The organism is Paenibacillus sp. sgz302148, assembly GCF_056120465.1.
In genome coordinates, this window is sequence record NZ_JBVYOJ010000001.1 from 115,344 (window position 1) to 230,686 (window position 115,343).

General features: G+C 48.1%; 116 protein-coding genes (2 of these 116 cut by a window edge). 13 read left to right on the forward strand and 103 right to left on the reverse strand.

The genetic code is table 11. The annotated features are described in order from the left end of the window. A protein-coding gene (locus AC0LWM_RS00570; RefSeq protein WP_474672953.1) for a phytanoyl-CoA dioxygenase family protein crosses the window boundary here: on the reverse strand, positions 1-246 show its 5' end (the start). 498 nt of this gene lie to the left of the window's left edge; only the first 246 of its 744 coding nucleotides appear in the window; it begins with the start codon at positions 244-246; its stop codon lies beyond the left edge, outside the window. 590 nt (positions 247-836) lie between these two features. Here AC0LWM_RS00570 and AC0LWM_RS00575 point away from each other — a divergent pair. Then, a complete protein-coding gene (locus AC0LWM_RS00575) occupies positions 837-1,172 on the forward strand; it encodes a hypothetical protein (protein WP_474672954.1) in 336 nt (111 codons plus the stop codon). Then, on the forward strand, positions 1,169-1,636 hold the full coding sequence (locus AC0LWM_RS00580) for a type II toxin-antitoxin system VapC family toxin (RefSeq protein ID WP_474672955.1): 468 nt from the start codon (positions 1,169-1,171) through the stop codon (positions 1,634-1,636). The genes AC0LWM_RS00575 and AC0LWM_RS00580 overlap by 4 nt, the downstream gene beginning before the upstream one ends. 144 nt (positions 1,637-1,780) lie before the next feature. On the opposite strand, the gene AC0LWM_RS00585 is transcribed toward AC0LWM_RS00580, so the two are convergent. From AC0LWM_RS00585 to AC0LWM_RS00625, 9 genes are all read right to left on the reverse strand, one after another. Beyond that, complete coding sequence (locus AC0LWM_RS00585; protein ID WP_474672956.1) at positions 1,781-4,192, reverse strand: helix-turn-helix domain-containing protein; 2,412 nt, start codon at positions 4,190-4,192, stop codon at positions 1,781-1,783. A 101-nt stretch (positions 4,193-4,293) separates the two neighbouring features. Further along, a complete protein-coding gene (locus AC0LWM_RS00590) occupies positions 4,294-5,172 on the reverse strand; it encodes a carbohydrate ABC transporter permease (protein ID WP_474672957.1) in 879 nt (292 codons plus the stop codon). An 11-nt stretch (positions 5,173-5,183) separates the two neighbouring features. Beyond that, on the reverse strand, positions 5,184-6,065 hold the full coding sequence (locus AC0LWM_RS00595; protein ID WP_474673519.1) for an ABC transporter permease: 882 nt from the start codon (positions 6,063-6,065) through the stop codon (positions 5,184-5,186). A gap of 183 nt (positions 6,066-6,248) precedes the next feature. After that, positions 6,249-7,862 carry an extracellular solute-binding protein gene (locus AC0LWM_RS00600; protein ID WP_474673520.1) on the reverse strand — a complete coding sequence of 538 codons (1,614 nt, stop codon included), beginning with the start codon at positions 7,860-7,862 and terminating at the stop codon, positions 6,249-6,251. Positions 7,863-8,089: 227 nt separating this feature from the next. Next, entirely contained in the window at positions 8,090-9,823 is a 1,734-nt protein-coding gene (locus AC0LWM_RS00605) for an alpha-L-fucosidase (RefSeq protein WP_474672958.1), read from the reverse strand. A 346-nt stretch (positions 9,824-10,169) separates the two neighbouring features. Beyond that, entirely contained in the window at positions 10,170-11,186 is a 1,017-nt protein-coding gene (locus AC0LWM_RS00610) for a cytochrome d ubiquinol oxidase subunit II (RefSeq protein WP_474672959.1), read from the reverse strand. A 14-nt stretch (positions 11,187-11,200) separates the two neighbouring features. Beyond that, positions 11,201-12,529, reverse strand: a complete 1,329-nt coding sequence (locus AC0LWM_RS00615) for a cytochrome ubiquinol oxidase subunit I (protein WP_474672960.1) — start codon at positions 12,527-12,529, stop codon at positions 11,201-11,203. A 185-nt stretch (positions 12,530-12,714) separates the two neighbouring features. Beyond that, positions 12,715-13,605 carry a phosphotransferase gene (locus tag AC0LWM_RS00620; protein WP_474672961.1) on the reverse strand — a complete coding sequence of 297 codons (891 nt, stop codon included), beginning with the start codon at positions 13,603-13,605 and terminating at the stop codon, positions 12,715-12,717. Positions 13,606-13,637: 32 nt separating this feature from the next. Then, complete coding sequence (locus tag AC0LWM_RS00625) at positions 13,638-14,156, reverse strand: NUDIX domain-containing protein (protein WP_474672962.1); 519 nt, start codon at positions 14,154-14,156, stop codon at positions 13,638-13,640. Between the two features lie 105 nt (positions 14,157-14,261). Here AC0LWM_RS00625 and AC0LWM_RS00630 point away from each other — a divergent pair, with 105 nt between their 5' ends. Next, positions 14,262-15,083 carry a polysaccharide deacetylase family protein gene (locus AC0LWM_RS00630; protein ID WP_474672963.1) on the forward strand — a complete coding sequence of 274 codons (822 nt, stop codon included), beginning with the start codon at positions 14,262-14,264 and terminating at the stop codon, positions 15,081-15,083. Here the strand turns inward: AC0LWM_RS00630 and AC0LWM_RS00635 are convergent. The 57 genes from AC0LWM_RS00635 to AC0LWM_RS00915 form a co-directional block, all read right to left on the reverse strand. Continuing rightward, positions 15,045-15,476 (reverse strand): hypothetical protein, encoded by a 432-nt coding sequence (locus AC0LWM_RS00635; protein ID WP_474672964.1) that lies wholly within the window; start codon positions 15,474-15,476, stop codon positions 15,045-15,047. The two genes, AC0LWM_RS00630 and AC0LWM_RS00635, sit on opposite strands and share 39 nt — an antisense overlap. 219 nt (positions 15,477-15,695) lie before the next feature. Continuing rightward, positions 15,696-16,253, reverse strand: coding sequence for a nucleoside-triphosphatase (locus AC0LWM_RS00640; protein ID WP_474672965.1), 558 nt, complete (start codon positions 16,251-16,253; stop codon positions 15,696-15,698). Positions 16,254-16,280: 27 nt separating this feature from the next. Beyond that, the gene (locus tag AC0LWM_RS00645; RefSeq protein WP_474672966.1) at positions 16,281-16,679 is read right to left on the reverse strand and encodes a hypothetical protein; all 399 of its coding nucleotides are present in this window, start codon (positions 16,677-16,679) and stop codon (positions 16,281-16,283) included. Positions 16,680-16,716: 37 nt separating this feature from the next. Continuing rightward, complete coding sequence (locus AC0LWM_RS00650; RefSeq protein ID WP_474672967.1) at positions 16,717-17,931, reverse strand: class I SAM-dependent methyltransferase; 1,215 nt, start codon at positions 17,929-17,931, stop codon at positions 16,717-16,719. Between the two features lie 136 nt (positions 17,932-18,067). After that, positions 18,068-18,655: a metallophosphoesterase family protein gene (locus AC0LWM_RS00655; RefSeq protein ID WP_474672968.1), complete on the reverse strand. Its 588-nt coding sequence runs from the start codon at positions 18,653-18,655 to the stop codon at positions 18,068-18,070. 38 nt (positions 18,656-18,693) lie between these two features. Beyond that, positions 18,694-19,161 carry a GNAT family N-acetyltransferase gene (locus AC0LWM_RS00660; RefSeq protein WP_474672969.1) on the reverse strand — a complete coding sequence of 156 codons (468 nt, stop codon included), beginning with the start codon at positions 19,159-19,161 and terminating at the stop codon, positions 18,694-18,696. Between the two features lie 59 nt (positions 19,162-19,220). Continuing rightward, positions 19,221-19,661 (reverse strand): GNAT family N-acetyltransferase, encoded by a 441-nt coding sequence (locus tag AC0LWM_RS00665; protein WP_474672970.1) that lies wholly within the window; start codon positions 19,659-19,661, stop codon positions 19,221-19,223. Between the two features lie 3 nt (positions 19,662-19,664). Next, positions 19,665-20,216, reverse strand: coding sequence for a GrpB family protein (locus AC0LWM_RS00670; RefSeq protein WP_474672971.1), 552 nt, complete (start codon positions 20,214-20,216; stop codon positions 19,665-19,667). Positions 20,217-20,461: 245 nt separating this feature from the next. Continuing rightward, complete coding sequence (locus AC0LWM_RS00675; protein ID WP_474672972.1) at positions 20,462-20,755, reverse strand: MazG nucleotide pyrophosphohydrolase domain-containing protein; 294 nt, start codon at positions 20,753-20,755, stop codon at positions 20,462-20,464. 69 nt (positions 20,756-20,824) lie between these two features. Next, positions 20,825-21,316 (reverse strand): DinB family protein, encoded by a 492-nt coding sequence (locus AC0LWM_RS00680; RefSeq protein ID WP_474672973.1) that lies wholly within the window; start codon positions 21,314-21,316, stop codon positions 20,825-20,827. Positions 21,317-21,436: 120 nt separating this feature from the next. Then, positions 21,437-21,766, reverse strand: a complete 330-nt coding sequence (locus tag AC0LWM_RS00685) for a low molecular weight protein tyrosine phosphatase family protein (RefSeq protein ID WP_474673521.1) — start codon at positions 21,764-21,766, stop codon at positions 21,437-21,439. Positions 21,767-21,805: 39 nt separating this feature from the next. Further along, entirely contained in the window at positions 21,806-22,303 is a 498-nt protein-coding gene (locus AC0LWM_RS00690; protein WP_474672974.1) for an NUDIX domain-containing protein, read from the reverse strand. 252 nt (positions 22,304-22,555) lie between these two features. Further along, a complete protein-coding gene (locus tag AC0LWM_RS00695) occupies positions 22,556-23,020 on the reverse strand; it encodes an NUDIX hydrolase (protein WP_474672975.1) in 465 nt (154 codons plus the stop codon). 42 nt (positions 23,021-23,062) lie between these two features. Further along, a complete protein-coding gene (locus AC0LWM_RS00700; protein ID WP_474672976.1) occupies positions 23,063-23,629 on the reverse strand; it encodes a hypothetical protein in 567 nt (188 codons plus the stop codon). Continuing rightward, on the reverse strand, positions 23,626-24,225 hold the full coding sequence (locus AC0LWM_RS00705) for a 2'-5' RNA ligase family protein (RefSeq protein WP_474672977.1): 600 nt from the start codon (positions 24,223-24,225) through the stop codon (positions 23,626-23,628). Before AC0LWM_RS00705 ends, AC0LWM_RS00700 begins: the two co-directional genes overlap by 4 nt. Before the next feature lie 33 nt (positions 24,226-24,258). Next, positions 24,259-24,912, reverse strand: coding sequence for a 3'-5' exonuclease (locus tag AC0LWM_RS00710; protein ID WP_474672978.1), 654 nt, complete (start codon positions 24,910-24,912; stop codon positions 24,259-24,261). Between the two features lie 440 nt (positions 24,913-25,352). Then, positions 25,353-25,949 carry a 2-phosphoglycerate kinase gene (locus AC0LWM_RS00715; protein ID WP_474672979.1) on the reverse strand — a complete coding sequence of 199 codons (597 nt, stop codon included), beginning with the start codon at positions 25,947-25,949 and terminating at the stop codon, positions 25,353-25,355. Positions 25,950-25,954: 5 nt separating this feature from the next. Beyond that, on the reverse strand, positions 25,955-26,464 hold the full coding sequence (locus AC0LWM_RS00720) for a P-loop NTPase family protein (protein ID WP_474672980.1): 510 nt from the start codon (positions 26,462-26,464) through the stop codon (positions 25,955-25,957). Positions 26,465-26,470: 6 nt separating this feature from the next. Next, positions 26,471-26,914, reverse strand: a complete 444-nt coding sequence (locus tag AC0LWM_RS00725) for a class I SAM-dependent methyltransferase (protein ID WP_474672981.1) — start codon at positions 26,912-26,914, stop codon at positions 26,471-26,473. 181 nt (positions 26,915-27,095) lie between these two features. Next, on the reverse strand, positions 27,096-27,650 hold the full coding sequence (locus AC0LWM_RS00730) for an ATP-binding protein (protein ID WP_474672982.1): 555 nt from the start codon (positions 27,648-27,650) through the stop codon (positions 27,096-27,098). A gap of 554 nt (positions 27,651-28,204) precedes the next feature. Then, the gene (locus tag AC0LWM_RS00735) at positions 28,205-28,675 is read right to left on the reverse strand and encodes a cupin domain-containing protein (protein ID WP_474672983.1); all 471 of its coding nucleotides are present in this window, start codon (positions 28,673-28,675) and stop codon (positions 28,205-28,207) included. A 121-nt stretch (positions 28,676-28,796) separates the two neighbouring features. Next, positions 28,797-29,243: an aminoacyl-tRNA deacylase gene (locus AC0LWM_RS00740; RefSeq protein ID WP_474672984.1), complete on the reverse strand. Its 447-nt coding sequence runs from the start codon at positions 29,241-29,243 to the stop codon at positions 28,797-28,799. Between the two features lie 48 nt (positions 29,244-29,291). Continuing rightward, complete coding sequence (locus AC0LWM_RS00745; RefSeq protein WP_474672985.1) at positions 29,292-29,609, reverse strand: YfjL-like protein; 318 nt, start codon at positions 29,607-29,609, stop codon at positions 29,292-29,294. 29 nt (positions 29,610-29,638) lie between these two features. Then, on the reverse strand, positions 29,639-30,175 hold the full coding sequence (locus AC0LWM_RS00750) for a ribonuclease FAU-1 family protein (protein ID WP_474672986.1): 537 nt from the start codon (positions 30,173-30,175) through the stop codon (positions 29,639-29,641). A 484-nt stretch (positions 30,176-30,659) separates the two neighbouring features. Continuing rightward, on the reverse strand, positions 30,660-31,256 hold the full coding sequence (locus tag AC0LWM_RS00755; RefSeq protein ID WP_474672987.1) for a hypothetical protein: 597 nt from the start codon (positions 31,254-31,256) through the stop codon (positions 30,660-30,662). 236 nt (positions 31,257-31,492) lie between these two features. Beyond that, positions 31,493-31,969, reverse strand: a complete 477-nt coding sequence (locus AC0LWM_RS00760; protein ID WP_474672988.1) for an NUDIX domain-containing protein — start codon at positions 31,967-31,969, stop codon at positions 31,493-31,495. A 19-nt stretch (positions 31,970-31,988) separates the two neighbouring features. After that, the gene (locus tag AC0LWM_RS00765; protein ID WP_474672989.1) at positions 31,989-32,651 is read right to left on the reverse strand and encodes an NUDIX hydrolase; all 663 of its coding nucleotides are present in this window, start codon (positions 32,649-32,651) and stop codon (positions 31,989-31,991) included. A gap of 184 nt (positions 32,652-32,835) precedes the next feature. After that, a complete protein-coding gene (locus AC0LWM_RS00770) occupies positions 32,836-33,261 on the reverse strand; it encodes an HAD family hydrolase (protein ID WP_474672990.1) in 426 nt (141 codons plus the stop codon). Positions 33,262-33,270: 9 nt separating this feature from the next. Beyond that, the gene (locus AC0LWM_RS00775) at positions 33,271-33,423 is read right to left on the reverse strand and encodes a hypothetical protein (protein ID WP_474672991.1); all 153 of its coding nucleotides are present in this window, start codon (positions 33,421-33,423) and stop codon (positions 33,271-33,273) included. A gap of 903 nt (positions 33,424-34,326) precedes the next feature. After that, positions 34,327-34,851: a P-loop NTPase family protein gene (locus tag AC0LWM_RS00780; protein ID WP_474672992.1), complete on the reverse strand. Its 525-nt coding sequence runs from the start codon at positions 34,849-34,851 to the stop codon at positions 34,327-34,329. Positions 34,852-35,055: 204 nt separating this feature from the next. Continuing rightward, positions 35,056-35,385 (reverse strand): DUF3024 domain-containing protein, encoded by a 330-nt coding sequence (locus AC0LWM_RS00785; RefSeq protein ID WP_474672993.1) that lies wholly within the window; start codon positions 35,383-35,385, stop codon positions 35,056-35,058. Positions 35,386-35,654: 269 nt separating this feature from the next. Beyond that, positions 35,655-36,224 carry a hypothetical protein gene (locus AC0LWM_RS00790; RefSeq protein WP_474672994.1) on the reverse strand — a complete coding sequence of 190 codons (570 nt, stop codon included), beginning with the start codon at positions 36,222-36,224 and terminating at the stop codon, positions 35,655-35,657. A gap of 439 nt (positions 36,225-36,663) precedes the next feature. Next, the gene (locus tag AC0LWM_RS00795; protein ID WP_474672995.1) at positions 36,664-36,921 is read right to left on the reverse strand and encodes a hypothetical protein; all 258 of its coding nucleotides are present in this window, start codon (positions 36,919-36,921) and stop codon (positions 36,664-36,666) included. Between the two features lie 802 nt (positions 36,922-37,723). Beyond that, positions 37,724-38,197, reverse strand: a complete 474-nt coding sequence (locus tag AC0LWM_RS00800; RefSeq protein WP_474672996.1) for an NUDIX domain-containing protein — start codon at positions 38,195-38,197, stop codon at positions 37,724-37,726. A 243-nt stretch (positions 38,198-38,440) separates the two neighbouring features. After that, positions 38,441-38,590 carry a hypothetical protein gene (locus tag AC0LWM_RS00805; protein WP_474672997.1) on the reverse strand — a complete coding sequence of 50 codons (150 nt, stop codon included), beginning with the start codon at positions 38,588-38,590 and terminating at the stop codon, positions 38,441-38,443. 155 nt (positions 38,591-38,745) lie between these two features. Beyond that, entirely contained in the window at positions 38,746-39,402 is a 657-nt protein-coding gene (locus AC0LWM_RS00810; RefSeq protein WP_474672998.1) for a hypothetical protein, read from the reverse strand. 260 nt (positions 39,403-39,662) lie between these two features. Continuing rightward, positions 39,663-40,172: a hypothetical protein gene (locus tag AC0LWM_RS00815; protein ID WP_474672999.1), complete on the reverse strand. Its 510-nt coding sequence runs from the start codon at positions 40,170-40,172 to the stop codon at positions 39,663-39,665. 261 nt (positions 40,173-40,433) lie between these two features. Further along, complete coding sequence (locus AC0LWM_RS00820; protein ID WP_474673000.1) at positions 40,434-40,811, reverse strand: type II toxin-antitoxin system death-on-curing family toxin; 378 nt, start codon at positions 40,809-40,811, stop codon at positions 40,434-40,436. Then, positions 40,811-41,068 (reverse strand): hypothetical protein, encoded by a 258-nt coding sequence (locus tag AC0LWM_RS00825; protein WP_474673001.1) that lies wholly within the window; start codon positions 41,066-41,068, stop codon positions 40,811-40,813. Before AC0LWM_RS00825 ends, AC0LWM_RS00820 begins: the two co-directional genes overlap by 1 nt. A 207-nt stretch (positions 41,069-41,275) precedes the next feature. Continuing rightward, on the reverse strand, positions 41,276-41,704 hold the full coding sequence (locus tag AC0LWM_RS00830; protein ID WP_474673002.1) for a hypothetical protein: 429 nt from the start codon (positions 41,702-41,704) through the stop codon (positions 41,276-41,278). 256 nt (positions 41,705-41,960) lie between these two features. After that, positions 41,961-42,263 carry a hypothetical protein gene (locus AC0LWM_RS00835; protein WP_474673003.1) on the reverse strand — a complete coding sequence of 101 codons (303 nt, stop codon included), beginning with the start codon at positions 42,261-42,263 and terminating at the stop codon, positions 41,961-41,963. A gap of 255 nt (positions 42,264-42,518) precedes the next feature. Continuing rightward, positions 42,519-43,049: a hypothetical protein gene (locus tag AC0LWM_RS00840; RefSeq protein WP_474673004.1), complete on the reverse strand. Its 531-nt coding sequence runs from the start codon at positions 43,047-43,049 to the stop codon at positions 42,519-42,521. A 256-nt stretch (positions 43,050-43,305) separates the two neighbouring features. Next, positions 43,306-43,764 (reverse strand): hypothetical protein, encoded by a 459-nt coding sequence (locus AC0LWM_RS00845; RefSeq protein ID WP_474673005.1) that lies wholly within the window; start codon positions 43,762-43,764, stop codon positions 43,306-43,308. Between the two features lie 244 nt (positions 43,765-44,008). After that, complete coding sequence (locus AC0LWM_RS00850; protein ID WP_474673006.1) at positions 44,009-44,713, reverse strand: HAD family hydrolase; 705 nt, start codon at positions 44,711-44,713, stop codon at positions 44,009-44,011. Positions 44,714-44,951: 238 nt separating this feature from the next. Further along, positions 44,952-45,302 (reverse strand): DUF7674 family protein, encoded by a 351-nt coding sequence (locus AC0LWM_RS00855; protein ID WP_474673007.1) that lies wholly within the window; start codon positions 45,300-45,302, stop codon positions 44,952-44,954. A gap of 968 nt (positions 45,303-46,270) precedes the next feature. Then, positions 46,271-46,960 carry a metallophosphatase gene (locus tag AC0LWM_RS00860; protein WP_474673008.1) on the reverse strand — a complete coding sequence of 230 codons (690 nt, stop codon included), beginning with the start codon at positions 46,958-46,960 and terminating at the stop codon, positions 46,271-46,273. A 246-nt stretch (positions 46,961-47,206) separates the two neighbouring features. Continuing rightward, complete coding sequence (locus tag AC0LWM_RS00865; RefSeq protein WP_474673009.1) at positions 47,207-47,650, reverse strand: GNAT family N-acetyltransferase; 444 nt, start codon at positions 47,648-47,650, stop codon at positions 47,207-47,209. A gap of 258 nt (positions 47,651-47,908) precedes the next feature. Beyond that, positions 47,909-48,439, reverse strand: coding sequence for a coagulation factor 5/8 type-like protein (locus AC0LWM_RS00870; protein ID WP_474673010.1), 531 nt, complete (start codon positions 48,437-48,439; stop codon positions 47,909-47,911). Positions 48,440-48,532: 93 nt separating this feature from the next. After that, complete coding sequence (gene xerA, locus AC0LWM_RS00875; protein ID WP_474673522.1) at positions 48,533-49,354, reverse strand: site-specific tyrosine recombinase/integron integrase; 822 nt, start codon at positions 49,352-49,354, stop codon at positions 48,533-48,535. 21 nt (positions 49,355-49,375) lie between these two features. Then, the gene (locus AC0LWM_RS00880) at positions 49,376-49,693 is read right to left on the reverse strand and encodes a hypothetical protein (protein ID WP_474673011.1); all 318 of its coding nucleotides are present in this window, start codon (positions 49,691-49,693) and stop codon (positions 49,376-49,378) included. 140 nt (positions 49,694-49,833) lie between these two features. Continuing rightward, the gene (locus AC0LWM_RS00885) at positions 49,834-50,592 is read right to left on the reverse strand and encodes a DeoR/GlpR family DNA-binding transcription regulator (protein ID WP_474673012.1); all 759 of its coding nucleotides are present in this window, start codon (positions 50,590-50,592) and stop codon (positions 49,834-49,836) included. A gap of 113 nt (positions 50,593-50,705) precedes the next feature. Then, a complete protein-coding gene (locus AC0LWM_RS00890) occupies positions 50,706-52,340 on the reverse strand; it encodes a rhamnulokinase (RefSeq protein WP_474673013.1) in 1,635 nt (544 codons plus the stop codon). Beyond that, a complete protein-coding gene (gene rhaI / locus AC0LWM_RS00895; protein ID WP_474673014.1) occupies positions 52,337-53,557 on the reverse strand; it encodes an L-rhamnose isomerase in 1,221 nt (406 codons plus the stop codon). The genes AC0LWM_RS00890 and rhaI overlap by 4 nt, the downstream gene beginning before the upstream one ends. An 88-nt stretch (positions 53,558-53,645) precedes the next feature. Then, positions 53,646-54,041 carry a sensory rhodopsin transducer gene (locus AC0LWM_RS00900; RefSeq protein WP_474673015.1) on the reverse strand — a complete coding sequence of 132 codons (396 nt, stop codon included), beginning with the start codon at positions 54,039-54,041 and terminating at the stop codon, positions 53,646-53,648. Positions 54,042-54,273: 232 nt separating this feature from the next. Further along, positions 54,274-56,343 carry a bifunctional aldolase/short-chain dehydrogenase gene (locus tag AC0LWM_RS00905; RefSeq protein WP_474673016.1) on the reverse strand — a complete coding sequence of 690 codons (2,070 nt, stop codon included), beginning with the start codon at positions 56,341-56,343 and terminating at the stop codon, positions 54,274-54,276. Between the two features lie 289 nt (positions 56,344-56,632). Continuing rightward, a complete protein-coding gene (locus AC0LWM_RS00910) occupies positions 56,633-57,280 on the reverse strand; it encodes a carbohydrate-binding family 9-like protein (RefSeq protein ID WP_474673017.1) in 648 nt (215 codons plus the stop codon). A 128-nt stretch (positions 57,281-57,408) separates the two neighbouring features. Beyond that, positions 57,409-60,318 (reverse strand): family 78 glycoside hydrolase catalytic domain, encoded by a 2,910-nt coding sequence (locus tag AC0LWM_RS00915; RefSeq protein ID WP_474673018.1) that lies wholly within the window; start codon positions 60,316-60,318, stop codon positions 57,409-57,411. A gap of 269 nt (positions 60,319-60,587) precedes the next feature. On the opposite strand from AC0LWM_RS00915, the gene AC0LWM_RS00920 reads away from it, so the two are divergent. Further along, the gene (locus tag AC0LWM_RS00920; RefSeq protein WP_474673019.1) at positions 60,588-61,484 is read left to right on the forward strand and encodes a helix-turn-helix domain-containing protein; all 897 of its coding nucleotides are present in this window, start codon (positions 60,588-60,590) and stop codon (positions 61,482-61,484) included. Between the two features lie 70 nt (positions 61,485-61,554). Here AC0LWM_RS00920 and AC0LWM_RS00925 read toward each other — a convergent pair whose 3' ends face one another. Continuing rightward, a complete protein-coding gene (locus AC0LWM_RS00925) occupies positions 61,555-62,955 on the reverse strand; it encodes a polysaccharide deacetylase family protein (protein ID WP_474673020.1) in 1,401 nt (466 codons plus the stop codon). 136 nt (positions 62,956-63,091) lie between these two features. Between AC0LWM_RS00925 and ytvI the strand changes: the two genes are divergently transcribed. Next, the gene (gene ytvI / locus AC0LWM_RS00930; RefSeq protein WP_474673021.1) at positions 63,092-64,183 is read left to right on the forward strand and encodes a sporulation integral membrane protein YtvI; all 1,092 of its coding nucleotides are present in this window, start codon (positions 63,092-63,094) and stop codon (positions 64,181-64,183) included. Here the strand turns inward: ytvI and AC0LWM_RS00935 are convergent. The 15 genes from AC0LWM_RS00935 to cymR all read right to left on the reverse strand — a co-directional run bounded on the left by AC0LWM_RS00935 (position 64,180) and on the right by cymR (position 80,146). Next, positions 64,180-65,985 (reverse strand): peptidoglycan D,D-transpeptidase FtsI family protein, encoded by a 1,806-nt coding sequence (locus tag AC0LWM_RS00935; RefSeq protein WP_474673022.1) that lies wholly within the window; start codon positions 65,983-65,985, stop codon positions 64,180-64,182. The two genes, ytvI and AC0LWM_RS00935, sit on opposite strands and share 4 nt — an antisense overlap. A gap of 179 nt (positions 65,986-66,164) precedes the next feature. Further along, the gene (locus AC0LWM_RS00940) at positions 66,165-68,264 is read right to left on the reverse strand and encodes a methyl-accepting chemotaxis protein (RefSeq protein WP_474673023.1); all 2,100 of its coding nucleotides are present in this window, start codon (positions 68,262-68,264) and stop codon (positions 66,165-66,167) included. A 165-nt stretch (positions 68,265-68,429) separates the two neighbouring features. Further along, complete coding sequence (locus AC0LWM_RS00945) at positions 68,430-69,779, reverse strand: peptidase U32 family protein (RefSeq protein WP_474673024.1); 1,350 nt, start codon at positions 69,777-69,779, stop codon at positions 68,430-68,432. Between the two features lie 16 nt (positions 69,780-69,795). After that, positions 69,796-70,728 carry a peptidase U32 family protein gene (locus AC0LWM_RS00950; protein WP_474673025.1) on the reverse strand — a complete coding sequence of 311 codons (933 nt, stop codon included), beginning with the start codon at positions 70,726-70,728 and terminating at the stop codon, positions 69,796-69,798. Positions 70,729-70,743: 15 nt separating this feature from the next. Then, positions 70,744-71,874, reverse strand: coding sequence for an endolytic transglycosylase MltG (gene mltG, locus AC0LWM_RS00955; protein ID WP_474673026.1), 1,131 nt, complete (start codon positions 71,872-71,874; stop codon positions 70,744-70,746). A gap of 112 nt (positions 71,875-71,986) precedes the next feature. Beyond that, positions 71,987-72,298: a DUF1292 domain-containing protein gene (locus AC0LWM_RS00960; protein ID WP_474673027.1), complete on the reverse strand. Its 312-nt coding sequence runs from the start codon at positions 72,296-72,298 to the stop codon at positions 71,987-71,989. Continuing rightward, complete coding sequence (locus AC0LWM_RS00965) at positions 72,298-72,600, reverse strand: DUF1292 domain-containing protein (protein ID WP_474673028.1); 303 nt, start codon at positions 72,598-72,600, stop codon at positions 72,298-72,300. Before AC0LWM_RS00965 ends, AC0LWM_RS00960 begins: the two co-directional genes overlap by 1 nt. An 8-nt stretch (positions 72,601-72,608) precedes the next feature. Then, the gene (gene ruvX / locus AC0LWM_RS00970; protein WP_474673029.1) at positions 72,609-73,025 is read right to left on the reverse strand and encodes a Holliday junction resolvase RuvX; all 417 of its coding nucleotides are present in this window, start codon (positions 73,023-73,025) and stop codon (positions 72,609-72,611) included. 5 nt (positions 73,026-73,030) lie between these two features. Continuing rightward, entirely contained in the window at positions 73,031-73,291 is a 261-nt protein-coding gene (locus AC0LWM_RS00975; protein ID WP_474673030.1) for an IreB family regulatory phosphoprotein, read from the reverse strand. Positions 73,292-73,454: 163 nt separating this feature from the next. Further along, positions 73,455-76,073: an alanine--tRNA ligase gene (alaS, locus tag AC0LWM_RS00980; protein ID WP_474673031.1), complete on the reverse strand. Its 2,619-nt coding sequence runs from the start codon at positions 76,071-76,073 to the stop codon at positions 73,455-73,457. 411 nt (positions 76,074-76,484) lie between these two features. Next, positions 76,485-77,552 carry an AI-2E family transporter gene (locus AC0LWM_RS00985; RefSeq protein ID WP_474673032.1) on the reverse strand — a complete coding sequence of 356 codons (1,068 nt, stop codon included), beginning with the start codon at positions 77,550-77,552 and terminating at the stop codon, positions 76,485-76,487. Positions 77,553-77,729: 177 nt separating this feature from the next. Continuing rightward, on the reverse strand, positions 77,730-77,927 hold the full coding sequence (locus AC0LWM_RS00990) for a hypothetical protein (RefSeq protein ID WP_474673033.1): 198 nt from the start codon (positions 77,925-77,927) through the stop codon (positions 77,730-77,732). A 10-nt stretch (positions 77,928-77,937) separates the two neighbouring features. After that, complete coding sequence (locus AC0LWM_RS00995) at positions 77,938-78,516, reverse strand: PRC-barrel domain-containing protein (protein WP_474673034.1); 579 nt, start codon at positions 78,514-78,516, stop codon at positions 77,938-77,940. Positions 78,517-78,545: 29 nt separating this feature from the next. Then, on the reverse strand, positions 78,546-79,709 hold the full coding sequence (locus AC0LWM_RS01000; protein ID WP_474673035.1) for a cysteine desulfurase family protein: 1,164 nt from the start codon (positions 79,707-79,709) through the stop codon (positions 78,546-78,548). A gap of 17 nt (positions 79,710-79,726) precedes the next feature. Further along, positions 79,727-80,146, reverse strand: a complete 420-nt coding sequence (gene cymR / locus AC0LWM_RS01005; RefSeq protein ID WP_474673036.1) for a cysteine metabolism transcriptional regulator CymR — start codon at positions 80,144-80,146, stop codon at positions 79,727-79,729. A gap of 329 nt (positions 80,147-80,475) precedes the next feature. Between cymR and mnmA the strand changes: the two genes are divergently transcribed. Next, a complete protein-coding gene (gene mnmA / locus AC0LWM_RS01010) occupies positions 80,476-81,630 on the forward strand; it encodes a tRNA 2-thiouridine(34) synthase MnmA (protein ID WP_474673037.1) in 1,155 nt (384 codons plus the stop codon). Positions 81,631-81,656: 26 nt separating this feature from the next. Beyond that, the gene (locus AC0LWM_RS01015) at positions 81,657-82,349 is read left to right on the forward strand and encodes an AlkZ-related protein (RefSeq protein ID WP_474673038.1); all 693 of its coding nucleotides are present in this window, start codon (positions 81,657-81,659) and stop codon (positions 82,347-82,349) included. Positions 82,350-82,470: 121 nt separating this feature from the next. On the opposite strand, the gene AC0LWM_RS01020 is transcribed toward AC0LWM_RS01015, so the two are convergent. From AC0LWM_RS01020 to hisS, 6 genes are all read right to left on the reverse strand, one after another. Beyond that, entirely contained in the window at positions 82,471-82,944 is a 474-nt protein-coding gene (locus AC0LWM_RS01020) for a DUF4362 domain-containing protein (RefSeq protein WP_474673039.1), read from the reverse strand. A gap of 52 nt (positions 82,945-82,996) precedes the next feature. Then, complete coding sequence (locus AC0LWM_RS01025; RefSeq protein ID WP_474673040.1) at positions 82,997-84,313, reverse strand: replication-associated recombination protein A; 1,317 nt, start codon at positions 84,311-84,313, stop codon at positions 82,997-82,999. Between the two features lie 204 nt (positions 84,314-84,517). Next, entirely contained in the window at positions 84,518-85,438 is a 921-nt protein-coding gene (locus tag AC0LWM_RS01030; protein WP_474673041.1) for a glycoside hydrolase family 43 protein, read from the reverse strand. A gap of 758 nt (positions 85,439-86,196) precedes the next feature. Then, complete coding sequence (locus tag AC0LWM_RS01035) at positions 86,197-86,979, reverse strand: tRNA threonylcarbamoyladenosine dehydratase (protein WP_474673042.1); 783 nt, start codon at positions 86,977-86,979, stop codon at positions 86,197-86,199. Positions 86,980-87,016: 37 nt separating this feature from the next. Next, the gene (gene aspS, locus AC0LWM_RS01040) at positions 87,017-88,798 is read right to left on the reverse strand and encodes an aspartate--tRNA ligase (protein WP_474673043.1); all 1,782 of its coding nucleotides are present in this window, start codon (positions 88,796-88,798) and stop codon (positions 87,017-87,019) included. 19 nt (positions 88,799-88,817) lie between these two features. Continuing rightward, complete coding sequence (gene hisS / locus AC0LWM_RS01045; protein ID WP_474673044.1) at positions 88,818-90,068, reverse strand: histidine--tRNA ligase; 1,251 nt, start codon at positions 90,066-90,068, stop codon at positions 88,818-88,820. Between the two features lie 648 nt (positions 90,069-90,716). Here hisS and AC0LWM_RS01050 point away from each other — a divergent pair. Next, on the forward strand, positions 90,717-91,142 hold the full coding sequence (locus AC0LWM_RS01050; protein WP_474673045.1) for a hypothetical protein: 426 nt from the start codon (positions 90,717-90,719) through the stop codon (positions 91,140-91,142). A 64-nt stretch (positions 91,143-91,206) separates the two neighbouring features. On the opposite strand, the gene AC0LWM_RS01055 is transcribed toward AC0LWM_RS01050, so the two are convergent. The 6 genes from AC0LWM_RS01055 to AC0LWM_RS01080 form a co-directional block, all read right to left on the reverse strand. Next, positions 91,207-92,790, reverse strand: a complete 1,584-nt coding sequence (locus AC0LWM_RS01055; protein ID WP_474673046.1) for a coproporphyrinogen III oxidase — start codon at positions 92,788-92,790, stop codon at positions 91,207-91,209. Positions 92,791-92,925: 135 nt separating this feature from the next. After that, the gene (locus AC0LWM_RS01060) at positions 92,926-93,099 is read right to left on the reverse strand and encodes a hypothetical protein (RefSeq protein ID WP_474673047.1); all 174 of its coding nucleotides are present in this window, start codon (positions 93,097-93,099) and stop codon (positions 92,926-92,928) included. Positions 93,100-93,173: 74 nt separating this feature from the next. Continuing rightward, positions 93,174-93,614 carry a D-aminoacyl-tRNA deacylase gene (gene dtd, locus AC0LWM_RS01065; RefSeq protein ID WP_474673048.1) on the reverse strand — a complete coding sequence of 147 codons (441 nt, stop codon included), beginning with the start codon at positions 93,612-93,614 and terminating at the stop codon, positions 93,174-93,176. A gap of 29 nt (positions 93,615-93,643) precedes the next feature. Further along, complete coding sequence (locus AC0LWM_RS01070) at positions 93,644-95,830, reverse strand: RelA/SpoT family protein (protein ID WP_474673049.1); 2,187 nt, start codon at positions 95,828-95,830, stop codon at positions 93,644-93,646. 408 nt (positions 95,831-96,238) lie between these two features. Continuing rightward, positions 96,239-99,067, reverse strand: coding sequence for a glucosidase family protein (locus tag AC0LWM_RS01075; RefSeq protein ID WP_474673050.1), 2,829 nt, complete (start codon positions 99,065-99,067; stop codon positions 96,239-96,241). 259 nt (positions 99,068-99,326) lie between these two features. Further along, positions 99,327-100,184: a MurR/RpiR family transcriptional regulator gene (locus AC0LWM_RS01080; RefSeq protein ID WP_474673051.1), complete on the reverse strand. Its 858-nt coding sequence runs from the start codon at positions 100,182-100,184 to the stop codon at positions 99,327-99,329. Positions 100,185-100,455: 271 nt separating this feature from the next. On the opposite strand from AC0LWM_RS01080, the gene uraA reads away from it, so the two are divergent. Beyond that, positions 100,456-101,724 carry a uracil permease gene (uraA, locus tag AC0LWM_RS01085; protein WP_474673523.1) on the forward strand — a complete coding sequence of 423 codons (1,269 nt, stop codon included), beginning with the start codon at positions 100,456-100,458 and terminating at the stop codon, positions 101,722-101,724. Positions 101,725-101,871: 147 nt separating this feature from the next. Further along, positions 101,872-103,092 carry a winged helix-turn-helix domain-containing protein gene (locus tag AC0LWM_RS01090; RefSeq protein ID WP_474673052.1) on the forward strand — a complete coding sequence of 407 codons (1,221 nt, stop codon included), beginning with the start codon at positions 101,872-101,874 and terminating at the stop codon, positions 103,090-103,092. A 166-nt stretch (positions 103,093-103,258) separates the two neighbouring features. On the opposite strand, the gene AC0LWM_RS01095 is transcribed toward AC0LWM_RS01090, so the two are convergent. The 6 genes from AC0LWM_RS01095 to AC0LWM_RS01120 form a co-directional block, all read right to left on the reverse strand. After that, on the reverse strand, positions 103,259-103,771 hold the full coding sequence (locus tag AC0LWM_RS01095) for an adenine phosphoribosyltransferase (RefSeq protein ID WP_474673053.1): 513 nt from the start codon (positions 103,769-103,771) through the stop codon (positions 103,259-103,261). Beyond that, positions 103,768-106,233, reverse strand: a complete 2,466-nt coding sequence (gene recJ / locus AC0LWM_RS01100) for a single-stranded-DNA-specific exonuclease RecJ (RefSeq protein ID WP_474673054.1) — start codon at positions 106,231-106,233, stop codon at positions 103,768-103,770. The genes AC0LWM_RS01095 and recJ overlap by 4 nt, the downstream gene beginning before the upstream one ends. A gap of 69 nt (positions 106,234-106,302) precedes the next feature. Further along, positions 106,303-107,256, reverse strand: coding sequence for a cation diffusion facilitator family transporter (locus tag AC0LWM_RS01105; protein ID WP_474673055.1), 954 nt, complete (start codon positions 107,254-107,256; stop codon positions 106,303-106,305). Between the two features lie 55 nt (positions 107,257-107,311). Further along, positions 107,312-108,217 carry a protein translocase subunit SecF gene (gene secF / locus AC0LWM_RS01110; RefSeq protein ID WP_474673056.1) on the reverse strand — a complete coding sequence of 302 codons (906 nt, stop codon included), beginning with the start codon at positions 108,215-108,217 and terminating at the stop codon, positions 107,312-107,314. Beyond that, positions 108,207-109,463, reverse strand: a complete 1,257-nt coding sequence (gene secD / locus AC0LWM_RS01115) for a protein translocase subunit SecD (protein WP_474673057.1) — start codon at positions 109,461-109,463, stop codon at positions 108,207-108,209. The genes secF and secD overlap by 11 nt, the downstream gene beginning before the upstream one ends. Positions 109,464-109,646: 183 nt before the next feature. Continuing rightward, a complete protein-coding gene (locus AC0LWM_RS01120; RefSeq protein ID WP_474673058.1) occupies positions 109,647-109,994 on the reverse strand; it encodes a post-transcriptional regulator in 348 nt (115 codons plus the stop codon). A 171-nt stretch (positions 109,995-110,165) separates the two neighbouring features. On the opposite strand from AC0LWM_RS01120, the gene spoVB reads away from it, so the two are divergent. After that, positions 110,166-111,752: a stage V sporulation protein B gene (gene spoVB, locus AC0LWM_RS01125; protein ID WP_474673059.1), complete on the forward strand. Its 1,587-nt coding sequence runs from the start codon at positions 110,166-110,168 to the stop codon at positions 111,750-111,752. Between the two features lie 19 nt (positions 111,753-111,771). On the opposite strand, the gene AC0LWM_RS01130 is transcribed toward spoVB, so the two are convergent. Then, a complete protein-coding gene (locus tag AC0LWM_RS01130; RefSeq protein WP_474673060.1) occupies positions 111,772-112,476 on the reverse strand; it encodes a DUF421 domain-containing protein in 705 nt (234 codons plus the stop codon). Positions 112,477-112,607: 131 nt separating this feature from the next. Continuing rightward, positions 112,608-113,924: an SLC13 family permease gene (locus tag AC0LWM_RS01135; protein ID WP_474673061.1), complete on the reverse strand. Its 1,317-nt coding sequence runs from the start codon at positions 113,922-113,924 to the stop codon at positions 112,608-112,610. Positions 113,925-114,107: 183 nt separating this feature from the next. Here AC0LWM_RS01135 and AC0LWM_RS01140 point away from each other — a divergent pair, with 183 nt between their 5' ends. Together AC0LWM_RS01140 and AC0LWM_RS01145 are read left to right on the forward strand one after the other, a co-directional pair. After that, complete coding sequence (locus AC0LWM_RS01140; protein ID WP_474673524.1) at positions 114,108-114,488, forward strand: TIGR04086 family membrane protein; 381 nt, start codon at positions 114,108-114,110, stop codon at positions 114,486-114,488. Between the two features lie 111 nt (positions 114,489-114,599). Then, positions 114,600-115,343: the 5' portion of a phosphatase PAP2 family protein gene (locus AC0LWM_RS01145; protein WP_474673062.1), read on the forward strand. 105 nt of this gene lie beyond the right edge of the window; the window shows 744 of its 849 coding nt (coding positions 1-744); its start codon is at positions 114,600-114,602; its stop codon lies beyond the right edge, outside the window.

Consider the following 115,343-nt stretch of genomic DNA (forward strand, 5'->3'; position numbering starts at 1 on the left):
CATTTGCCTGGAGAAGCTGTCGCGTGTGTGCGGATTGAAGAGTCGTACCGAATATTTCTTGCTTTCTTCGCAGGCCGCCCATTCCGGCATCGGACTTTGATTTCGGATATCGTAAATATGTCCATTAAAAGCATCGATCAAATCATCGCTGCAGCCCTTCTTTACAAGAACGTAACCGTTTTCTTGATAAAAAGCGATTTGCTCTTGCGTGAGCGGATTCAGTCTTTCCTTCGTTGCGTTTACCATATCAAAAAATCCCCTTTCATCGCAAATGTGATATTTCTAACACTAGAATAAGCTCAGAGACTTATTTGCGCCATGGCTGTAGCTATCAGGTTTGTATCTGTAATTGATATGGCAGAAGCAAATCAAAGAACCCTTGAATGGGCTCAAGGGATCTTCGGGGCTTTCAGTTGCTCAGTCGATTTTGCTACCGTTGTTGATCATGTGAAGGACTTGCGTCGAATCGTCATATCGGTCGCGATTGTTTTCCGTAGTAGGCAGGATCAGCGTCTGATGTGACTCCTTCATCCGCGTCAAGAACGGTTTTGACCTCTGAATCGGGTATGGTTGCGCCAAACGCCGTGGTTCAGAGGATCGCCGCTCGGTGCAACAACCTTCACAGTATAGCAAGAAATCACTGAGAAGGCTCACTATTCATATTCTCCGGTTTCTTAAAACCCGCAACTCTTGTAAATTGAATTAGCAGCAATGTTATGAGGACACGCGAAACCCAGCAGATTTTGCATAACCTCTGCCCCTCAAAATCACAATGACAGCCGAATAGTATAAAGATCGACCCTCGTGTCATCCCATTCCATGATTAGGAGGTACCCATGAGAAATTCCAGACAATTTATCCAATCCAAGTGGAAAAAGATGGGCGACGCCGTTTCCAACCTCATTTCGGAGAAAAGCGATCATCGGGAAATCGATCGAACCATCGAACTTTCGCCCGATGATTACGAGCGATATGCGGAGTTGGCGGAACAGCACCAAACGACGGTCGATGCGCTTGTTCATCACGCTTTGGAGCTGTATCTCGCAAGCAGGCCAAGCGAATTCGAATCCCATACGACCCTGGAGCAAAAGGCCCGAAATCCGCTTTTCCACTTGGATGGCCTTGCGAACCGGAAAAGACAATCCAATGAACAATGGAGAAATGAGCCATGACCCATACAAATGCAGCCGGGATGTACCAGCAAGCCGTTTTTGTGGATGATACCGCCTTGAAAGCTTTTATGAATACCGAGGATCCGCATTATATGAAAGCCCGTTCGCTCTTTCACGAGCTGGACGACCTGGATCGGCATCTGGTGACGACCAACTATATCGTCTTTGATACCCATCAATGGTTGAAGAACAATTACAGCTACAGCGAAGCGCACTTGTATTTGAACACGATCGATAAAGCCGTGATGCAGAACAAGCTGACCGTGATCTCCGGACATTCGGATATCGAACGCGATTCGAAGCAGTTGCTCATCGATTGCCCGCAGTATGAGTTTTCTTTGAATGAAGCGTTAACCGCCGTCGTTATGGTTACGTACCAGATCAAGCGCATTTTCACGTTTAACCGGAGCTATTCGAAGCTCCCGCAGCTGTTCGACGAAATCAAAGTCATCCCAAGCCTTTAATGAAGGATACGCGGCTAGCGCCGCCCTTATCCGGCGCCTTCTTTGACCGAGTAATAGCAAATAACCCCCCGAGCTTCGAGCTTCGGGGGGTTTTCGCCATTCTACTATTCTCATGTTTTATCATTCTTTCATTCTTTCATTCCATCATTGCGCCTTCACTTGATCGCTGGCCGATGCCTGCACCATATTGTCCCGGTATTTGCCCGGCGTAATCCCTTCGATTTTCTTGAACGCGCGAATAAAGACGACGTCGCTCGTATAACCGACCTCTTGAGCGATTTGAGCGTTCGTCAGCTCTTTCTCCTGCATCAGCTGCTTCGCCAGTTCAATGCGTCGCCTCGCGATGGAATCGATCAGATTGGAGCCGCTGTGCTTCTTGAAGAACGTCGAAATGTACTGCGGCGTCATATCGAAGCGCTCGGCGATCATGGCGAGCCCTAAGTTCGGATCGGCCAAATTTTCCTCCATAAACCGTACCATATCCCGAAGCAGCTGAGTGTTATAATCGGATCGCCCCGATACGAATGCGCTCGTAAGCGTTTCGTACAGCTGTTTCGTTCTGCGGTGCATCGCCTCGGCCGTCGCATAGCTGAAAATATCTTTGATCGGGTCAAAATCCCGGCCTAGCATGTCATCTTGATTCGTGCCCGTGGAATTGACGATTTTCAGGAAAGTGCTCGTAATGTTGAAGAACAAGCAGCGACCGAGCTCCGGCGTAATGCTGCCGGATTCGAAATTCATGGCGTAAATCGTATCGAGCAGGCTCCGGACATTGTCGGTATCCCCGCTCCGCACGAAATTTACGAGCTGAACCTCAATCTCGATCGGGTAATAATACTGTTGTTCGACTTTGGATAGGTCTTGAAAATAAATGATCGTGCTGCCGCCTCGAATAATCCGGTATTCCAGCGCCGCTACCGCTTCCGCATAGCTTTCGCCAATGCTCTTGGCGCCTTCGTGCGGCAAACCGGCAGCGATCGTCACATCAAGCTTGAATCGTTCCTCGATCGTTTGTTTCAACGCCTCCGCCATCTTCTTCACATCATGGGCCGCATCTTCGGCACACTCCGGGCAAAAGTTTAGCAGCAACGCGACGCGGTCGCGATCCAATTCGACGGCGAACGCCTTATGTTCGGCTGCTATCAAGTCGGTGCCGACATTCGAGACGATAAACCGGGCCAAAGCCCACTGCTGCTCCGTCTGTTCCTCGCTGAACCGGGCGATGCTGTCGAGCTGAACGACCATAACCGCAAATCGGTCGCTCACAAACGAAATATCCATAAACCGCAGCGATTGCCCGCCTTCGCTCGATACATCCACTTCGATCTGTCCCCGAATCAAGCGGGACAAATAGTTGGCGCGGATAACGGGCGTTTGCTGCGAGAGCAGGCTGCGCAAGTTTTTTTCCTCGTAGAGAGAGCCTTCGATCGTCTGCAGGATGAACTCGTATTCGTTCACGGATTCCTTGCCGCTGAGCTGTTTTCCTTTCATGATCGCGCTCACTGTTTTGCGGAGCGGACTATAGTTGCGGTACGCGATCGTGAACACGGCAACCAGGCCGATTGCAAGACATACCGAAAACAACACGACTGTCCATTCCTTGATCTGATTGACTTGGTGCATAAACACATTGTTCGGCGTGATGGAAACATATTTCCAACCTGCCTTCTGCGACGAAGTATAGGACACCATTTGTTTGACGCCGTCCAGCTTGTAGTCGACAAGGCCTTCGCTGCCCGAAATGCTCTTCAGCAGATCGGGTGGAAGCGTTCCGCTGTCCGTTCCCATGATGGTCCGGCCTTTGGCGTCAATGATGTAAATGGAGCTGTGGCTTGCCTCCTCCATCTGCGCGAACATTTCCTTGATCTGGCTCTCGTTGATCAAGATCATAAAGCTGCCGGTAATCTCCGACCTGGCGCGCGTCGGAAGCGACTGCGCGAATGTAACGACGTTAACCGGCGTTTTGTCAAGGGTCAAGGCCGGGTCGTTCTCCGAACTTCGGAGCAGCGTAGCGGAAGGCAAATAGGCCATCGTATAGTCGCCGAGAAGCATCGTATCCCGCCACTGCTCGTAGGTCATGCCTTTGTAGCTGTAATACATTTCGTAAAATTTGCGCGAATCCGTCAGCAATCCGGGCTTTAGCACAAGATCGCTTTTGGCGAAATAGACGTAATAGTCCAGGATAAAATTGCTCGTCATGTTGCTGAGACGCGACAAGTAGTCTCGCATAAATTCAACGAACTTGTAGCGGTCCGGGCTATTGTCCTCGGGCGCCAGCTTCAGCAAATGCTCGAGCTTCGGATCGAACACGATTTGCTGCGTTAATTTGTCCACTTCGCTCAGCTTGCCGTCGAGCGATAGTCTCAGCTGCTCCAGCATCGCTTTGTTGGAACGATTCGCTCCATTCTCCAGGCTATTCTCCACTTTGGCGTAGAGAAACAGGCTCATCGCCATCGGGATGAGCAGCAAAATTAGATTGGAGATGACCATCGTCATCCATACGCTTCTCAAATTGCGGAATCGTAAGCGGCGAAGCGGCGGCATTTTCACAGACATCACACCTATTTCTATTCGATTTGCACCGATTGAAAGCGTTGCCAGTCTATTATAACGCACGAAGGGAAAAGAAGGCTACTTGGAATCCCTTACCAAGCACTCTACTCCTTAATGGCTCCGATCATGACGCCTTTAACGAAATATTTTTGCAGGAACGGGTACAAGCAGATGATCGGCAGTGTCGAAACGATAATCGTCGCGTATTTGATCGTTTCGCCGACGGCATATTTGTCGTCCGCCGCAACGCCGGTCGACATCGAGTCCGTGCTGTTGGCGATCAAAATTTCGCGCAGAATGAGCTGCAGCGGGTACATCTCGCGATTGCGCAAATAAACGAGCGCGCTGAAATAAGAGTTCCAGTGGCCGACGGCATACCATAGGATCATAACGGCGATGACCGGCATGGATAACGGGATAATAATCCGGAACAAAATTCGCATGTCGCCGGCCCCGTCGATGCGCGCCGATTCCTCCAGGCTGACGGGTACGGCTTGGAACGCGGTACGCATGATAATCATATTGAACGTGCTGATCGCGCCCGGAATAAGAAGCGCCCATACCGTATTCATCATCCCGAGCTTGTTGATCAGAATGAACGACGGAATGAGGCCGCCGTGAAACACCATCGTCACGACGATGAAGAACATGATGATATTCTTGAAATAGAGATCGCGCCGCGATAATACATAGGCGCCAAGCGCCGTCATGAACAGGTTGATCGCGGTTCCGGCCACGACATAGAACAACGTGTTCTGATAGCCTTTGATGATCATCGGATTGTCGAATACGGCTTTATACGCGTCCAGGTTGAAACCGAGCGGCTTCAATAGTATGCCGCGATGCTGCAGGAACGAAGGCGCGTCGCTTACGGAGGCGAACAGCACATACATAAAAGGATATAGGGTCACAAAGCATAGTCCGAGCATCAGGATGATGTTGAATATGCCGAATATTTTTTCGCCGATGGTTTGTTTGATCATGTGCTTCACCCTCACCACAGTTTGTTCTCGCTGACGCGCTTGCTGATGCTGTTCGCGGTCACGATCAGAATGAAGCTGACGACGGAATTGAACAACCCGACCGCAGCGGTAAAGCTGTAGCTCGCTTCCAATACCCCTTTGCGGTATACATAAGTGGAAATGACGTCCGCCGTTTCGTACGTGAGCGGATTATACAGCAGCAGCACTTTTTCGCTGCCAACGGACAACATGTTGCCCAAGTTGAGAATCAGCATGATGATGATGGTCGGCATAATGCTTGGAATCGTAATGTGCAGCGTCTGTTTCCATCGGCTTGCGCCATCGATTTTGGCTGCTTCGTACAGCGTCGGATCGATATTCGCGATCGCCGCCAAATAGATGATCGAGCCCCAGCCGATCCCCTGCCAAATGCCGGAGGAAACGTAAAGGAACCGGAACCAGCCTTCTTCCTTGAGAAAATCGATCGCCTCGACGCCGAACCATCCGAGCAGCTGGTTGATCAAGCCGTCCCGGCTCAGGAAGTCGAACATCATGCCGGCCACGACAACGATCGAAATAAAATGCGGCAAATACGAAATCGTCTGCACGACGCGCTTGAACATGCGCTGCCGGAGTTCGTTCAGCAGAAGCGCCAGCACAATCGCGGCCGGGAACGAGAAGATCAATTCGTAAATATTGATCAGCACCGTATTGCGGATCAGCCGCCAAAAATAAATGCCGTCGAAGAAGCTGATGAAATGCTTGAACCCGACCCACGGGCTGCCCAAAATGCCTTTGGCGGGCGAATAGTCTTTAAAGGCGATCTGCAGGCCGTACATCGGCCCGTAATGGAAAATCACGTAATATGCGATAACGGGAAGCACCATGACGTATATCATCCAATTGCGTTTCATATCCTTGCGGATCGTTTGCCCGAGCGGCAACCTGCTTTTTGGATTCGTCTTGTAGCGCTTTTTTGTCAGCTGTTCGTTTATCGGTTGCGCCATGTCGTCTCCCTGCCCTTCCTATCCGTCTTGAGACCATTGCGGGAGATGAACGGACGAACCTGCTCATCTCCCGGCTCTATCTGCCTAGTTTTATCGTTTGTTAAAACGCTCGAGCGCCGCTTGTTGGATGTTGATCGCGTCCTGCAAGCCCATGCTCTCGATTTTTTTCACGTACTTGTCGAAGTTTTCGATCGGTTCGGCGCCCATGATGAACTTGAGGAACATTTCGTCCCGGTACGTATTGATGTCCGTCATGATCGAAGCGAATGTGCTGCTCTCGTCTTTGGTCGGCGTAACTAACGGCATTTTCCGCTCGCCGGTCGGCTTGGACCATATTTCAAGCGCTTTCTTCTGGTTCTCAAGCTGCAAGTATTGCATTTGGAAGTTGTCGCTCAGCACATAAGGACCGCTCCACGTCGAACGGTTATGCTTTGCGAACGATTGCTGCAGGCTGACGCCGCTCGGCGGGTTGAGCACTTCCGGCAGGAAGGTCGGCACGCCGTCCTTCATCGTGTACGCTTCGCCTTCTTTGCCGTAGTTGAACAGCAGATCGCCTTCCTTGCCATACGCATAGTCGAGCCATTTGACCGTTTCGATCGGATTTTTGTTGCTCGTCGAGATGGCCGCGCCGGTACCGTTGTTCGCAAAATCCTTTTGACCCCACATCGGTGCTTCGCCCGGTTTCAGCGACGGATATGGAGCGGCGACAAGATTGAATTTCGGGTCCTTGTCCTTCATCAAATTCGCGTATTTGCCGATACCTCCACCGTTATATACAAGAGCCGCGCCCAATTGATCGCCGGTCATCTTCGCATCGAATAGCTTGTCGTTCGGAGCGGCGAAGTCTTTGTCGATCAACCCTTCTTGGTACCACTTGATCATCGTTGTCAGAAACTCTTTGTATTCCGGCTGAATCGGACCGAACTTCACGGTGCCGTTATCTTGATAGAAGGAGTAGTTCACGCCCCATGCCCCGAGAAACGGCGCATCGATCGAAATGTCGTCTTTGCTGAAGTAAAGCGGGATTTCATCCGGTTTGCCGTTGCCGTTCGGATCTTTTTCCTTGAATGCCTTCAGCACCTCGTGCCATTCGTCGATCGTCGTCGGCACCTGCATCCCGACTTTATCCAGCCAATCTTGGCGGACCGCAGGTCCGTAGAAGACGCGGACTTTATCGCTGCCGCGGAAGAACGGGAACATGAACATGTTGCCATCATCGGTGGTTACTAATTTTTTCCAATCCGGATGTTCTTCCAGCAGCTTCTTCAAGTTCGGCGCATATTGATCGATCAGCTCGTTCAGCTTGATGATTTTGCCGTCTTGAATCGCTTTTTCCGGCCCTCCCGGATAACCGAGCCATCCGTAATCGATGACGTCCGGCAGGTCGTTCGATACCATCATTAGATTGAACTGCTCCTTTGCCTGGGCCGAATCGAGCGGCGGATGCTGGAACTCTACTTTAACGCCGGTAATTCGCTCCAGCTCTTTATACGTTCCCATTTCCGCAAATGACTTCATTTGTGCCGCTGCCGCAGAGTGATTGGATACCCAATACGATAATTTCGTCAGCTTCTGTGCCGATTCACCGGAAGTCCCCTCCGACGTCGTCTTGCCCGACGTATCGCCGTCCTGGGAGCTGCTGCATGCCGCTGCCGTCATCGTCAGGGTCGCTGCGAGCAATACGGTACTGAATCTTTTTGTCATTTTCTTCAATGAAAGCGCCTCCTTTTTTGTTGTAACAATCCGGGTCGTCGTCTGGTGTGTTCGACCGGTGATTCTCAGTGTAGTCGGTTTGCGGCAAGATGCATACCGCCACTTTTTAGAATGCGTTGTATTTTCGTAAGAATCGGGTACTGACGATATTTCAACTGCACTAGCTTTTTTCAAGCTATCGTATCGAAAATCCTTTATATTCAGGGACTTTGTCGTATTTATCGGTTATGAGCTCGGACAAGTTTGACTGCACGAAGCTTGACCGCGTCGGCATGCCATATTTCCGTAAACTTCGGCGTTCGATCTTTAATCTTCGTTGAACGGAGTGTCATGGTGTATGTCCCCGGCTGTTCGATTGCGATTCGGCCAATATATGAATGGATTTCCGAGTATGGGTGCTGGCAGGAAGGAGAATCCGTCTCCATCGCATCTTCCTTCGGCTCGCATGCGTAAGTTTGACCGTCAAAATCGAACTCGATGCCTTCCTTGTACTGCTCTGCCCAATCGGCGTTCACTCGCTTGAAATTCACCAGCACCACGTCGTACGTTCCCGGCTGCACCATCGTAAACCGCCATTCAGCACTGCGCAGCGCCAGGATGCCGGCCGTATCGTCCTGCTCCCGTACGAGTGTCACTTGCGACAGAGGCACATCCAATTTGAGCGTACCAATAGGAAGCTGCGTAATCGTCCGGTCGAAATCGTTGGCGCCTGCCAGCTCGATCGCCACGACCGACACATGTTTGTCGGATGGCTGCGCCGGCAAATGGACCGTGAGCGTATGCACATCCAGCTTACCATCATACAATTGCTCCGTCTGAAGCGCTCGCCGACCCGAATCGGCCAACATGTAGGCACGCGCGACTTGGTTGCGTACCCCGTTAATCCGAATAGCACCTTCCGGCCACTTGTCGTTATACACGTGTAAGTAAAGCCTACCGGGCTTAACCGTAATGGCGCCCCACTCCAGCTCGCAAGGGAAAGGACTCCCGGCCGTGCCGTAAATCGCCTCGGCATTGCGGTTCGTCCATTCGCCAACTTCCCGCAGCCGCTCGGCCGACAGCTTCGGAATCGTTCCTTCCGCCGTCGGGCCGACGTTCAGCAGCAGGTTCCCGCCCTTGCCGGCGACGTTCACGAGCTTGCGGATGAGCGCATCCGCCGTTTTCCATACTTGGTCCTTCGTCGTATAGCCCCAGGACTGGTTCAGTGTCATCGGCGTCTCCCACGGACGCGTATCTTCGCCGCTCATCGGGATTTCGTTGTCGCCCTTCGACACGTAGTCGCCCATGCCGGCACAATGGCTCACGCGGCTGTTGATCAAGCAATCCGGCTGCAGGCTGCGCACGTGCCGAACCGCGTCCTTGCTGTCTTCCTCGGACAACCCGCCGGCCGTATCGAACCAGATCAAGCCGACAGGGCCGTATTGGGTAAGCAGCTCCGTTAATTGCGGCTTGGCTTTGCCGTTCCAATATTCAGGGAAATGCTTCTCTTCCAGCTTGTAGTCCCACGTGTTATTGCATTCCTTGTGCAGCGAATGCGGATGATGCCAGTCGATGACGTGCGAATAATAGAAGCAGAGGCGGATGTCTTCCTCTCGGCACGCTTCGGCAAGCTCCTTCATCGGATCGCGGCCGAACGGCGTCGCGTCGACGATATTGTACGGATCAGCCTTCGAATGGTACATCGCGAAGCCGTCGTGATGCTTCGCCGTGATGACGATGTAACGCATGCCCGCTGCTTTGGCAAGGGACACCCACGCTTTGGCGTCAAAGCCTGTCGGGTCAAACTGTTCCGCCAGCTTTTCGTATTCGTTAACCGGCGTTTGCTCCGCATACATGACCCATTCGCCTTTCGCCGGAATCGCGTACAAGCCCCAATGAACGAACATGCCGAATTTGGCGTCCGTCCACCAAGTTGTTCTAAGGTTACGGTCTTCCGCCTGATAGGACTCCATACCCTGTTTCCTCCTTTTCTTGTGTCGCATAGTCGCGCAGCGGCCTTATCGCCTTGAATCGTAACGAATGAATGAGAATACGGCAACGTCATATTTTTCGTGCGAGCTAACCTTTTTATGGATTACCGCGGGTGATCGGCCGGATTAAAATTGATTGATCCAGTTGAAAAAAAGTAAACACAAAAATCGTCAAGGAAACGCTCCTTGACGATCGGTATATGGTCGGTATGGAATCCAACGGAATCCCGAGACGACTAAACCATGTATCTCACGAGGGATAACAAAAGAAGAAAGGCGATTCCAAAACAAAGCCGCATGAGCCATTTCTCCTGACGATCGAATACGTTCACTTCAGTTCCCCCTTCACATAGGTCGCGTTGAACAAAAACAGTCTGAGCAGCAGCACGATCGACGGGACGAGCAGCACAAATCCCGCAACGAATGCAACGACCAGCGCGCTCCCCATCGCCGGATTCGTCACGCTGCCGTACAGCGTCAAATACGGGTACAGCAAGTAAGGAAGATGGGAGATGCCGTATCCGAAAAAAGCGAAGGCGAACTGCAGCATTACCATTACAAATGCGACGCCATAGTTTTTTTTGTGCCAAATCAACCAACCCGCAATCACAAAGCAAACGAGCGAAAACCCGAACAGCCACCAGACGTTAAGTGCGCGTTCGAAATGCTCCAGGTTATGATTCCGAAGAGCAATAAAGACAAACAAGCTGGAAATGATCGTCGGAATGCCGCCCCACAAGGAAAAGCGGCGCATCAGCTCGAGTGCTTTCGCGTCCTCCGCCCGAGCCGCATAATACGTTAAAAAAGTCGAACTGATGAACAACACGCTCGACATCGCGAGCAGCACGACCGCCCAAGAATAGGTGCTATAAAACAACTCCTCCAGCAGCAAGATGACGTCATTTCCACGAACGACCACAAAGCCTCCCTCGGAAATGGTGAAAACCGTAGCCAGCGCGGCCGGAATGAGCAGCCCGGTGATTCCGTATGCGAGCAGGAAAAATGAATTTTTGTTCGCGCCATAGTTGGCGAAAGCGTAAAAGGCTCCTCGGATGGTCAGCAGGACAAGCGCAATGCTGCCGGGAATTAGCAGCGCCGTTCCGTAATAATGAGCCGTTTCCGGAAAGAAGCCGATGAGACCAACGAAGAAGAACACCAGAAAAACGTTGGTCACCTCCCAAACCGGGGACAAGTATCTGGAAATGACGGGCCCGATAATCGATTCCATCCCGATGATCCGTCCGTAATAGGCATAAAATCCCGCTCCGAAATCGATGGAAGCAACGATCAGATACCCATATAAGAAGCTCCAAAGAACGGTGATGCCGAGTTGTTCGATCGACATGTCAGATCACTCTCTCATAAGATGATTCGGCGCGTTTCCAATTCCAGCTCTGCCGGCTTGTTGCGGAACAGCCGCGCAAGCACGAGCAAGCACGCAACGCCAAGCACGACATACAGGACTGCAAACAGCCAGAATGCAAAGCTGACTTGCGAGTTCGTGGTCGCCGCATCGGCAACGCGCAAATATCCCCGCAAAATCCAAGGTTGTCTGCCAACCTCCGCATAAAACCATCCAAGTTCGATGGCAAGCAGCGATAACGGCCCTCCGGCCATAATACACGCCAGTATCCAGCGATTATATGCATTCCAGCGCTTCAGCCATAACAACATCAGAAACAGCAGGGGAACGACCAGCAAATAAAATCCGATGCCCACCATGGAATCGAATAAATAATGGACATACAAGGGAGGCCATTCATCTCTGGGAATATCGTTTAAGCCAACGACGATTCCGTCGGGATTATGAGTGGCGAGCAGACTAAGCATCCACGGGATTTGAATAGCTCCGCTAACCTGCTGTGTCTCCGGGTCCAATCGGCCGCCGATCACGAGCGGGGCTCTGCTGCCCGTTTCAAAGTGCCATTCTGCCGCGGCAAGCTTCTCCGGCTGCCGTTCAGCAAGAAATCGGGCGGCAATATCGCCGACTCCAATCGTAAGTAACGCCAGGATTAGGCCTGCGATCATATTCAGGCGAATCGATTTCCGGTAATAATCGTCCTTCCGCCCCCTGAGCATGGCAAATGCAGCGATCATCGCGAGTAGGAATGCGGCCGTCAAATAAGCGGAAGATAACACGTGCGCCACTTTCGACGGAACAGCCGGGTTGAACATGGCCGCGAGCGGATCGATGTTCGTCAGCATCCCGTTTTCGAAAGTGAAGCCTTGCGGCGTATTCATAAATGCATTAACCGTCGTAATAAACAACGCCGAGCCGGATGATCCGATAATGACCGGAAGAGTTAACAGCCAGTGCGTATACGGATTCGAGAACCGATCCCAAGTGTACAGATAAATGCCGAGAAATATCGCCTCGAAGAAAAACGCGAACGTTTCCAGAAATAACGGCAATCCAACGACATTACCCGCGAGTCGCATAAATTCCGGCCATAACAAACTGAGCTGAAGACCGATACATGTCCCGGTAACGACGCCGACGGCTACCGTAATGACAAAACCGCGCGCCCATCTTCGGGCCATTAACGAATAATGGACATCTTTTTTACGAATCCCAATCCATTCGGCAATGGAAATGAATACTGGAACGCCTACTCCGACGGTCGCGAATAGAATATGAAAAGCGAGCGTCATTTCCGTTAAGCTGCGGCTCCAATCCACTGTTCCCACGTTGTATCCCCCCAATAATAACGAATGAGCTGACTAAGTCCGTTTCGACCTCGTTTCACATTGGTTACTATACCCAAGGGAAATTTTTGTATGCGGCCCCCACATGTTTGGTACATGGCGTTCATGTTTTGCGGAAAAAATGGAAAAAAAATCGTCAAGGATATTCTCCTTAACGATTGGATGGTTCAGAATAATTCAGGTTGAGCAAGCCACGTGTCCAAATCTACAGATCCCTGCACGCCCAGCAACCGGTACCAATACCGGTATACCTTCCTGCATTTCGATAAATCGGGAATATCGAGAATCGTCGTATAGCCATTCATGAAGGAAATGGACGCTTCTTTGTCCATTACATACTCGAGTCCAACAAAATCAAATTCCCTAGGCGCGACAACATAAGCCTCGGTATCCACGATCGCTGAAATCATCCCGTTGTCGGACAGAAATTGAGATGGGTCCATATCCACCAGGATTGGGCAAAAATGCGTTGGGACCGGCAGTATACTCAGTTCATTCAAAATATTTTCTAAATGATCAACTATCTTCCGGTTATGTTGCTGCTCCTTTTCTACAAGCCATCTCATAGCCTGTGCCAGACTCGAATGAAATTGCCTCTTCTCCTCCATGCTCGTTCGAGCCAGGTTTCCATAAAAATCGTACGAATTTCGATGCACCTTAGCTAGCCATACGCCAAATTGGTAAAGCAGCTCTTTCGACTGGTTCGTGAAGGACTGCATTACGGTACCCTTCATTTTTTCTACCACAAGATACTCCTTACCCTCAATACTTGCTCTAGTTAAGGTCTTGGGCGCAGGAATATCCGGGATCGTGTTAAGAAATTTGGAGTTTTCTTCAAAATAGATCATGTGCCTTGGATCAATGCCGAACATAAACTTGCAACCCCACCAAAACTCTCGATCCGGCTCATGTTTCCATCTTGATGAACGTACGATAACCTCTTGGGTCAAGGTTTTTACAAGCCAGACATCACTAGCGTGTCCGGAGTATCCAGGATCTAGCGTAACAATTTCTTCGATCGGTTCGTCGAAGAATTGTTGAAGAATAAGTTGTTCCATGTATTCACCTTTCTAGATGTCCCACCGGAAATTCATCTCGCATCAGCGCGGCGGCCCACTCTTCTTAATGCTTCCTCATAAAGCTCCAAGTTGTCCTTCACCCAACCCGTATAACGTGCCTGCTGCGGATCAAACAGTTCCCGACCTGCGGACTCTTCATTTTCTGTGTAGTCCTCCATCGATGAGATCGTTGCACAATAAAAAACCATATAACTATTTGGATATGGATATCTATACGCGTCAGGCTTATCCCCGAGCAAACAAATGACTTCGTATCCTAAAAAATTCAATTCGTCGACACGTGCTCCTGTTTCTTCATATAACTCTCGTCGGGCTGCTTCTTCCGGCGTTTCCCCAGCTTCCATATGGCCTCCGGGAATATCCCATCCTCTTGCATTCAAATTCGTTAGGAGTAAGCGATCACCTGCAAAAGCAAGAACAAATGAGCATGTTATGCATTGCTGATCGGGCTGTTGATCGGTAATGACTAGTCTTGTTTCGTTCGGCAATGGAAGCCCTTTAACATTTTTATCTGCTCGAACAATGTGCATCTCGTAAGACTCCTCCCCCGACGTTACTGTTGGAGTGATTTTCGGATAACCTTCAAGTATTTGGCACATCATATAACCCGTCAATCAAGCCTGATGGAGGTTATCATGAAACGAGTAATCATTATATTCACCATGATGGTCACTGCTTGTTATGCATTCGTATGCGGCGCACAATCAGAGGCAAGCACGATCCAATCAACCGCACCTCGGTCCAGCTTTGATGGAGGTCTTGAAAAAGATCGCATCCCCCTGGATTCGCTGACGCTGGAACAACTGCATAAAAAATATCCGACGTATTTTCGCATAAGCGGATCATCTGATAAACACGAGGTCGCATTAACTTTCGATGATGCGCCGGATCCCAGGTTTACCCCCGGTGTTTTGGATGTACTAAAGAAATATAACGTCAAAGCGACCTTCTTCGTCATTGGAAATCGCGCTGAGAAGCATCCGGAGCTAGTAAGAAGAATGATCAGCGAAGGGCATGTCGTGGGAAATCATTCGTATTCCCATCCCAACTTTCTGAAAATTTCTGATGAAGCTTTTCATAAGCAAGTTAACCAGGCACAAGCGATACTGAAACGGCTCATCGGCTACGAGCCAGCTTTAATTCGTCCTCCATATGGGAACATTACCGAAGAGCAAATTCAATGGTTAGCGAGCCAAAAAATGTATATCATCTTCTGGAATGTGGACTCCTTGGATTGGAGGGGGCTTACGGCGAGTCAAATTTTAACCAACGTTCTGGGGCATGCGCGGCGCGGCTCCATTATCCTCCAACATGCAGGAGGTGGCGTTGGAGAGGATCTCTCCGGAACAATCAAGGCACTGCCGCAAATTATTGAAGCTTTTCGCAAAAAAGGACTTCAGATGGTTACCGTGCCTGAACTATTGGACATTCCGAAGAGTAAACTTTATTTTCGATAATTTATTTAGTTCAATAAGTTGCCTTTCGTTAAAATAGCCAATAAGGCAATCTTGACCAAGTGAAGCGATAGCTAGCTTTTTATTTGTGCTATTTCCAATCAATTGATTGAATTTATCAAAAATATTAGGATCTAACCAATCATCATGAATCTCCAGATCCCATCTAATTGTTTTATGATCATACTCAAAGGATACCCATGCAATTTCCTCTTCAATGTCAATAAAGTCCTGAATATTTCGTATTTCTAAATTCGTCATCCTCTTTAATCTTTCAACAATGCTAACATAATCGCCATGATCTTCAATACATTCAGTATCTAAATGCCAAATATTATCCGAAACAATAAAGAACTCGTCATTCTTATGTATTTCCCCACCCATTGAAATAAGCAATAATTGATAAGGATCGTTTTCATATTCTTCTTCCGAAAATTCATCTAACAGAGCTCCAGCCTCAATATCAGAATTTAATTTAATTCCAAGTTCCGATAATTTATCGAGTTGATCATTAAGTGTTATGGCTTTCCTTTTGAAAAATTTAAATATTATTATCGCCTCCCTTTTGGCTTCTTCCTTTCATGCTTATTGATCAGCAACGTCTTTAACATAACATTATAGAACCTCGAACATCTCCCTCACAATGACCTCTTGTATAACATCACGATTATCTTCATTAAGATCGATTAATTTGACCCCTTTTCGTTTCTTTATTGGGTCGATTGCCGGATGACTATCCACTGGAATTGTACCGAGAATGATGTGACGATTATCGGCTATGATGCCATAAATCAACTCTTGGAATGAAGAAGACAACATTTGCATAAAGCCTATTTCGTCGATAACCGTTATTTTCTTCGACTGCAATGAACTTGTTACTGATTTTACAGCGAAGTTTTCGAAGCTTTCAATATCGATACCGTATCTGCCAATCCTAATGGAACTGGTGCTATTGACACTTGCGAATTCTAAACTTTCCCCTTCAAGGGTCACACACCTGAAACCGGTTCGATCGTTCGAATCCCGTATTTCCTCCGTGTAAAACCCGCCACAACGATCAGAACCAATTTCATGGATGAGCTTTTTGATCATCGTTGTTTTGCCCATGCGAGGTTTTCCAGTAAGCAAAAATACATTGTTCACGATGTTGCCTTCTCCGTTTAATCCGGTCACCTTGGTTCCCCTACTTTCTTGTTTGAACTAATACCTTCTCTTGGAGAGCCAGCCTTTGCCTCCGTTTGGAGCAGCTGCTTTTCTAATGGCCGTGTTTACCTTTTCTTTGAATTCTTCTTCAGTTTGTCGGTTCAGGCTATCCATAAATTCTCTTAATAACGTCAGGTCTTTTTCTTCCCTCAAAAAGAAAGTCCCCACGACATCCTTCTCTATGCCCGATGATCTAACAATATGGCATACAAAATGAAACGAATTTACTTTATTTTCAATGAAATCTAAATAAAAATATTCATCTCTATTTCTAATGGTTAGGGGGATGGGGATCTCCTCTCCATTGAGGATGACTAATATAGAATTTGTTTGGAATATCATTTTTCCTATATTTTTTGTGCCTTCAAATCCAATTGGGTCAATCCTATGATACATAGAGGTTCAACTACCTTTTTATCTCGTTCGATTTAAATTAAAGTTTATATTTCGGTTGACCTAGCCAGACTTCTGTACTGTACGTTACTGTGATTACACCACTTGTTGCCAGCGCATCGAATCGTTGTTTATGCGCTTTCTGAAATGTTACGAACCAATCCTCGTCTACATCCGGCGATTCCATCCCGGAGATCACGGCCCCCCAATATTCATCCCATGTCTCGTTCTGCTCTTGTTTGAACAAGTATCTACCAGGCGTGGAGTCTCCATAAAAATATTGAGCGGGTTCGCTGTGCCTTGTCGCAGTTAGACGATTGTTATACTGTTCAATATTACCTACAAGCATGGTATCACGGAAAAAATTGCAATCATCATAATATGAGAAAATTGTTAGCATCCCGTTCGGTTTTAGTACTCTTTTAAATTCTTTCATTGTACTTTCTGGTTGAAAACGGTGATATGCATTGGCAGCTACGATTAAATCCACCGAGTGATCAAGAAGTTTAGTGCTCTCAGCAACCCCATCTATGTATTCGATATCCTGTATTTCCCCAATTAGTTCCCGCGCAAGATTACGCATTTCAAAATCAGGTTCTATAGCGAATACCTTCCTTACATTTCCTACAAAATGTTGAGTCAAAAGACCGGTTCCTGCACCAATGTCGGCGACTACTCCTTGACCAACATTCGCTCTTTCGATGACGAACTCAATGGCTTCTGTTGAATAAGGCAATCGGTACTTGGCATACTGTAGCGCCTTATCGCGTGTCATAGGGTTCATTGATGTTACTCCTTTCTTTTGTTCAGGTGATTGACTAGCGATTCGCATTGCTTCCTGATAAAATCCCTTAAATTCATTTTTACCCAATTCATATTCACTTCCTGATAAAATGCCAGAATAAGCTAGAAGCAAATCGTATAAACCCAAATGTACCCATTCCCATAACATCGATTTAAAATTATAAGCAATCATCACATCATGCACCGAGCGTCTAATCTTAACCGATTCTTCCTTGCCTATTCCGCATGCGGCCAAAATATTGAATGCTCTCTCTTTGTCTTCATCGCTAAATTCCGTATCTAGAAACTCATCTAAAAGCAGCCCCCATATATCTATTCTTTTTACAAGAGAAATTTCATTACGAAGAGCGAACTTTCTTAAATCTTCTTTATAAGTTGCATCAATAAATAAAATTTCACCTTCGGTTGTACGAATTTCCGGAGGAAAACGATCTAGCAAAATTTCACTCATCTGATCTTTTCGTATTGTTCCATTCGGATACACTGATGCGGCTGAAAAACGATAACTCGTAAATTCTATGTAATCTAGATAGAACCTTATCATGGGGACTCCCTTTTGTACTGCTGGCCGCGACGCGGCGCATCGACTAAATTTCAATAAAATAATACCCAAATCCATTCACAATGGTCGTTTCTTTATATTGGTGAATTCTTTGATTTCGTCCATAATTCAAGTGTTGGTGTCCATGCAAAAGATATTTGGGTTTATATTTGTCCATGAAAGCCACAAAACACTGAAACCCCCGATGACATAAATCTTCTCCATCACCAAGCTTATACGCAGGTGCATGCGTAACTAGTAGATCGACGCCCTTCTTCCTCCATATTTTGAGCCCCAGCTTAAATATTCTCCATTTCATTTGACTTTCCGTATAGTGAAAATCTCCAGGACTGTATCTGTGACTGCCTCCTAGCCCTGCAATTCGAATACCTCGATAAGATATAACAGTGTCATCGATACATGTACATCCCTCCGGGGGCTTGGTCAAATATGAAGTATCGTGATTGCCTCTAATATAAAATAAAGGAGCTTTGATCATCGTCACCAGGAATGAAAGATACTCTTGTTTTAAATCCCCGCAGGAGATCATCATATCAACATTCGAGAACTTATTTCGGTCGAAATGATCCCATATATATTTGGATTCTTCGTCGGCAACCACAAGAACCTTCATAGAACACCCCGATCTGTTACGTATTGCGATAAAAGAAATTACAACACTAGTTCAGCATACACTTCACCACATTCCAGCGTCTTCCCCGTTTCCACAAATCCGAGTGAAGTATACAGATTTTTGGCCGCGACATTATCTGGCTTGTATGTAAGTTCAACGACTCTAGCTCTTTTCTGCGAAGCCCTCATAAATTCAATTGCTTTGATTACGGCTTCTTTGCCATATCCCCTACCCTGATTTCGCTCATCAATCATCATTTTGAAAATTCCGTAACAGCTTTTCTCAAAGTTTCCATCGCCGTCATCGTAATACATCATGATAAAACCTACCATGTTGTCGTCTTTATATATTGCAAAAGTTATAATGTCTTGACCTTCCTCTGTAGCAATGTAGGCTTCTGCAAGTGCATGCTGGTTTGAGGAAATAAACTTATTCTGTTCTTCTGCAACCTTCAACTCAATACATTGAATAAAGTTATCCCATGAGACTTTTTTAAATTCGATCATGGTTATCCGCTTCCCTTATTTTAAAGATTCCAACGATTTCCATAACGTTAATGTAGTAATCAAACGATATATTTCATCTTCTTAAACCTAATATGATGTACTTTAAATCTCTCATGATCGATCCAATCAGAGATCTCATTGAATCCAATGCTTTTCCAGAAATCAACAGCTGTGTTCCTTGAATATAGCTCAATAGCCCTAATATGATTGTTCTTTAAAAATAATAAAATCTCATTCCAAATGCCCCGACCCACTCCTTTGTTCTGATAGTTTTCGGACACTGCCCCATGTCTCAATTCTACGTAATCGTTATCTACGATTACTACCATAGCACCAACGACTGCATCTTTATCCAGCGCGATAAAGTGATACTCATCACCTGGTATCTTTAGCTCTTGTCTCAAAGATTTGTCCAAATGAATTGGTTTAAACAACACCTCGTACAGCAGGTCCTCGGACTGTTTGATCTCCACTCCGTCATTAGCTTGCTTAAATTTCATATTTTATTTCCTTTCTATATTCTCAGCCTTTAATAATGATTTTGCGTGAATAGCCGCCTTATTAATAACTTCTTGAATAAACTTTTCCTTGCCCTCCGTATATAACGCTCGATCATGCTTAAATCTGGCTTCTAATTCTTTCTTCAATCGATAATATTGCTTTAAAGTATCATCGTGATTTCTTAAATAATCCCTGAACAAAAGATTGTTGTTCCATTGCACTCCATTCATTTCATAGATGTGAAGATGGTGTGTTCCTGCTCTCCATTTCCCTCTACGAAAAAATTTCCGCTCAGGGAACTCCGGCTTATCAACATATTCATAGCCAATCTCTTTCAATTGTTCAATATGTCTTTGACCAACAAGATTCAGATGATGTACTCCGACCATGATATCAATGATCGGTTTGGCGCCTAGTCCGGGTACAGAAGTGCTCCCAATATGTTCAATCGAAACACAGATATCTTGAATTGCCTCCAAGATTTTTCTTTTTTCTTCTTCGTATTGAAGAATCCAATCCGGATTGTACTCTGAGACAATAACCTGTTCCGCCATATTGCATTCCTCTCCTAAAACCAATCTACTAAATGTCCTCTACACATGATTAGATTTTTCGTTAATATAAATATCTAACGCTTTAATTCCTCGATGAGCGAGCCTGATAAATAAAATCAAGCAATAAATGCTTAGTCCTCCCAATGCTATGTAAAATAAAAAAAGTAGAATCGGAATAATACCGAAAACCGTTCCCGAAGTTTCCATGATTTGATCCTCTCCTTTTTAATCACTAATATGCAATTTCATTTATTCCATTTCAATTTATTAAGTTCTTCTTTAAGCAAAAAGCATCTCTCAAGGTCTATCTCATATACGTTTGCTATGGCTGCAACGTAATAAAGCACGTCGTATAGCTCCTCTTCAATTGTTCCTTTTATGGTGTCTTTATCAATCATTCGGTGATCTTTTCTTATTGCTTCCGATAATTCCCCAACCTCTTCGATTAATTTGTGAAAATATCCGCTTTTACCTTCCGGGTTATAATCGGTCTTCTTTATGTATTCTTGTAAATCTTTGATCGTTAATTGTACTTTCATCATTTCCCTCATTTTCTGTTTTGAGCTTATTTTCCGTTTCAAACACATCCTGCCGCGGCACATACCTGACTATTGCAGGAGATGATGCACTTTTTTCGTTTCCATAATTTGATTCATGTGGTGCTTGGCATGAGCAATGTCATGCAACAGCGCTTGCCTTACCGTAAATTCTCCTCCTTCATGTTTTAACGTCCGATTTAAGGAGTTAGGCAATGTTCTGCACAAATAAGTAATATATTCTCTGATCAACGCGAAAAATCGTAATTCCAGATGAATCGGCCGGCTGCTATAATCCATATTTTTCGCCCAAGTATCCGGATTAAAATCAGGAAATTGAAAATTCCGATCCGTATTCGAGAGAGCATATCGGTCATATTGAAAATAATTCATTTCACAGTCAACGATATGATGAACAATCTGTCTGATCGACCACTTCCCAGGAGCGCGACACAGATCCAATTCGCTCTCAGATAAGCCTGACAATACCTCAATAAATAAGTTTGGAGCGGAACTATAATTCGTTAAAATCTCCAGATCCTTACTATCCGTAATCGTTATCAAATGAAAACCCTCCTTTTCAAGTTCCCAGTAATTAACACAACTGTATCACGGAAATCAAAAAATGGAAATACAATATCGCTGTATCTCCATCCTGTCTTTGTATTCAATAATCAACGCTTGCTATTCAGGAACATCAATGTATTCAGATACTCGAGATTTCAAAAATTCGATTAACTCTTCATCCATAAACTTGTACTCATCCGGTATATCGAGGCAGATGATTCGTTTATTGATTAACTTACTTGCAAACTTCTCTTTCAGCCTTCTTGAATGTTTTCTCTCCATGACAAAAATCAAATCAGACCAGCCAATATGCCCTTCAGTGACCTTTATTCTCGCTTGTTCTTCTGTTCCTGCAGACCTAACTTCATATCCGTTCAACACTTCGAATATTTTCTCCGCTGTTAAACTGCGCCATTTATTTCTGCTACATATAAAGAGTAATTTAATTTCTTTTCACCTGCTCCCTCCCACATATCTTGCATCATATTATTTAATAATCGGCGTTCCTTTGTATTGTCGAAGATCCTCCATCACTTCCTTATGATGAGTTTCCCAATATCCGGGTTCTATTGGAGGGGGATCGTCCAACGAGAAAAATCCAATATTTGTTGTTTCATCGGTTTCTGTTATAAGGGCTCCATTCCACTCATCTACCCTAAATAAAAATTCAAATCCCTGATACTCGTCTCCAAATCTGTTCTTTATTGAATATTTGGAACCTGTATATATTGCAATGAGCGTTGCTTGAATGACTTCCAGTCCGGTTTCTTCTCGAACCTCTCTTTGTAAGCATTCGACAATCGATTCATTCAGTTCAATCCCACCTGCCGGCAAGGCCCACTTCTTACTTCCTCTTCTTTCAATAAAGAGCATCTTCTCATCTGCGTCAAATATTATTGCTCTAATGGAAGGTATTATTAGTTTTTGGTTCCCTACGACAGCCCGAAGTTTTCCGGCGTACGATTCATTCCAAGAAATTGACAAAACACATCCCCCATTCAATAAAGTCAAACCGTTACGCCCATAATATCCCATTTGGTTTGGCGCAACAAATACTGCTTATCGATTTGATTATTCTAATTAAGAGATGAAAAGGGGCGGTTACATCTAAGTTGTTTTCATTACTATTTTTTTGTTATTCATCGTTACTCACCTTTCCACGGCACTAAAAACAATCCTATAGAAAAATAAACATCAAGCTCCAACATGATGTCTGAATATGCATTGTTCAATGTCTTAAAAATCATATTTGTTGTTACAATCGTTATAATTGACTATATATTTTTTTAATTTTTTCTTGTTTGTTAACTCTGTCCACTGATCGTACATCTTGTAATATATACTTTCATAATTTAAACCATCAGGCAATGAGTTGACTAATTTAATTTCTGCAATCTCATACTCAGGCAATTCACCAAGATCTTTGATCTCGACATGAAAATTCATTCCGTAACTGCCATTCATGAAATATATGCTGTATGGCGTTAATTCAAACGTGGTCGCACCTGTTTCTTCGAATAACTCACGGCTTGCCGCGTGCAGCAGCCGCTCACCTTCTTCTCTCTTCCCACCGGGCAATTCCCATAGAGTTCTATCCTTATTCCTAATAATAACTAGTTGCCCTTTGTACTCAGCTAATAAAACTACATATTTTATATCGTCATAGTCAACATCCGATAAGCTGAAGCTTTGAATTTCCATGTAAAATCCTCCAATTGGCTAATACCTCCAGAAAAAACTCGATTATTTAACAGGGTACCATTTCAAATCCTCGATTTTAGTGATATTGGTTTGAGCGAATCGATGTTCATAAAGAAGCTTGCCCTCGCCACTAGATGCTTTCGCATTCAAGTCAATCCATTGAATTGTCCTGTTCCACGAAAATGTAATTGGTTTGCCAATAGTCACATCTTTTCTTAGTCGATCTCCTTCGGGACCGATCTCTAAATAAGCAACTTTAGGGTCATCCACCAACACACTCATAACCGTTGCTTTCTCGTTTTCGTTTCCTAATGACACACCACCAACTGTTCTAACGAGATCTTCGTTGTGAAAATAATATACCGATATTCTAGAAACCCACAGCAGCCCAAATTTTTTAAAGCTTATTGCCGTAACGGGTTTTTCTTTGGAATTAAAAATGTATACCGATCCCCAGTTATAATCAACTTTATCCAGGAGAATTGAATCTTGTGGTACGAATTTATTTGCTTTTGCAGCACTGAGTCCATCAAGTCTATACCCGCTATAATAAATAGAAATAATTGAGAACAAAACAATTAAAGTTAGAACGGTTAATTTATGCTTCATCTTTTCCTCTCCATATAAGAATCCTCACCCTTAAAAGAAGTTAGTTGCTTTAATAAACAAGAAAAAATCGTTGGACTACTAAAACGATTGTTATCATCATACCCAAGTTTTACTACCCCGACTTCAATGACTCTGCTTGTCTGAGGACTAAAATCCGTATAACAATATTTCATCGCTTCGACTGCCTGTTCTGCTGTTAATCCGATAGCTAAAGTACAATGAGGATCCCAATTCCCAGGAGTATAATAACGGTCTTCATGTTCAAGCAGATCACTAAATTCCTTATGATATTGGTCATGGATTTGGATCAAGTCCTTTGTTACTGTCGGATCTATAAATAATGTACCCGAAGTAGGGAATACGGCCAAAACATTAAATTTTATTTCGATGCTCGATACAGAATCAAAAAATGAATAAAACCGTTCCTTGAAGGCTTCCAAATCTGAAATATCATGATAAACAGCTAAAGTAATATGAGGTCTTAATTCAGCGATTTCATACATATTCGAACTGATATGTTCATCATTCAGACCTTTCCAAATCTTTTTTACATACTGCTCGAAAGGATTATCGAAAAACAACTCAACAGCATACATAATCATCCCCCGCAATCGAAATATTAGTTCCGACTAATACGGTCTTCGAAATCTTCTAACTCTTAAGCTTTCAACGATAAAATCACAGAGTCCCTTAGCTACATATTCCTCTAATATCTTTATAAAGATTCGACCGATCAGTATACTATCTCCTAAGGCATCATGTCTTTTCAGATCTTTGCAATCCACGTTGTAATATTGGATTAAAAAATCCGTTGAGGGAATGTTTTCTATATCTCTATGTATATGCGTAAACAACGCTTTCGTATCAATAATCAAATTACGAATCATCGGAAGCCCAGCTCTCGCGCACTCTTTCTGCAGCAATGGAACATCATACTCATATCCGGCTTGTGTAACCAATACCAAATCCCCGACGAAATTTTTAAAATGATTGTATCCATCCGAAAAGTCCGGTGCGCCAAAAATAGCTTCATTCGTAATTCCAGTAACCTGTTCGATATATTCTGGAATTTGTTTCGGTGATCTTATAAGGGTTGAAAAGTATTCTCCCTCTTGAATTTCATTGTTGATTATCTTAATTGCTCCGATTTGAGTAATAAAATCAAGGTCAACATCTATTCCAGTTCCTTCAAAATCAAACACGCAAAATTGTTTATTTAATAAATCTCTTACTGTTATATCCCTCAATTCATATTCTTCTTCTGATAGGAAGTTAATTATCATTTTTCTGCCTCCGTTGAACTGGCTAGCTTATGTTGGAATGATCCTGCCGCGGCAGCCGTGCCAATCATTTCATATCAAAACTTAAAATAATGTCTCCATTTTCTTCGACTTCTCCAGTATCCTGAAATCCGCATTCCTTATATAATCTGTAGGCTACAACATTGTGTGGTACATGAGATACTCTTATTTGTTTACAATCCATTCTATTTTTTAGTTTATTAATGACTTCCTTAATAGCACATTTGCCATAACACCATCAAATCATCAACATATATTCCATATGGCTTTGATGTCGTCTCCTTAACTGCATGCAAAAGTGAATCCGAGTTAGACGCGACCAATGTTAATTGGTCTTCTCGCGGACTAAGGGCAATACACTCGAATTCGTTTTCTTTCGTAATAAGTTTTAAAGTAACATTTACTTTATCCATAAGGGTCTCCTATTTCATATCTTTGGGTTTACTTTCAATCTTTCGTTTTTCATTTTCAATATAATCATAAACTTTGTTAATTTCTTCCTCATAACTATTATTGATTTCAAAAAACATCTCACCGGTCTCCAAACATCTTCTTCTAAACTCATCATTTTCTTTAATATATTCTGTAATTGTATTGTCTGAAGTATCTTCTGCTTCTAGTTCCCCCCGCTCTTCAATAACACTACTATATTTAATTATCTTCGATTCAAAGTTTGCTTTTATATAATTTGTAGAATAACCTAGGAAAACAGATATGATTTTTTCGGCGTATGGTTTCTCAAATTCCTTCAAATAATGTGGTAATATGTAACACCCTTCAATAATGATACTTTGATTGTTCTCAATATTAGTCATAATGATTCCTTTAATCATTGGCCATAATTTATCTCCAATTAACTCCGTGCTATCCAGAGGCGTAAAGCCGCAATTGCTATTTCCTCTATAAATCCCCATCTTAATATGATCAATCGAAAGATACGGGATCAAATATTTCTCAAGTAGATTCTGAGCCATGAGGGTTTTACCCATACGACCATTTCCGCTTATTAAAATAATCAATTAAATTATTTCCTTTCCATAAATAAAATCAGCCGCGACATTTTTTTATTATCATATAATCTAATAAGCTTACTTTTATAAAGGTTCAACTTCATTTCAAAAGCAGGTCTATTACTTTCAAAATCTTTCGTCCATTTATACATCATTTTCAACATTTCTATATCGGGTTTATAATGACACTTTTCAATACCAAGATTTTGTTTAAGGAACCGGGTAAAAATCCTTATTTTTCGCTTCCATAATGGTGGGTCGAGAAATATGATTGTATCCGCCATATCAAATAAGCATTGATATGATTCTCGATCTGTACCTTCAAATATCCATTGTCCCCTGCTATCAATATCCTTAATAACCGCGACCTGTTCATCTGGTGTACGTTTATTTCTTCCCTCTGCTGTTTGATGATGAACAATGCAATCCAGTTCGTACCACGGTATATCCATATTTTTTGATAATTGCTTCGCTAATGTTGTTTTGCCACTAGCTACAATTCCAATTATGAAGATCTTTCTCATATGTTTCTAGCTCCTAAGTAAACGGCAATTGCCGATGACATACTTCCTCGGCTCGACAAAATCTCCTTCTTGAGCCAAACAACTTGTCAGGGGATGGTTTATAACAATAAGTAATCGCCCATTAGGCTTTAATACTCTATACCAATTCTTACACGCTTTATGTATATCCTCGTACCATACGATGTACGTTGCATAAACTATATCAAATTCATTGTCCTTTATCGATTCAAGAGACTGAGCATCAGCAACTTCAAAATCAATTTTTAGTCCAATTTTGTCTGCATTCTTCTTCGCTATATTAATAGCAATCGGACTAATATCACATGCTATTACGTCCGCTCCAAGGTTTGTCCAGGAAAATGCTTGCCTTGCATCACATGCACAGCATGTATCGAGAAGTTTGAGTCCTCTTACATCTCCTAAAAGTTTGAATTCAAAATCATCATCCACTCACCCTTAGAAAAGAATTCAAAGAAATCTGGTCTCTGCTTTAAGATCGCTTCCATATAGAACTCGTGATATGCATCCCATGAATTTTTAATTAATGTTAGATTCTCGTTATTTCTATTTTCCGGCATCAACGATTCCCTCCAAGAATTAATTTACAGATGTTTAGATTTTGATATTCCACTTAATTACTCAGACCCACTATGCTTGGTATTACTGACTGGACTTCATTAGAATCTTTAATTACAAATAAGTAATTTGCTTCTCCCTCTTTAGGATCAGAAACATTCGCTTGTTGGGATTCTGCGATTTGTCTATTCAGTACTTCCATGAAATTAGAGGCAGTTCGAAATATTGCTTTACTACGCTGACTAGTACACACACGCTCTTGAAGAATGTTATCGGGGATATCAAAATGAACGATTACGCTTTCAAAATCTTTATCATGAAAGTACGAGAGCAATTCCGAGCGACCTTCAGTATTGCGATTTGAATTACAAAGGATGAGGTGAAAATCAGTCGTTTGTACAGCATAATCAACAATTGCATTCGTAATGGCATATTTGATCGTATTGGGTCCCCGTAAGGGGCGTAATGATTTATAGTATGTATTTACGAATTCAGCATGGTTATCTTGATCAACTACAATTGAATTCTTTAGTTGTTGTTCTAATTCTCTAGCAAATGTCGTTTTGCCACAATGAGTTTTACCTACTGTCATTACGACTAATCGTTTCATAAGAGTCCCCCAATTTTTATGAATTACATTCAAAAATTAAAAAAAGAGAGAGCACCACGTCTCTCTCTTAAATTGATTACCAAGTAAGCCATCCAATCATTCACATTGCTTTTACGAATGGACTTATCCCATTCACTATTAAATCACTGTTAAACTAATGCATCCCCGGTAGACACTTAAGATTTACCAAAAGGTATTGAGTATCGTACCTAGAGATCTACAATATAGGGCTCCATCAGGTATTCCCCCCAATAGGATTTGGAATATATTATAAATTTTATATTAGTTAGATTTGTTTTTAAATGGTTTGTTTTGTTATAATCATTTTTCCAGTTCAGGAGCTTTCAGCGCCTTTAGGAATCCTTAGCTGGCCGCGGCGCTTATGCAGTACAGGATTATCTGCCCCCAGTAATTAACACAACTGTATCACGGAAAATAAAAAATGGAAATACAATATTGCTGTATCTCCATCTTGTCTTTCGTATTTGGGACGTCCATCCCGCCTCGACGCGGTACGACAGTTGAACTTCAATTTCTATATTAGTTTTGCTTAACTAAATATTCATCTCAATTCCATATTTCTGGGCAATCGAAATTAACCTTTGTATCTCTTCAGGGCTAGGAGGCTCTAGAGCTGAAGGCATTTGTTCCGGGACAGGAATACTTAGTTCTTTAACAAATTTTTCGAATCCAGAAGGATAAACAGATACTAAAACTTTGGCTGCATCTGTATTTAGTTTAAAGGTATGTTCGATCCCACGAGGTGCATGCACAAATGTTCCTGGTATGGCGTGAACGACCTTATCCGCAATAAAATAGGTGACTTCCCCCTCAAGCACATAGAAATTTTCATCTTCACGAGTATGTACGTGTGGCGGTGGCTCAAAACCTTTCCGTTCCTCAGTCTGAATCATTGCATATTGACCTTGCGTGTCTTCGCCCATAACTAATATAGAGACCTTATTCCCTAAAAATAAGAATGAGTTGTCTTCAGCTGCTTGACGAGAAAAGGGTATATTCGACATATAATCCCTCCAATTTTTTAACTTATAATAATTATAGTTTGGTTGTAGTAATTCATGCTAAGAACGTTTTTACTAAAGTACCAATTAAATGCATCGGCCTCCGAGCAATATACTCATGATACTATCTAATGTATCCTATTATTTTATTTAATTTTTCCAAATCCCTTGGTGGAATCTTCAATGTCGATCGAGCCTTCCCGGTACCCCCATAAACATATGGAAATCGATATAGCTCTCTATCAATAATCGTTGGTAAACTTGGGTTAATTAATGAAACGCTTCCAATACGACTGCCAGTAACCTGCTCTACTTCTTTTGGTTTGGCTAATTTGATTTCTTGAACCTTCAATAAATCCTTCATTGTTTCCAGAACTACTCGTCCAAAATCACCTGAAATGATCAACGAAAAATATCCTACATCTGTCTTCAAAATTAGCGTTGGGGCGGTTTGTCCAATATGAATACCGAAATATTCTGCTCCTTCCTGCGCAGTATTAATCTCTTTGCTATGTTCAATGATTTCGTAATCAATATGCTTGTTATTTAATATTGATATTAATTGTTCCATTGCATAGCCTCCAAGGATGTTATATATTATGACTTCACCGTCATGCTCTCACTTAATTGTTGGCATTTCATATATTACAAACTCTCCTTGATATCCTTTGTGGATTCTAAATCTTCTATTTTTATTGGTTGGATCAGAAACCACAGCAATGAAATATTGGTCATATAACGAAGTAGATCCTTTAAAACTGTATTCAATAGAATCTATTATCATCTTTTCTTGGAATGCACCCTTTAAAAATACATCAACTTCATTCTTAAATTCATGCTTAGATATAGGATTTCCATATAAAATTGAATAAACAATGAAACCGACAAATAAAATGAATAATCCAAATATCAAATATACTACTTGCCGGATTTTCATTAATATCAATCCTCTGCATAATCGATTCGTTACAAATTATTCATTAGTTCAAAATGCTTCATACTTTCTTTTATCTCTATATTTGTATTGTTTTTTATCGATTCGATTAGCTCTGTTAAAGCTACTTTAGCTTTGTCATATTCTTGCATTGTGATTTCATTAGCCTTTAGCGCTTCTTCAAGTTCATCCTCATCTAATACATACATGGCGCCATCAGGCAAGAAAACTAAATCTAAATAAAGATCGTCTATAAAAGGTATTCCTTCATCGGTTAGCCCTTTGTTTTTAATAATATCAAAATACCATTGGACTACCTCGCCATTCCTATCAAACGTTGTAGTTACCGAGTAATCAACGCCTTCCGGATAATGCATCATCCATACATAACCATCATCTGCAATACAAAAGTCTTCAGAATTATAGGTAACAAATACAGGCTCTTTGACCTTTCGTAAATTAAGATAAGTGACGTGACCACGATAAGAGTTGTCGTTAAGGTACGTTTGTTTATATTCTCTTTCTAAAATTCTCAACCAATCAAGTCGATTAGCGAATTTTCTCTTCATCGAATATCCTCTCAGTATATATTTTTTTTTAATCTGCTATAAATTCACGTAATATACTTGTTTCACGTACCCTCACAGGCTTATGGGGGCGTAGCGCCGGGTCCAACGATTTTAGAGGCGTAGGGGTTGTCAATTTGCCGAAAATACGCAAGTAAACCAAGGAGCGTCAGCAGCCACCCGACTTTTCTGAATAATCTCCCTTTCGGTTAAAGCTAATTGTTTCTTTGTCTCTCGGGTAGTTTCAGATAACATTCTTACATTCACGATGCCATACCCTTTGCTCCGTAAGGAGCCAGCAGTTATGCGGAGCGTCCGGGCAAATTGCTTCCATACTGCTGATCTTAAAGCTCTGCCAGTCTTGCAACCGGCCGCGGCACGGTTAGGTGGTGCAGGGTTGTCTGTCTGATTCACTTCCTCGAAAATCCTCGGGCGACCAAGGAGCGTTAGCGACGCAGCGTAGATACGGTGTTGGTGTTATAGGATGTCAGCGCCTTCTTGGAGACTCTTTCAATACTTCTTTTATATAATAATTATTTGCAATATCATGGTTCCAGATTTGTGCTTCAATATAAGGTATCGTACCTTCCGGATGCATTGATTCTATTTTATCCATCAACTCATACTTCATCAGAGTCCTTGCTTCTGAAAGAGTAAAAATTTGTCCATGGTAATTAGGTTGGTAATACGCCTCAGGCTTGTCTCTCCCTATCCAAAATGAAACCATACTATCCGGAAAAGTAAAACTAATGTCATTATCATTGAATATTGAAATTGGAATTCGCAACAAATCAATCTCTAAACCCGCTGATAATGAGAAATTTTCTATCCATGCTGCTGACCCTAGTACAGCATAAAAAGGATATTTATCTTTCGGTTGACCGCCTTTTCCTATGAATTTATCCCTTAACCAAGCTTCAGTTTCTAATCTATTTTCCCAGTATTGAGTCGGTTCTTTAAATCTTTCAAAAAATGGTGTATCGTCACATAATTCCTTCATTACTACCATAGCTTCGGACTTCGAAAGGGCAGATAGACTTCTAAAAGGCACTGAATTATAATAATGAGTCACATATTCAAACATCATCGATCCTCCAAAAAGGTTTTGACGAATTTTGCACTGATTTCCTGTAACGTTCTTGCATTCACGAACGTCCACCGACTTAAGTGAACGACAGTGAGCTGCTGCACTTGCGCAGTTAGTCGGTGCATGGTTGTCCGCTGAATACGCTTCCTCGAAATGACCTTTGCGGACCGAGGGGCGGTGCAGCCGCCCCGATGCGTGAATGCGGTGTTATAGGATTCAGCGCCTTCTTCGATTTATCTAACACTCTTATGTACGATATGTTTAATTCCTTGTAGAGCATCCAAACTCCTTAACTCAGGAACTACAAACCCCGGAACAATTCTGTAATTATTAAGTTCGTCAATATGGATCCACTTATTTATGAACGAGCCTTCCTCGCCATAAAATTCATTCTTATTGTTAAATATATAATGGTCCTTATTAACTTCGAGTAAATAATAAAAAGCGACTTCATGTAATTGTCCTTCTGGAAACTTCACAAAAGTTTCAGCAATCCAAACGAGTTGTTTATTTAATATTGAAATTGCATATTCTTCTTCCATCTCACGACAAATAGTTTCTTCTGAAGTTTCATTAACCTCAACTCTGCCACCTGGAATAAACCATAATGTGTCACCAACAACTTGTTGAAATAGAACAAAATTTTCACTTCTAATTATTCCGCCAACGCGATAATGGTATTTATTTGAACCAAATTCAAAAGAGATCATGATCTAAACAGCTCCCTTCTTATTCATCTTTATCTTGGATGTTCCTAAGTTTTTTCTCATCTTCTAGAACATCCTTGATTTGATTAACTAATAATTTATAGAATGTTTCATGGTGAGGGACAAACTGAGTCCTCTCTACAACTTTATTAACTTTGATTTTATTTCCATCACCATCCATAACAAACCCGTGTACATCAATTTGATTTTTTCTTTCCGTCCACAATTCAAAAAAATCATGGAATCTCGCAATAAATATCCCAGAAACTTCTTCTCTTTGTACTGAAAATTCATCAAGAGATCCGTTGTAATCATGTAAATAAACATAAGCAAATTCTTTGTCGATAATTTTACTATTTGTTACAACATACTCCATGACTCCCAATGGAATTAGTTCAGAAAAACTAATATCAATACCGGTCTCCTCTTTAACTTCTCTTATTCCATCCTCGACAGTTTCATTTGATAGTAAATGACCTGCAGCTGTAATATCTAAAAGATTAGGGTAGTCCCGTTTTTGTTCACTTCGCAGTTGAAAATAGATGTAATCGTTATTCTCATCTCTGCTAATGAACCAGCAATGAAAGGCTTCATGCCAATAACCATATGTATGAACATCTTTACGAGTTGCCACACCTATTGGAACTCTATCGTCATTAAAAATATTTATAAGTTCAGAATCCATACCAGCATCCTCCAGTCGTTGATATAAATTCGAATTAGAAAGTATTTCGATCTTATGTTTGCGCTGATTTCTTATAACGTTCTTGTATTCACGAACCCTCACTGACTTAAGGCGCGTAGCACCGGGTCCGATGGACTTAGCCAGTGCAGGGTTGTCTGCCTGAATCAACTTCTCTGAAATCCCTCTAATTCTGTAAAAGTCTTGTAATTTCGTCAGTCCATTTACCTTCTTCATCTGCTATCATAGTGGTCCAACCAAGATATCTCGCCGGAATAAGATTCTTTTCTTGATCATCAACATAAATTATTCGCTTATCATAAATATTTTCTTGTACAATATTATAGATTGCGGGATCTGGTTTACAGTATCCCACTTGACTTGAAATCGTTATCGAATGTAAATATGGCTTTATCGGTTCTAATAAATCAAGTATCCATTCATGGCGGTGATTACTCAAAAGATGGATATCTGCGAAATGGCTCCATTCAGAAATGTAACTAGCACTTGGTAATAGTTTTAAGTGTTTCTTCAATAATTCTCGAGCAATGTTATGCTCAATTGTTACCTGACATTGCGTATTAAGCCACTCCCAAACATCTTGTTCATTCATACCTCCAGTTCATAACGCTTCTCGAACTTCTTTCTTAATTAATAGTTCTTTTATTGTATTTTGTGGAGTCTTGAAAAGATGTGCAAGCTCAATCCAATATGTGGAAGAAAAATTATTTACTATCACGCCGGCAACGTCCAGTATTAGTTGAGTTCTGCTCATTAATATTTGGCCTCCTTTTTATTTTTAGGTCCTTTCGTATAACGTTGTTGTATTCATGAACCCGAGAACCTTAAAGCAGCTTCAGCTGCCGGCCCCGCGACTACGGTTAAGTTCGCAGGGTTGTCTGCCTTAGTCCGCTTCCCCGAATTGCCTCGGGCAGACCAAAGAGCGTTAGCGACGCAGCGTAGATACGGTGTTAACTGATGTTCCTGCCAACATTGAATTCACATTAATATTCCTAAAGAACCATTCTTCCATCTTTATCATCATCTGATTTGCAGTTTTTGCACTTCTTCTATTAATCCATCTAAACAATGGTTCTTTAATAAAACTAGTCAATTCTTCTTTTGTCTTGTCTAGGCTTCTCAGCAATTCCTCGTATTCATATTCTATAAAGTATAAGGTTTCTTGAGACTCGGTTGACCTTCCAGGATCATCCGACAATACCTTAACATGGTTTTCATAATATATCATCCCTGGATTTGGATCGTGCCCCAACCAAGGACTAGTTCTACTTCTTACAGAATCATAAACCTCGTTCCAATCTATGAAGAAGCCTATAACAAACTTAAAGAAAGATTCGAGGCTCATAAGGCAGAGTTTTAGAACTGCCTAGACCAGGATCAACAGTTGTTTTTAGATTTGCAAGCGTATCAAGGGATAGACAAAGTTGATCAATCAAGAAGCTACTGAATTGAACCTTAAGGTCCGAAAAGGCCGGCCGCTGCGCGGTTAGGTTCTCAGGGTTGTCCGCCTGACTCCGCTTCTCGGCCACGATGCGGTTAGGGAAAAGGATGTGTCTGCTGATTAGGCTTCTTCGAATTGCCTCTTGCAGACCAAGGAGCCGGAGGCTCCGCAGCGGGAAAATGGTGTTATCTGAATTCACTTGACCCGCATTCCAACTTACAAAGTTAGTTGACTTATTGCTTCACCGTTATTCTTGTAATATTGAATTTTATTGCTATATGGACGCAGAATCTCATTGATTTGAGGCTTCCTTTCCTTTTCGAAACTATGACTCCATTTGAGCATCTTAATTAAATTCGAGAAGGATTGAGTGTAGTTCCCTACTTCTATTCCCATCTTCTCCTTAATGAATCGAGAAATTATCTGACAATCTCTCTTGAAAACATTTAAGTCCAAGTAAATAATCACATCCGACAATTCAAAACTTCTAAGTACCCATTTAAAGTGCACACCTTCAATGATCCATAAGTCTTTATAAAATATCTCATTTAAAACCTTATCCCTTACTTCTGCTGAATTTCTTGTATCATTCTCTACACCTCTAGTCCAAACCACATTATCCAATTGAAAATATGGTATTTCTAGTGTTTCCGAGAGTCTCTTGGCTAAGTATGTCTTGCCACTCCCTACTTCGCCGATAATATGTATTTTTTTGAATGGTCTTTTTTTGTTCTCTACCATAAATATCTACCATCCCTCATGTTTTCAAGTGATTTCAGATAACGTTTGTATGTTCCCGACATCTCTCCCCCTTAGATAGCTCTTATCTTAGGGGGAGGGATTGTCTGCCTGAATTTACTTCACCGAGTTTCCTCTGGCAGACCAAGGATCGGTAAGGCTCCGCAGCGGGAAAACGATGTTAACTGAAGTCATTGCCTTCCTCGATTATAGCCAAAATATACCGTTCTTATCTTGGTCTACGATCATTAATTGTTTTTCAAAGTTCTCATCCGGTTTTATGTCTTCTACGAAATGCCACCTGTCTTTACTGTCCTTCCAATATACTTTCCAAGTATTATCCTCTAGCCTAAATTGAGCTACAGGCAGTTCTACCCTACTCCCAGGAATGTAAGACGGCCTTTCTTGAGTTAATGTCAACATATCCCCTCTAAACTTATATTTGATTTGGATTTCTTCTTTCAAGTGTCTTGGAATTTTTCGTTCAATGTAATTATCGAGTAGTTTTTCGATCCGCTTCTTAGTAAATGCATCCATCATTATCACTCCAAAGATGTTTTTAATGTTTATCGGTTTTATATGTTTATTCTGCAATGATTTCAGTTAACGTAATTGTATCTACGAACCCTCACCACCTTAAAGGAGCGTTAGCGACTGGCCGCGGCGCGGTTAGGTAGTGCAGGGTTGTCTGCCTGATTCAGTATCCCTGAAATGCCTCGGGCAGATCAAGGAGCGTAAGCTCCGCAGCGTGAATACGGTGTTATATGATGCTGGCGACCTCTTCGAAAAATAGAAATCCTTATTGTTCAAAAAGAAAATAAGCTATTAACTACCCTTATCCCCTTATTCTGAATTTCAATTGGATTATCTTTATATTCTCTTTGAACATACTCATATGAAATCCATTCAAAATGTTCCAGTCCTAATAAACCCGCTAATTGATTTACTGGATTTCTCTTATAAAATTCTTCAAAATCTGAAATATAAAAAATCTTTGTAATATCTAACGGGGTCACTGTTTGCAATTTATTGGGATTGCTATTTATTAATTCTACAATTCGATCTCTATTGTACTCATCTTGGTTTATCTCGATATCTTCTTCCCAAGTACATTCATAATGAAAGGTTCTCTTCTTCCCGTCATAAATACTAAATGACCAGCCATGATCTTCTGCATTTACCAGGTGTATCAATATTCCCTTATTACTATTAATAAGTCTTTTATTCGGTTGAAAGCTTGAACCATTGGGGATAATCGTCACCCAATTATTACGCTCTGGATAAACAAATCCGCGAAGCCAAGATCTCCTTAAATGTTTGACTGCGTCATTTTGTTCCGTAGAATATAAGTGATAGCTCTCACTAAATTCGCTCATTAAATCTCTCCTTGTCCGACTTTCAAAGTGTTTCGCCAGTTTCATATAACGTTCTTGTATCTACGAACCCTCACCACCTTAAGGGACGTCAGTCCCGGCCGCGGCGCGGTTAGGCAGTGCAGGGTTGTCTGTCTGATTTCACTTCTCCGAAATTCCTCGGACAGACCAAGGAGCGTTAGTGACGCTGCGTAGATACGGTGTTAGATGAAGTTGGTGCCTTCCTCGAATTATCTATTCTAAATCCCTAAATAAATAATTATGTAACTGTCTTTGTTAACGAGTTCGCAAAAATCAATTAATCTATTAAAATTTTCTTGTATTTCACGCTTTTTAAAAAAGAGTTTCTCATAATGACCTTTAGATTCATCTTCGGCATATGTATAATTTCCGGTTAATTTAATCAATTCCGGCGCTTGTTCAAATAGTAATAACCACGACTTTAAAATGTTGGAAAAAGATTCAATACCGTGCTGGTCGATATAACTAATTCCATAATAATTAAAACCGAATTGATATTTACCTTTACCTGATGGATTAATGTTTTAACCCAATTTAATGAGTCTTGGATATATCCAATAATATCATCACTTAAATGAACTACTCTCTCATGATTAACTTGTTTTGAAAAATCATTATAATCAATACCACTCTCTATTTCATCATGAGTTAGCAACAGAAAATCATGTATTAGTGCCATATCTCCTCCGAATTACTAGAAATATTAATATAAATCTTCTGCATTAATTTCATCTAACGTTCTTGTATTCACAAACCCTCACTGGCTTAAGGGAGCGATAGCGAACGGGTCCGACGGACTTAGCCAGTGCAGGGTTGTCCGGCTGCCCCACTTCCGCGAAATTCCTTTGCCGGACCGAGGGCCGGATGGCCCGATGCGTGAATATGGTGCTAGTCGATGTCCATGCCCTCAATGAATTAACTTCAATCCTTATTTCTATCTAATTATTTAGTAATGTTGGTATTAATATAAGTCCTGAGGCAATGATTATTAAAATTTTTGTTGTATGTTTATTTAGTTTTCTATTTTCTTTGGATTTATACCATCCCTTAAACTGAAAATAATTGCGATATAATATAAAAAACAGAACGAAATTACCCAGAGCCATAAACCAATTATAAATAGGTACTCCATAAACCAATGAATAAAGATATCGTTCAATTCCACCAAACACGAGCATTATAAACATAAGTAAAATAAGTGTTCTCAATAATTCAAAGAAAGCCGACAACACTTTTGACATAAAATCATTCATCCCTTCACCGTACTGCATGGATTTCCACTAACGCTCTTGTATTTACGAACCCGAAAGGCTTAAAGAAGCGTAGCGACTGGGTGGCTCTGCCACTTAGCCTTGCAGGGTTGTCTCCCTGATTAAGCCTCCTCGAATCTCATCGGGCAGACCAAGGTCGGCGTAAGCCGACCGCAGCGTGAATACGGTGTTATCTGATGTCAGCGCCTTCTTGCATTACTTTTAAAAGCTTTATTCCATTCCGAATCCTTTACTTGGTCTGTTCACATATGGGTCATGTGATTCTTCTTTTATGACCTTCCAAAAATAATCATGTTTTATGACCTCTGGATAGACTTTCTCCATCGCCATTATCTCTTTTCGGTCTTTAAACACGACATCTATTATTTTTTGTTCGCTTCTCGGTAACTCTGGATCATATCCAATATTCGGCTCTTGATCTGTTTCATCTGCTAAAAAATAATGAATATACCCGACTTGTCCGTTGTCATTTCTACTATCTTCTACCCAAAGTAATTTCTTTATTGTAATCTCTAATCCCGTTTCTTCCTTCACTTCCCGTATCGCAGCTTCTCGACTAAATTCACCTTCTTCAATCATGCCACCAGGTACAATCCAATAAAACCCTTCTGATCTTGTATGTCGAGTCTGTATAAGTAATACACGCTCCTGCTTATCCATTACAATTACTCGTACAACCGGCATGTTATTCTCCTCCATACGATTTACTTTCGAAACTTGTTTCTACGTTTGCGCTGATTTCAGATAACGTTGTTGTATTCACGAACCCTCACTGCCTTAAGGGAGCGACAGCGTCCGGCCGCGACGCGGTTAGGCAGTGCAGGATTGTCTGCCTGATCCCACTTCTTCGAAATTCCTCGGGCAGACCAAGGAGCGTTAGCGACGCAGCGTAGATATGGTGTTATATGTTGCCGGCGACTTCCTGAATTAACTTGCAAAATCGTGTTTTAGTACTTTATAGTAATCTACTATGTTATCTTCTTGTCCATTTACAATTCTTTTATAAGTCTTGGCGGGTGGATAAATCTCTGTTCCTTGGACTTGAATGGCTATTGCATTTTCGAATGTTTTACTCATGATCCATTCTCCACCAAACATCCCTAACTCCTATCTTGGCTGGTGCGGGTTGTCGCCTGATTCAACTTCCCCAATATCCCTCCTGGCGACCGAGGGCGAATGCCCGTTGCGTGAATATGGTGTTAGGTGAAGTTATTGACTCCAAAGCCATTCCTTTATTCATTGTTACCTTGTATTTGTATTGCTTTATCAGTTTTAAGATTAACTTCAAAAACTAAATTACTTAATGGAAAATCCCTAGTTGTTTTTAATATATATTGATCCTCCACTTTTTTTGGATGCAAATTGATCCAATGATTTATTTTTGATATACCAATTCCATGGATTTCTCTTACAGGTATTTCTAGAGATATTCTCTTCATTTCTGAGCTTTCAACATTTTTTACATATAATCGAGCAGTACTATTTCTCTGAAATAAATTAACTAGCTCTATTTGATATTCATATTTACCATCAGCAGTCATTTGAATAGTATCCGCAGTAATATTTTCAGTTAACCAACCACTTGTATTTACATATTTAAACATATTCGGTGTTAATGCAATCATAAATAAACTTAGTATCACGATAATTGAGACTTTTATCTCGTTTATAGCAGCATATCTCTTCGCTAACCAATAAATAGATACAATTATAAGTAAGATTGAAGGTATAACATGAGTTAACAAAATTGCAGTTGATATTAAATCTATACCTCGTTGAAAGTTGGCTGTTGCGCCAAAAATAAACCATAAAACGCCAGATAGGTTAAAAAGAACAACTGATATCCAAAATATTATTAAAACCCTCTTTAGAACAATAATTATCACCATCCAATTGAGAGCAAACCTAGTATTTTAAAATTTTTCTCGATTTAATTACTAGAAAAAATTTTCAATAATTTCACCTAACGTTCATGTATCTACGAACCCTCACCACCTTAATGGAGCGTTAGCGACTGGCCGCGACGCGTTTAGGTGGTGCAAGGGTTGTCTGCCTGATTCATCTTCTCCGAAAATCCTCGGGCAGACCAAGGAGCGTCAGCGACGCAGCGTAGATACGGTGTTAGGTGAAGTCCTTGGCATCTACGAGTTTACTTAAAAATAAGTTCCTTCATATACCTCATTGAGATATAGATTAATGTTACACCTAGTATTAAACATATTAAAATCAAAGCAATTGATATCCATTTCCATTCTATCGAAAAGTAGTACAGATTTATTTTGTTTAATTTATCTGTAGCTGATTGCAATGTAATTATATTCATTATTATAAATATGCTATTTAGCTTTATTACTCGATATAAAGGCAGCTTTGCTTTAACAAACATTATGCCCTTTCTTTCCCATTTGTCTTCTTTGCCTTCTTCTATTAATGCTTTACGGTAATGATCCCATCTAAAAGCTCCCATACTAGCAACAAGTGCAGCTATTGATAGTGAAGAAGTAATGTTAACTTGTACAAGATCTTTAATAAAGTCTGAAAAATCATCTTTTCTTAAAACTTGAAGGAACAAAAAGAGAATCATAATTAACATCGAAATAACTAGAAGAATTTTCTCAAAAATATTACTTTCGATTTTGATTCTGTCTGATCTTTTCATTAATTACCTCTTCTTGATGTATTTGGTGTTTCAAGGATTTCACCTAACGTTCTTGTATCTACGAACCCTCACTGCCTTAAGGGACGTCAGTCCCGGCCGCGACGCGGTTAGGCCGTGCAGGGTTGTCTGCCTGATCCAGCTTCCTCGAAACTCCTCGGGCAGACCAAGGAGCGATAGCGACGCAGCGTAGATACGGTGTTAGATGATGTTACGGCCTTCTTCGAAAAGTCCTGCAACAAAAAAATAAAACATCAAGTTTTTCTAAACCTGATGTCCGCTTATCCATCCTTCAATATCTTCTTCGGTCATTAATCCTTCCGCCGTTCGTAATCCCAATTCGACTAACTCTTCTTGGCCATACCTTATGGAAACTCCATTTAATCTCAATAAAAGCAACATCGTTGCAACGCCGATTCGCTTGTTTCCGTCAATAAATCCATGATTCTTAATCAATGCATACGTAATGACCGAGATTTTCCTTATTAATCCTTCATACAAGTCGTTCCCATCAAACGTCATTAACGCTTTATTAAGAGCACTTTCAATTAAAGCAATATCTCGGACTCCTTCAGATCCGCCTGTAGCACGTATAATCCTCTGATGAAATATGACAATTTGTTCAATTCCAACTGTTTTCATTACTTGGACAGCTCCTCAAGAGCTTTTCGATTTTCTGTTATAATATCGTCCATCATGGCTTCCAATTTATCCTGGTTTCGGGATTTCAAAAATTCCACAAAATCAATAACTTCCAGCTTCTTATCTTCTGGCAATGATAAAAAGTCATTCAATAATTTTTTTTCAAGGCTCACTACACGCACCCCCAAGGTCCTTATATCCCAAGTATACACCAAAATGGAGAGGTTTTTAACAATAGCTTCCTGAATTACTTTCAACTATCCCCTTGCCGTTATTTCATCTAACGTTCTTGTATCTACGAACCCTCACTGACTTAAGGGAGCGACAGCGACCGGCCGCGACGCGGTTAGGCAGTGCAGGGTTGTCTGCGAGACTCCACTTCCTCGAAAATCCTCGGGCAGACCAAGGGGCGTTAGCCCCGCAGCGTAGATACGGTGTTAGATGAAGTAGCTTGCTTCATTGAGCTACAAAAAAATATGTCTTCCCCAGTCTTTCCAATCGTTCTTAATTCTATTTATTAGCCATTCTCCACCAAATGTTGTAGACCCTTCATGTGAGCAATATATAATCCATTCCATAGTAATATCAAACCAAAAACCTTCTCCGATGCCTTCGTAAGAAGGTTCAAATGAATCCAATTTAACAATATATCCGTTATATTTAGACTCTCTAATCTCTATTATTTCATTTACATCTTTCAGAATCTCTCTTAATTTGACGAATCCAAAATTGTTCTCAAACGCATCCGAGTCAAAAGCAATTACAGGCTTAGCGTTTGTATCATGCAAAGGAAACCAATAATGATTTGAAATATCCCATGTTTCTGCGAGTTTATCAAACACGGTATCAATTTCATCTTTACTCAATTCTCTTGAGTAATTTAATTCATTCATGGTTTTCATCCCTTCAAGGTATTTCATCTAACGTTCTTGTATCTACGAACCCTCACTGCCTTAAGGGACGTCAGTCCCGGCCGCGACGCGGTTAGGCCGTGCAGGGTTGTCTGCCTGATACTTCTTCCTCGAAACTCCTCGGGCAGACAAGGAGCGTAAGTGAAGTGACGTAGCGTAGATACGGTGTTATGTGATGTGGGCGTCTTCTTTGAAATACTTGCGAAATTCTTTTATGTATTTAGTTCATTAGATGTTTCTAATATCTTATAAATTCCTCTGATAAATTATAAATTCTAGTTGTTCCATCGTTCTTTATCCAAATAATTCTTCTACAATCAGGACATTCATATAGCCTTTCTGCAATCCTAATAACTTCGGCATCAGCACTAATTAATCGATCCCATTCTGAAGATCCTTGTATCGGATTGCTAATACTATTTCTCTTGTTTTCTAAATCAAGTAATTGTTCATATTCCTTATCTTTAATAACTAAAAAACCATCATCGGGTATATCACTTAAATTATGAATGTATCCGCATTCACAAATTAATTTAGGCATTTATAGTTACCTTCTTTCGAAATAATCCTTAATCTTAACGCCCATTTCACATAACGTTCTTGTATCTACGAACCCTCACTGCCTTAAGGGAGCGTCAGCGACCGGCCGCGGCGCGGTTAGGCAGTGCAGGGTTGTCTGCCTGATTCTACTTCCCCGAAATGCTTCGGGCAGACCAAGGAGCGTTAGCGACGTAGCGTAGATATGGTGTTAGATGAAGTTACCGACATCGTAGATTAACTCAAAACACCATCACTTTTAATTTCCGTTATTACACAAGATACAACCATGACAGGACAAATAAACATAGTGTATGTTACATTGAGGATATCCGACTGGTACAGCAGGTTTATCATCATCTCCATCAATCCTAGACCATTCTCTATAATGAATTTCATTAATATATTGTTTATCAAATGTGTTGATCATTTTTTGAAATTGTTCAAGTCGTTCAATTACCCAGTCACTTCGGGGTTCATAATTCAATCTTTCCCAACCTAAACCATTTATAGCTGATGTTATTGTACGATTCATAAAATCTCTTTCAGCCCCGAAGTTCTCCAAAGTCCAAGGCATTTCATCAATATCAAAGCCAACCGTTCCAATCCCAACTATAGATTGATCTTGTTGAGCCAGCCAGATTATCAGCTCCCGCTCACGATTTGTTTGAGCAATTATTGATCCGCTTATTACGAGTAAATCAAGGAATACTGATGTCAGTCCATTGGACATAGAAATCGATTCGACCAAATGTTTTTGTCCATTAGGCATTGAAATTGTATTTCCCATCTTTTTGCCCCTTTAAATTTTTCGGTAATTTCATCTAACGTTCATGTATTCACGACGTCCCACCACCTTAAGGCGACGAAGTCGCCAGCCGCGATGCGGTTAGGTGGTGGGGATGTGTCTGGCTGATTCTACTTCCCTGCTACTGAAATGCCTCTCGATTCCTCATCGGACTTCGGCCGGACCGAGGGGCGAATGCCCCGAAGCGTGAATATGGTGTTAGATGATGGCTGGGCCTTCTTTGAGTAAACCAAAATCCTTATTTATAAAGACTTGAAACAAGATTGTTTAATTCATCTGTGATTTTTGTATCCGTTGGATCTAAATTTAATTTAATGAAGATATTTCTTAACTCTTCAGCCTTATTTATTACCATTTCTTTTTTATCTCCATTTATCATTGCTTTGTATAAACCATCTAGTCCTACATCTATCCAATCGTTGGCGGCTTCATAAGACGATGGTTTAGATACACTTGAGGCTGCAGCTACAGACCCTACACATCTATCATAATTACTGTTGTTTCCATCGGAAAAATCCATGCCAAAACATGTAGCTGATTCACCTAACTGATATTTAAATTCCATATCAATCATGTTTTGTTTATATTTTAAATTCTCTTTACTGTTCTGTTGTAAATTCATAGAATGTATTAGAAAAACAACTAGAATAATAATGACAACTACTAATATAGAAATTATATTATTAGATTTATTCAATTTTATACTCCTTTGCATTATGCTTTGCCCAGCTTTCATCTAACGTTCGTGTATTCACGACGTCGAGAGGCTTAAGGTGAGATCAGGATTGGCGAAGCCATCCGATCGAACCGGCTGCGCGGAGAGCAGTTAGCCTCGCAGATGTGTCCGCCTGACTCAACTTCCCTGCCAATTTCTCCTCGCGAGGGCCGAATGGCCCGATGCGTGAATATGGTGTTAGATGAAGTAATATGCCCTCTTCGAACTATCTCAAAAAATCCTTTATGTCAATTAATTTATTAACTATTCCATAAGAAATATTGTTATCAGGTACAGGTTTATTCTTAAAGTTTACCCAAATTGCTTTCATACCCATTTCAGTTGGCCCTATAACGTCATTCTTCCAATTATCACCTACAAATAATGTGTCTTCAGGTCTAACATTAAATTTCTTGAGTGGTTTTTGATATATGATTGGATTTGGCTTTTCAACACCGATCAGTTCAGAAATAAACATGGATTCGTTTGAGAAAAAGCGATCATATCCAAGTGCCTGAATCTTATCATATTGCAATGAAGCTGTTCCGTTAGTCACAATTCCCATTAAGTATTTCGTAGATATCGATTCAAGCATCTGGGTTATATGTAAATCAGGCTTCATTAATAATTTGCTGATTTGTTGATATTGATTTTGAAATTGATCAATCTCGAAATCATCTGCTTGAAGATTAAATTCAGATAATGTCTCGATAATTTGAAATCTTCTGTATTCTTCTAATGTAATTTCCTGGTCATGATATTTCTGCACTAAGTATTCTTCTTTGACCTTGTAAATATTAAATAAATCGTCAATATTGAGATTACTTGTCATGGGGTAATTCCTAAATGTTTCTTTTATTCCTTGTTCCCAATAATCATCAAAATATAAAAGAGTATCGTCAAGATCAAATAAGATCAGTTTGAAATTCATGTTAAATGTCCCTTCAGATTGGTTTGAACTACATATTATTTCATCTAACGTCTTTGTATTCACGAACCCTCACTGGCTTAAGGGCGCCAGCCCGGGTCGTCAGACTTAGCCAGTGCAGGGTTGTCCGGCTGCATCCACTTCCCCGAATTCCCTCTGCCGGACCGAGGGGCGGATGCCCCGATGCGTGAATACGGTGTTAGAGGATGTCGGTGACTTCGGAGATATACTTAGAAATTTTTCATAATCTTCCCCATGCTCTTTCAATATTATCCGACGCTTTTCTTGTTTCCTTACCCATGTATCTATAAGCAATTTGTAGTATTTCCTTTTCGTCCCCAAGCCTCTCTAGAATATTGCAAGACAAAACTTCTTTAACTAAAGTATCTCCCGTTAATTCCATCCTCTCATAAAATTCAAATAATCGTATTAGTAACTCGGTTTCTATATCTTTTCTTAGTAATTCGATCAAATAATCATTTAAATCACCAAAAAACACATGGTTAAGAACTTTCTTCATAAAATGCTTCATGTTCAATAAGGTTAAACCTGAATTTGGGAAATTCATCAATAAATATTTTTGAAAGTTCATTATATTTCAAGCCTAACCCACCTTCTTAAAATACTAATATCTTACTCTTTAATGGTTTTATTGCTTTTCCACCGATTTCCTCTAACGTTCTTGTATCTACGAACCCTCACCACCTTAAGGGACGACAGTCCCGGCCGCGACGCGGTTAGGTGGTGCAGGGTTGTCTGCCTGATCCCACCTCTTCGAAATTCCTCGGGCAGACCAAGGAGCGTCAGCGACGCAGCGTAGATACGGTGTTATCCGATGCATCCGACTTCTTCGAAATACTGAAACTGTTCTTTATAAATATCTTCCCCTGTTCTTACTCAATGGCTTGCTAAATGTTGCCACACGCTTCCATCTACCGGCCTGCTGAATGTTGCCAGGCTAACTTCTCCGAGACGCTTTCATCAACCCATCTGCTGAATGTTGCCACGCCAACTTCTCCGAGACGCTTTCAATAAACCGATCTGCTGAATGTTGCCACGCTAACTTCTCTGAGATGCTTTCATCAACCGATCTGCTGAATGTTGCCACGCTAACTTCCCCGAGACGCTTTCATCAATCCATCTGCTGAATGCCAGGCTAACTTCTCTGAGATGCTTTCATCAACCGATCTGCTGAATGTTGCCACGCTAACTTCCCCGAGACGCTTTCATCAACCCATCTGCTGAATGTTGTCACGCTAACTTCTCAGAGATGCTTTCTTTCATTAATTGCTTGCCCTGCAACCACTACTGATAAAAAATAGTACAATCTACTTCAAATGCACTTTCCTCTGCTTTATCGATCTTGGATGTTTCGGATAACGTTCTTGTATCTACGAACCCTCACTGCCTTAAGGGACATCAGTCCCGGCCGCGACGCGGTTAGGCAGTGCAGGGTTGTCTGCCTGACTCCACTTCTCCGAAAATGCCTCGGGCAGACCCAGGAGCGTCAGCGACGCAGCGTAGATACGGTGTTAGACGAAGGTTCAATCTTCCTCGAATTTACTTTGTTAGAAGTTCAATTGTGTTATAAATAACTCTTTGATCATTCGGTAATTCTATATCTTTATGAAAGTGACCGAAATACCATTTATTATAAATTAGTCGTTCTTGAATATGTTCTAGATAATGACTTAATTCATCCTCTTCAATTCCTGAATTGTGTGATTTGTTCAGTACTTTCAATGTTGATGAAGGACAAGTATGTGTTATTACGAAGTCTACTTTCCAATTGTGTTTTTCTAAATTCTCTAGACCTTCCAAATACTCTGCTGCAGTCGGTAATTCCCCTGGCCACCAATTAATATTCTCTTTCCTATACTCTTTGTCATGGGATTGAGCTCCACCAAAAGTAAATAACTTATAGCCCTTAATAGTAAATACTTGACCTCTCATTAAGTGAATAATGCTATCGTTAATTCTGTGGATCCTTCCTCCCTTCCAATACTCTACAGAGTAGGAATTGAGTAAATTGAAATTCTCGTGGTTTCCATCAATAAATAATGTAGTAAAGTTCTTTCGAGATAACCACTTTCTCCAATACAATTCATCATTCTTATTGTCCCAAACAAGTCCAAAATCACCAGTGACGATAACATAGTCATCTTTTGTTAAAGCCCTATTGTTTGGAAATCGCTTTGAATTCAATTTACTTATATCCGTGTAACCATGCAGATCCCCGGTTACGTACATTCCCTTCACTTCCTCAGAATACAGTATTTATTGATCTATTGAACTTTCGTCTAACGTTGTTGTATTCACGAACCCGAGAACCTTAAGGCAGCTTCAGCTGCCGGCCGCGACTGCGGTTAGGTTCGCAGGGTTGTCTGCCTGAGTCCGCTTCCCCGAATCGCCTCTGGCAGACCAAGGCTCCGTCAGGAGCCGCAGCGTGAATACGGTGTTATACGAAGATTCGTTCTTCTATGAAATCACTAAATGTTAATTATTCCTTAAGATATATGTCTTAGGCTTGAATCCATATTTCTTATAAAAATGTATTACTGATTCATTCTCATATTGGACTCTTATACTTACGTTCTTTACATTGTTTAATTCAAACCATTCCATCGATTGCGTCATTAACAAATCCCCTATACCTTGAGCTCTGTAATCGTCTAGTATATATAAGGAATCTAATTCCCCTTCATTATTCGCCGATGTTGAAGATATACAATAACCAATATATTTATTTATCTTCTCATCTACGGCTATTAAAATATTGATCTTTCCGTTTGCTGCCTTATCTTTTAATTGATTTGCTCTTCTATCGAATGTGTATGTTGCCTCTTCTTTGGATAGAGAAGCATGATAATCACTTAAGCCTTCCCATAGGAATCTTATAAGTTCAATTTCCGCAATTTCAAGAGTTTTAATTGCGATCATAGCAAGCATCTACCTTTACAAATTATTTATGATTTAACGAATTTTCGTATAACGTTCTTGCATTCACGAACCCGAGAGGCTTAAGTGAGCGTAGCGAACGGGTCGAAGACTTAGCCTCGCAGTGGTTGTCCGCTGCTCCAACTTCCCCGAAATTCCTCTTGCGGACCGAGGTCCCGGCGAATGCCGGGCCGAAGCGTGAATGCGGTGTTATATGCAGTAGTTGCCATCTTGAATTACTTACAATAATGTTCTTATTTCTCAAATACCGTAATGCATTATGTAGCTATTATTAGAAATTCCTTTATACAACAAGTTGAGCAATGCATTTAATTGAGTAAGCCAATCTTCTTTCATGACTCTTATTCGAGACACTTCCCAATAACCTTCTTCCCCGTCTTCTTTCCAAACTGTATCTCCTCTTATAGAAAATGATTCGGGGGCTTCTTCGAACAGCTTTATCCACGGAGTCAGGGTAGAAATTAATTTATTTATCCTCGTACCGGTAAATAATGTAGCTCCATAGTAATTTAATCCGTAAGATTCTTCATTTGTGCTTGGGTTATAGGTACTAATCCAGCTTAACGAATCCAGAATATAGTTAACTAGATCATCTGATACCTCTACCTTGTCAATCCAGCTATCTCTATTTTCAACATACCATTGGACACAATTAGCCATTGTAATCTCATTTGGAATCAGAAAAAACTCATGGGTTAAACTCATCTCATCACCTGGGATACTCCCTACAAATATTTTGCAACTATTGCATATAACATCTTTTCTACGCACTTCGCTAATCCTACATTTCCGGCGGAATCTACGAGTTTCTTCGTCTAATGCACTTCATGCCGGGGATTCGCGAACTGCCTCCTACCAAGCCCTTCACTCCATCGAATTCGTTAGGCGGTCCAACGGACTCTGGATGCGGCGTATATCCTTCACACTGACGTGCGTGTAAATTTCTGTCGTACGGGAGCTTTGGTGGCCAAGAAGTTCCTGGATATACCGCAAGTCAGTGCCGCCTTCTAGCAAATGTGTGGCGAACGAATGCCGAAGCACATGGACACTTGCGCGTTTAGAAATCCCGGCGGCAATCAGCGATTGCTCGAATGCTTTTTGCACGGTTCGTTCCGTTAAATGCCCGACTCGATTCTGGCCAGGAAACAGCCATTCGTCGGGCTTCTCCGAGGCAATATAGCGATTCAGCAGTTCTAGAGCTGCATCTGACAAAATCGTAATTCTATCCTTCTTACCTTTGCCCTGACGAATAAGGAGCGTTTTACGCTCGGGGTCCACGTCTTGTACTCGTAATCGCACAACCTCGCCCACCCTTAATCCGGAAGAGTAGGTTAAGTACATGATCGCTTTATGTTTCAAAAACGAGACGGCTCCGAGCAGTCGCTTCACTTCATCGGGGGATAACACGCGCGGCAGCTGCTTGTCTTTTTTGGGACGAACGTATTCGACATCCGTTTCTTTCCAACCGGCAATATGATGCAAATAAAATTTGACTGCACTGATTGCCTGATTCACATAAGACGTTGCCCTTGACTGATTCAATAAGTACAACACATACTTTTGGACAACATAAGAATTCCAAGCGACCTTCGCCTCTCCCGCAAATTGAAAAAAACGAGCAACTTGCCCCTCATATGCCTTTATGGTTTTTACGCTGTAACCTCGCAACTTTAACGCATCGATCAGCTTCCGCTGCGATTCTTTTGTCTATTGCAATTCCACAAAATTTCTTTCATGAGGCTCGTGCCGAGAAGAATCTTTCTCCCATGAAGCCACCGGATCGCTGCCCCATTTTTGCAAAACCGAGCTTTCCTCCAACAAGCCTTCCTCCGCAATGATGGAATCGACGCCAAACGTACTGTACAACAATTGTAAAGCTGCAGAGGAATACGGAACTGTCCAAAATCTCTCCGCCTCGTTCCATTTTCTGCCGGGAATTGCGCGAATGGCCTCGACCGCGTTTCGATCATACTTGAATCGGACGATGATCTCTTGATCATTTCGCCGGGATATCGTTATTTTCATATCCTTCCAGAACCACCCTTCTCTATTATAGTTTCATTTCATAATGATGGAAATAAAAAAAGAAGGCCCATCGTTCTCCACGAGAACGACAAACCTTCCGATGCTTTCGGATCGCTATAGAAAATTTCTACCGCCCCATACTAAACTTGAATAACCTCAATCCCCAGCTCTGCCAGTCGGCGAACATCTTCCGGCTTTGTTTTCGCATCCGTCACGACGGTATGCACCCGGCTCAATTCGGCGACATTCGAGAAGGCTTGAAGCCCGAACTTGCTATAATCAGCCAGCAAAATTACGCGGTCCGCCGCAGCAATCATTCTTTGCTTCACTTCGGCCTGGAGCTCGTTCGTTTCGCTGATTCCTCGATCCAGATGTACGCCTTTGCACGAAATAAACGCTTTGTCGACGTGATACTGGGCAAGCGAACGTTCGGCTAGCGGTCCGACGTAAGATAGCGAGCGCGAAGTCAACAATCCTCCTGTCGAGATCACGTCGATTTTATCTTTGGCGCTGAGTTCCATCGCCACTTTGATCGAATTGGTCAGCACCGTCAGACGAATGTCGGGTACAAGCGACGCCATGAACCAGGCGGTCGAGCTGGCATCCAGAATAATCCGATCTCCCGGTTCGATCAGCTTCACCGCTTGTTCAGCGATCGACCGTTTTTCTTCAACATGCATCGTTTCTCTTTCAAAATACGGCGTTTCCGACCGCGTCTCCTTCAAGCTGACCGCCCCGCCATGACTGCGGCGCAGCTTGCCCTCGCTTTCGAGCTTATCGAGATCCCGGCGGATCGTCTCCTCCGTCACATCGCACAACGTACTCAATTCCGTCACTCGGATGCTTCCTCGTTCGTTGACCAGCTTTACGATTTTTTCGTATCTTTCCGCGACAAGCATGACACGACCTCACTTACGTACAAATTAAGCATATCGATTCCAATCAGCAAATCTACAACCTATTACATTCACTTTATCGAATCTGCAAAAATATTGCAAACTCCGCCTCACGTTCAAACGGTTTCGCCTGTACTGAGCACTTGCTGGAATCGCTCATATGCATTTTCCCAAGCTGGTTGCATGGCAGGTTCATAGGTTCGCAGCGGAAATGAGTTCCGCACGACGCGCCGTGCTTCGGCAAGATCCGGGATTTGGCCGAGGGCCATAAACTGCACGATCAGATTTCCGATCGCGCTCGCTTCTGTCGGCCCCGCCCAAACGGGGCGAGACAACGCATTTGCGGTAAACTGACACAGCAGCTCGTTGTTGATGCCTCCGCCAACCATATGAAGGCCGCTATACCGGCATCCTGCTAGCTCCTCTGTTCGTTCAAGAATAAAGCGGTATTTCAACGCGAGACTTTCCATAACACAGCGGACGATACTACCGATCGTTTCCGGTTCCGGCTGATTCGTATCCCGGCAGTACTGCCGAATCTGGCGCGGCATATGGGCTGGCGCAAGAAACTGCAAATCGTCGGGGTCGATGAACGACCGGAACGGCTCTGACCGTTCGGCCGCGGATAGAAGCTCCTCATACGAAGCTTCCGCGCCCTCCTTCTCCCAAGCACGTTTGCATTCCTGCAGCAGCCATAGGCCCATAATGTTTTTGAGCAGCCGATACGTTCCGCCGACGCCGCCTTCGTTGGTGAAGTTCCACGCCAACGCTTGCTCGCTTAGTACGGGTTGCTTCACTTCCGTGCCCATCAGTGACCAGGTGCCGCAGCTCAAGTAGGCGAATGACTCCCCTTCCGCGGGCACAGCCGCAACGGCCGAACCGGTATCGTGCTCCGCCACCGCAATGATCGGAATCGGCGCAATGCCGAGCTCCTCGCACAACGTCGGACGGATCGTTCCTACTTGCGTGCCCGGATCGACCGCATTCACGAACAATCCACGCGGCAGCCCCAAACGTTCGATCAAGCTATCGTCCCATCTCCGAGCCGAGGCATGATACAGCTGCGTTGTCGTCGCGTTCGTGAACTCGCTATGCATTTCGCCGGACAGGAAATACCGCAGCAGGTCCGGAATCATCAGCAGCGATTTCGCCGATTTCAAGATCGGCGACCCTGCCTCTAGCAACGCGAACAGCTGATAGATCGTATTGAAGGGCAGAAACTGAAGTCCCGTACGGGCAAACAGCTCCTCCCTCGGAATCTTCTCGAAAACCCGCTCCATCATGCCGGCCGTATGGCCGTCGCGATAATGATATGGATTTCCGAGCAGCTCCCCATTTTCCCCAAACAATCCGAAATCGACAGCCCACGAGTCAATGCCGATACTCCTGATCGCACCGGACAGAGTCCCCGAATCCGCTCCCACGATCGTACCGGACAGTGCCCCTGACTCCGCTCCCACGATCGTACAGGACAACGACCCTGGCTCCGCTTCCACTCCCACGACCGCATCGGGCAGCGGCCCGCCAGCATCAGCCGCACTCGTTCGAAGCCCTTCCTGCTTCGCCTTCAGCAAACCTTGCTTAATCTCGTAAAACAATCGCAAAATATCCCAATGCAGCCGGTCGCCAACCTGCACCGGATCGTTCGCGAACCGATGAATCTCCTTGATCGTAAGCCGGCCGTTCTCCAGCCGGCCAACGATGGCCCGCCCGCTGCCCGCTCCCAGATCAAAAGCTAACGCCGCCGTCACCAGCTCGCCCCGCCTTTGCCTCGCGAACGAATCGCTTCCGTATGACCGCTGGCGAGAAACGCGCGCATCGGATCGACCGGCACGCCCATCTCTTCGCGTACGACCCGCAGCAGCGGCGCTACATCACATTCGAACGCCTCGCGCACCGCTTGCTCCGCAGCCATGACATCCTGCTTCTCTTGCGCCTGGCGGACTTCATCCAGGTTGATGAGCAGCGCCTTGGCATATTGTGTTTGCACGTTCAGGACCGAGCGGATCATCGCCGGAATTTTCGGCTCGATATTATGGCTTTGATCGATCATGTACGCAATTTGCTCCGCCGATCTCCGGACCCCGGCATCCGCATCCGCCGCCGCATCGAGAATTTGATAGAAGATCAGAAACAGCTCGTATGGATTGATCGCGCCCACGATCAAATCGTCGTCGGCATACTTACGGCTGTTGAAATGGAATCCGCCGAGCTTCTGCTCATCCAGCAAATAAGCGACGATATGCTCCACGTTCGTACCCGGCGCATGATGGCCGGTATCGACCAGCACCTCGGCTTGCGGCCCGAGCTTGTTCGCCATCGTGAACGCCATGCCCCAATCGGCAAGATCGGTATGATAAAATGCCGGCTCGAAAAACTTATATTCGATCAGCATCCGCATCTCCGGCGACATAGCCGCGTAAACCTCGGCTAGCGACTCGTGCATCCAATGCTTGCGCTTGCGGATATCCGCTTGGCCCGGATAATTCGTCCCGTCGGCGAACCAAAGACTAATCGCATTAGAGCCGACCGTTCGGGCAATGTCGACGCACTCGAGCAAATGCTCGGTCGCTTTGCGGCGTATCCGCGCATCGGCGTTCGTCACGCTGCCGAACATGTAGTCGTCCTCCTGGAACAGGTTCGGATTAATCGCGCCGATCGATACGCCAAGCGCTTCGGCATGCCGTTTCAACGCATCATAATCGTCGACCTTGTCCCAAGGAATGTGGATCGCGACGGAAGGACAAATACCGGTCAGCGCATGCACCTGTGCCGCGTCATCGAATTTTTCGAACGGATTGCGCGGAACGCCTTCCTTCTGAAATACTTTGAAGCGCGTGCCGGAATCCCCGTATCCCCATGAAGGCGTTTCGACCTTCAGCGCTTTCAGCTTGCTTTTGACAAACTCCAGATTAATGCCCCGATCTCTTTGTTGCTCCTCGAAAAGTGCGTACGCCTTGTCGCTCATTGGCTTCCCTCCCACAAAATAAACGAGATTATTGCTATTTTCCATGCATCGCTATATCAACGTACTCTATTCCGGAGCCCGATATCCCTTACCCCGAAATCGGATAACCCATCGTGCTCATGAGCGCATTAGCCGGCTGCGTCGAATCGAGACGGCTGTATTGCACGATGATCGGCAGGTCGCTTTCGACCTCGATCGCATACGGGACGCCTGCCGGAATGCGCCTGCCATCTTTGCTCAGCGTGCTGGTTCGAATATGCTTGGTCCGTTTTCCCTCGACGATTACCGCGATATTCTCCAAAGGCGGCCGGTCTTCGTAATAGATCGTCAAAGACAATTGCGCCGCCGTTGCATTGCAATTCAATACGCAGATCGATTCGTGGCTTTCCAGCTCGCCCGAGCTTACCGGAGGAATGTATCCGTCCGGGATCATCCACAACGTAGAACCCTTCAACCGGCCGGCATTCTCCAAGCCATGCTCCATCCCCAATGTCTCCACCCGCTCCCCGCGCGTTCTCGCGCCCGAAAGTGCATCCTTCAAACTTTATGCCAATTTAAAAATATTCCTTTACTCTTCTTCACCTACTTGCCTTTTTGTGCAACTTCACTCTTCGCATAACATAACATCTGCCTAAGTATCAGAAGCCTGCTATTATACTTTCGCAATCACAAACCCCTATCCTATCTTGTAAAATCTCGCAACCTAACATCCCCGCCTATCGCGTGAACGCCGCCGGAACGCCGCCGTCGATCGTCAGCATACAGCCGGTTGTTTTCGCAGCCTTCGACGAAGCGAAGAACGCGATTCCTTCCGCAATGTCCTGCGGATAAATGTTCACGAGCAGCGTCGTCCTTTTGCGATAGTATTCCTCCAGCTGATCGGGCTCAATGCCGTAGGCGGCCGCACGTTCATTGCGCCAGCTCGAATTCCAGATCGCGGAGCCTTGCAGGATCGCATCGGGCAAAATCGTATTGACGCGGATGCCATGCTCCCCGCCCTCGGCCGCGATGCAGCGCGCGAGATGGGCTTCGAGCGCTTTGACGGCGCTGTAGGCCGATGCGTTTTTGCCGGCATAAACCGAGTTTTTGGAGCCGATGAATACCATGCTTCCGCCGATCGCTTGCCGTTTCATCAGCTTGAACGCTTCGCGGGCCACGAGAAAATACCCCGTCCCGAGGACATTCATATTCAAATTCCATTCCGTAAGTGTCGTTTCGTCAAAAGGACTGGACGTCGCAAGCCCCGCATTGTTCACGAGAATATCCAGACCTCCGTAGAACAACGCCGTCTCGGCATAAGCCGCTTCGATATCGGCCTCCTGCGTCACGTCCATCCGCAGCGCCAAGGCGCGGCCTTCGCCGTAAGACCCGTTGATCTCTTGGGCGACCTTCTGCGCGCCCTCCAGATTCAAGTCGGCCAGCACGACATGCGCCCCTTCGGCTGCAAGCCTGCGCGCCGTAGCGCTGCCGATACCGCCGGCTCCGCCTGTGATCAGGGCGACTTTGCGCGAAAACTCCGCTTCAGCCGGCGCAAGCGTCAGCTTATAAAGCTCAAGCGGCCAATACTCGACATTGTAGGATTCGTTTTCGCTCAGCGATACGAATTGTCCGAGTGTCGTAGCACCGCGCATGACGGCGATCGCCCGATGGTACAAGGCGCCGCTCACGAGCGACAACGCCCGGCTTTTGCCCGTGTTCACCATGCCGATGCCGGGGATAAGAATGACCCGCGGCGCGGCGTCGAACATCGTATCGCCATCGTTCCGGTTTCGTTCGAAATATTGTTTATATTCCGTTTTGAACCGCTCGATTCCTGCTTTCACCTTCGCTACCAGCCCGGCTCCATCGTCAACCGACGGCTCCCAATCGACGAACAGCGGCGTCATCTTCGTATGGACCAGATGGTCCGGACAAGCCGCGCCCACCTGGGACAGCTGCGCCGCATCTCGGCTGTTGACGAACTGAAGCACGTCACCGCCGTCGTCGTAGGAGAGCAGCATCGGCTTACCGCCACTGACGGCGCCGCGGATAACCGGCATCACTTCGGCGACGAGCCGTTTGCGGTCCTCGGCCGGAAGCGGCGCGAACTTCGCTCCGCCGAACAGATAACCCGCATCAACCTGCGCTTCGATGTACTGCTCAGCCTCCTGAATGATCGCCAGTGTCTTGTTGTAGCTGTCGAGCGAAGTTTCGCCCCAAGTAACCAGACCATGCTTTTCCATCAGGACGAGCTCCGCTTGCGGGTTCGCGCGGACGCCTTCGGCGATCATCTTCGATAAGGTGAAGCCCGGACGAACATAAGGAACCCAAACGAAGCGGTTGCCGTAAATGCGCTCCGCGATTTGTCGTCCGTTGTCGGCGCAGCAGATGCTGATGATTGCATCCGGATGCGTATGATCGACATGGCGGAACGGCAGGAACGCATGCAGCAGCGTTTCGATCGATGCGCGCGGGTGCTTGGCATCGACCATGCAATGCGCCAAATAAGCGACCATCTCCTCGTCCGTCATCGATTCGCGCTCAATCAGAGGCCGAATGTCCTCCATCCGCAGCGCCGTAAAATGCTTCGCCTGCATCGTCGCAAGATCGGACCCGCTTCCTTTTACCCACATGACCTCGACCTCGCGACCGCGGAAATCGCGCTGAGTCGTTTTCATCGACGTATTGCCGCCGCCCCAATTGGCAATCGAGCGATCCGTCCCTAACAAATTCGAACGGTACGCCAGCTCCTCCACGCCTTGCGGCAGTGCCGAAGCTTTGGTTTCATCCCATAAGCTCTTGACCATAACTTCCCCTCGCCATCTTTGTTTGTATCCGTTTATATTTGTTTGTTTACTTTTATGATTGTATCACAACAACTATTATTTTTGAATACACCTCGAAAAACTATTTTTCTGCTTATTTATTCAAACAAACAAAGGTCAACAAAACAAATATCAAAATATAAATAAAAAAAGCCAACCCACCGCTTCCCTAGAAAGCGACAGATTGACTCCTACAAAACAAACAAATCAAATAGAACAAACAAATTATATAAATCAAACCTAATTTCAATAAACCCCGAACCCCGATCGATTAGACGAATCGGCAAATCCCGAACCGTTCCGGTTTATGAAAATCGATAAGCCCAGTCACCGACCAAGCCGAATAACAATCTTCTTCACTCCGCTCGGCGCGGTCGATCCGGTAGGCGTTCATGCGCCATTCGTCGCCGACGGAAGGTTTGCCACCTTCGAAGTTGCGGAACGGCAGCTCCCATACATACGTTCGAAGCGTGCGCCCGTCCTGTCCCGGAACAGAAGATAGAAGCGTGTTCCACCCATCCGCATGCCAGCCGGTGTCGACCGAGATGGACCCTTGCAGATTGTTACGAATCGCGGCATCAAACTTCACATTCGCCGGACTCAGCTCGAATTCCTTGTAGGAATCAAGTCGTCCTGTCTCGCTGACGAACAGCTCAACGACGTCTTCGTCGTATATCGGATCGTCATGCTCCGTCATCGTCGCCACGATGCGGTCGTCCTCGCATACGAAACGGACGTATAACGATTCGTCGTTCCAACAAGCTTGAAAAGTCGTAAAAAGCCGTGTGCGCGCCCCACTCGCCGTATCGACGAGCTCAATCGATGGCACGCCTTGCCATGACGCATCGTCAGCATCAACGTTCATCCGCGGAACATGCGGGCATTCATAGTGCGGTATTTTCGGTAAAATCGAGTCCAAGTACGATCCCTCCGGTTCCTTCATTTACTCTCCATTGTAGCTTATCCCCGGACAAATGCATACGTCCACTTTGTGTGGCTTATCGTCGGACAAATACATACTTCGACTTTGCTGTATGTGCTTCGTACCTACACCTCATAACGCTCGATACTGCCTGCGAAGCCCTCCGGCAGGCGAACGTCCAACTCCATTCCGCGCGGTGCCCACACCCGCAGACTCATGGCGCCGGCCTCATCCAGCTCCCAGTCGACGTCGATCGTACCGCCATCAGGCAGCGGCATAGTGCCTCGCGCATAGGTGAGATCGCACGGCTCCGGAGCGACGATTACCTTCGCCCAGCCGGGAGCCGCGCTGCGTACGCCGAGCACGTTCGCGCCGAGGAAATATCCCGGTGCCGCCGACCACGCATGGCAATGACTTCGGGACAGCATCGCCGGATTTGCCCGATTTTCCGCGAAGCTCGGGTACATTTCCCAGCAAGTCGTCGCATCGTAACGGAGCATTTGCCCATAATGGCGGCGAATGTCATCCAGCATCAAACCCGTTTTGTCGAGCTTCGTGAGCGCTTCATAATAGAAGAATGACATGAACGGACTGCCGATTTGGACAAAAGATGCCGGCGGCGCGCTCATATATCGCTCGATGGCGGCTCGGCGCTCCTCTTGCGCAATATCGCACAGCAAAGCGACGACCTGCGTCTGCATGCTGAATATATCGGAATAACGCCCGTCGGCATGAATGCAATCGACGTACGCCATCTTCTCCTCCGACCACAGATGAGCGTTGATCGCATCGCTTAACCGATCCGCTGCGGCAACGTAACCTGCACCTTCTTCGGCCGGTCCGGCGAACGAAGCAAGCTCGGCCGCGCAACGCAACGTTTTGACCAGAAACAGGTTCTGGTGCGTTACGACGCCGTGATGCGGCTGATCGATCGGCGCCCAGTCGAAGAAATTCCAACCTCGCATATGGAGCAGCCCGCGCTCGTCGATTTTCTCCAAGTAATGGTCGAGCGTGAATCGCACCTGCGTCCATATTTCCGCGGCAAACGCCTTGTCGCCGGTATGCATGCTGTACTCGTAGCAAGCAATCGCCCAGAAGAACGTCCAGTTCGGAATGACGCTCGACCAGCCGCTCGGCACCTGATCGCTATACAGCGGCGTTTGCACCCGTGAACCCGGTACCAGTCTCAAACAGCGCTTAACGATCTCATGATCGCCGAAAACGTAATAGTTCACGATCGCTTCGTTGCGGCTGTCGCCGACCCAGAACGTCTGTTCATAAGCCGGGCAATCGACGAACGTATCCTCCATGCATAGCCGCGTCGTATGCCTGCTAATCCGCCAAATGTCGTTTAGCAGCGGATCGGAGCATTGGAATTTGCCGATATCGGCAACCGGGTAATTGCTTTGGATCATCCCGACATGGTACAGCTTCACCGGTTTGGACGACGCCTCCGGATATCGCACGGTCAGCATCAAATACCGCAGCCCCCGGCGTACGGGAGATGCATATGTTTGTCTGCCTCCTTTGCAGACGTATCGCAGTGTATTGTCCAGTGCGTACGTATCCTGACGATAATCGTCGCGCATATATTCGAAGCCGTACATATCCAGAATCGTGCCCTCCGGCGCATCGACATCGAATTGTATATATCCGGACAACTCCTTGCCGAAATCGATGACCAGTTCCGTATCCGCCCCTTCATAATGCGGAATGACGGCGGGCGCCGCATTCGGAATGACCGCATTCTGCATTTTGAGCGGAATGCGATGCGATACGGAGCTGCGTTTCCACACCGACAGCGCGAATACATCCTCCTCGCTGACGGCGGCATCCGGCATCGGGCGGATCCAATCCCGATGTGGCTCAAGCTCGCCAGCCTCCGACGCCGTAAGGCATGCCTGCAGCACCTCGTGATCGTACGTCATGCCCGGCACTTCGATAAAATCGATCCATGTCCGCACGTCGAACGGACCTACCTGGAACAACACCGAATCGGAGGAACCCGAAGCGTACGGCGAAACGACTTCAAAAGGCTGCTCGCTATCGATGGCTATCCGGTATCCGGATCCGTGATCGCCGCCGGTGACATCGACGAGCAGCAAATTGTCGCCTGCCTTCAGATCGACTTCCACGTATTTTTCCGGCGATACGCCATAAAAATCGTTACCTTGATACTTTCTGCCGTTTAATACGCAAACGTTGCGCCCGAGCATGCCGTATGTAAAACCAAGCACTGCCTTCGCAGGCCGCTCCGTGCGAATGACCGTCCCAATCGCGCCGACCCAAGCGGTCGGATTCGCATGAGCGGCGCTCGCCGGGTCCATTGCGTAACGCAAATCGATCGCAGCCGCCCACGACACCGGCTTCACCTCAAGCAGCGTCAACACGCGAGCGGGCGACATCGGTTCTTCCGTCAGATGCGGAATATCCCGCGGGACCAGCTTCGTCCAAGGTGCCGTGCCGACCGGGCCCAGGACGGACGCCGCGCTCCATCCGGCATCGGAGAAGGCCGTCTCCATCCAGTCTCCCGGCCATAATCGCGCATCCACCTTCTCGGCAAAAGCAAGCTGGCACGACATGCGCTGCGTATGACGATCATAGCCTTCATGCCGCGCAGTCAACCAAGTATCGTCCGTAGCGATAGTAACCGTACGCAGCGCTCCGTCGTCGCCCGACAGCTCCAATTGCGCGAGCAAGCCTCCGCGTCCCCGCAAATAACTGAACGTCGAAATGCCGTAATGCATCACGAGCACCGCAACTGTATTCGATTGGCCGGGCTTCAATAAATGGCCGACCTCGTATGTATCGTAAAACTGCTCGAACGGCCAAGAACGAACCGGCCCGCGACCGACTTGAACGCCGTTCACGTAAACAACATAACGCGAGTCGGCGGTAATCGACAGCTCTGCTGTCTCCCAGTCATCGCCATCCATCACAAACGATTTGCGAAAGCATCTCCATTCATTGCGCGGGCTTTCTTCGCCTTCCGCATAGATCCACTGTGCCTGCCATTCCTTATTTTTAGCATCCATATCGATCCAGTCCCCCTCATCCTCGATCCTTCACGGAATCTGAAATAACTTCACATGTCATAACCGCGCCTCATGCTTTCATTGTAATCGCTATCCGAAGAACGATAAGGGGTTGATTATGTCATTTTAGGGGTGTAATATGTCATCGAAAGCTTGCAAACAATACCGGAATTCGAAAATTTATTGCCAATTCAATTGTCCTAGCTTGCTATAGATGCCCGTATGCCGTCAAATTGATGATCAATCCACGAGGAAGGAGCAAACCGCCTATGATCAAAAAAACGGTCACGACGACGTTCGGCGATATATTATTCCGCCCCGAGCTGCCGATTTTCGTCAATCGAGTGAGCGAATCTTTTGTATTATCCCAGCACGATCACGATTTTGTCGAGATCAGCTTCGTTAGCGAAGGTAGCGGCTTCCACTACATCGGCGATCGAACGGTCCCCGTTTCCAAGGGAGATCTGTTCTTTATCCCGGTCGGGACTTCGCATGTGTTTCGCCCTAGCTCCACGAGCGGGAAAAACCCGATCATCATCTACAATTGCATATTCCGCCTGGAGGCGACCGACTTGCTCGATTCCGTGTTTCCAGTACGGTCCATTCTGGATACGATCAGGGAACATCCCGACTGCACGGGAGAACATCCATACCTTCAACTGAAGGACAACGATCAGCAATTCGAGCGATTGTTCGTCAAGCTTTACGATGAATTCCGGCAATGTCCGCCGCATTATTCCGCCGTCGTTTATGCGGCGTTTATCGAGCTGCTGGTGACGATCGTGCGCGGCACAGAAGGCGCTTCTTCCATCGGACGTGGTCTCGCCGGCGGAATGGAACGGCTGATCGCCCGGCTGAAGCGGCACCCCGGCGAACCGCTGACCACGCGACAGGCCGCCGACGCCGTCGGCTTGTCCGAGCGTCAGTTTCACCGGCGCTTCGCGGCGCATACGGGACAGACGTTCCACGAATTCAGCCGGCATGTTCGCATCGATTCGTGCTGCAGACAGCTTCGCGAAACCGAGTTGAGCGTATCGGAAATCGCGGCCGCCGTCGGCTATCGGGACATGAAGTATTTCGCCAGCCTGTTCAAGCGCCACACCGGCCTGACGCCGCGCGAATACCGCTATGGCAGGCAGCCCGGCAACGGTACCGGCGCGGATTAACCGCCGAGTTAGTGCCGATTACATCCCGAACATGCAAACAACCTCCGAACGGGACGGTTCGGAGGTTGTTTCAAATGGCGGGCGGCGTTTTGCCTATGCCCTGTTCATAGTCTGCGGCAAGCGACAGCACGACCGGCTCCTTAGCAGGCTCCTTGACCGGTTTCTCAGCCGGTACGGCCGGCTTCGGCATACTAAAGCGATCGCGCAGCACATTCATCGACATGACGAGAATTTTCGGAATAAGGATGACCGATCGGTCGCGCAGCCGGTTTTTCCCGCTCGGGTGGATGACCCGAAGCAGCAGCCGCAGGTAAATACGCGTGAAAAATGCAAAAGGCCCTTGTGGCAAGTCAAGCACCGTAAACCCGAATTGCTCCGAGCCACGGTTGATCATGCTTACGCCATAAACGGCTTTGACGTCGTCATATTGAGGATCGCTGCCAATCATTTTCGCCAGCGGCGGCAGTCCTTTTTCCACTGCTCGAATCAATTGAATGGCCGTATGCATCGTGGATCGCGATTTCATGCCCATTTCGAACAATCGGTTATTGTCCAGATGAAGCTCAACGATCCGATCGCCTTTATTCAGTGTCTCGCCGTCGTTCATGACCAGCGTTTGCCCTGAATATTTGCGGACCCGGATATGGAATACCGTATCTTTCTCCTGAACCGGCTGCAGACGGAACAGAACATGAAACACTTTCTCCCAAGCCAGCCACAACGTAACGGCTACTTTCTTGGCCGGGCTTAATTGCTTGGCCTTGTTCGAATCCGTGATCCGTATCATCTCGTCGATGCGAACGAATCGGAAGCCTTGCTTCAGCGAATCCTCAAGCACCAAGTCGAGCGCTTCGATCATATGTTTCGGCGCGATCGAATCGGCTCCCAGCGTCTGGCCGCAATCGTGAAGCAGCAGCACCTCGCCGCCGCGTATTTTTTTCATGATCCGTTTCCGCATCCGTACCGGACCTACCCGCTTGCGCCAATCGCCGAACAGCGACGACCACAATATAATTTGCAGAAAGCCGAGGTTCGAAAAATCGAATAAATTAACAATCCCCCATGGCGGGCGGTAGAAGCAGGGCTTCTTCCCCGTTATCGATTCGATAAGTTCGGCCGTGCGCCGGATATGCTCTTTCACGGTCCCTGGGCGCATTAGCCAGTTGCTCTTGTGAACATAATTATGGATGCCGATCACGTGTCCCTCGTCATGCATCCTTTTAATGATGTCCGGATGTTTCTCCGCATTTACGCCTACGACGAAGAAAGTCGCTTTTACGCCGTGGCGCTTCAATAAATCCAGAAGGATCGGGGTATAGACCGGATCTGGTCCATCGTCAAACGTTAGCGCGATATCTCGGTCGGACAATCCTTTCTTAAATACGCGAAAACCGAATATACGACTGATCAGACCGGGGAGAAACGCATAAAACGTTAAAAAGTAAAAACCCCATAGCAGCAAATTCTCCATGAGACCAGTCCCCTATTCTCTTAAATAGCCAATTCTATTGTATCACATTCTGTTTGAAATTTGAGCCCAGTTTTTGTGCAATTGATAAAAATGTATAGTACAATCTATGTATATTGATGGAAAAGGAGAAGAATACATGATCACGTTTTACAAAAAATATTGGAGGACGGCGTTTGATATCGGCCTCATCGTACTGACCGTTTATTTGATAATGCTGACGTTCAGTTATATTTACAAAATCGCCACGCCCATTCTTCTTTCTTTCCTAATTTATGCGATCATCGAGCCGTTCGCGAAGTTTCTGAACCGGCGCGGCATCAAAAAATCGATTGCCTCGGCGATATCCATTCTCATGTTTTCGCTCATTATCGTAGGATCGTTCATCGGAGCAGGATTGATATTCACTTCGCAAATTACGGGATTGATCAACAAATTGCCCGATTATGCAAGAATATTGCAAGCGAATTTCTCCATCAACATCGATATGATCAAAGAGCAAATCGAAGGTTTGCCTCCGGACCTGACAGACAAAGTGGAGGAATACGTGAAGCTGATCACGGATAAGGGCTCTGCGCTGGCCGCAAGCTTCATCGGGATGCTGTTTCATTTTTTGACTTCCCTCTCCACATTTTTGGTTAATTTTGCGATCGGCATCATTCTTGCGTATTTCCTCAGCGTAGAAATTAACGACTGGAAAAAAATCGCCGGCGACAAAACGCCCAAAACGTTCAAAATGGCTTTTTTCTTCCTCAAAGAAAACGTGCTCAAAGGTATAGGCGGATACCTCAAAGCACAGTTCAAGTTGGTCAGCATAACGTTTATTATTATATTCATTGCGCTGTTGATTCTCCGAGTGGACAACGCCTTCTCGATCGCGCTGCTGTCGGCCGTCTTCGATATCCTGCCACTGCTTGGCGTACCGGTCATTTTCATCCCGTGGATCATTTATTTGCTGGTCGTCGGCAATACCACGCTCGCCATTTGGCTGCTCGTATTACTGGGTATCGTCATGATCTTAAGGCAAATCCTCGAACCTAAAATTACGGGCAACACGCTTGGCGTATCCGCTTTTACGATGCTGTCGTTCATGATCATTTCGCTATCGCTGTTCGGCGTCGCCGGCATGATCTTGTCTCCGATCCTGATGATTCTGATCAAAGCATTATACGACCACGGTTACTTCCACAAGTGGATTCATATGCCCAAAGAAGAATTCGAGCCGTCTTAACGGCTCTTTTTTGTTTCCGCCAAAATATCCATCACCCCGCGAAAAGCTTGCTGCGACAGTGCGGCGCTTTGCTCCGGCCGATTCAGCGCAACGACGGCAACGGCATATCGCGGTGCCCCGACCGGACCATACCCGATGAACCATTGGTCGTTGACACGCCGTCCTTGATCCGTCGCTTGCGCCGTGCCGGATTTGCCGGCGAGCCGCCATTTGGCCTGCTGTAGCGATTGTCCGGTTCCGCGGTCCACGACAAGCTCCATCCATTCCAACAGCCGGTTCGCGGTGCCGGACGTAATTCTCCCTGATTTCGAAACGGCCGATTGAGGCGGCAGCTCCGCCATCAATTGCCCGTTCGCGTACCGAATCTCTTGGACGACGCGAGGTGCTTGTACCTTGCCTCCGTTAAGAAGCGTAACGACCAGATTGGCAGCCTGCAGCGGCGTGACAAGAACGTCGCGCTGGCCAATCGCCGTCTGCACAAGTATGCCCTGATCGTTGTTCGGAGCTCCCGTCGCGATAATCCGACCCGCTTCTTCGCCATCCCACTGCACTAGCGGCTTGCCGTTCAGGAACGAATCGTCGCGCCATCCGACCGTACGCCCCAAACCGAGCATATCGGCATAACGCCGAAGCTGCGTAAACGTTAACCTTTCCGCTATTTTGGCGAAGGTAATGTTGCAAGACTTAGCGAAAGCCTCATCGAACGTCAGCGTTCCGTGTCCTCCCCGCTTCCAGCAGGAGAAGCCATATTTGCCGTACTCGCCATGGCACTCGAACCGTTCTTTCGGCCGTGCTACGCCTTCCCCTAACGCCGCCGCGGCGATAACGGTTTTGAAGATCGAGCCGGGAGGGTATGCCTTTACGGCCTTATTCCCCCAAGAACCGGCTGCCAAATCGATCGCATACGGGTCGAATCCCGGCCGTGACACGGTGGCGACCACATCGGCGCGCAGCGCATCAAGCACGACGACGGCGCCTTCGTTGAAGCCGATCTTGTCCAAATACGCTTCGATCCGTTGTTGAATGTCGAGGTCGAGCGTCGTAACGACCTGCAGCGGATAATAACGGTTGTCCGGCGCCATGACCCGCAAATCGAGTCCGTGCAGCGGCCGCTTCCGGCCGTCCGTAAAATGCGACACGACCGTAGGCCCGATCCCTTGCAGAATGTCGTTAAACGTTTTTTCAAGCCCCGATGCGCCGATCTGACTGTTAAGCTTGAGCGCGCCGGATTCCAGCTTGTCCCCGAATTCAGACTGAAGCCGTTCCGGATTTTCTCCGATATAACCGATCGTCTGATTGGCCGCAACCGATGCGGGGTATCGAATTCGCATCGGCATAACCGCCGTCCCGCCGATACGCAGCTTCCGGATTTCCTCCGCTTGCCGTTCCGTTAACGCATAAGGCACGCCTTTACGCTTCGCATCCGGCCATACGGACGGTTCCTTCAGCTCCGCTATAAACGACTTGAGCTTCGATTCCGATGTTTCAAGCCGTGAGGCCAACTCTTTCATTTGCTCCGGTCCGCCGCGGTAACGCTCGTTAACAGGATAGACGACAAGCGCTTGTACGGTCTGCCCAGTAATGAAGCGACCATTCCGATCAACAAAGTGGCCTCGCCCGCTATCTAACGTGATTCCTCGTTCCCGCTGGTTCACGGAAGCCTGTACGAGACTCGCCTCCTGTGCCGAATGTCGGGCCGGCGCCACGAGCTGAATCCATGCCAGTCTTCCGATATCAAAAGCGACAATAAGCGAAACAATCAACAAAATCATAAACATCCGTTTCCGCAGCCGGATTTGCATCGTATGGTCAGCCTTCCTTTTATCAACGAACTCTCATCGCAAGACGTTAACAGTATGTACGAGAGTCATGGACATTAGTCGGTTCGCGATGGAAAACAGCCCCGGGGTGTAGTCCCGTCCATGCAAAAAACCTATCCCCGGGAATCCCCCGAGGATAGGCATCGAACCCATCCGAATCATTATACTCTGAAGCTCGACAACGACTCCTTCAGCCGCGACGACACATCGTCCAGCTTGTCGGACAAATGGACGAGCCCCGTTCCGATGTTCATCTGTTCGTTGCACAGGGAAGCAACCTCTTCCGATGTGGCCGACGACTGCTCTGCAACCGAGCTGACGCTCATCATCGCCTGCGAGAGATTCAGCTGCGATTGATCCAACTGCTGGATCGAACCCGTAACGCCGTCGAGACGCTGAATCAATCCGCCCATCTGGCCTTGCACGGAAACGAAGATGGAATTCGCTTCTTTCACCGATACGATTTGCTCTTGGAAAATCGGGTACGCCGCCGACAGTACATCGACCGTCTCGTCAATCTCGCGTTGAATCGTCTCCGTAATTTGACCGACCACTTGAATCGAATCCCGGGATTGCTCGGCAAGTTTGCGGATTTCGTCGGCGACGACCATGAATCCTTTGCCCGCCGTGCCGGCCCGTGCAGCCTCGATCGTAGCGTTAAGCGATAAAATGTTCGTTTGTTTCGTCATATTGTTCAGCACGTCGAGGATTTTACGGATCGAGCGCGTGCTTTCCTTCAATCGGTCGACCTTCTCGACCATGGAGCGGGTCATTTCCTCCGTCGCATTCGTTTTCTCGATCAGTTCCGTCATATATGCCGTCCCTTGCTTGCTCACCTGCTCGACTTCGCCGGCCGAAGCCCCCATCTGCAGGTTGGCGTCAATAACCTGCTTCATCTGCAGGCCGATATGCTGGGTCAGGTCAGTGCCTTTCTCCGCCTCGCTTGCCAAACTGGAAGCACCCGCGGCGATCTCCTCCGTAGCAAATGCGATTTCTTTGGCCGATCCGGCCGTTTTCTTCGACACCTCGGACAGCTGCTGCGCCGTCTCGAACGCTTCTTGCGCCGTTACGTTCGTCTGCTGGACCAGCTTCGTAATTTGATCCATCATCTGATTGAAGCTTTGTCCGAGCTGCCCGATTTCGTCCTTGCGCTTCAGCTTCGTCCGAACCGTCAGGTTGCCTTGCTCCCCTTCGTTCATCAGATTGCGCAGCTGGCCGATCGGACGTCCGATCATGAACACAACGCCGATGCCGATCCCAATGGCGAGCACGGCCGCGATAAGCGCTGCATAAATCGTAATTTCCCGGATGAAGGCGGCATCTTTCACCAGTTCGCTGACCGGCACCGATCCGACCAGATACCAATCCATATGTCCGAACTTCTTATAGGCGACGAGCCGGTCCTCGCCCGACTGCGAAGCCGCTTGCAGCGTGCCGGACGCCGCGAAGATGTTCGTCTTCGGATCGATCGGCAGCTCGATGTCCGACTGCTGCTCCAGCAGCTTGTCATCGGCGGAGCTAATGAATTTGTTCGTCGAATCGATAATTTGCACGACGCCGGCTTCGCCTAGCAGCTTATCTCCCAGCTCCTGGCGCAGCGCCGACAATTCGATCTCGAGCAATACGACGTAGTTTTTCTCGCTCGTCAGCGGATTGGTCAGCACGCGGGCGATCCCGATGGACGGCGCAGCGTTTCCGTTAAATCCGGATTTTTGCGTTCGGATCCACACCGGGCGCCCATCCTGCTTGACCGTCGTTTGGAACCATGGCGAAGCATGCGCCTTCTCGAGGTCCAACGCTCCGCTCCCCGCATTGAACTGCTGGAACGTATCGCCGGAGACGATCGGAATCATGAAGATGTTCCGCAGCGTTTTGTTCGCCAGCAGGAAGCCCTGCAGCTTCTGCTCCATACCCTGAACCTGCATCAGCCGTTCATAGGTATCGGACGTTTGATTATTTTTCGATGTGTATTTTTGAATATCTTTATCAAGGAATATTTGCATCGTCGTATCTTCGAGAGTCTGGAACAGCAAGTCCAATTTACCCGCAGCTTGAATAATCGTCTGGTTGTTCGACTCGGACATCTTCTTCTCGATGATGACGGCTGAAATGTTGTACGACAACAAGCCTACAGCCAGTACGAATACGACAATGCTGCTGAAGAAAATAAGAAACAGCTTCATGCCAACCGATTTCAATGGATTTTGCATCACGGAGATATTCCCCAATTGCTTGCGTTTGATTCCCTCAACCTTGTTCATCCATGCACGCCCCTAAGCATCGATTAGTGAGTCATCCCTTATGTAATTTTGGTTCATATGACATTAAAATAGATGATTCGACAGCGCTTTCATAATTCCTTTGCCTAGAACAGTGTTCGAAAAAAAAATAAATAGAGCTCCGCACCTAAATGCGAAGCTCTATCCTTATTTCTTTTTACCCATTTTTTTGCGCATCATGTCAAAAGGCTTAACCGGATGGTCTACTTTAATGCGGACGCGCTGCAGCGGATGACGAGCGGCGTCCAGCACCTGCCCCTCCTCATCCCAGATCGTCTCCACCTTCATCTTGAAGAACGTTCCCTTCGGTCCGAAAAATTCAACTTCCTGACCCGGCTTGAAGTGGTTGCGCTGCTGGATCGTCGCGATACCTGTCGTATCGTCATAGTCCATGACAAGGCCCGCGAAGTCGTATTCCGCCGCCTTGTCCTCCGGTACATAAATATGATCCTCATGGTCCGGCGTATCGTAGAAAAATCCGGTATTCAGCGGCCGGTTCGCCGCTTTGTTAATCTCATCGATCCATTCCTGCTTCAGCTCGTACCCTTCCGGATCGGCAAAATAGGCATCGATGGCCTGACGGTATACGTTCACGACAGTCGCAACGTAATGGATGCTCTTCATCCGGCCTTCGATCTTGAAGCTGTCCACGCCAACCTCGATCAGATCGGGAATATGTTCGATCATGCACAAATCTTTGGACCCCATCGTAAACGCGTCGTCCTCCGGCTGAAACAAAGGCAGCTGCTTCATCCCGACTTTGAATTGGCCGACGACAGGGTCTCGTTCGGCTTCTTCCTCTGTCACGATCGCATCGACATCAACCGGGCCGTCCTCGAACAAATCGTATTTCCAGCGGCACGACTGCGAGCAGCCGCCACGGTTCGAGTCACGGTCGGTGAAATGGTTGGATAACACGCAACGCCCCGAATACGACGAGCACATCGCGCCATGAATAAACGCTTCGATCTCGACATCGACATGCTTTTTGATTTCGTAAATATCTTCTAGGCTCGTCTCACGGGCCAGCACGACGCGCGGAATGCCTTCTTCCTTCCAGAACTTGACCGCCTGCCAGTTCATCGTTGACTGCTGCGTGCTAAGATGCACCTCAAGCTTCGGCGCAGCACGTTTGGCCGTTTCGATAATCGCCGGGTCCGCCGCGATGATCGCCGAGATGCCGGCCTCTTCCAGGCTGCGCAAGTAGCTCTCGATGCCTTCGATATCTTCGTTGTGGGCGTAGATGTTTGTTGCCACGAATACTTTGGCTCCGTACTGGCTGGCAAATTCAACGCCTTCGCGCATTTCTTCAAAGCTGAAATTGTCGGCGTTGGACCGCAAGCCGTACTTTTGTCCGCCGATATATACCGCATCCGCGCCATAATGGATGGCGAATTTCAGCTTCTCCAGATTGCCGGCCGGCGCCAGCAGCTCCGGCTTGTCGAGCCGGTTTCGCTTCCCCTTCAAATGAGGCCTTTGTTTGGTCATCGCTTCCATCTTGCTGTCACCTCTCTTAATACACCTGTTCTTTATAGAAAAATCCGAACGACAGCTCGCGCCCTTCCGGTTGAAGCTCCCGAATCGGGTCCAGCCACTGCTCGTCGAACTCATAGACGGAAGGATCGGCTGCATACGTATCGATTGCTTTGCGATACGCCCGTACAACCGTCTCGTTATATTCCGTCGATTTCAGCAAGCCTTCGATTTTCAAACTATCGATGCCGGCTTCCATCAGCTCATGCAAATTTTCGAGCATGCAAATATCGTCGCTGCTCATAATATGCGTGCCGTTGGCGTCCTCATAGATCGGATAACGCTCGTCCTGGCGCTCGGCCTCGATCAAATACATGCCTCGTTCGCTGCCGAAGCCTTTGCCGTCCGCCTCCCTGCCTTGGTGGGCGTTATAGCTTTGCACCAGACCACGCTTCGAATGATAAATATTCGTTGCGCCATGAACCTGGACTTGAACTTCAAGCTTCGCATGCTGCTTGAACTCGATCACTTGCTCCATATTAAGCTCGCGCGCCAGCACAACGCGAGATGCTCCTTTGGAAGCCCAGTAGTTGGCCGTCACATAGTTTGTCGACGTCATTTCCGCGTTCCAGTGCAGCTTGATTTCCGGCGCTTCCGCTTTCACTGCCATCAGCACGGAAGGATCGCCGAACACAATCGCATCGACCTTTGCTTCTTTCAGTTGCCCTACATAGGACGGCAATTCATCCAATACGACATTGTCCATGATGTTGTTCAAGGCGACGTAAATTTTTGCACCTTGCGCATGGGCGGCTTTTACCGCCTCTGCGATTTCGGCAATTTGCATGTCGCCCGGCAGTCGCAATCCGAATTTACGCTCGCCGACCAATAAGGCATCTGCCCCAGCGGCAAGCAAACGTTTCGACTCGGCTAACGACCCCGCTGTTACCAAAAGTTCGGGTTTTTGATTCAATTGCTGCGCACCTCCCTAGTTGCTCGCCGTTTTTTTGCTTTCCTCTATATTTTTCTTATGCTGTGCGTACGTTTCCGCGAATAGATGCGATTGGCTACCGTCTTTTTTCGTCACGTAGAAATAATAATTCGATTGCGCCGGATAAATTGCCGCCTCAATCGACGCTAACCCAGGATTGGCGATCGGTCCAGGAGGAAGTCCTTCATGCAAATACGTATTGTAAGGACTCTCGATCTTCAAATCCTTGTTCAGCAACCGTTCCTTCTGCTTATCGAACAAATATTGCACCGTCGCGTCGATTTGCAGCTTCTGCTTCTTCGCCAACCGGTTGTAGATGACGCTTGCCACCAAAGGGCGCTCCTCATCGACGACAACCTCGCGTTCGATTAACGAAGCGATCGTCATCATCTCATGAAAGCTGATCCCGCGCTCCTGAAGCTTTTGCTCCCAATCGTCCGGAAGCGAGGCCAGCCGGCGCTCCAGTTCTTCGAGCATCCGGTTAACCATATCTTTCTCAGTGCTTCCTTTTTTTAATTCATACGTTTCCGGGAACAAATATCCTTCCAGCTTATGCTTCAGCTTGGCATCGGCCGGGATTTCGGCGATTCGGCTCGAATTCAGCCCTTCCCCGCTATCGACGAGACCGAGGAACGTATCCCGGTTAACGATGTTATCGCCGCTTAGCTTGTCGGCTAGCTGACTGACCGTCAAGCCTTCGGGCACGGTAAAGCGAATCATTTCCTCCTTCACCGTGTCGCCTGCGTTCAGCTTGGCGATCATTTCGTCAAGCGTCATCCCCGGTTTCATGCGGTAAACCCCCGCTTGGAAGCGCGAGCCTTCGTTTTTGTACATCAAATAATATTTAAAAATCGTTTCGTTGCGAATGAGTCCCTTTTCTTCGAGCATACTTGCAATTTGGCCTGAGCTCGTGCCTTTCGCTATCGATAGTTCAACTTCCGTGTCTAGTGCAGGCATCGGCTGCAGCCCGCGGTTAATATACCATAACGCCCCGCCGACCGTGCCGCCGATCAAGAGCACAATGACAAGCAGCGTCCATAGAGCAATTTTGAACCGGCTTCGCTTCTCGGACGAAATGCCGTATTCATCCTGTCGATCTCTCTCCAGCCCGTTGCGATCGTTCCCCACGATGGTTGAAATCCTCCTTAACTCAACTTCTTCTCTCCGGATGACGACTTCCCTTCTTCAAGCGGAAAGAGAGCGTGCTCATTCGCCGCTCTCTTCATTCACGCGCCTGCAGCTATTCGGAAGCCGAGAAAGTCATTTCGTCGTAAATCTCCGCGACCATTTCCCACTCGTCGTCATCTTCGATCGTCGTAAGCTCCAGCTCGTTGCCGTCCTGTGCCTCAACCCGAAAAATGACGACCTCATGCTCCTTGCGCAGCTCTTCCGATTGTAGAACTGCGTAGGTGGTCTTGCCCAGCGAAAATTCAGCCAGGATCCGATGCGCCGTAGACTCCCCTTGTTCGTCGAACAAGACGACGTCATCGCCGAACGCCTCACGGAGACGATTCGATACGACGGCATCCTTCAATTCGTAAAATCCGTCCATTACTTGCCCTCTTCCTCTTCCTCTTCGCCGAGCAACGTGTTAAACGTTTCTTCGACCATGTTCCATTCTTCCTCGTCTTCGATCGTGTACAGCTTCAAATCGTCGCCGTCTTCTTCATAACGGAAAGCGTAAACTTCGCCTTCCTCCTCGTCGGATTCGACCGGCACGACCATCATATACTTCTGTTCGGAGCCGTCCACCTCGAATTTCATAACGACTTCAAATTCCTCTTCGTTGCCGTCCTCGTCCGGAATATAGATGATTTCCGGCTCTTCCATGTTCAACTCGTCTTGTTTTGTCATCGCAACCCTCACCTTTTCGATTTGTAATCCATATAATTTTGCAAAATCAACGATGCCGCCATTTTATCGACAACTTGCTTTCGCTTTTTTCTGCTTACGTCGGCTTCGAGCAGCGTCCGCTCCGCGGAAACGGTCGTCAGCCGCTCATCCCAAAGGTGAACTGGCATGTGTAAAGCTTGTTCCAGCTGCTTTGCAAATGCGATGCAAATCTCGCCGCGGGGACCGATGGAGCCATTCATATTTTTCGGCAGCCCTACGACGATTTCGCCAATTTGCTGCGAACGGACCAGCTCCTCAATCCGGTTCAGGTCCCGCTCTTCATTCGTACGGTTGATCACTTCCAAACCTTGCGCGGTCCATCCTAATTCGTCACTGACGGCTACGCCGATCCGCCGGTCGCCGTAGTCAATACCTAATAATCTCATCAAGCTCACCGATTCTGACTTAAATAAAAGCGCACCAATTCTTCGATCAGTTCGTCCCGCTCCCGCTTACGGATCAAACTTCTGGCGTTATTGTGGCGTGGAATGTAAGCAGGATCGCCCGAGAGCAAATATCCGACAATCTGGTTGATCGGATTATAATCCTTCTCCTTTAAAGCGTCGTACACCGTAAGCAGCACTTCCTTCGGTGACGTTTCCACTTCATCGGTTTTTACATTAAATTTCATCGTCTTATCCATCGAGCTCATCGCCTACACCTCCGCTTCCGTTCCGCGATTGACCGCTTCGCTTCTACATATATTCTATAGATGGAGCGAAAATCCTTTATCTATCGAAAAGAAAGATTAGGTTTCCTAATACGGCTCTTTCTGTCTCCGGATAAAGGATCAACGCGTTTCATCAATTTATCGATTAACGGGCTACAAGCTCTTCCGCATATTGCAGCGCTTCGCCCAGCTTCGACGGCTCCTTGCCGCCCGCTTGCGCCATGTCCGGCCGACCGCCGCCGCTGCCGCCGCAGCGTCCGGCAATTTCCTTGATCAGCATGCCGGCATGATACCCTTGCGCAACCAGATCCGGCGTTACCGCAACAACCAGGTTCACCTTGTCGTCTTGCGCCGCGCCGAGCACGATAACGGCGGAGCCGAGCTTCACCTTCATCTCGTCGACGATGCTGCGCAATGCGTCCATGCTGCCCGCATTCACTTGAGCCGCCAGCAACGGCACGCTGCCGATTTGCTTCAGCTGCGAGGTCAAGCCGCCGGCTTCGATGCTGCTCAGCTTGCCTTGCAGCGATTCGTTCTCGCGAGCCAGCTCCTTCAGCTGAGCCTGCAGCGATTCAATCCGCTTCGGCACGTCGGCCGTGTTCGACTTCAATAATGCCGCCGATTGCTTCAGCACGTCGATTTGCTGATCCATGAAGGCATACGCGTTGCGGCCGGTTACCGCCTCGATCCGGCGGACACCGGAGCCGATGCCGCTTTCGCCGATCAGCTTGAACAATCCGATCTGCGCCGTATTGTCGACGTGGCATCCGCCGCAAAGCTCGATGCTGTAGTCGCCTACTTGAACGACGCGTACGATCTCGCCGTATTTTTCGCCGAACAATGCCATCGCGCCCATTGCCTTGGCCTCGGCAATAGCCTTGTTCTCGATAACGACAGGCGTATTCAGCCAAATTTGCTCATTCACGCGGCGTTCGATATCGGCGAGCTCCTCTTGGCTGATGCTGCCAAAATGCGAGAAGTCGAAACGTAGACGTTCAGGCTCGACCAGCGATCCCGCTTGGTTGACATGATCGCCTAGCACTTCTTTCAGCGCTTTGTGCAGCAGATGAGTAGCGGTATGGTTTTTAACGATATCGTCGCGCAAATTGCGGGAGACGCTCGCTTCCACCGTATCGCCTTTCTTCAGCGTGCCGCTCTCGATAACGGCGACATGGATGTGCTGGCCGTGCGGCGCTTTGCTGACGTCCTCGACTCTCGCCTTGAACGAACCGCTTTGCAACACGCCATGGTCGCTTACTTGACCGCCGCTTTCCGCGTAGAACGGCGTCCGGTCGAGTACGATGCGGACCGTTTGCCCGGCGCCCGCGATATCGACGAACTGTTCTTCATGAACGATAGCGATGACTTTAGCATTCGTTACCAATTCATTATATCCAACAAACTCGCTTTTATCCGTTAATTCCGCCAGCGGACCGCCTTGCACGTTCATGCTTTCGGCATCCTGGCGCGCCGCTCTCGCGCGCTCGCGCTGCTCTTCCATCGAGCGGTCGAAGCCTGCCCGGTCGACCGTCATGCCCTTCTCGGACGCATAATCTTCGGTCAAGTCGAACGGGAACCCGTACGTATCGTACAGCTTGAACGCGTCGGCGCCGCCGATCTCGTTCTTGCCTTCCTTGCTTGCCTTCTCGCACAGATCGGCAAGAATCGCAAGCCCGTCGGACAACGTTTCATGGAAACGCTCTTCTTCGGTGCGGATGACCTTCTCGATAAATTCGCGTTTCTCAACGACTTCGCCATAATAAACGCCCATGATTTCGCCGACGACGCCGACGAGCTGGTACAGGAACGGACGGTCGACACCCAGCGTTTTGCCGTAACGAACGGCGCGGCGCAGCAGGCGGCGAATGACGTAACCGCGGCCTTCGTTCGACGGAAGGACGCCGTCGCCGACGGAGAACGCTACCGTACGAATGTGGTCGGCGATCACCTTCAGCGCTACGTCATGGTCCGCATTCAATTTGTACGTTACGCCGGCGATCGAGCAGGTTGCATCGATAATCGGCATGAACAAGTCGGTATCGAAGTTCGAATCGACGTCCTGCAAAATCGAAGCGAACCGTTCAAGCCCCGCTCCGGTATCGATATTTTTGTTCGGCAGCGGCGTGTAGCTGCCGTCTTTGTTATGGTTGAATTGCGAGAATACGAGGTTCCAAACTTCGAGGAACCGTTCGTTCTCCCCGCCAGGCCAGCATTCCGGATCGCTTAGATCGCCGTATTTGTCGCCGCGGTCGTAGAAAATTTCGGTACAAGGTCCGCAAGGCCCTTCGCCGATATCCCAGAAGTTATCTTCCAGCTTGTAAATCCGTTCAGCCGGGAGGCCGATTTTCTCGTTCCAGAACTTAAACGCTTCCTCGTCCTCCGGATATACCGTTACCGAGAGGCGATCCGGGTCGAACCCGATCCACTGCGGGCTCGTCAAAAATTCCCATGCCCACGTAATCGCTTCTTCCTTGAAATAATCGCCGATCGAGAAATTGCCGAGCATCTCGAAGAACGTGTGGTGGCGGCGCGTTTTGCCGACATTTTCGATGTCGTTCGTCCGAATGCATTTTTGCGAATTGGCGATTCGCGGATTTTCCGGCTTCACCCGTCCGTCAAAATAAGCTTTGAGCGGCGCCATCCCGGCATTGATCCATAACAGGGACGGGTCGTTGTGCGGCACAAGCGATGCGCTTGGTTCAATTTTGTGGCCTTTGCTCGCAAAAAAATCAAGCCATTTCGAACGAATTTCACTTGCTTTCATTGTTCACCATTCCTCCACGAATACCCAATAATGTATTATATCACCCAAAAACACAAAAAACGCCCCTGAAATTCAGGGACGAAAGACTTCGCGGTACCACCCTGGTAATTGCGCGGCGTTCCGGTACGAACATACCGCAAACGTTGCCATGTCAGCTTAGGCAAGCTTCCATGAGCGCAATCTCCTCAACCGGCCGATAACGGGGCCACCCGGTGAAGTTTGTTCACACTCCGAAATGAGCTTGGGCCATCCTTCATTAGGAAAGTTTTCACAGCTCGGGGTTCTCATAACTTCTCCCCGAAAACTTTCTCTCTGGCTAATGGGCCTATGGCTTACTTTGATTTCGTCTTCGTTTTGCATGATTTTTACGCTTTCAAAAATTATAACGAACGTTGTAAGCCGCTGTCAAATCTAAATTGTTTTGCGGCGTACGTAATACGCAAAAATATGCTGAAGCAGCACTTTCATCACGGCAAAAAAAGGAACGGCAAGGATCAGTCCGACAATGCCGGCCAGCTCGCCTCCGACAAGCAAAGCAAAAATAATGACGAGCGGATGCATATGCAGCGTACGCCCGACAACTTGCGGCGAGATGACGTTGCTCTCGAGAATTTGGCAGATCGTATTGACGATGACGACGAGCAGCACCATTTTCCACGAGATGGAAGCAGCCATAAGAATGGCGGGCGCAGCGCCGAAGAAGGGTCCGAGATACGGGATAATGTTAAATACTGCGACCATGCTGGCAAGCAGCAGCGGATACGGCATGCCGATCAGCCAATAACCGATGTAAGCGAGCAGTCCGACGATGGCGCACACGAGAAATTGGCCGCGAATATAATTGCCCAGCGCCGTGTCGATATCCAGCAGCAGCTTGATCGTATTTTTCCGGTGCGACTTCGGCAGCAAGGCGAGCGCGGCTTTTTCGATCAATCGAAAGTCCTTCATTATGTAGAAGGCGAGAAACGGGATAATAAACGCCACGAACAGCAGATTCAGCGTTGTCCCGATACTGTTGACGAAGTCGAGGATACTTGTTGTTATTATATTTTCCATCTTCAGCAGCGCTTTGTTGACCGCCGCCTGAAAGCTGCCCGGCATAAAAGAATTGTTCAAATTATCGACCAGGCTCTGCGCCCGCATCGTCAGCTGCGGCAGATGCTCGTCCAGCTGTTTCAGCTGCTGCATGAACATCGGGACCATATTCATCGTCAGTACCGTGAGCGAAGCGATGAAGACGGCATAGATGAGCAGAACGGCAATCGTGCGGGGCACCTTGCGGACATTCAGCATATTCACGACCGGGTTCAGCACATACGAAATGATCATCGCCACGAAGAACGGAGCAAGCACCGCTCTCAGGAAAGCGTAAATGTTCAGCAGCAGAGGCTTGATTTGCAGCAGCATATATACAATGGCGAGGCCAAGCAGTATGTATATTAAGATCATAAACCATCGGTTTTTCGTAAACTGTTCCATCGTCCCGCCGTACACCCCCTTGGACTTGCTCTTTACAGTATATGTACGTGTACGGTGAATTCATTCTTCCTCGAAGGCCAAGCCGCCTGCGGATGCAGCGAATACGAAAAAAAGCACCGGACAAACCGATGGTACGGTTTTCCGATGCTCGTATATTCGATCGCTATCGCGCAATTCTCAGTTGACGTGAACTTGCGGCATTTCTTCCTCGAAGAACAAATCGTCAAGCGAACTTAACGTGCCGTCCTCTTCGACTTGATAAACCGACATTTTTTCGCCGTTTACCGTCAGCTCGATGAAGCAGCCCCAGCAATAAAATTGATGGGAGCCGATTTTGCCGATATCTTTGGAATTGCAGTTTGGACATCTCAACATACTACTCACCCTATTCATCGTTAAAAGTAATGATTTGCTTCAGATCGTGATCGCAATGAACGGGCACCATAATCGCATCGTCGCCGACTGTTATTTGCTCGGGGACGGGAAGCCATTTCCGGCCTTCGATAATATCCGAAACGAAACCATCCGTCAATTCGTATCCTTTTATTGTCATTCCCTGATCTTCCGAAAAATAAACGTCGGTGACGACACCGAGCTCATTTCCGTTAAAGGTGACAATGGGTAAATCTTTAAGCTTCTTCCCGCCAGACAAAATCGTATGGACAAAAGGAAGATCGTCCGCCTGCCGGACAGCTTCTTCGTTCGATATGGTAACGGCATCCTCGCCGAACGCGATAACATCGCTTGACTTAACGGCCTTAACCGCCGAGGATAACCAGCCTTTAGTCTCCATCAGAATGGCGTAAACGCGCCAAGTCTCGTCGATCAAAAAATCTTTCACTTTGCCGAGCTGCTTCCCCGTAGCGACATCCAATACGGGAAGTCCGATGATGTTCTGTGCTTTGCGTAAATCGGGAACGGCTGAAGTATTCGTCATGTCGGAATCGTTCGCTCCGTCATTCACGTGTTCCGTAACTCATGCACCTCCGTTGACTAAGATGATCCCCCATTAGTACTACGTAATCGCTCGACGATGGTTGCAATTTTTTGCGCGGCGGTTAACGCTTCATCCACAGTATTCCCCAAACCGAAGCTAAAACGCACGGCTGAACGGATCCGTTCTTCGGGCAGTCCCATCGCTTGCAGCACGTGAGAAGGCTCAAGCGAACCGGATGTGCACGCCGAACCGCTGGCCGACGCAATTCCCGACATATCCAAACTCATAAGCATCGTTTCGGTGTCGATTCCTAAGAAACTGACATTCAATATATGCGAAAAACGCTCCGTCGGATGGCCGTTAACGATCACTTGGCCATCGCCAAGGCGAGCATAAAGCTGTTCTATTAAAGTTTGACGAATGAGCTCCGAATTTTGTTTCTTTTCTGACAAATTCAGATGGGCGAGTCGTACCGCTTGGGCAAAACCGGCGATCCCCGCGACATTCTCGGTGCCGGCGCGCCGTTTCCGCTCCTGGGAGCCGCCGAATAGCAGCGGATCGATCTTGACGCCGCGCCGGACGTATAAAGCGCCGACGCCTTGAGGGCCGTTAATTTTGTGTGCGGATAAGCTTAATAGATCAACGGGCATCACATGCAAATCCAGAGGGACTTGGCCGAGCGCCTGAACCGCGTCGACGTGCATCAGCACGCCTCTTTCGCGAGCTATGGCGCCGATTTGTTTAATCGGCTGCATGGTGCCTACCTCGTTATTGCCGTACATGACGCTGATGAGGAACGTGTCGGGGCGAATCGCCGCTTCGATGTCGGCTGCGGAAACTTGACCGGTGCTGTCCACCGGGACATAGGTAACCTCGTAACCTTGCTTTTCTAGCTCGGCGCAAGCATGGAGAACGGCATGATGCTCCACCGTTGTCGTGACGATATGATTCTTCACGCCTCGGTGCGCCGATGCGGCGCCGAACAAAGCGGTATTGTCGCTCTCCGTACCTCCGGCCGTAAACAACAGCTCGCCAGGGGCGCATTTCAGCAAAGAAGCGATCGAGTCGCGTGCGTCGTTAATGGCTACCTTGGCAGCTCGTCCGAACACATGCATGCTCGAAGCATTGCCGAAGCTTGCGCGCATATAAGGAAGCATCGCTTCCACAACGTCGGGATGCATCGGAGTGGAAGCGGCATGGTCGTAATAAATCGCGTTCAATGAAGTTTCACCTGCTTCTAAATGTAGAACATGTAATTATCTTGCCGTCCTTCGTCCTTAAACGATATCAGGTTGGCAAGCGTCGTCGAATCGAGTACTTCGGCGATGCCGTTGCGGATGCGCAGCCATAGATCACGCTTCGCCGGATCGTCTTCTTCCTCAAAATCAACCGGGCTGATCGGCCCCTCCAGGATACGGATAATGTCCCCGGACGTAATCTCTTCCGGAGCTCGGGATAGAATATAGCCGCCATAGGCGCCTCGAATGCTCTTGACGAGTCCGGCATTGCGCAGCGGAGCGATCAATTGCTCCAGGTAATGCTCGGACAGCTGGTTTTTCTCTGCAATGCTCTTCAGCGAGATTGGCCCCTCACCGAATTTTGCGCCAAGCTCCATCATAATCGTTAAGCCGTAACGGCCTTTCGTCGATATTTTCAAAACAACACCTCATTATGATTCATTTCGATCTATTGTTAAAATATAAGAATTTATAAGTTTGCACTATAATGATCTTATATTTCATCAGTAAACGAATGCGCCGATGAATATTGCGCAAGCCGTTTATCTTTGTTTAGGAATGAAAGCATCTTTACATGGACCTGTTTGAAAGCATGGTAACCCTATAATACATATATGTTATCACAATATTAGCATGTATGGTCAATATTTCGTTGACATATTCATGACAAAGGCGAAAAAATAGTGTATGTACGGCTAATATGTTATGATGGGAAGGCAAATCGAATATAGAAATGAGGGTTACGCCCATGGCGAATCATAATAGTTCCACACGCGTCGTTGTCGGCATGTCCGGCGGCGTCGACTCTTCGGTGACCGCACACTTGCTGAAGCAGCAAGGCTATGAGGTCATCGGCATCTTCATGAAAAACTGGGACGATACCGACGAATTCGGCCACTGCACGGCCGAGGAGGACGCCGAAGACGTACGCCGCGTCTGCGCGCAAATCGGTATCCCTTTTTATACGGTCAATTTTGAAAAGCAGTATATGGACAAGGTGTTCGCATACTTCCTGGACGAATACCGCCAAGGACGTACGCCGAATCCGGACGTCATGTGCAATCGCGAGATCAAGTTCGGCGACTTTCTGCGCAAGGCGCTTGATCTCGGGGCGGATTATATCGCTACCGGTCACTACGCAAGGGTTGTGCAAAATCCGGCTAACGGGAAATTCGAACTGTTGCGCGGCGTTGACAGCAACAAGGATCAGACGTATTTCCTGAATCGCCTGAACCAATTCCAGTTGTCCAAGACGATGTTCCCGATCGGCCATCTGCCGAAGCCGGAAGTACGCCGCATTGCGGAAGAAGCCGGCCTCGCCACCGCGAAGAAAAAAGACAGCACCGGAGTATGCTTCATCGGCGAGCGCAACTTCAAGGAGTTTCTGAGCAACTATTTGCCGGCGAAATCCGGCGAAATGCGCGATATTCGCACTGGCGAGCTGAAAGGACGACATGACGGGCTCATGTATTACACGTTCGGCCAGCGGCAAGGGCTCGGCATCGGCGGTTCGGGCAGCGGCGAGCCATGGTTCGTCGCCGACAAGGACCTGGAGCGCAACATTTTGTACGTCGTGCAGGGCGACGCTCATCCGTCGCTGTTTTCCACGGGGCTCATCGCCGCCGACGTCAACTGGGTCGACGGGGAGAAGCCTGCGGCGCCGGTTCGCTGCACGGCGAAGTTCCGGTACCGCCAGCCCGATCAAGCCGTCACCGTGACGCCGTTGGCAGACGGGTCGTACGAGGTCGCGTTCGACGCGCATCAGAAGGCGATTACGCCGGGACAGGCCGTCGTGTTCTATGACGGCGAACGATGCCTTGGCGGCGGTACGATCGACCGCGTGCACCGGCTGCTTACCGCGAAGGAAGCTCTGGCCGGAGCTGGAGCCGGGGAGAAAGTCTGATTCGGGCGAGATGATGAGGTGATATCGTGTCAAACGAGTTGTTAGCCACTTATGAAGATGCGCAAGCTTTTATCGGTCAAGTCGGCATCCTGCCGTTGTCCGGTTTGATTCCCGAGTATCCTTCGATGGAGTCGTTAACGACCAAGCACCAGTGGCACACGGGTGATACCGAAACAGACCCGTGGTTATGGCGCGACCGTCTCGCGGGAGACGGAGTGGCTGCTTACGGACGGTTTTTCGGCAAGAAGCCGGTGCTCGTCTCGCGTGAGTTGTTCCCGCTTATGAAAGCGGCATTCGGCTCCGAGCCAGGCGATGCGGCTGCCTATCGATCCGCGTCCGCTGGCAATCTGTACGACATCATTCGCGACAACGATGCGATTGACGTCAAGATGCTCCGCCTGTTCTCGGGCATGAAGGACAAAGATATGAAAGCGGCGTTCGACCGCGCCTTAATCGAGCTGCAGAGCACGTTCGACGTCGTCATCTCCGGCATTACGGAACGGCTGAACGCCCAAGGCTCGAAGAACGGCTGGAACAGCACCTGCTATATGGATGCCGACAGGTGGATGGCGCTGCATGGCATCGAAGGCAGCATGCTGGATCGAGCCGAAGCGCGGGAACAGTTCATCCGGTATATCGATGAGGCGTTTAACGAGGTTGCCGCAGCCGGATTGTACAAGCTGCTCGGGCTTAAGCCAAAACCGTCACGAAGCGCTTAATCGTGGCGCGAGTCCCAATATCCTTTCAATCGCCTAATCGCAGCAGATGTTTATGAATGTAGAAGCTTCCTGAACCACGGATAGAGTGGCACGGAAGCTTCTTTTTTCTGTATCGGAGATCTTATTCTTTAGCAAACCAAAACGTTGCGCCGATGTCGCTATCGCATCCAGTCAGCACATAATAGTCCTGACCTTGTTCAGCTTTCTTGGAACCCATGCCAGTGCAGCTTGTACTTGGCCTTCCTGAATCCGAACCGTATGCATCCATGGAATTATCGTACGTATAGTGAATGACTTTTCCATCATACACAAGCTCATAGAAGATTGGGTCTCCTTCTATGGTGTATTGGGTAATGCGAACTTTATCTTCCTTGTTTTGTTCGACATTTTTCATAAATCGATGCCACTTTTCCATATTCGAATACTTTCCATGGAGGTTTACTACATCGCCATTTTGAATGGCTTGCTCTGAACGGTAAGGCTTTGTAACCTCCGGAAATGCCGATTCCTTGACGTGGCCGGCTTGACCATTCGAATGACTGCAGGCAGATAACACGACCGATGCCAGCATCAGCACAATCACGCTTTTATTCATTGAATCCCCCCTCATCATAGCTTTTGACGGTTGAATTCAAATAAAAGTTACGCTAGTTTCGATCCTGCCCTCGCCTGCGCTGCTGGTTCAGCTTAATTTTTTCTTCCATCCCCTGCTCACTTGCCTCGTAGAAGTGAATGCCCTCGATTGCGGAGGGCAAATAGGCTTGCTTGACGTAATGGCCGGGATAATCGTGCGGGTACTGGTAGCCTTTGTGTCCTAGCTTCTCCGCACCCTTATAATGCGTATCGCGCAGATGCAGCGGCACATCGGCCGATTTGAGCCGGTCGAACGTCGCCGCGATGCGTCCGAGCGCAAGCGGAATCGCATTCGACTTGGGACTTTCCACCGCGAACAATATCGCTTGCGCGACGATGTATTGCGACTCCGGCCAGCCGATCTTGTGATAGGCGTCCATCGCCGTCACCGCCTGCACCATCGCTTGCGGGTTGGCGAGTCCGATATCCTCGCTGCAAGCGACGATCAGCCGCCGGATGAACACCATCGGGTCCATGCCCAGCTTCTCGACCGCGTACATGAACCAGAACAGCGCCGCGTCGCTGGAACCGCGGACGCTTTTGTGAAACGCCGACAGGACGTCGTATTGGGTCGACTCGTCGGCCCGGATCGTCGGACGGCGGATCGACTCCTCCGCCACCGCAAGCGTAACGCGGATCGTGCCGTCCGGCTCCGGCGGCGTCGTCATCGCGGCGAGCTCCAGCGCGTTCAGCGCCCGGCGGATGTCTCCGTTCGCCATCGCGGCAATATGCAGCAGCGCTTCTTCGTCCGCCTGCAGCTTCATGAAGCCGAGCCCGCGCTCGGCATCCGTCAGCGCCCGGCGCATCGCGATGAGCGAATGCTCGTGCGTTAGCGCGTGCAGCTCGAACAGCGTCGAGCGCGACAGCAAGGCGCCGTTCACATGGTGGAACGGGTTCTCCGTCGTCGCGCCGATGAAGATGATGATGCCTTGCTCGACAGCGGGCAGCAACGCGTCTTGACGCGCCGTATTGAAACGATGGACCTCGTCCAGGAACAGGATCGTTTTCCGTCCGTACATCGATTTATTTTGCCGCGCCTGTTCGATCACTTCTCGAACGTCCTTTACGGAGGCGTCCACCGCGTTAAGCTTCACGAACTCGCCTTGCGTCCGGTTCGAGATGATGTTCGCAAGCGTTGTTTTGCCGGTGCCCGGAGGTCCGTACAGCAAAATCGACGTCACCTGATCCGCCTCGATCGCGCGGCGCAACAGTTTGCCCGGCCCGACGATATGCTCTTGCCCGATATAATCTTCCAGCGTCGTCGGCCGCATCCGGTCGGCTAGCAGCTTCGCGCTAGGTTCATTGTTCATCGCAAAGGAAAATAAGTCCACGTTGTTTCACAGCCTTTTATCGGTATATGGTCAATATGTATGATTAATCAGTTCGATGGTCATTGTTCCATTATACCATGCTGCGAACGTTTTTTCTCATTTCCGCGAAACTCCCTTGGTATCGTCGGGTTGCGGCACACCTCTCACGAAAAGCGAACACCGGCGGTTTTCCGATCCAACTCCTATCATCTTCCTGGAAGCGTTCTACTCCTCGCCGAGATACCGGGAGATCGGCCTTGCCTCTATGCCTTCAAAGGTGATCTTCACTTTGCGAATCGTGCCGTCCGGCTCGAACTCGAGACGGTCGATGCACAGCTCGCGATGGTTCGCATCCGTTTCGGTCAACGGCCGCCGGTGGTAGACGATATACCATTCGTCCGTTCCGGGCAGCTGCAACATGCCGTGGTGACCTGCTCCGGTTGCGACGGAAGCATCCTGTTCCAGAATAATGCCGACACGTTCGAACGGGCCTAACGGCGAGTCCGATACGGCATAGGCAACGCAGTACCCCGGTCCCGTCCAGCCCCCCTCCGACCACATGAAATAATAACGGCCGCCCCGTTTGATCATGCACGGTCCTTCCACGAACCGCTCCGGCGTAATTTCCTTGTACGTTTCGCCGTCCTCGAACGGAACGAGCGAAATCATGTCGTCGTTCAAGCGAACGACATTGCAGTGACCCCAGCCGCCGTAATACAAATACGCTTGGCCGTCATCGTCGATAAACACATGCGGGTCGATTGGCTGCGCCCCGTGATGAAACCGGTCGATCAACGGTTTGCCCAAGGCGTCCCGGAAAGGCCCTTCCGGCTTGTCCGAAACGGCGACCCCGATGCCTCCGGGCTCTTCGTTGCTTTGGATGTCGTTTGCGGCAAAATAGTAATAAAATCGCCCGTTGCGCTCGATCGGCGATGGCGCCCACATCGCCCGCCAAGCCCAAGCGATGTCTTTCATCTCCAAAATCCGCTCAACCTTCGTCCAATGCACCAAGTCCTCGGAATGGAACGCATCGAAAAACTTCTGCTCCGTATACGGTGCGGAGTATGTTGGATAAATCCAATATCGGTTTTCAAATATTCTGGCTTCCGGATCGGCGTACCAGCCCGGAACGATCGGATTGCTCATGCTACTTGTCTCCTTCGGCAAATGGTGGTAAGAATTATCATTCTACGACAAGCCTACAGCATTGTATTTGGCGATTCAATACTCAAATGCTTCGAAGCTATCTTTCTGGGATATGTGATAGCCTTCTTATCTCGGCCAATGTCGCACTGACCGAAATAATTATTGCCATTGTCTCCTAGTCGCCACGCAAATAGATGCTAAAGTGCAGTTATTTCCATACTTGATTTACTCTTAAAAACATTAACTGTAAATGTGCACTTATTTCGAGCCATGATCGTTAATTCATAAGTAAGGGCCCGAAATACATGCACTTTAGCATCAATTCCCTAACTTTCCGCTATATTCACAAAAATAGATGTATTATCGCATTTATTTGGGATTTCAGCGAGGGGTGTGGGAGTTCGGGGGTCTGGAGCTGAAGTAGACGATATTTTCGCAAGGATCGTGGACAACAACAAACGACATGCAATGGGAAGTGTTGGGATGCGGGGTGCGGGGTGCGGGGTGCGGGGTGCGGGGTTGCGGGATAGCGGGATAGCGGGGTTGCGGGGTTGCGGGGTTGCGGGGTTGCGGGGTTGCGGGATAGCGGGGTTGCGGGAATTGCGTCATTAACGTTAACTGGCTACAAACACGGATTACTTTGGGCTTTCGCTGACTATAATCAATCTCGGTTTTCAGATTCCACTCCCCTAAACAAAAAAAAAAGCCGGGACCACTGTTAAAAATGGTCCCGGCTTTCGCTTTTCGCCTATCGGCGGTTATGCTTCGTTCCCTTGTGATCCCTGCTCCGTCTCGCGCTCCAGCTTGGCGAGCGTATCGCGAACGACTACGCTAACCATGATGAGACCAACGACCGGCGGAACGAACGAGTTGCTGGAAGGCGGCTGCTGCGCCTTGCGGATTTCCGGCGCGTTCTCCGGCACGATCTGCTGCGTAATATCTTCTCTCGGCTTGATCGGCTCTTCCGTCGAGAAGACGACCTTAACGCCCTTCTTGATGCCTTCCTTGCGCAAACGTTGGCGAACGACGCGAGCGATCGGGTCCATCGACGTTTTCGAAATGTCGGCGACCTGGAACTTCGTCGGGTCCATCTTGTTCGCCGCGCCCATGCTGGAGATGATCGGAATGCCGCGCTGCAGGCATTCCTTGATCAGGTGAATCTTGTACGTAATCGTATCCGAGGCGTCGACGACGTAATCGAGCGGATATTGGAACAGCTGCTCGTACGTCTCCTCGGTGTAAAACATGCGCAAGGCGATGGCATCGCAATCCGGATTGATCAGCTTGATCCGGTCGCGCATTAGCTCGGCCTTCGGCTGGCCGACGGTCGTCGTCAGCGCATGGATTTGCCGGTTGATGTTCGTAACATCGACAACGTCCTTGTCGATCATGACGATGCGGCCGACGCCCGAGCGGGCGAGCGCCTCCGCAGCGATCGAGCCGACGCCGCCGATGCCGAGTACGGCCACCGTGCTCCGCTTCAGCGCCTCCAGGCCTTCCGTGCCGATTGCGAGCTCCGTTCGTGAAAACTGGTGCAGCATGTCGATCGATAATCCCCTTTCCGACTCGTTCAGTTCCTTATGCTTTACCGGCCGGTTGCTTCAGCGCGACCTTAATGGACAATTGGTCCAGCTGTCTGTCTTCGACCGGAGACGGCGCGTTGCTCATGAGTTCCGTCGCGCTGGCCGTTTTCGGGAACGCAATCGTCTCGCGCAGGTTCGTACGTCCGGCAAGGAGCATGATCAGCCGGTCGAAGCCGAAGGCAATGCCGCCGTGCGGAGGCGTACCGTATTCGAACGCTTCGAGCAGGTAGCCGAACTTGTCGTTCGCTTCCTCCATCGTGAAGCCAAGCGCCTTGAACATCCGCTCCTGCACGTCCCGCTTGTAAATCCGCATCGAACCTCCGCCGACTTCATAGCCGTTCAGGACAAGGTCATACGCTTGCGCGCGAATTTTGAGCGGATCGGTTTCGAAGAAGCCGAGATCCTCTTCCTTCGGACGAGTGAACGGATGGTGTTCCGCCACGTAACGTTTCTCTTCTTCGTCATAACCAAGCAGCGGGAAGTCGACAACCCAGGCGAACTTGAATTTGCTTTCGTCGATCAGCCCGAGCTCGCGTCCGACCTTGAGGCGTAAGTTGCCCATGACGTCGGCGACGACTTTCAGCTTGTCTGCGGAGAATAAGAGCAAGTCGCCTTCTTCTACTTGCAGGCGCTCCGTCAATGCCGCGATTTCTTCCGGCTTGAAGAATTTCACGATCGGACCGCGCCATTCGCCTTCTTTCACCGTTACCCATGCCAATCCTTTTCCGCCGTAACGCGCCGCGAACGGCTGCAGGTCATCAAGCTCCTTGCGGCTCCAGTTCGCGCAGCCTTTGGCGTTCAACGCCTTCACGACGCCGCCGCTCGATGCGACCGCCGCGAACACCTTCACGTCGCTTGTCGCAACGATGTCGGTAATGTCGGACAGCTCAAGACCGAAACGAAGGTCCGGCTTATCCGAGCCGTACAGATGGATCGCGTCATGATAGCTGATGCGCTGGAACGGACGCGGAATATCAACGTTGACCGTTTCCTTGAACAGCTTAACGGCGAGCTCCTCCATCAGGTCGAGCAGTTGGTCTTGGGACAAGAAGGACGTCTCGATGTCCACTTGCGTAAATTCCGGCTGACGGTCGGCGCGCAGGTCTTCGTCACGGAAGCAGCGAGCGATTTGATAATAACGTTCCAGACCGCTGACCATCAGCAATTGCTTGTAAATTTGCGGCGATTGCGGCAGCGCGAAAAATTCTCCGGGATGAACGCGGCTCGGCACAAGATAGTCACGCGCGCCTTCCGGCGAGCTCTTGATGAGAATCGGCGTTTCCACTTCGACGAAGCCTTGGCCGTCAAGGAAATCGCGGAATACTTTAGCTGCTTTAGAGCGAAGCATAAGCGTTTTTTGCATTTCTGGACGGCGCAGGTCTAGATAGCGGTATTTCAGGCGAAGCGACTCGTCGATTTCGATGCCGTCTTCGATGAAGAACGGCGGATTTTTGGCCGCATTCATAATTTCGATTTCCGTCACGCGGACTTCGATTTCGCCCGTCGCCAGGTTCGGGTTAAACGTCGCCGGATCGCGGTCGACAACTTTGCCTTTCACGGCAAGCACGAATTCGTTGCGCGCTTTATCGCCCGTTGCCAGAGCGTCGCCCGAGAAGTCCGGGTTGAATACGATTTGCACGATGCCGCTTCGGTCGCGCAGATCGATAAACAGCACGCCCCCAAGGTCGCGACGGCGCTGTACCCAGCCGTTCAAGACGACGGTTTCTCCTACGTTTGCTTTGGTTAAACTGCCACAATGGTGTGTTTTTAACAACATGATCATCGTTCCCCTTTGTTTATTGTTTTAGTAGCTCTGCCGCCAGGTCCGCAATCGGGACGTAGCGCTGCTCGCCGGTCGCCATCGATTTGAGCGCGATTTCGCCGCGCGCCAGCTCGTCGTCGCCGAGAACGGCCGTATAACGTGCTTTTAATCGGTCGGCCGCCTTGAACTGCGTTTTCATTTTGCGCCCTTGGTAATCCTTCTCGGCAATGACGCCTTGGCCGCGCAAATCGTTGACGATTTTGACGATCGATTTCTCCGCTTGTTCGCCGAGCCCGATCACATACACGTCGATCTGCCCCATATCCGGCACCTCGACGCCTTGATCGGCCATCACGAGCAATGCCCGCTCCAGGCCAAGCCCGAAGCCGATGCCCGGCTGGTCATTGCCGCCGATTTCGGCTACAAGCCCGTTATAGCGCCCGCCTGCACCGATCGTGTCGATTGCTCCGATACCTTGCGCTTTATATTCAAAAGCAGTATGCGTGTAATAATCCAGTCCACGCACAAGCCGTGAATTAACTGTGTAAGGAATATCCATCGCAGTTAAGTGCTGCTTCAAAGCCTCAAAATGCGTTGTGCACTCCTCGTCGAGACTATCGAGAATCGATGGCGCTCCGTCAAATCGGTGCATGTCGATCTTGCAATCCAATACGCGCAGCGGGTTGCGGTCATAACGCGACTGGCAGTCCTTGCACAGTTCAGGCAGCATGGGCTTCAAATATTGCTGCAGTTTATCGCGGTACACGGCGCGGCTAGCCGGATTGCCAACCGAGTTGATTTCGACGGTGACACCTTTTAAGCCGATCTCCTTGTAAAATTGAATTCCCATAGCGATGACTTCGGCATCGATGCTTGGATCGACCGTTCCGAACACTTCCACACCGAATTGGTGCAGCTGGCGATAGCGGCCTGCCTGCGGCCGCTCATAGCGGAACATCGGGCCGATGTAATACAGCTTGCTGATGTCCGGATCGCCGAACAGCTTGTTTTCCACGTAAGCTCGGACAACGCCCGCCGTTCCTTCGGGACGAAGCGTAATGCTGCGCTCGCCGCGATCGAGGAACGTATACATCTCCTTCTCAACGATATCGGTTGTTTCCCCAACCCCGCGCTGGAACAACTCGGTCGATTCGAACATCGGTGTGCGAATTTCCTTGTAATTGAACCGCCGGCACAAGTCGCGCGCTTTTTGTTCAATATACTGCCATTTCTCTGTAGTTCCGGGCAAAAAATCCTGCGTTCCCGTCGGCTTCTGAAATGCCATCTCCATTGACCTCCTTCAAAAATAAAAAACTCCCGCTCCTGACGACTTGCTTGTCAGGGACGAGAGATCTCATTGACGTGATTCACCCGTGGTACCACCCACATTCCGGTTATAAGCCCGACGATGCATGATGCACGCTGTCGTTCCTTACGAACCGCTTCAACGGTTAACGCCCGCTACACGCAATACAGCTAATACGTCCGGTCCGTCTTGCAAGGCCGTCGGTTCGCCGCATGTTCTCGGGGATGTCTGTTCGTCCATACACGTTAAGGAAGCTTGCAGCCTGATGGCTTCCCTCTCTGCGTAAGTGACATGGAGTACTTGTTCCCGTCATCGAATCGTTTGATCGCTTTAGCAATACATTACAACTGATTGTAATCGCGCCGCCCTTTAAAGTCAAGCTGCTTTGTCGTAAGCTTGGAAAATTAAAGAAAGAAACCTACAATGCTACGATTGTAGGTTTAAAGGTTTTATATTAAAAAAGGGGGTCGACTTTTATTATAGGTTGCTTATGTTAAACGAGCATGAAAATTAGATTACAAAAACATTACAATAAATAAAGCGCTTTTTTCTATCATATCCTTCTATTCCATCTCATATGATTTACTACTAGGGTTAAGCCTAGAATAAGATATTGGAGGAATGGAAATGGAATTGCACAACGACGCAAAGGCCCCGGAAGAAGCGGAAAACAGCGTGCTGGAATCGATCGCGCTCGATGAGGATTTTGTTCTACCATCCGATGCCGATATTAGCGGCATCGATGAGCTAGAGTTTGCCGAAGATGAAGAGAGCGAAGCGGACGATGCTGACGGCGACGCCGAAGACGACGCCGCTGATGAAGAAGTCGCCGACGATGCCGACGGTGACGATACAGAGAGTGATTCGAGTGGCGATGACGAAGAAGCCGATGGCGAAGAAAGCGATTCGGAGGACGGTGCGGAGGACGCATCCGACGAAAGCGACGAAACGGCCGATGACGCCGAAGGTGCAGCTGATGATGAAGCGGATGACTCTGACGATGCCGACGCAACCGAATCTGAGGATAGCGATGGATCCGGCGAGTCCGCATAGATGCGGTTATAAAACAAGCCATTCATGAACGAGCCGTAACCCGTTCACGAATGGCTGTATTTTTTTAGGAATCGCCGCTTGCGGCCACTTCGATTTCGACGCCGAACAGCTTGCTGAGCGCCTCGATTTTGAGATTCGTAGAGTGAAGATAACTTTCATTGTACGCTTTAGGCTCCTTCGGGTTGGCCAAGCGCGTAATGATGCCGGTTTCGGGATCGATCCATTTGCTGACCGCGCCGCAGCCGAGGCCGATGATCGATTGATTCTCCTCCATCATGACGATGTTGTAGATGCTTTCACGGCCGGGCAGCGCATAACCTACGTTTTCGAGGTTGCCTAAAATATTTTTTTGACGGTACAAATAATAGGGAACATACCCGTGCTGCCCCGTCCATTCGCCTGCCCGGGCCATCATTTCGGTAATTTCCTCGCGACCCGCCACTTTGAACTTCCCTTCGCCTTTATGCCGCGTCATTTCCGATGCTCTCTTGAACGAAAGCGTATGGACCGTAAGCGATTCGGGCATCAGCTTCTCCGTTTCGTCCAGCGTATGCTGGAATTGCTCCATCCCTTCGCCGGGCAGGCCGATGATGAGATCCATGTTAATATTGTTCATGCCGGACTCGCGGGCGAGCCAAAACTTGTCGATCGTTTCCTGCACCGTATGGTGCCGCCCGATCGCATCGAGCGTTTCTTGAATGTACGACTGCGGGTTGATGCTGATCCGGTCGATGTTCCATTTGCGCAGGACGGCCAGCTTCTCCGGCGTAATCGTGTCAGGGCGCCCCGCTTCCACGGTCACCTCGCGAATGCTTTCCACATGAGGGAACGACTCATACATCCGTTCATACAGCATATCCATCTCTTCCGCCGTAATGCTCGTTGGCGTACCGCCGCCGAAATAGACGGTCGTGATCCGCACGTCGTTCCGACTTAACCATTCACCGATCGCTTTCATTTCATAATCGAGTCCGCCAAGAAACGAATTCACGGAGCCCTGTTTGCCGTTAATATCGTAAGCAGGGAACGTGCAATAAGCGCATTTCGTCGGGCAAAACGGAATGCCGATATAAACGCTGACTTCCCGCTGCAAATGATACAGATCCGGGATAATCGCAAGCTGGCGACTGACGATTTGCTGCATCAGCTCGATTTTTTCGTCGGTGACCAAATAATCCTCCCGCAATATACGGTGCGCCTCTTCGGGCGAACACCCTTCCGTCAGCTTGTCGTGCAGCAGCTTCGTCGGCCGAATGCCGGTCAATATTCCCCATGGTTGCTTGATGCCGGTCGCATCCTGCAGAACATGCAATAATGCATGGCACATCGCTTGCTTGATTTGCTTGCGCTCTTCTTCAGCGGTCAAATCGGAGCCGACGGTACGGGCATGCGAAGCATGGAGAGGCTCCGAAGAAATCGCATAGGTCAATCGAGCGAAGGTACGGATCGATTTGTCTGCAGCCACGCCGACGGATTCCATTCGAAGCTCGATCTTTACATCAGCCGCGCTAGCTTCGCTTGTTGTTTCGACGACATTGTCCTCGACTTGATAAATAAACTCGACATTTTCATAAAACATATTGATAATGTTCGCGATCGTCCGTTCATACGAGGCAAACTCAGCCGGAACCGCAACATAAATACGCATGATGGCAAAACACTCCAATCGTAAAAATACCGCCACGATAAGTCGATTAGGCGGCATACTTTTTTTCAGTGTAACGGAGATCATTGCGAAGGTCAATTTTTCGTTTCCTTAATCCTACACAAAAAAACCGCGGCATCAGCGTAACCTGTGCCGCGGCGGCATGCTCGTCCGGTCGCTCGAAGGACCGAATTCCAGCGAAAACTCGTTGTCTCTTGCAGGATCGGTCATTTCGTACGATTCCCGCAAGTCGTTGTTCATGATCCTGTTGGCGGGATGAAGCAGCATCCCTTGCTTTTTCGATTCGTGCATCTAGCGCTCACGTCTCCTTCAATAGTCTTGAGACTATTGTACCCGGAAGATAGAGCAAATAACCGGAAATGGCATTACCGGCTGTCGATGATTAATGTGACGGGTCCCCAGTTCGTAAAGGAAACGTCCATCATTTCCCCGAACTTGCCGGTCGCAACCGTAAGGCCTAGCCCCCGCAATTGGTCATTGAAATATTCATAAAGGACAACCGCCTGGTCCGGACGGGCCGCCGCCATAAAGTTCGGGCGTCTTCCCTTGCGGCAATCGCCGTACAACGTAAATTGCGATACCGATAAGATTTGCCCGCCGACGTCGGTCACGGACAAATTCATTTTGCCTTCGGCGTCTTCAAAAATGCGCAGCCCGGCGATTTTATCGGCCAAATAGCGGGCGTCCTGCTCCGTATCTTCGTGCGTTACCCCGACGAGCAGCATCAACCCTGATTCGATTTGTCCGACGACAGCGCCGTCTACGGTCACTTGCGCTTGTTTGCTGCGCTGTACGACTACTCTCATTTTTCTACTCCCCGTTCCATTATTGCACGTTATTGCATGATCCGTTGAACCGAATAAACGTCCTTCACCCGCTTGATCTTGTCGACCACGGATTGCAAATGGTCGATATTGCGGATCAGAATCGTCATATGCACCATGGCCATCTTGTTCTTGTCCGAGCGTCCCGAAACGGCCGAGATATGCGTCTTGCTTTCGGACACCGCCTGCAGCACCTCGTTCAACAACCCGTTGCGGTTGTGGCCCGTAATTTCGATTTCCACGCTATAATTGGCTTCGACCGAATCCTCCCACGCCACTTCGATGACGCGTTCCGTTTCATCGCCCGCATCCTCCATCGTAGGAATGTTCGCGCAGTCGCTGCGATGCACGGAAATGCCGCGGCCTCTTGTAATATAGCCGATTATGTCGTCGCCGGGCACCGGATTGCAGCAGCGCGCGAAGCGGACGAGCAAATTGTCGACGCCCTTAACACTGACACCGTGCGTCGGGCGGTGCTTCTTCTCCGATGCGGAGGAGCGAACTTCCTTGACCTCGTTCGTGAGCTGCAGCATGTTCGCTTCTTCGGTTTCCTTGCGCAGTCTGTCGGTCAGCCGCGTGCAAATTTGTGCCGCCGTAATGCCGTTGAAGCCAACGGCGGACATCATATCCTCGATGTCGTTGAAATTGAACTTGCGTGCAACTTCCATCAGCCGTTCGTCGGTCATCAGCGTCGGCGGATCGATGCCCAGGCGTTTCAGCTCGCGTTCGATCGCTTCTTTGCCTTTGGCGACGTTCTCCTCGCGACGTTCTTTCTTGAACCATTGCTTGATCTTCGTGCGGGCATGCGACGACTGGGCGATTTTGACCCAATCCTGGCTCGGACCGTACGAATGCTTGGACGTCAAAATCTCCACGATATCGCCGGTATTCAGCTGATAATCGAGCGGCACGATCCGCCCGTTCACCTTCGCCCCGATCGTACGGTTGCCGATTTCCGTATGAATGCGGTAAGCGAAGTCAAGCGGAACCGAACCGGCCGGCAGCTCGATCACTTCGCCTTTGGGCGTGAATACATACACCAAATCGGTGAAAAAATCCATCTTCAGCGATTCGACGAATTCCGCGGCATCGCTCGCATCGTTTTGCAGCTCCAATATTTCGCGGAACAGCGTCATCTTATCGCCGAAATTGCCTGCGGGAACAACCGTACCTTCCTTGTACGCCCAATGCGCGGCGATCCCGTATTCGCTCGTACGGTGCATGTCCCATGTACGGATCTGCACTTCGGTCGGTTCGCCCTTCGGCCCCACGACGGTCGTATGCAGCGATTGGTACATGTTCGGCTTCGGCATGGCGATATAGTCCTTGAACCGTCCGGGCATCGGCTTCCATAACGTATGGATGATGCCAAGCGTCGCATAACAATCCTTGATATTATCGACGATTATCCGAATCGCCAGCAGGTCGTAGATCTCGTTGAACTGCTTGTTCTTCGACGTCATTTTTTTGAAAATGCTGTACAGATGCTTCGGCCTGCCCGAAATGTCGCCTTCAATGCCCATCTCATGCAGTTTTTCCTTGATGCGCTCGATGAGCTCCTGAATGTATTGCTCGCGCTCGGCGCGTTTTTTCTTCATCAGGTTGGCGATCCGGTAATATTGCTGAGGGTTCAAGTATCGGAGGGCGATATCTTCCATTTCCCATTTAATCGCGGATATGCCGAGCCGGTGAGCGATCGGGACGAAGATTTCAAGCGTTTCGTCCGCGATCCGCCGCTGGCTTTCTTCCGATTGGTATTTGAGCGTACGCATATTATGCAGGCGGTCTGCCAGCTTGATTAAGATAACGCGGATGTCCTTCGCCATCGCGACGAACATTTTGCGGTAATTTTCGTTCTGATGCTCTTCCTTCGTCCGGAACTGGATCTTCTCCAGCTTCGTAAGTCCGTCCACCAGCATGGCGCAGGTCGGTCCGAACTGCTCGCGAACCGTCTCCAGCGAAACGGTCGTATCTTCGACGACGTCATGCAGCAGCGCGGCGATAATGGAGGTGACGTCCATCTCCATATTGACCAATATTTCAGCAACGGCAAGCGGATGCAGAATATACGGTTCTCCCGATTTCCGCACCTGTCCGAAGTGAGCCTGATCGGCAAAGTCGTAAGCGTCCTTGATCCGCTTCAGGTCGTTTTCTTTTAAATATGTCGATGCCTTTTCCAATAGTTGGTCAATACCCATTTCCGTACCCTTTCATGATCGTCACATTTCGACTCGATTTCCGATATTTCTTATCATTATGCCTTTTAAACGGGTCGGACGTCAACTCCTCGCCGTCTCTCGCCATGCTATTTCATCCATTACGAAAATATCGTCGGATAAAAATGATAGCGATATGGAGATCTCGTATTTAAAGGATGGAAACTCGAAGGAAAAAGACGATATTTTTGATCGATGCGGACATGAGACAATTTTATTGCAGTGATCTATCCATCGATGGAAAAAGAGTATCGTACTGTACGCCGGACGGCAAAAAAAACAGCCGCCGGAGAAGCGCATTCTCCGGCGGTTTGTGCGTTGCTGGCGGCAATTTGGCCGCTTGTTCATACCGAGGCTGGCAAGAGGACTGCCGGTTATAGCGACTTCGGTTTATAGCGACTGCGCTTTATGCGCCGCCGCCATCGTCATCGCCGCTTGGAATACGTTCCACCCCGCAGGCGGTCCGGCATCGGTCGTTTGCTGCATCAACGTTTGCAAATACGTATCGACGGCTTGTTTGTCGCCAAGAAGCGCGGCTGTATACGCCGCCGCTGCGTATGATGTTTCGCCGATGGATGCGGACGTCGCCCAATTCGGAACCGCCGTTTTGAACCGATCGTACAAGTCGAGCGATCTTGGATCGTCCGGCGCAAGGACGCCGGTATAAATCGGTGCAAGCTGGGCAAGCGCATCCGACGGCTTCGACAAATCCGGCGCAACCGCCGTGCCCGCCCCGTCGATGGACAAGTGATACAAATTCAAGCTGTCGCTCCATAATCGCCCTTGGATACCGGCGAGCAAATTACCCCGATACCCGTCGAAATAATCGGCAGGTCCCGATGCCTGAAAATAATTGCGGAACAACCATACACTGTCGGTTAAGCCTTTGTAGGTCGCTGCGTTATCGGTCAATTGCTTCAATTGCGAAGCAGGATGCTTCCATATGAGCCCATCCTGGTCTTGGGATTTGAGGATTCCGATCCCGCCGGTCATGATATCGGTCTGGAATTGACTGATCCCCGGATTCAGGCCGGTCACCTCGACATATTTGCGGACAAGCGATAAAAATGCCGCATTTTGTGAAGCACCCGCCTCGTACGAATTCAATGCGGTCATTTCCAGCGTTGCCGGATCAACGGCATAATCGTACGCCGTTCCATAAATTCCGTATGAATCCGGCCAGTTCCAGTGCGTCATATACCAGTCGATGTATTTTTTCGCTTGCGGCGCGTATTCCGGCCGCTCCAGCAGCCCGATTGCCGCCCACGCGGAAAGGCGCGAATCGACTTTATATTTGCCGTTTAACGCGTCTATCGGCGTTTTGTCGTTCAGGATTGCACCGTTCGGAAGCTGCATCCCGAGAATCCAGTTCGCCTGCGCATCGATTACGGCATCATAGGTCGTTAGCGGCGCCGTCGAGAGTTGAATCGCGACTGTATTCGAAATGGCGACATCGCTGCCGTTCGTCACGACGGCCCGAACGTCGATGGAGGAAACCGCAGGATCGATCATGACCAGCTTTAGCGTCCCTTGCGGGCCGATTTGTACGAGATCGTCACGGCTTGTTCGAAATTCGACATGGGCGCCAGGAAGCTGCACCGGCTCGGCTTGGCCTTCTACATATGTCGCCACCGAAAGCTGAGCGCTTTCGCCGCGATGCAGCTCCACGCGATCCGAAGTAAGAAGAACGTTTTTGAGCAGCGGCACATCGGAAGCGATTTTAACGGAGAAATTTATCGCTTCGACTGCGTGCACGTTATTGAATGAGTCCTTCCCGATCGCTTCCGCCCGGTAATCGCCGTTCAACAACCCGTCGAATGACATCGACCATTTTCCATTTGCCGCGGGCTTCGCCGATGCCGATTTTTCTGTGCCCGTAAGCAGATGCGTCAGTTTCATTTCGATTTTGGCGATGTCTTTGCTCTTTCCCGTTATAACAAGCGGCTGGCGAGCGATTTGTTGAGCCTCTGCGGGATTTGCAATTTGCAGGTTGTATTTCGGCTGCCGGGTGGTTTTCATGATTTTTGCAGCCATGATCGTCGCGCCGGACTCCATATTGTACCAGGTCCACGGATGCCCCTGGTCGATGTACGTTTTTTTCACCGATTGCAAATACGTATCCACCCTCGTCTTATCACCCATAATCGCCGCCGTGTATGCGATTAGCGCCCATGGGAAACCATCCGGCTTTTCCAATTTCGGCCATCCCGGATGATGCTCGTTGAACGTATTGTAAAGTTGAAGCGCCCGCTCGCTGTCAGGCTCGATCAGACCGGTCCAGATCGGGAACAATTGCGCGGTCGCGTCCGGGTAAAACGAATCCCAATTTACTCCGCCCAAGCCGCCGCCGTTATCTTTGTACGGCCGATAGGCCCCTTTGGCCGGATCCCACAGCTCTCTTTCAATGCCCGCGGCAACCGCTTCTTTGCGGGAGCGGTAATTGTTTGCGGCATCCCGGTCGCGGATGACGTTTTGAAAAATCCATTCCGCATCCTCGAATCCTTTGTACACTTCCGCATTATCCATTAAATATTTGACTTGAAAATCCGGCATTGCCCACGTCAGCCCGTCGTTCTGCTGCGTGGCGACCATCACTTCGGCGATCGTCTCGATTTCTTGTTTATGCGCTTTCACAAATTTCGAGTCATTCGTCACCTCGACATATTTGCGCAGCAAAGAGATGATCGTGGCCGCATAGGAATCGGTCGAATCGTATTTGTTTAGCGGCGTTTCCGTCTTCCGGTCGGGTTCGACGATATAATCGTATACGGTCCCGTTTAATCCGTTGTAATCCGTGTAAACGGGATGGTTCGGTTCATCCGGTTTCTTCCGCTTATCCGATTGAAGCTCAGCCGGCGATACGTTCATATGATCGAAGTACCACTCGATATATGTTTTGACGTTGTCCGCGTATTTCTCCTTTTCCAGCCAGCCTAAGGCGGCGATATTTGCGAAATACGGGACGACCCGGTATTTCCCGCCATAATTCGGCTCGCTGTACATCGGGAGTACACCGCTTGGAAGCTGCACTTTGGCGAGCCATGCCGCCTCCGCATCAATAATGCGGCCATAATCCGGCTCTTCGGCGGAAATTCGGGCATCCTTCGGTTCATCTGCGGCTGATGCAGCCACCCGCGGCACATTTCCCAAACCCGAGCCTAACAACGTCAACGACAAAACTACCGATATTGCAATACCTGCTTTATTCCTCGTTCTCATCAATCGGACACCTCCGCTATCTTGTAATGGCACCTAATTGTAATCGCTAGGATGAAAAAAGATTGCATGATCTTGTAAACCAGTACGACCACAAACCTATGCTTGTACTGCAGCATCAACTTTCTTTGGTTCATCACCTCCTAAACATCGTTAACGACAATCTGCCATTGTAATCGTTTTCAAAACACAATGTAGGCTCGACGCTACGCTGAATACGCCTGTGTCTTAGCTCGTTCGATGCGTTGCGAGCTCCTACGGTTCAATATAATTTGTCTAAAATCGAATACGTCGTTTTCCATGGGTTTAGATGATCCGCCTTGTCATGAATATACAAGGATAAGCTGATCACGATCAGCTCGATCAAAAATAAAATCGCAACTTTGCTGTTCAATTCGTTCTCCATTACGGAAACGCCTTTACTTAAGCAAACGAGCCGCAGATCGGAAGCTTCGGTAATCGGCGATCGGCCGTGGCCGGTAATGCATATCGTTGTAGCTTCGCTTTTACTTGCCATGCGGAGCGCGTTCACGACATCCTTGGTGCTCCCGTTTTGCGATATGCCGATGGCGACGTCCTGTTTGGACAAGTGTGCTGCGCTAATCAATTGCAGATGGACGTCGTCATGCGCGTCGACGGTAAGTCCGAGCCCGATCAGTTTGACTTTCAGCAGCTTCGCGATCGGTCCCGATTCCCCGACGCCGTAAATGACGATTTTTTTCGCATCCAGCATTTTGAATACCGCTTGTTGCAAATGGTCGAGATCCAATGTTTTCAGCGTATCCTGAATATTGTTCATGCTAATTTGCGCGAGACGCTGCGGAAGGTTCATCTTCTGTTCGTCCGAATCCGATTTGCCGGAGTTGTTCATGTCGCGCGCCAAGGCAATTTTTAATTCCTGAAAGCCGCGCAGTCCGATCGATCGGCAAAATCTCGTCACCGTCGATTGCGCCACGTTCAGTTCGTCGGCAATTTGGGTCACCGAATTGTAAATCACTTTGTCCGGATGCTCCAATACATAAGCGGCGATTTTTTGCTCCGTCGAAGATAAGTGGGTATAGGAGCTGTTGATTTTAGATTGCAGAGTCGTTTCGGACGGGTGATGCCGTTCCGTTTCCATATTGTGCTCCTTCATGATCGAATTTGTTTTTATCATAATAGGAAATGTCATATGTTTCAATAATTATTTTTTCGATTTGAACCGTTTTCGAAAGAATATTTTTTCGATAATTTATTTCGCAAATTGCTTATCGCCTTTCGTCGAAAATTTTGAAAAATACAGCTTTTGCAAAACCGCTTTTTTTGCTACTATGGAAATTGTGAAATTTTCACGAATTTTGTCGGATACATACCATGAATCAAGGAGGATCCCTGTGTCATCGCCACAACGCATGATTCAAGTCCATGAAAGACCCCCGTTATTGCAAAGCTTTCCGCTCAGTCTTCAGCATTTGTTCGCCATGTTCGGCTCTACCGTGCTCGTACCGAACTTGTTCAAGGTGGACCCTGCCACGATCCTGCTCATGAACGGAATCGGCACTATCCTGTATCTGCTGCTCTGCAAAGGGAAAATCCCGGCTTATCTCGGCTCCAGCTTCGCTTTTCTTTCGCCGGTCTTCGTTGTTCTGGGCGCGAGTCAATACGGCTATGCCGCCGCGCTGGGCGGATTTATCGTCGTCGGCGTGATCTTCTCGCTTGTCGCATTGCTCATCAAATACGCCGGAACCGGCTGGATTAACGTCGTATTCCCGCCTGCGGGCATGGGAGCGATCGTCGCCGTTATCGGATTGGAGCTTGCGCCCGTCGCAGCACGCATGGCGGGATTCATTCCGCCTGACGATCCTACGCAAGCGGCGACATGGTCGGCAGATCCGAAAGTGCTTACCGTCTCTATCATTACGCTGGTTGTCACGATTATCGGCACCGTCATGTTCCGCGGGTTTCTGAAAATCATTCCGATTCTGATCGGCATCATCGTCGGATATGTATTGGCATTCGCTTTGGGGCTTGTCAACTTCGACGCCGTGTCCGCCGCAGACTGGTTCGTACTCCCGACCTTCACGACCCCTCGTTGGGAATGGTCGAGCATCGCGATCATCCTCCCGGCTGCATTAGTCGTCATCGCGGAGCATATCGGACATCTCATCGTAACCGGCAATATCGTCGGCAAGGATCTTTCCAAGGACCCCGGCCTGCATCGCTCGCTGCTCGGCAACGGCATCTCGACGATCATTTCCGGCTTCGTCGGTTCGACGCCAAACACGACTTACGGCGAAAATATCGGCGTTCTGGCGATTACAAAAGTGTATTCGACCTTCATCATCGGCCTTGCAGCCGTATTCGCGATCGTATTGTCCTTCTTCGGCAAGCTGTCGGCGCTGATCGCGAACATTCCGGTTGCGGTCATGGGCGGCGTGTCGCTCCTGCTGTTCGGCGTTATCGCGGCATCGGGCATCCGCATGCTGGTTGAAGCGAAAATCGATTATTCGAAACCGACAAACCTGCTGCTCACGACCGTAGTCCTGATCATCGGCATCAGCGGCACGAAGCTGACGTTCGGCAACTTCTCGTTGTCCGGCATGGGTCTTGCGACGGTGGTCGCAATCGTGCTTGGGATCTTCTTTAAACTGATCGAAAAACTGCGCCTGGCGAACGAATAGCCCGGCATGCGCATACCCAATGGAGCTTGCCTTCGAATGAAGGACAAGCTCTTCTTTTTCACCCGGACAGGAACGTATATTCCCTTTGTATAATAAGCATGATATACTGGGCAGAAATAGGAATTGCAGAACTTAAGGAGGCCGCCGATGCAGTCTGTCGCATTATCGAACAAGCAAGCCCGACGTTTTTTATTGTCCCATCAGGGATTACTTGCCCCCGCGGCTTTTGCCGGCAAAGACGGTATTCTGGAATGGATCCGGCGAGTCGGCTGCGTTCAATACGATCCGCTTAATATCGTAGGCCGCAATGCCGAGCTGGTCCTGCAGTCGCGAATCCCCGGCTTCCGTCCCCCGATGCTTCAAGAGCTTCTGTATTTGGATCGTTTGCTGCTGGACGGCTGGGATAAGGTGATGTCCATTTATTCGCTTGAGGATTGGCCTTATTTCGAACGGTTTCGCCAAAAAAGCTACCGGCAGTTTTATGAGAATGAAACGATTCGTCAAGCGCTGCCGGAGGTTCGTTCCGAGATCGAATCTCGCGGGCCGCTGTCATCGGGCGACCTTGATCTCGATCAAACGATCGACTGGTCGTGGGCGCCGACCCGGTTAGCCCGAGCCGTCCTCGAGAGTATGTATTTCTGGGGAGAGCTGATCGTTCACCATAAGAAAAATAACCAGAAAATTTACGATTTCGCCGCCCGGCATATTCCGGAAAGCCTGCTGAAGGCAGAGGAGCCGTTCCCGTCGGATGAACAGCATCTGGATTGGCGGGTGCAGCGCCGAATCGGCGCCATAGGCTTCATGTGGGAGAAGGCCGGCGACGCATGGATCGGCATGCAGCTGAAGTCGAAGGAGCGACAAGCCTCGTTCGCCCGCCTGATGCAAGACGATCGGATCGTACAAATCTCCGTTGAAGGCGTCTCCGTGCCGCTGTATGTCCGAACTGAGGACTACGACCGGCTTCTGGCGGCTAAGGCTGCACCCGATACGTCAAACGCTGACCGCGCCTCGATTATCGCCCCGCTCGACAACTTGCTATGGGATCGGCGATTGATTAAGCAAATCTTCGAATTTGATTATATATGGGAAGTGTATAAGCCCGTCAGTCAACGCCAATATGGATATTACGTGCTGCCGATTCTGCATGGGGATACGTTCGTCGCCCGCTTCGAACCGGGAAGGGACAAAACGACAGGCGCGCTCGTCATCAAAAATTGGTGGTGGGAACCACACGTCGAGCGGACGGAGTCCTTGCTAAGCGAGCTTCGGCGATGCTTCCATGACTTTATGGGATTCCTGGGTGCAGATACCCTGCTCATCGAACCGGAAGTCGTTCAACGCGAAGGCCTGGAAGCTTTGATACGGTAATGGCAGGCGGTTGTCTGATGGCGGAGGACGATTACTGTTTCTGGTAGGAGCGATAGGAGCATAATTGAATCTAATACGGCCGGTCCAATGACGATTACAAAAAAGCCGGTGCATTCCTTAACCTGAAACAGGTTGGAACACCCAGCTTTTCAAATATCGTGGCTGCTTAATACTTAACAAGCGAAAATACGTCAATGCCATCCAGCTTGTCGCGTCCGGTCAAATAACCGAGTTCGATCAGAAATGCCGCCCCGACAACGTCGCCGCCGAGCTGTCGAACCAGATTGATCGAAGTGGAAATCGTACCGCCGGTCGCCAGCAAATCGTCCGCGATCAGCACCTTTTGTCCCGGCTTGATGGCGTCCTTATGCATCGCCAGCTTGTCTTTGCCGTATTCTAGATCGTAGCCTGCCTCAATCGTGTCGTAAGGCAGCTTGCCCGGCTTGCGGATCGGCACAAAGCCGATACCTAGCGCATAGGCGAGCGGTGCTCCAACGACAAAACCGCGCGCTTCCGGCCCGGCGATGACGTCGATTTCTTTGTGCTCGACCATTTTTTTGATCGCATCGATCGCTTCGCGATAGACAGGACCGTTGTTCAGCAATGTCGTAATGTCTTTGAAACGGATGCCTGGCTGCGGATAATCGAGAATTACCCGGATATGCTCTTTGAAATTCATACTATATCCTCCTGTCGCCGATCGTTTGCGATCGTACGATTCATATGATCCATAATCCAATTCGTTAACTGCTCTGCCGTCGAATAAATAAGTTCATGCTCCGCCTCGGCTTTGAGCTGCTTCGCGCGGTAGCTGCGCGAGGCCGTCAGATCCCGCTTAGGCGGGTTCGGGACGTATTCGTACATGCGACCCGAATCATTCAAGCGAATGAAAGACAGCTCGGCGAAAACGTTAATAATAAACTTCACCGAAGCGATCGGCAAGCCCTCGCGTCGGCTGACCCGTTTGGCAAAATCGTCGCCCGTAGCCCCCCATGACTGCTGCTGCGTTATGTAGCCGTATACCTTCTTAAAAGCATCCCTGGAAGGCAGAGGTACAGGCTCAAGCGCATCCGCATAAACGGCGTATAATCGTTCAATACCGCTCGTCGTCCGCAGCGTCGACACAAACGGTTCCAGCCCTTCCGGCAAAGCGTACAGCACAAGGTCCCGCACCTGCCCAAAATCGACACGCTGTGCGGCTTCATTGAGCGGACTCGCTCCTCGCTCCTCGTCGTAAGCCCATACCGAGCAGCACGTGCGATCTACGAATGTCCGAATTTCTTCGGCTTCGGAAGAGTTCGATATCATAAGCCCGAACGCGGCGGGATCATGCCCGCGAGCTTTCTTCATGATCTCTTCGGCATGGCCGTGAATCGTCTCCAGCTTTTGCAGCGGCCTGCCCGCGCCGCGATAATCGAACACCTGAACATGCGGCACGCATAGGTCCTGTATGACGATTTGCGGCTTGCGAACGCCGTTCCATTCGTTGATGGACAGCTCGCCCAGTACATCAAGCGAAGACGTTGTCGAGAAGCTGCCGGCGGAAGCGCCGCGACCGAAAGCGACTGCTTCAACCGACGCCCCGTTCGCCGCCGAAGCATCCGTCAAGACGAGCTTCAAATGCTGGCGTTCTTTGCCGATCGTGCGCAGCTCTTTAACCTGCAGCTTAGTAAAGACGAACCGCGGCGACGGGTTGCCGGTGCCGAAAGGCGCAAGCTTCTCGATCTGCCGAATCGTATCCGTCGTCACTTCGCCGAACGGACAAGTATCGTCAACGGAAATCGTCGGCATAAAATCGTTGTCCGTCAGCTGTTCCGCAGCCAATGCGTTGAGCCTTGCAGCAAATTCGTCAAGATGCCGCCGGTGAAAGCTCATCCCCGCCGCAGCCTGGTGTCCTCCGTAATGATCGAGCAAATCGTCGCAGCACGTAAGTCCATGGTGCATGTCGAAGCCGAGTATCGATCTGGCCGAGCCTTTGCACATCCCGGTTTCCGGATCGATGCTTAGGATTATCGTCGGCCGGTAAAACTTCTCCAGCAGCTTGGAGGCTACGATTCCGATGACCCCGACGTTCCACTGCTCTTTCGCCACCACGATGACCTTCTGCGAAGGGTTGCCGTCCGCATCCCGCTGCAGGAGCTTCATCGCTTCGGCCGTTGTCTCCTCGACGATTTTCTGACGCTCCTTATTCAGTATATCGAGCCCCATCGCAATTTGCTCCGCTTCATCGGCATCTTCCGTCGTCAGCAGCTTCACCGCTTCGTCGGCGTGCTCCAGCCGGCCGCTTGCATTGATGCGCGGCGCGATGCCGAAGGCTACATTGCCCGCGTTAACCTGCGCGATATCGACGCCGGCCACCTCCAGCAGCGCCCGTACGCCGCGATAGCTGCTTCGCTGCATGTTGTCCAAGCCGAGCCGGACAAGCAGCCGGTTCTCGTCGGTGAGCGGCATCAAATCGGCAATCGTGCCGATCGTGGCAATTTCGCTCAATTCCTCCGGCACGCGCCCTAGCAGCGCATGCGCAAGCTTAAAGGCAACGCCTGCGCCGGCTAATCCTTTGAACGGATACGGACAGCCCGGTTTCTTCGGGTTCACGATCGCGAGTGCCTGCGGCAGCACTTCCGGCGGTTCGTGGTGATCGGTCACCACGACGTCGATGCCTAGCTCGGACGCGTAAGCGATTTCGTCCACCGCGCTGATTCCCGTATCGACGGTCACTATCAAGTCGACGCCGCTTTCCTTTGCCTTATCCAATGCGCCGCGGTTTAAACCGTAGCCTTCATGAACGCGATGCGGGATGTAATAATCGAACGTTGCTCCGAGCGATCGAAACAAATGAATCAACAACGATGTGCTGCTGACACCGTCCGCATCATAATCGCCATAGATCCGAATCTTCTCCCCGCGTTCCAGCGCCGCGCGGATTCGTCCGACCGCCTCGCTCATGCCGTCCAACAAATACGGGTCGTAAAAATGCTCGATGCGGCCGGACAAAAAGATGTCCGCTTGTTGCTTCGTTTCGATTCCTCTAAGTACTAGCAACCGCGCCAACAGAGGATTGATGTTCATTTCGCGGGTCAGCAGGTCGATCTTGGCCCCGTCCGCTTCTAGAATGTTCCATTTCGCTTTAGCCTGAAGCACGGCATTGCTCCCTTCCGAAAAGCGCAAGCTTCGCTTTGCATAGCAAAACGAAGCTTCGTTTGTTCGTCTTTATTGCAATAAAGTCGGTACATGGTCCTGCTCCAGATCGTTGTTGCTTTTGTAAGGATAACCCGGATCATAAGGATTCACATGAATGCATACATCCGATACATGAAAAAAACGTTTCATGAGCAAATGTTTCACTCGTTTCGCGATATCGTGTCCTTCGAAAACGGAGATACGCGGATTCACGCTGATTTTTACATCGACGATGACATAATGCCCTTGCTCGCGCGCCCGCAAATCATCCACCTTGATGACTCCGTTAATCCGCTGAACCGTTTCGATGAGATCCAGGGCATCCTCTTCGCGCAATGCCCGTTCGTTCGTCTTGCTGATCATTTCCCGAATGTGACGATATCCCATCTGCAAGACAAGAACGGCAATCAACAGGCCGGCAGCAGGATCGAAATAATATAATGCCGGCAAATCAAACGATTTGCCGATCCATGCTCCGCCAACGCCGATCAGGGCGAGAAGCGAGCAGAAGATGTCGGAGCGATGCTCCGACGCATAAGCGGTCATCGATTGACCGGTAAACTTGATACTGATCCGGTACTTATACAGAAACATGATTTCCTTCACGATCACGGATACGATGATGGCGACCAAAGCGTACCATGCCGGCGGCGTCAACGCCCCGTAGCAGATCGTCCGGATCGTAGTCAACAGCAGCTGGAAACCGATGAAGAACATCACGGCCGACGCGATGACCGGCGGAATCAGCTTTGCTTTTGCTTGTGCCGAGGATGGCTCTTTATCGCTCGCGCGCTTGGCGGCCCGAATGCCGATCGCCGAGGCTACCGCTCCCGCAAAATCCGAGGCGGAATGAGCAGCATCGGCGATCAGCGCATAGCTGTTGGACATTAAGCCAACGATCCCCTTGAATAAAGCTAAAGCTCCATTCCCGATCATGCCGATCCATGCTGCCGTGTCCGCTTTAGCAAATCGTTGCTGTGTCATCATGGCACCCCTTGAATGCATGTAACGTAGTCAGCTCACCACGAGCTTGAGCTTGTTATGGCGTAGTTTTGGCGGCCGTTTTTGCTTTTGGCTTGACTTTATCGCGCAGCACGAGCCAAATCGGGCTGGCGATGAAGATCGAGGAATACGCCCCGCAAATCAGACCGACGATCATAGCCAGAGAGAACAGTTTAATCGACTCGCTGCCGAAGATGAACAAGCATACCGCCGCGATCAGGACGGTGATGACCGTATTGATCGAACGCGTCATCGTTTGCCAGATGCTCTGATTCACGAGCAGTGACAGATCGGCGAACGATTTGATTTTGGCGAAACGCAAATTTTCGCGGATCCGGTCGAAGATAACGATCGTATCGTTAATCGAGTAACCGATAATCGTAAGTACCGCCACGATAAACGGCAGGTTGACCTCCAGCCTGAAAATCGAAAAAATGCTGATGACGATGAACGCATTATGCAGCAGCGCGATGACGCCGGCTAACGCAAACCGCCATTCGAAGCGGATCGTTACGTACAATATAATGCCTAAGCTCGCGATAAGCACGGCAATAATCGCATTGTTGCGCAGCTCGTTGGCCATCGCGGCGTCAACTGTATTGACCTCGAACGATGCGTCCTTGTCGAATTTTTCTTGAAAATCGGCTTTCAGTTTTTTCTCTTGCTCGTCCTTCAATACATCCTTGAAACGAACCGTAACCCGCTCGGCTCCCACGGTTGTCGTAACGTCCTTATACCCCTCATCGGAGAAGAACTGTTCGACGGCCGCTTTATCGAGCGACTTCTTTACCTTGATGTCCACATTGGAACCGGAAGAGAAATCGACGCCGTAGTTCAGGCCGAACAGAGCCAGCGTGATAATGCCGACAAGCGTGAGAACGATTGAAATCGAGAAGAATTTTTTACGATGTTTGACAACGTCAAAGGTAATGTTATAGCGCATTGATTTCACTCTCCTTCACGCCGAAGTGCGACGGCTTATTCAGCATTTTGCTACGAACGAGCAGCACGAGCAAATAACGCGAGAAGAACACGTTCGTAATGATGTTGACCAAAATGCTGATGATATGAATGAGCGCGAAGCCTTGCACGCCGCCGGTACCGATCCAATAAAGAACGACACCTGCGATAATGCTTGTCACGTGCGCGTCGATGATCGTGCGGAACGAGTTTTTCGAACCGGCACGCAGCCCGGACATGACGCTTTTGCCGCTGCGGATTTCCTCGCGGATCCGTTCGTTCATAATGATGTTGGAGTCCACCGCGATCCCGACCCCGAGTACAAGCGCCGCGATACCCGGAAGCGTAAGCGTTGCATTCATAAAATAGAGTACCAAGAGCAGCAGCCATACATAGGCGACCAGCCCGATGCTTGCAACAATACCCGGCGTACGATAGAAAAGAATCATAAACAACAGGATTAACCCCGAGGCGATCAAGCTTGCTTCAATTGTCTGATGAAGCGATAGCGTTCCGAGCGTTGCGCCTACGGATTGCGTATATTTCTCCGTCAGCTTGAGCGGCAAGGCGCCCAAGTTGATAATATCTTTGAGCTGCGTCGCCTCGTCGCGCGTGTAGCTGCCGGAAATCGTCGCCGTTCCGTCGGTCAGCACGTTGCGTACGGTCGGAGCGGATAATTGTTCTTCATCCAAATAAATGGCGAGCGGTTTATTCAACAGCCGTTTCGTAATATCGGCGAATTTTGCTTTATCTTTCACCTTGATATTGATCATCGGCTGATTTAAATTGTCGTACCCAACCTGAGCGGCATTTTCCACAAATTCATTGCCATGCAGCTCGATTTTGCAAAAATCGTTAGCGTCCTTACAGCCGTCCGCGCTGCGGAAGGTGAGGTTCGCCGGTTTCTTCATCATATCGCGGACTTTGGCTTCATCGGTCACGCCTGCGATTTTAACGCGAATCCGGTTCGTGCCTTCAGGCGTAACTTCCGGCTCGCCGACACCGCTCTGATTAGCACGCTTCTCCAAGCTGGTTGCCGTTTGCACGAGCGCTTCCTTCGTTACCTTCCCGCCGGGCTCCAGCGTCTCGGCTTCATACAAAATCTCGAAGCCGCCCTTCAAATCCAATCCTAATCTCAATTCCTTCACAAGACCGGGGCTTGTCCATCCAATGACGCCAAAGGACACAACTACGATCAGGAAAAACGCCAGAACTCTTTTACGATCCATAAACGTCTTATTTCCCCCTTATGCAATCAATATTCCTATTATACCCACGCGTCAAAAACGAGTCAATTTGCGACACGTCTCGACTTGCGCCGTCCAACCCGCGCAAAACAACAAAGCCCGCTCCCATTCGATGGGTCGCCGGGCCCTACCAAGTTTCAACTGCTTTTATGGATTTTACATCGATTACCGCAAATCCGATTTTCGATACATGCTCATCGTAATAAAATTCATAAACTGAGTGACCTTCAGCGATAAAATATCGTTGACCAGTCGATGCAGCGGCGGGGTCCCGGTTTTGTGATACTTGTCGCTAACGCACTCCCAAATATCTTTCCCCGTAACTTGATCGTAGCCGACCAGATGGAACTCCTCCGCCTTGCTGTTGCACAACGATTCGATCATCTCGTCCCTCGCCTGATCGCTCAGCTCCTCGGCCGAATCGGCCGAATCCGCCAAATGCACTATTTCCGCATCCGATTCGGTTTCATCATCCGATTCAATTGTTGTCGCCAGTCTTATATATTCCGTCATGAGTTTACCTCCTCCCTTAACAACACTCTTATGTATTCGCCCCGCTAGCGCCAAAATCCTCTACACGACATCTTATTGGAAAAATATTTGCATGAGCTTGGACAGGTTCAGCATATGGTTGTAAGGAGACCTGTCCTACGGATGGAAGTAGGGGTCGGAAGGGGGCCTAAGTTGAGCAAACAATCGTTTATATACGGCACGATGATTCTGCTCGCGGCCGGCATCGTGAACCGGATTCTCGGATTTATCCCGCGAATCGCGCTTCCTCGCGTCATTGGAGCGGAGGCAGTCGGCATCTATCAGCTTGCGTATCCGTTCCTAATCGTTGTATTGACGATCATTACAGGCGGCATCCCGCTTGCCGTGGCCAAACTGGTCGCCGAGGCGCATACGGCGGGCAACCCGAAGCGGGTCAAGCAAATCGTCTCCGTTTCGCTTGCCATTACCGTTTCGTTAAGCCTCTTGTTTACATTCATCTGTTTGTTAGCCGCTCCTTGGATCACGTCGCATTGGCTGACGGACAAGAGGGTTTATTATACCTTTTTGACTATGAGCCCCATGTTCGTTTTCGTTGCGATCTCCTCGGTATATCGCGGATATTTCCAGGGCAAGCTGGACATGATCCCAACGGCGACATCGCAAATCGTCGAAACCGTTATCCGGATCGTGGCGATGCTCCTTTTCGCTTTCTTCCTACTCCCGTACGGACTCGAATATGCGGCGGCGGGTGCCATGGGCGGCGTGCTTGTCGGTGAAATCGGAGGAATGGCTGTCTTGCTTCTGCACAAGCGCTTAAGCAATCGCACCCCTCGTACGGTCGTTTCGCCGGATAGCAATGCCGTCAAGCCGGCAGCCAAACCGCTTGCGGTTCGTCAGCGCTCCCATTTGCGGGCGATTCTTACATTATCGATTCCGGTCACGGCCAGCCGTCTTGTCGGTTCCTTATCGTATTTGCTGGAATCGATCATGACCTCGCAGAGCCTTGCGATCGCCGGCGTCGCCACAGCGGTGGCTACTGCGCAATATGGCGCGCTGCAGGGCATGGTCGTACCGATTCTGCTACTGCCGGGAGCCTTGACCTACGCGCTCGCCGTTTCGCTAGTCCCGTCCTTGTCCGAAGCCGCGGCGCAGAACGATATGAAAACCATTCACAAAAGGCTGCATCAATCGCTTCGCCTTGCCCTCGTCACCGGCGCTCCGTTCGCCGTCATCATGTATGTATTGGCTGAACCGTTGTGCAAGCTGCTGTATAACGACACGAATATTGCCGTTATGCTCAAAATGATGGCGCCGATCGCCCTGTTCATTTATCTTCAATCGCCGCTGCAGGCCGCTCTGCAAGCACTAGATAAGCCGGGCACTGCGCTTGTCAACACGTTTATCGGTGCAGCCGTCAAAATCATTCTGATCGTACAGCTGGCAACGAAGCCGGAGTTCGGCATTTACGGGGTGCTCATCGCGATTAACGTCAACATCGTGCTCGTCACCTTGCTCCATGGCTACAGCGTTGCGCGGCAGCTTCATTTTTCGATGCAGGTTTCCGATTTTTTCAAGGTTGGGCTTGGCATGGCCGGTATGGCCGCCGTCTGTTATTTCATCATGTTCCGCCAATGGATCGATCTAGATTTCGTTCGTTTCTTCGCCGCTTGCTTATTCGGTCTATTCTGTTATTTGGCCGTGATGGTCTGGCTCAAACTGATCGATAAATTCGACATCGTGCGTATTCCCGGTCTCCGCAAATTATGGAATAAACGATAAGACGAGGGCGGCACCAGGCTCACCCCCGTCTTTTTCGATCGACAAATAAGTTGCCGCGATGATCGATGGAACAAAAAAAGATGTCTTTAAATTCGGATATGCCTTTCGCTTGAATTTGGTTTTTCAGCCAAAACCGCGTTTTTTCGATTTTTTGCAAATTATCGTCTTGTACTTTGCCGTCCATGATAAGCGGCAGCGGAAGTCCTTCGTACCGGAATTGCGGCTTGTCCGGGAGATCGCCAAGTTCACCGGGCTTCTCCGCAGCCGCTCCTGAATCATCCTTCCGCAGCACCGTAAGCTTGCCCGTCGTTTCCAATATGGCGAATTCCACATCCGCGACATTCGTGACATTGTTCTGGCGAAGCTGAATCATCAAATCATCCAGGTTATAGCGCTGCTTGCGCATTTCGTCGCGGTTGATTTTCCCCTTCTCGATAATGATGCTCGGCGGGCCGTCGAACCATTGGCGTATCGTTCGATTTTTGAGCGATACGAACGCAATTCCGATCTGAATGACGACGAGCGTCACAATCGGTACGAGTCCTTCCGTGAGCGGCCGTTTGATGTCTTCGATGACGAATACCGCGATTTCGGCGATCATGATCGAAATGACGAGGTCGAATACAGAAAGTTTGCCAATTTCGCGTTTGCCCATAATGCGCATCACGATAAAGACGGCGAAATAAATGAACACCGTACGCAAAAAAATGGTCAGAAGCTCCATTGAATTGGCCTCCTTCGTGTTTCTGTCCGGCTTATCCAGGAAACAACCGCAAGCATCATCAAATGGTATTCTGACCTTCCCATTACACGGTCATGCAGCATGGCCGCTTTTCAATTGCTGGTAATTCGTAACTACAAAATCATCCAATATAAGTAACCGGTAGAAACAAGCAGCGATAGCAAAGCGACAGGTGCACCGATTTTCAAAAACTCCATAAACCCAATGCCCTTTCCGTCTCTCGCCGCGAGCCCGGCAACGACGACATTCGCCGTCGCGCCGATCAGCGAACCGCTGCCGCCAAGTCCCACGCCCAAAGCAAGCGACCACCATACCGGGTTGAGCTGATTCGGGTCGACCAAGCCAAGCTGCCCCCCGAATTCCTGTATAATGGGAATCATCGTGGCGACAAAAGGAATATGATCCGTGGTGGACGACACAATTCCGGATATCCATAATGTGAGCACGGACATGTACGCTATGCTGCCTGAAGTCAATTCAAGCGCCTTAGTGGCTATCGTTCGGAAGAAACCGACTTCGCTTAGCCCGCCAATCAGGATGAACAGTCCGAACAAAGATCCGAGCGTTATCCAATCCAATGATTTGAACGTTTCGAGTGTCTTCCGGCTTGGCAATTCCGATGCCAATAAGATAACCGCGCCTGCAAGGGCAATGATCGCAGGCTCGATTGAGATTATGGAATGAAGCAAGTATCCTACCCATGTCAACAAAAGGACGGCAAGCGAAATATACATAAGTCTCGGATTCGTTATGTAAGCTCCAGCTTTCAGCTGCATCAGTTCATTCCTTGTTTCGGGTGCCACGATCATGCGAGTTCGATACCATAAAGCAAATATTGCAATCGTAACAAGCAGAATAACAAGGACGACCGGCGCCATCATTAGAATAAAATCGTTGAATGTCAAATGTGGATTCGCCGATCCGATCATGATGTTCGCCGGGCTGCCGATGAATGTAGCCGCTCCGCCTGCGTTGGCTGCGATAATTTCCGATGCCAAAAACGGCACAGGCGATATTTTCAACAATTTCGTCATGGCGATCGTAACCGGAACGATAAGCATAACGATCAACAAATGATTCAGAACAGCCGACCCGACCGCAGCAAGCAGCGACAGCGCGATCAGCATATAGATAGGATTTCCTTTAACCTTCTGCGCAATTCTCACTGCCGAATACCGCAGCACGCCGGATTGATTCAGATAGCCTGCGATCACCATCATCCCTGCGAGCAAGCCGATCGTACGCCAATCCATATACTGAGTGAAGGCCGACTGGAAAGGAACGATTCCGAATATAAGCATTACAGCAGCCCCGGCCAAAGCTACAATCGCCCGATTCACTTTATCCGTAATCCATAAAAAGAACGTGATCAAAAAAACGACGGCTGCGATGATTACTTGCCATGTTGCCGCTTCAACCTCTTGACCCACAACACACTTCCTCTCATCATGCAAAGTTCGCTTTCTATCACATTATACTAGAGTTGCCGCAATACCGTCCACGCCCTGCCCTAGACCTAGGACAAAGCGTCCAAGCCGGTGTACTATTTGTCCATCAGCCGCCATACACTTATTGTAATTAATCGAGTTGAGGAGTGATGGCTCTTGAATCCAATGAACAAAGTCAGTCAGGTTCGCATTTCTTCTCCGATTGTAACCGGTCTGGTATACGCTGTCATTTGCATGGCGATCGGGGCATTGATGCTTTCATTGATTCTGACGATGACCTCGATGGAGGAAAAAAGCTTGCCGGCCTACGTCAATCTCATCCATGGATTGTCCGTATTGATCGGCGGTTATGCCGGAGGTAAAAGAACAGGGCAAAAAGGCTGGTACGCCGGCGGTTTGTTAGGGATATTATATTGCATGATCGTTTATATTGTCGGTTTTCTCGGATTGGACGCATCGCTTTCCTTGCAGACGTTATTCATATTCCTTGGTGCGTTTTTGATCGGAGCGTTGGGAGGCATCTTAGGCGTAAACGCGAAAAAATAGTTTAACATTTTGTAAAATATTAAGATTCTACTCATCCCCCTGAGTATGATATACTTACATAGTTGTGACGCCCGTCGCTTCCAGCAATAGTATATATAGGGGGGAAGCCACATGGTATTATTCGAGTCGATGCAGACGGTATCGATCGTGACGGCCGTTGTCGTCGTCCTGCTTATTTGGGCCGGTGCACGGAAACAGCCGGTTGCCGTGGCCATTGAATTCATTAAGAAATTGTTTACGTCCGGCAAATATTTTTTGCATCTTGTCGCGCTTATCGCGATCTTGATGGTAAACAAAATCGAGTTGGCAATTGAAAAAGACATGAATTACAAAATGGACTTTACATCGTTCGTTTATAGCTTGGAGGGCAATTTTGTCCACAATCTGCAAAATCTGTTTTCGAACAGCGTCATTACGACGATAACGGTTTTTTTCTATGTCGTTGTGTTCCAAGGATTGATGATCGCTTCGATCGCAATCTATACGTACCAGAAAAATTATAAATTGTACTATGCGACATGCTACGCGATTATCGTCAATTACTTGGTCGCCATTCCGTTCTACTTGTTCTTCCCGGTAAACGAAGTATGGTCTTATGGACCGGCTAACGTGCATTTTCTCATGTTGGACGCTTTCCCGACGTTTGAAGCCGAGTACCGGCCTCTCTCGGGATTGAACAACTGTTTCCCAAGCTTGCATACGTCCTTGTCTGTTACATTAATGATGCTGGCGCTCCGTTCCGGCAATAAGGTTTGGAAAGTCATCGCTTCGGTCAGTGCCATCACGATCATATTCGCAATATTCTACCTCGGCATTCACTGGCTGACGGATATGCTCGGCGGATTGGTTCTCGGA

Bases quoted from the DNA above. Each gene is read 5' to 3' on its own strand.
- AC0LWM_RS00575 (WP_474672954.1), top strand. From the start codon at position 837: ATGAGAAATTCCAGACAATTTATCCAATCCAAGTGGAAAAAGATGGGC.
- AC0LWM_RS00580 (WP_474672955.1), top strand. From the start codon at position 1,169: ATGACCCATACAAATGCAGCCGGGATGTACCAGCAAGCCGTTTTTGTG.
- AC0LWM_RS00585 (WP_474672956.1), bottom strand. From the start codon at position 4,192: ATGTCTGTGAAAATGCCGCCGCTTCGCCGCTTACGATTCCGCAATTTG.
- AC0LWM_RS00590 (WP_474672957.1), bottom strand. From the start codon at position 5,172: ATGATCAAACAAACCATCGGCGAAAAAATATTCGGCATATTCAACATC.
- AC0LWM_RS00595 (WP_474673519.1), bottom strand. From the start codon at position 6,065: ATGAAACGCAATTGGATGATATACGTCATGGTGCTTCCCGTTATCGCA.
- AC0LWM_RS00600 (WP_474673520.1), bottom strand. From the start codon at position 7,862: ATGACAAAAAGATTCAGTACCGTATTGCTCGCAGCGACCCTGACGATG.
- AC0LWM_RS00605 (WP_474672958.1), bottom strand. From the start codon at position 9,823: ATGGAGTCCTATCAGGCGGAAGACCGTAACCTTAGAACAACTTGGTGG.
- AC0LWM_RS00610 (WP_474672959.1), bottom strand. From the start codon at position 11,186: ATGTCGATCGAACAACTCGGCATCACCGTTCTTTGGAGCTTCTTATAT.
- AC0LWM_RS00620 (WP_474672961.1), bottom strand. From the start codon at position 13,605: ATGGAACAACTTATTCTTCAACAATTCTTCGACGAACCGATCGAAGAA.
- AC0LWM_RS00625 (WP_474672962.1), bottom strand. From the start codon at position 14,156: ATGCACATTGTTCGAGCAGATAAAAATGTTAAAGGGCTTCCATTGCCG.
- AC0LWM_RS00630 (WP_474672963.1), top strand. From the start codon at position 14,262: ATGAAACGAGTAATCATTATATTCACCATGATGGTCACTGCTTGTTAT.
- AC0LWM_RS00645 (WP_474672966.1), bottom strand. From the start codon at position 16,679: ATGTATCATAGGATTGACCCAATTGGATTTGAAGGCACAAAAAATATA.
- AC0LWM_RS00650 (WP_474672967.1), bottom strand. From the start codon at position 17,931: ATGAGTGAAATTTTGCTAGATCGTTTTCCTCCGGAAATTCGTACAACC.
- AC0LWM_RS00655 (WP_474672968.1), bottom strand. From the start codon at position 18,655: ATGAAGGTTCTTGTGGTTGCCGACGAAGAATCCAAATATATATGGGAT.
- AC0LWM_RS00660 (WP_474672969.1), bottom strand. From the start codon at position 19,161: ATGATCGAATTTAAAAAAGTCTCATGGGATAACTTTATTCAATGTATT.
- AC0LWM_RS00665 (WP_474672970.1), bottom strand. From the start codon at position 19,661: ATGAAATTTAAGCAAGCTAATGACGGAGTGGAGATCAAACAGTCCGAG.
- AC0LWM_RS00670 (WP_474672971.1), bottom strand. From the start codon at position 20,216: ATGGCGGAACAGGTTATTGTCTCAGAGTACAATCCGGATTGGATTCTT.
- AC0LWM_RS00675 (WP_474672972.1), bottom strand. From the start codon at position 20,755: ATGAAAGTACAATTAACGATCAAAGATTTACAAGAATACATAAAGAAG.
- AC0LWM_RS00695 (WP_474672975.1), bottom strand. From the start codon at position 23,020: ATGGAAATTCAAAGCTTCAGCTTATCGGATGTTGACTATGACGATATA.
- AC0LWM_RS00700 (WP_474672976.1), bottom strand. From the start codon at position 23,629: ATGAAGCATAAATTAACCGTTCTAACTTTAATTGTTTTGTTCTCAATT.
- AC0LWM_RS00705 (WP_474672977.1), bottom strand. From the start codon at position 24,225: ATGTATGCTGTTGAGTTGTTTTTCGATAATCCTTTCGAGCAGTATGTA.
- AC0LWM_RS00710 (WP_474672978.1), bottom strand. From the start codon at position 24,912: ATGATAATTAACTTCCTATCAGAAGAAGAATATGAATTGAGGGATATA.
- AC0LWM_RS00720 (WP_474672980.1), bottom strand. From the start codon at position 26,464: ATGAGAAAGATCTTCATAATTGGAATTGTAGCTAGTGGCAAAACAACA.
- AC0LWM_RS00730 (WP_474672982.1), bottom strand. From the start codon at position 27,650: ATGAAACGATTAGTCGTAATGACAGTAGGTAAAACTCATTGTGGCAAA.
- AC0LWM_RS00735 (WP_474672983.1), bottom strand. From the start codon at position 28,675: ATGTCGAATATACCCTTTTCTCGTCAAGCAGCTGAAGACAACTCATTC.
- AC0LWM_RS00740 (WP_474672984.1), bottom strand. From the start codon at position 29,243: ATGGAACAATTAATATCAATATTAAATAACAAGCATATTGATTACGAA.
- AC0LWM_RS00745 (WP_474672985.1), bottom strand. From the start codon at position 29,609: ATGAAAATCCGGCAAGTAGTATATTTGATATTTGGATTATTCATTTTA.
- AC0LWM_RS00750 (WP_474672986.1), bottom strand. From the start codon at position 30,175: ATGAAGAGAAAATTCGCTAATCGACTTGATTGGTTGAGAATTTTAGAA.
- AC0LWM_RS00755 (WP_474672987.1), bottom strand. From the start codon at position 31,256: ATGTTTGAATATGTGACTCATTATTATAATTCAGTGCCTTTTAGAAGT.
- AC0LWM_RS00760 (WP_474672988.1), bottom strand. From the start codon at position 31,969: ATGATCTCTTTTGAATTTGGTTCAAATAAATACCATTATCGCGTTGGC.
- AC0LWM_RS00765 (WP_474672989.1), bottom strand. From the start codon at position 32,651: ATGGATTCTGAACTTATAAATATTTTTAATGACGATAGAGTTCCAATA.
- AC0LWM_RS00770 (WP_474672990.1), bottom strand. From the start codon at position 33,261: ATGAATGAACAAGATGTTTGGGAGTGGCTTAATACGCAATGTCAGGTA.
- AC0LWM_RS00775 (WP_474672991.1), bottom strand. From the start codon at position 33,423: ATGAGCAGAACTCAACTAATACTGGACGTTGCCGGCGTGATAGTAAAT.
- AC0LWM_RS00780 (WP_474672992.1), bottom strand. From the start codon at position 34,851: ATGGTAGAGAACAAAAAAAGACCATTCAAAAAAATACATATTATCGGC.
- AC0LWM_RS00785 (WP_474672993.1), bottom strand. From the start codon at position 35,385: ATGGATGCATTTACTAAGAAGCGGATCGAAAAACTACTCGATAATTAC.
- AC0LWM_RS00790 (WP_474672994.1), bottom strand. From the start codon at position 36,224: ATGAGCGAATTTAGTGAGAGCTATCACTTATATTCTACGGAACAAAAT.
- AC0LWM_RS00795 (WP_474672995.1), bottom strand. From the start codon at position 36,921: ATGGCACTAATACATGATTTTCTGTTGCTAACTCATGATGAAATAGAG.
- AC0LWM_RS00800 (WP_474672996.1), bottom strand. From the start codon at position 38,197: ATGCCGGTTGTACGAGTAATTGTAATGGATAAGCAGGAGCGTGTATTA.
- AC0LWM_RS00805 (WP_474672997.1), bottom strand. From the start codon at position 38,590: ATGAGTAAAACATTCGAAAATGCAATAGCCATTCAAGTCCAAGGAACA.
- AC0LWM_RS00810 (WP_474672998.1), bottom strand. From the start codon at position 39,402: ATGGTGATAATTATTGTTCTAAAGAGGGTTTTAATAATATTTTGGATA.
- AC0LWM_RS00815 (WP_474672999.1), bottom strand. From the start codon at position 40,172: ATGAAAAGATCAGACAGAATCAAAATCGAAAGTAATATTTTTGAGAAA.
- AC0LWM_RS00820 (WP_474673000.1), bottom strand. From the start codon at position 40,811: ATGAAAACAGTTGGAATTGAACAAATTGTCATATTTCATCAGAGGATT.
- AC0LWM_RS00830 (WP_474673002.1), bottom strand. From the start codon at position 41,704: ATGAATGAATTAAATTACTCAAGAGAATTGAGTAAAGATGAAATTGAT.
- AC0LWM_RS00835 (WP_474673003.1), bottom strand. From the start codon at position 42,263: ATGCCTAAATTAATTTGTGAATGCGGATACATTCATAATTTAAGTGAT.
- AC0LWM_RS00840 (WP_474673004.1), bottom strand. From the start codon at position 43,049: ATGGGAAATACAATTTCAATGCCTAATGGACAAAAACATTTGGTCGAA.
- AC0LWM_RS00850 (WP_474673006.1), bottom strand. From the start codon at position 44,713: ATGAATTTCAAACTGATCTTATTTGATCTTGACGATACTCTTTTATAT.
- AC0LWM_RS00855 (WP_474673007.1), bottom strand. From the start codon at position 45,302: ATGAACTTTCAAAAATATTTATTGATGAATTTCCCAAATTCAGGTTTA.
- AC0LWM_RS00860 (WP_474673008.1), bottom strand. From the start codon at position 46,960: ATGTACGTAACCGGGGATCTGCATGGTTACACGGATATAAGTAAATTG.
- AC0LWM_RS00865 (WP_474673009.1), bottom strand. From the start codon at position 47,650: ATGATCGCAATTAAAACTCTTGAAATTGCGGAAATTGAACTTATAAGA.
- AC0LWM_RS00880 (WP_474673011.1), bottom strand. From the start codon at position 49,693: ATGAAAATAACGATATCCCGGCGAAATGATCAAGAGATCATCGTCCGA.
- AC0LWM_RS00885 (WP_474673012.1), bottom strand. From the start codon at position 50,592: ATGCTTGTCGCGGAAAGATACGAAAAAATCGTAAAGCTGGTCAACGAA.
- rhaI (WP_474673014.1), bottom strand. From the start codon at position 53,557: ATGAGCGACAAGGCGTACGCACTTTTCGAGGAGCAACAAAGAGATCGG.
- AC0LWM_RS00900 (WP_474673015.1), bottom strand. From the start codon at position 54,041: ATGGAGCATGGCTTGGAGAATGCCGGCCGGTTGAAGGGTTCTACGTTG.
- AC0LWM_RS00905 (WP_474673016.1), bottom strand. From the start codon at position 56,343: ATGGTCAAGAGCTTATGGGATGAAACCAAAGCTTCGGCACTGCCGCAA.
- AC0LWM_RS00915 (WP_474673018.1), bottom strand. From the start codon at position 60,318: ATGGATGCTAAAAATAAGGAATGGCAGGCACAGTGGATCTATGCGGAA.
- AC0LWM_RS00920 (WP_474673019.1), top strand. From the start codon at position 60,588: ATGATCAAAAAAACGGTCACGACGACGTTCGGCGATATATTATTCCGC.
- AC0LWM_RS00925 (WP_474673020.1), bottom strand. From the start codon at position 62,955: ATGGAGAATTTGCTGCTATGGGGTTTTTACTTTTTAACGTTTTATGCG.
- ytvI (WP_474673021.1), top strand. From the start codon at position 63,092: ATGATCACGTTTTACAAAAAATATTGGAGGACGGCGTTTGATATCGGC.
- AC0LWM_RS00935 (WP_474673022.1), bottom strand. From the start codon at position 65,985: ATGCAAATCCGGCTGCGGAAACGGATGTTTATGATTTTGTTGATTGTT.
- AC0LWM_RS00940 (WP_474673023.1), bottom strand. From the start codon at position 68,264: ATGAACAAGGTTGAGGGAATCAAACGCAAGCAATTGGGGAATATCTCC.
- AC0LWM_RS00945 (WP_474673024.1), bottom strand. From the start codon at position 69,779: ATGGAAGCGATGACCAAACAAAGGCCTCATTTGAAGGGGAAGCGAAAC.
- AC0LWM_RS00960 (WP_474673027.1), bottom strand. From the start codon at position 72,298: ATGGACGGATTTTACGAATTGAAGGATGCCGTCGTATCGAATCGTCTC.
- AC0LWM_RS00965 (WP_474673028.1), bottom strand. From the start codon at position 72,600: ATGACAAAACAAGACGAGTTGAACATGGAAGAGCCGGAAATCATCTAT.
- ruvX (WP_474673029.1), bottom strand. From the start codon at position 73,025: ATGAGATTATTAGGTATTGACTACGGCGACCGGCGGATCGGCGTAGCC.
- AC0LWM_RS00975 (WP_474673030.1), bottom strand. From the start codon at position 73,291: ATGAGCTCGATGGATAAGACGATGAAATTTAATGTAAAAACCGATGAA.
- alaS (WP_474673031.1), bottom strand. From the start codon at position 76,073: ATGAAAGCAAGTGAAATTCGTTCGAAATGGCTTGATTTTTTTGCGAGC.
- AC0LWM_RS00985 (WP_474673032.1), bottom strand. From the start codon at position 77,552: ATGGAACAGTTTACGAAAAACCGATGGTTTATGATCTTAATATACATA.
- AC0LWM_RS00990 (WP_474673033.1), bottom strand. From the start codon at position 77,927: ATGTTGAGATGTCCAAACTGCAATTCCAAAGATATCGGCAAAATCGGC.
- mnmA (WP_474673037.1), top strand. From the start codon at position 80,476: ATGGCGAATCATAATAGTTCCACACGCGTCGTTGTCGGCATGTCCGGC.
- AC0LWM_RS01020 (WP_474673039.1), bottom strand. From the start codon at position 82,944: ATGAATAAAAGCGTGATTGTGCTGATGCTGGCATCGGTCGTGTTATCT.
- AC0LWM_RS01030 (WP_474673041.1), bottom strand. From the start codon at position 85,438: ATGAGCAATCCGATCGTTCCGGGCTGGTACGCCGATCCGGAAGCCAGA.
- AC0LWM_RS01035 (WP_474673042.1), bottom strand. From the start codon at position 86,979: ATGCTGCACCAGTTTTCACGAACGGAGCTCGCAATCGGCACGGAAGGC.
- aspS (WP_474673043.1), bottom strand. From the start codon at position 88,798: ATGTTGTTAAAAACACACCATTGTGGCAGTTTAACCAAAGCAAACGTA.
- hisS (WP_474673044.1), bottom strand. From the start codon at position 90,068: ATGGCATTTCAGAAGCCGACGGGAACGCAGGATTTTTTGCCCGGAACT.
- AC0LWM_RS01050 (WP_474673045.1), top strand. From the start codon at position 90,717: ATGGAATTGCACAACGACGCAAAGGCCCCGGAAGAAGCGGAAAACAGC.
- AC0LWM_RS01055 (WP_474673046.1), bottom strand. From the start codon at position 92,790: ATGCGTATTTATGTTGCGGTTCCGGCTGAGTTTGCCTCGTATGAACGG.
- AC0LWM_RS01060 (WP_474673047.1), bottom strand. From the start codon at position 93,099: ATGCACGAATCGAAAAAGCAAGGGATGCTGCTTCATCCCGCCAACAGG.
- dtd (WP_474673048.1), bottom strand. From the start codon at position 93,614: ATGAGAGTAGTCGTACAGCGCAGCAAACAAGCGCAAGTGACCGTAGAC.
- AC0LWM_RS01070 (WP_474673049.1), bottom strand. From the start codon at position 95,830: ATGGGTATTGACCAACTATTGGAAAAGGCATCGACATATTTAAAAGAA.
- AC0LWM_RS01075 (WP_474673050.1), bottom strand. From the start codon at position 99,067: ATGAGAACGAGGAATAAAGCAGGTATTGCAATATCGGTAGTTTTGTCG.
- AC0LWM_RS01080 (WP_474673051.1), bottom strand. From the start codon at position 100,184: ATGGAAACGGAACGGCATCACCCGTCCGAAACGACTCTGCAATCTAAA.
- uraA (WP_474673523.1), top strand. From the start codon at position 100,456: ATGATTCAAGTCCATGAAAGACCCCCGTTATTGCAAAGCTTTCCGCTC.
- AC0LWM_RS01090 (WP_474673052.1), top strand. From the start codon at position 101,872: ATGCAGTCTGTCGCATTATCGAACAAGCAAGCCCGACGTTTTTTATTG.
- AC0LWM_RS01095 (WP_474673053.1), bottom strand. From the start codon at position 103,771: ATGAATTTCAAAGAGCATATCCGGGTAATTCTCGATTATCCGCAGCCA.
- AC0LWM_RS01105 (WP_474673055.1), bottom strand. From the start codon at position 107,256: ATGACACAGCAACGATTTGCTAAAGCGGACACGGCAGCATGGATCGGC.
- secF (WP_474673056.1), bottom strand. From the start codon at position 108,217: ATGCGCTATAACATTACCTTTGACGTTGTCAAACATCGTAAAAAATTC.
- secD (WP_474673057.1), bottom strand. From the start codon at position 109,463: ATGGATCGTAAAAGAGTTCTGGCGTTTTTCCTGATCGTAGTTGTGTCC.
- AC0LWM_RS01120 (WP_474673058.1), bottom strand. From the start codon at position 109,994: ATGACGGAATATATAAGACTGGCGACAACAATTGAATCGGATGATGAA.
- AC0LWM_RS01130 (WP_474673060.1), bottom strand. From the start codon at position 112,476: ATGGAGCTTCTGACCATTTTTTTGCGTACGGTGTTCATTTATTTCGCC.
- AC0LWM_RS01140 (WP_474673524.1), top strand. From the start codon at position 114,108: ATGAACAAAGTCAGTCAGGTTCGCATTTCTTCTCCGATTGTAACCGGT.